Below are 112,609 nucleotides of genomic sequence, written 5' to 3'. Positions count from 1 at the left end.
GGTGGCGGACGTGGCCTATTACGGCGTCACCACCGGCATCAAGGCCGGGGCCGAGGGGCTGGTGCAGCCCTACAAGCCCGAAGGCTTCGAGGACGTGCCCGAGGGGCTGAAGGACCCCGAGGGCAAGTGGGTCGCCGTCCACTACGGCACCATCGGCTTCTTCGTGAACGTCGACGCGCTTGGCGGCGCGCCCGTGCCGCAGTGCTTCGCCGATCTGACCAAGCCCGAGTATCGCGGCATGGTGGGCTATCTCGACCCGTCGTCGGCCTTCGTCGGCTACGCCGCCGCGGTGGCCGCCAACCTCGCCTTCGATGGCGATCTCGACAATTTCGATCCGGCGATCACCTATTTCTCCGAACTGGCGCAGAACGATCCGATGGTGCCCAAGCAGACCTCCTACGCGCGGGTGGTCTCGGGCGAGATCCCGATCCTCTTCGACTACGACTTCAACGCCTATCGCGCCAAGTACCAGGAAGACGGCAACTTCGAGTTCGTCCTGCCCTGCGAAGGCTCGATCCGCGTACCCTACGTGATGGGCCTCGTGGCTGACGCGCCGCACGCCGAAACCGGCAAGAAGGTGCTCGACTTCATCCTGTCGGACGAGGGCCAGGCGATCTGGACCAACGCCTACCTGCAACCCGCCCGCCCGGTCGAGCTGCCCGCAGATGTCGCCGAGAAGTTCCTGCCCGCCTCCGAATACAAACGCGCCGTCGCGGTTGACTACGCGCAGATGGAGGCGGTCCAGCAGGCCTTTGGCGAGCGCTACCTGTCAGAGGTGAAGTGACGCCGCGCCCGGAGGAGACCCCTCCTCCGGGCACCCAAACCGCCGAGGCCACGCGCGACAGGGCGACACCGAGCGTCCTCCCAGCGGGCCGTTGGCCCCATCCCTCCCCAAGCGGGCCGACGGCCCGGAAGTCCCACATGTCCATACGCTTCTTCTCTCTGGCCTGCCTGCTGCCGCTGGCGAGCTTCACGCTGGCCTTCCTGGCGCTGCCGCTCACGCGGCTGGTGCTCGGCGCCGCCTCGGGCGACGACGGCTGGGGGGTCTACTGGCAGATCCTGCAGACCCCGCGCTATATCTCGGCGCTGCTGCAGACCATCTGGATCTCGGCGACGGTCACCGTAGCGGCGCTGGCGATCTCCACCACGGCGGCGCTCTTCCTGCAGCGGAACCGCTTTCCCGGCCGCAGCCTGCTTCTCTCTGTGCTGACCTTGCCGCTGGCCTTTCCGGGGGTCGTCGTCGGCTTCATGATCATCCTGCTCGCCGGGCGTCAGGGGCTGGTCAACCAGCTCACCCCCGGTCACACGGTGTTTGCCTATTCGTCTTTCGGGCTCTTTCTCGGCTACCTCTACTTCTCCATCCCGCGCGTCCTGCTGACGGTCATGGCCGCCGCCGAGAAGATCGACCCCGCCCTCGAAGAGGCCGCCCGAACCCTCGGCGCGCCCGCGTGGCGGGTGACATGGGACGTGCTCCTGCCAGCGCTGCGCCCGGCGCTGATCGCCGCCGGGGCCATCGCCTTCGCCACCGCCATGGGGGCCTTCGGCACCGCCTTCACGCTGGCCACCGACATCGACGTGCTGCCGATGGTCATCTACACCGAGTTCACCCTGTCGGCGAATTTCGCCATGGCCTCGGCGCTCTCGGTGGTGCTCGGGCTTGTCACCTGGGGGCTGCTGCTGACCGCGCGCAGCCTTTCGGGCGGCACCATCGCGGCGGGGGGCTGAGATGCGGATCGCCAAGGCACTGCAACTCACGCTCACCCTGCTGGCCTGCGCCTTCCTGCTGGTGCCGACGATCCAGTCGGTGCTGGCCGGGGTCACCGCGAACTATTTCCGCGGGCTCTCGTCGGGGCTCACGCTGAAATGGGTGGCCGAGGTCTGGTCGCTCTATTCCGGCAGCATCTTCCTGTCGATCGGCCTGGCGCTGGCCTGCCTCGTGGTGACCACGCTGATCGGCGTGCCCGCCGCCTACGCGCTGGCGCGCAGACCCGGCCGCGGCTCGCGGGTGATCGAGGAGTTCGTCTCGCTGCCGCTCGCCATTCCGGGCCTCGCGCTGGCGCTGGCGCTCCTGCAGCTCTACGGCAGCCTGCAGGGGTTCCGCGCGCATTGGAGCTTCATCCTCGTTGGCCACGTGCTCTACACGCTGCCCTTCATGCTGCGTGCCGTGCTCGCCGTACTGGCGGCGATCGATCTCAGGAGCCTTGAGGAAAGCGCCGCCACGCTCGGCGCCGGGCCATGGCGCCGCTTCATCGACGTGGTGGTGCCCAACGCGCTGCCCGGTGTGCTCGCCGGGGGGCTGACGGTGGTCACCCTGTCGATCGGCGAGTTCAACCTGACGTGGATGCTGCACACCCCGTTCCTGAAAACCCTGCCGGTGGGGCTGGCCGACAGCTACGCCTCCATGCGGCTCGAGATCGCCTCGGCCTACACGCTGGTCTTCTTCGTGATGATCGTGCCGCTGCTGATGGCAATGCAATGGGCCAGCTCCCGCGCCCAGAGGATGTTCCGATGACCCTGACGCTCTCGAAGGTCGCCAAGACCTTCCCGGATGGCACACGTGCCCTGAACCCCACATCGCTGGAGATCGCCGAGGGCGAGATCCTCTCGCTGCTCGGCCCCTCCGGCTGCGGCAAGACCACGCTTCTGCGGATCATCGCCGGGCTCGAGAGCGCCGATGCGGGCGGCACGCTCAGCTTCAACGGCGAGGATGTGACGCGCCTGCCCGTCGAGCGGCGCAAGATCGGCATGGTGTTCCAGAACTACGCGCTGTTCCCCAACATGTCGGTGCGCGGCAACATCGGCTACGGGCTGAAGATGGCAGGGCTGCCGCGTGCCGCGATCGCCGCACGGGTTGCAGAGGTGGTCGCCCTGTGCCGCCTCGAGCCCTACGCCGACCGTGCGATCACCGCGCTCTCGGGCGGCCAGCGCCAGCGGGTCGCGCTGGCCCGCGCCGTGGCGCCGCGCCCGCGGGTGCTGCTGCTCGACGAGCCGCTCTCCGCCCTCGATGCCGCGCTGCGCACCGACCTGCGCGACGAGCTGGCCGAGCTGCTGCGCGCCGTCGGGACAACCGCCGTCTTTGTCACCCACGACCAGGACGAGGCCATGGCGATCGCCGATCGGGTCGCCGTGATGAGCATGGGAAACATGCTGCAGATCGGTGCGCCCGAGGCGCTCTACCGACGCCCCGCCGACGCCTTCGTCGCGCGCTTCGTCGGCAACGCGATGCCGCTCGGCGGGCGGATCGAAGGCGACAGGCTGCTCATCGACGGGGCGGTCTTGCCGCTGGCGCAGCCCGCGCATGGAACCACTGCCTGGGTGCGGGGTGAAGACATTGCGCTCGACGATGCCGGCCCCCTGCCCGCGACCGTGGACGCGGTGACCTTCCTCGGCACCCACTACCGCATCAAGCTGACCACCACCGGCCCGGCGCCTCTGTTTTCCCTGCACCACGGCCATAGCGCCCCCCGCCCCGGCGACACGGTGCGGCTGTCCATTCCGCCGCATGCGATCCTGACCCTGCCCGCCGCAGCCTGATTGAAAGACCCCCATGACCTCGATCATCGTCCTGTCCGACACGCATATCGTGCCCGAGGGTGCCCTCGCCTACGGCCATTCCGACACCGCCGCCGCGCTGATGTCGGCGATCACCACGATCAACACCCGCCTGCCCGAGCTGGGGCCGGTCGCCGGCGTTCTGGTGACCGGCGATCTCACCGATCACGGCACCGAGGACGAGTACCGCCGCTTCGCCACGATCATGCAGCGGCTCGCCCTGCCCTGGTGGGCGATCCCCGGCAATCATGACCGTCGCGCGCCCATGCGGACGGTCTTTGCAGGCACCGACTGGCTTCCGGCCAGCGGTGAGGTGAACTGGCAGCGCAGCTTCGAGGATTGGGACCTGATCGCGCTCGATACCCTGCGCGAGGGTGCACACCACGGCGAGCTGGGTGAGGAAGGCCATGCCTTCCTCGATGCCGCGCTGACCCGCATCGGCAGCCGGCCCGCGCTGGTCGCGACGCATCACCCGTGGATGGCCTCGGGCATTGCGGCGATGGATGCCGACAACCTGCACGATGGTGCGGCAGTCCTGCGCCGGCTCGAAGCCCATCCGGGCCCGGTTCGCATGATTTCGGGTCACGTGCATCGCACGGCGAGCGCGCAGATCGGAGCCGTGCCCTGCCAGATCGTCCCGGCACCCTGTCACGCGGTGCATCTCGACCGCCGCGCCGATGCCGAGAATTGCCTCACGCTCGAGCCCGGCGCGCTGACCCTGATCAGCCATGCGGCCGACCAGGGCTTCACCTCGATGCAGATCCCGGTCGGGCACGTACCCGGGCCCTGGCCCTTCGGCGAGGTCTGAAAGCTTCGCGATCGGACCCGACGTCTCGACAAGCGAGGCGGAGACGCCTGGGCAACCATCACGGCGGAGAGCCACACGCGCCTCCGGCCCCTGAACAGGGCAGCCAAGATCACGGCGCGCTTGAGCCACTCGTCCCGGCACAAGCGCGCTTTGACCGGGATATTGCCCTGCTTTCCGCCGGGACTCCCGGCGCACCCCAAGTGCCTGGCGGCCTGGCGATTGACCGATCCCCGGCACCGCAAAATTGTCTCGGCTCCTCAAGGGATCCGCTGGCAGGCCGAACCTATACCCAGGCCCCGCCGAGCATGTGACACGCGATGCGCATGACGATGGACGCCAGCATCACGCATGGAGGGCGAAGCCCAAGGCAGCCCCGGTGATCGAAATCATCCAGGACAACACGACGGTCTCGGAGGCGCGCCGGACGTGCGACCCTGCACCGAACGAGGCACGGTCGACCGCGTCCGCCCGCATCTGGACCGCTAAGGACGGATGGTGATCGACTGCCCCACACGCGCGCTGCGGGGCTGGCACCTGTCGAAATCCGGCAGGACCACGACCGCCAGCGCCGTGCGACCGAGGGTGTTCGCCGGAGAATCCTGAGCCGAGAAGGGCGGCAAAAGACCGAAGCCAGACATCCACGCGCTTCCGCGGCACTCTTCATGTCACCGCGAAAGTTTGACCGGGATGGCCTCGTTCCCCAAGCTTGGAACCGAGTTGGATCACTTTCTGATCGAGCCCGAGCGATACGCTCGGAAGCTTTTGGACGACCGCCGCAGCGGAAAGTCATTCCCCCTCTTCCCGCGCGTCAATCAAATTTTTCTAAGCAACACAATAGCTTGCCGACAACCTCGACTGAGCGATGGCATGGTTGATCGCAGCGAGGGTCAAAGCCTTCGGTATTCGACGACCCGCGAGCGCGCCAGCGACAGCCGGACTCGGTCCGGGGCGAGCCGCGTCAGGCAGATGCGGCGCCCCATGGCGGGAAACAGCCATCGTCCATTGCCCAGCGGCGTCAACGCCACGTCTGTCGCACGCGGCCCCGCGCCCCACCGCAGGCGGGTCCCGCGGATGCCGAGCAGCGCACCGTCACCAATCCAGTGGCCATCGAGTTCGGGCGCTTCCGCCTCGCCGTTTCCGGCAGAGACCGGCAGAAGGCGCACCGGCTTGTGGAACATCTCTCCCACAATCGCGCCATCCGTGCAGCGCAACCGCATCATGGACTGCGGCGCGGCGCTCTCGACCCAGCCATCGGACGCGGCGAACAAGGCCTCCTCGGCGTCACGCACGGAAATCGCGCCGGGCTTCACTTCGGCCCAGAGATCGCCGCCCGGGGCCGCGTAGAGCCCCGGCGGTGCCCAGGTGCCCACCGCGTCGCGGCGCAGCCGCGTGCTGCGCATCCGCGCCCAGACGCGCGCCGCGATGCCGGTGGCATCGCCGTCGTCGCGGTTGCTCAGCACGACCAGCGCCCGCGCTTCACCCGGAGCGCAGAGAAACCCGGCGCGATAGCCCGGCTGTGCGCCGCCGTGCCCGGCCACCATCTCGCCGCCGATCTGCAAGAGCCGCAGCCCAAGGCCGTAGCTTGTCGCCTGTCCAGACGCCAATGGCAGCGGTCGGGACATCCGCGCAAACTCCGGGCGCGGCATAAGATCGGCGAGCCAGAGCGCCAGGTCTTCCGCCGAGCCCGAGAGCGAGCCCGCCGCAGACAGGTGCATGCCCTGTGCGCCGTGGCTCCAGCCGGTTTGGCCGACAACATGGCCTGGCACGAGGCCGGGCACCGGATCGCTCCAGTGCTCCGAGGCGTGCATCCCGAGGCCGAGCCGCCCTGCGCGTGCCGCGACCCATTCGGCAAAGACCACCCCGCGCCGCGCAAGGGCCGCCTCGAGCAGGCGGTAGCCGCCGTTGGAATAGGCGACCTCCGTGCCCGGCTCGGCGTTCAGCCGGTCAATCCCGGCGGACCAGGCCAGCAGCGCGGCCGCATCGGTCCGGTCGAGCGCGTGAAAGCCAAGCAGCGTCAGGCTTTCGCGCGTGTCCGGCAGGCCGCCCTGCATGGCAAGCGCCTGCGCGACGGTGACGGCGGCAGGAGCGGGCGCAAGCTCCGGCAGCGCCGCACCGAGCGGCATCTCGAGCGGCAGCACGCCGCTCTCGAGCAGACACGCGGCAAGCACATGCTTGGTGACCGATGCCCAGCGGAACACGCTGGTCCCGTCGAGCGCCGCCCCGCCGCACTCGGCCCGGCCACGGGCGGCCAGCAGTTGCAGCCTGCCCCGCTCGATGCCGAGCACAACCGCACCCGGCCCCTGTTCGTCCCAGCGCTCGAGCTCTTCCTCTGCCGCCGCCTGCGCCGCGGCCCAATCTGCGTCAAACATGCCGATAGCGCTTTTCCATCCAGAAGCCCCATAGGGTGCCGACCACGATCAGCAACGCGCCCCCCAGCGTGGTGAGCGTTGGTGCCTCGAGGAAGAAAACCGCTCCGATCAGCGCCGAATAGACCAGCCGCAGGTAGTCGAAGGGGGCCAGTGCCGTCGCCTCGCCGACGCGGAAGGCCAGGAAGTTGAGGCTCTGCCCCACGGTCGACAGCGTGCCGATGCAGAGAAGCAGCAGCCATTGCTCGAGCGTGGGCGCGACCCAGGACATCGCCGCCGGGATCGCGAGGATCGCACCGACGCCCACCGCCTGATAGGTGATCACCGTGCCCAGCTTCTCGCTCTGCGCCAGCTTGCGGACGATCACCATGATCATCGCCACCGCCGCCGCCGCAAGCAGGGCCAGCAAGGTGTATCCATCCACCTCTGCGCCGCGCGGATCGGTGATGATCACCACGCCCAGGAATCCGGCGATGATGCCGATCCATCGGTGCGCCCAGACAATCTCGTGCAGGATCACGATGGCGAAGATCGCCACGAAGAAGGACCGCGAAAAGCTGATCGCCACGGCATCGGCCAGCGGCAGGTGGACCATGGCCGTGAAGCCGGCGGTCATCGCCACGGACGACAGCCCCACCCGCGCCAGGTGCAGCCTGGGGCTGGTGGTGTGGAACGCGTCACGCGGATCGCGCAGGATCCGCGGCAGCATCGCCGCGGTCATCACGATCTGGCGAACAAACAGGATCTGAACTACCGGGATCGTCGAGCCGACGGTCTTGATGAGCGCGGTCATCACCGTCAGGACCAGCCCGGCCATGACCACCCAGACCGCGCCTTGCAGGTTGGCCGGCAGCGCCGCGATGCGCAGGCGGAAGCGTTCCGCAAAATCCTCGGCGAAGTTCACGAAAGGGTCTCAGATTGAGGCGGAACGGCCAGATTGCATCCAATAAAACATGCGTTCGGCATCCAAAAAGACTCCCAATCCGAAATATTGCGCCATCACGGGAGTCCTACGCCCGAATATTTCGACTTACAAGACGGATTGGATACAATTCAGGCCGTGATCAACCTGCGACGCGCCTTCGTCCTTGCGCCGCGCCGCCCGCTGGATACAAAAGACCGAAAACGGAGAGAGCGATGTCGACACGCGGCCAGCAGGTCATGCGCCATATCAGGGAGGGGATCGCCGAGGCGCGATATCCCGGCGGCAGCCGACTGAATGAAGTCGATCTTGCCGAGCGCATCGGCGTATCGCGAACCCCGGTACGCAATGCGCTCTCGGCGCTCGCGGCCGAGGGGCTGCTCGACTACACGCCCAACGCCGGCTACACGGTGCGACGCTTCACGGTCGAGGACATCGCGCGGATCTTCCGCGTGCGCACAGAACTCGAGGGACTGGCGGCGCGGCTTGCCGCCGAGAACGGGCTGTCTCCCGCCGCTGAGGCCGAACTTCGCGACCTGCTGGCGCAGACCGGGGCACTGGTGCGCGAGCGGCGCTGGGACGACGAGATCCGCGATGCGTTCCTGCCGATCAACCGCCGCTTCCACGACACCATCCGCGCGGCGGCACAGAACCCATTCCTTGCCGACTTGGTGCGCAGGGCCAACGAAGTGCCGCTGTTCAACCTGATCCGCTGGCGCTGGTTCGACGCTGACCTGCTGCGCCAGTCGCAGGACGAGCACCTCGAATTGTTCGATGCGCTGCTGGAGCGCCAGCCGGAGCGCGCCTATCGCATCCAGGCCGAACACACCTACCGCTCGGGCCGGCGGATGATCGACAACTGGTCGCGCACCGAAGACGAGATCCGCGCAGGCCACGCCGCCGGAACCCGCTGAACCAAGGCAGCCGCTGCCGCTGCCGCTGCGGCAAACTATGCCGGATCGGACTTGAATCTTTCCAAACAGTTGTTGGAAACTCGGCCCCGTATCGGGTGGACTTTTGCTGGCCACAGGCCGCAGCAGACAGGAGCCCCGATGAACAGCCCAAGCCCGGTCGCCCCCGTTTCCATGTCCGACTACGTCGCCCTGCCCGAGGCCAGCGGCGCGTCTCTCTCTGCCGACGGCACGCAGATGGCCTTTCTGTCGAACGAGAGCGGGCTGAACCAAATCTGGCTGTGCGACATGCAGGACGGCCGGCCTTCGGGGCCACCCCGGCAAATTACCGACCTGTCCGAGCGCGTGGTTTCCATCGCCTTTGCGCCCAAGGGGCGCGACCTGATCTACACCACCGATTGCGGGATGGACGAGCGCTACCAGATCTGGCTGATCCCAGGCGCAGAGGGCAGCCCGCGCCCGCTCACCACTGCCCGAGGGCGGGTGCACGTCTGGGGCTGCTGGTCCGCCGATGCCACGCGGATCGCCTTTGCCAGCAACGAACGCGACCCGCGGCTGATGGACATTCACGTGATGGACCTCGGGACGTTCGAGCGGCGCCGCGTCTGGCAAGGCGCGGGCCATGTCGAGCCTTTGGCCTTTGCCGGCGACGACCGCTTGCTGCTCCGGGACTGCCGGCGCTCGATGCGCGACCAGGATCTGCTCTGGCTCGCCCTCGGCACCGGCGTGGCGACGCCGGCCCTGCCGCACGCCGGCCCGGCGCAATACCTGTCGGTCAAGCTCGACCCGGACGCCTGCGGCGCGCTGGTTCTGACCGACCAAGGCAACGATGTGCCCCGGCTCTGTCACGCCGACTTCTCGGCGCAGACGCTCACACCGCTGCACGAAGCGCCGGGTTGGGAAATTGAGAAAGCCGTGCTTGCGCCCGACAAGACAAGCGCCGCCTGCGTGGTGAACCGCGAAGGTCTGCTGCGCATCGAACTGGTCGATCTGGCAACCGGCACGGCGACCGACCTGGGGGCGCCGGCTGGCGGCGTCATCGGCGGCCTGGCCTTTGCCCCCGAGACGCGCCAACTGATCCTCGATTTCTCCAGCCCTTCCGAGCCGACCGCACTCTGGGGCTGGTCCGCCGAGGACGGCTTTACCCGGCTCTTCGCCGCTGCCGACACCGGCCCCGTCACCAGCCATTGTGCGCCCGAGGTGCTGCGCTTCGACAGTTTCGACGGGCTCTCGGTGCCCTATTTCCTCTACACTCCCGCCGGCACCCCGCCCGAGACCGGCTGGCCAGTGCTGTTCCTGGTCCACGGCGGCCCGGAATCCCAGTGGAAGGCGCAGTTCCGCGCCGATATACCCCACCACCTGCAGAACGGCATCATGGTGGTCGCTCCGAACGTGCGCGGCTCGTCGGGCTATGGCCGGCGCTATTGCGCGGCGGACGATCTCGAAAAGCGTATGGACGCGGTGCAGGATCTCATCGCCCTGCGCGATCACATAGCGGCCCGTGAAGACACCGACGCCGCGCGCATCGCCGTCGCCGGGCAAAGCTACGGCGGCTTCATGACGCTCGCCGCGATGACCGAGGCGCCGGAAAAATGGTGCTGCGGCATCGACATCTACGGCATCTCGAACTTTCCGACGTTGATGATGACCACCGGCCCCTGGCGGCAGGTGCTGCGCGCCGCGGAATACGGCGACCCGGTGCAAGATGCCGAACTGCTCCGCCGCATCTCACCGATCGCCCGGATAGCGCGGATCACCGCGCCGCTGCTGATCGTCCACGCCACCGACGACCCGCGCGTTCCGATCGAACAGGGCGAGCAGGTGCTCTCGGCCCTGCGCGGGCTCGATCGCCCGGTCGACTACCTGCGCATCGAGCATGAGGGCCACGGGTTCTCGCGCCGCAGCAACAAGAGCCGCGTCTTCGAGACCATAGCCGCCTTCCTGGCGCGACACCTCTGATCCCGCAACGAAAACAAGCCCCGACAGGAGAGATCTCATGCAGTTCAGCCCCCTTCTTGCGGCCAGCGCGCTTGCGCTTGGCGCGGCGGCAGGCGCTCAGGCCGCGACACCTGACAGCGCCCTGGTCATGGCCTACAACATCGACGCGATTTCCAGCTTCGATCCGGCGCAGATCGCCGAAGTGGTGACCGACGAGATCATCATGAATGCCTGCGACGCACTGGTGGACTACGACCCCGAGAACGAGGCCGAGTTCGTCCCCAGCCTCGCCGAGAGCTGGGACGTCTCCGAAGACGGGCAGACCGTCACCTTCCACCTGCGCGACGGCATCGTCTATCCCGACGGCACGCCGGGCTCGGCCGGCGATCTTGTCTGGTCGATGAAGCGCGTGGTCGAGTTGGGCTTCGGCAACTCGGCCTCGCTGACCGAATATGGGTTCACACAGGACACGATCGACAGGCTGATCAGCGCTCCCGACGATCGGACCGTGGTGATGCAGCTCGACAAACCCTACCCGGTGAACCTCCTGCTGGCCTCGATCGCCGCCAACCGTGTCTCGGTCATGCTCAACCGCAGCGAAGTCGAGGCGCATGAGACCGACGGCGATCGCGGCAACGCCTACCTGCAGGACAAGAGCGCCTGCGTCGGCCCCTACAGCGTCGCGCAGTGGAACCCCAGCGAAAGCGTGCTGTTGCAGGCCAACGAGACCTACACCGGCCCGAACACGCCCAACCTGCCGCGCGTGCTGATCCGCCACGTCGCCGAACCCGGCACCCAGCGCCTGCTGCTCGAGAAGGGTGACGTTGATGTCGCGCGCAATCTTACCGCCGAGGATCTCGACGCGCTCGAGTCTCAGGACGGTGTCGACGTGGTGCGCACGCTTGTCCCCTCGCTGTTCTACATGGGCATGAATGTCACCAAGCCCCCGTTCGATGATCCCAAGGTGCGCCTCGCGATGCGCCATCTCATTGATTACCAGGGCTTGGCGGACTCCGTGATGAAAGGAGTCGGCGTGCCGCGCGCCTCCTTCGTGCAGCTTGGCGCCTTCGGAGCGCTGGACGAGAAAGAGGGGCAGCCCTTCAAGGTCGATGTCGAAAAGGCCAAGGCACTGCTGGCAGAGGCAGGCTTCCCCGAGGGCTTCGAAGTGTCGCTGATCATCGGCTCGCACCCCTACGGCAACCCGATCGCGCAGTCGGTACAGGAGACCGCCTCGAAGGCCGGCGTCACCTTCAAGATCGAGCGCATGGCCAATGCCCAGCTCTACGCCCGGAACCGCGCAAGGGATTTCGACGCGGCGCTGCTCGGCTTCAAGACCAATGTGCCCGACGCCAACGGCATGGCCTCGCGCTTGGTGATGAACCCGGACAATGCGCTCGAGGCGAAACTGACCCAGTACCCGGCATGGCGCTCGGGGTACCAGGACGAGGAGATGAACGCGCGCGTCGAGGCGGCGCTTTTCGAGCGTGACCCGGAGCTGCGCGCGCGGATGTACCACGCGTTGCAGCAGGACATCATGCAGCAGGGGCCGATGGCGTACATCATGCAGACGATGAGCGCCGCCGGAAAGCGCGACAGCCTGCACGACTGGACCTGGAACGGCTTCCGCATCTACTACGGCAAGGCCACCAAGTAATCCATTGATATCAATATCCTGCCGGGCCCGCTCAACCGCGGGCCCGGCGCAGTAAGAAGGGAAGGACTTGCCGTGACAGGCATCGAAAGCAACCCCGGCGCGACCTGGCAGAGCTTTGACAGCCCCGAGGCCGCGGGCTGGAACGGCGCGGGCGTTGCCCGCCTTCACGAGGTCCTCGCCTCGCAGAACTCCGATTGCCTGATGGTGGTGCAGGGCGGGCGCGTCGTGTTCACCCATGGCGACATCACCCACAAGTTTCTCTGCCACTCGATCCGCAAGAGCTTTCTTGCCGCAATGATCGGAGAGGACGTGGCGGCCGGGCGGATCGACCTGACCGCGACGATGCAAAGCCTTGGAATTGATGACCACGACCCGCTCAGCCGCGTCGAACGGCAGGCCACGGTCCACGACCTGCTGATGGCGCGCTCCGGCATCTACCACCCCGCGGGCTACGAGACCGAGTGGATGCAGCTCATCAAGGAAAAGCGCCACAGCCACGCGCCCGGCACCTTCTGGTGCTACAACAACTGGGATTTCAACGCGCTTGGAACGGTCTTTACCCAGTGCATCGGGCTTTCGGTCGCCGAGGCCTTTGCCACGCGGATCGCGGCGCCGCTCGGGATGCAGGACTTCTCGCTCGCGGGCGACCGCCCCGATGCCTGGACCGAGCCCTTCGAGGTTTCGCGCCACCCGGCCTACCCATTCCGCATGAGCAGCCGCGACCTGGCACGGTTCGGCCAGCTTTTCCTGCAGGCCGGGCGCTGGTCGGGACGGCGCGTGCTTCCAGAAGATTGGGCCGAGGAAAATCTGCTGCGCTATTCCGACGCGGGGCACCGCGGCGCCTATGGCTACTGCTGGTGGCTTGAGCGTGACGGCGTCTTTGTCCCCGGCGTGCGCACGCCGGCGGGATCCTACGCCGCGCAGGGCGCGGGCGGGCATTACTGCATGGTCATCCCCGAACTCGACATGGTCCTCGTGCATCGAGTCGACACCGAGCAGAAGGGCCGCGCGATCAGCAAGCACGAGTTCGGATACGTGCTGAAGGCGGTGCTCAGGGCCGCGCGCGGCTGACATCGCGGGCAGCCGCCCAGAGCCTACGCAGTCGCTCGGCGAGAGCCCCCCTTTTCGGGGGCTCTTTTCTTGACAGCTCCATGACAAAACTCACTCAATGGTTGCAGGATGTCCTCCGCCGCAAAGGTCGCGCCATGGAACTCAAACTGCTCGAGGATTTCGTCTGTCTCAGCGACGTCCGGAACTTCTCTCGCGCAGCCCAGATGCGCAATATCACGCAGTCGACCCTGTCCAAACGTATCCGCAGCCTCGAGCATTGGGTCGGCGCGCCGCTGATCGACCGGTCCAGCTATCCCGTACAGCTCACCACCGAGGGCAGAGTGATGATACGCCAGGCGCGCGACCTGGTGCAGCAGTTCACCAACCTGCGCTCCTGCATCCGCGGCGTGTCCGAGCAGCCGCGTGATCAGGTCAACATCCTGGCCATGCACACGCTCAGAGTGACATTCCTGCCGGACTGGAAGGTGGCGATCGAGGCCGAGATCGGCAAGTTCGCCGAGGCGCCGATCCCGGCCAACGCGGCCTATTGCGACACCATCCGCATGTTCAACAATGGCGAGAGCGACCTGTTGCTGACCTATGTGCATCCGGCGGTGACGATGGGACTCGACCCGCGTGATCTCGACCGGATCACCCTCGGAACCGAGCGCATCCTGCCGGTCAGCGCTCCGAATGCCGACGGTCGGCCGCTGCACAATCTCGACAGCGGCGACGTGGTGCGTTTCCTCAGCTACGGCACGCAGAGCTTCTTCGCCCAGGTCCTGGCGCCGCTGCTGCGCGAGAAGCTCGTGGCGATGAACGTCGTGGCCGCAAACGCGATGAGCGTCGGACTGCACTCGCTGGCGTTGGTCGGCGCGGGCCTCGCCTGGATCCCGGAAAGCCTGGTTGCCGAGGACCTGCGCAGCGGCCGGCTCGTGCTTGCGGGCAAGCAGGACTGGATCCTCGAGGCCGAGATCGCGATGTATCGCAAGAAGGGCAACCATCGTCCGATCGAGGGGCGCATCTGGGATGCCGCCGAGCGGCTTGCCGGTGCCTCTCTGCACCGGCAGCTCGCGAATGGCCCCGTAGCGCCTGCGCGATTCAGCGCGGCGCGGGATTAACCCGCGTCGGCCAATTCCGCGGCGCGGCTCTCAAGGAGTCCGCAGAGCCCCGTCAGGCTGGTTTGGTCGTCGATATCCGACAGCAGCGCCAGACCGGCATCGTCGAGCACCAGCCCGGCGTAGTCGAAGCAGTCACGCAGCTTGGCCACGCGGGTCGCCTCGTCGAGCGGGTCGTGCAAAGTGCCCCGCGCATGCGCCAGCGCGGCGCTGAAGCTGCGACCGTCCTTGAGGGTGATCTGCGCGCGGTGCGCCGGACGCAGCTGCGCAATTTCCTCGTCGAGCGGCATGACCTCCATCTCGATGCGCGGCAAGAGCGCGCGCACATGCGGTCGCGCCACCGCCTCGGGGCTGAAGTCCGACAGCGACAGCATGTCCTGGGTGAGCGCCAGCGCCACGCAATATTGCATCGAAAACCGCGCCTCCATCTGGGTCACCGGCTCGGGATAGGCAAGGTTGCGGTAGTTGGCGCGCCCGACGGTCAGCACCACCTTCTCGACCGCGTCGGCGGCAAATCCATGCTCGGCCCGCAGCGCCTGCACCATGTCGACCGAGTTGTGGGTCGACCCGCAGCAGGGGTGGATCTTGGGCATCAGGCCCTCGGTCTCGATCACATGCGGAGCGCCCGGCTCGGGCAGCGCCCAGACCGCGTCCTGGCCGCCGCTCATCAGCGCACCAAATCCCTGCGCCCGCTCGAGGATGTCGGCACGACCGTAGAGCCCTGCCGCCGCGAGCTGTGCCGCCTCGACGGCATTGCGGGCCGCCATCCCCGCGTGGAACGGCTTGGTCGGCGTGCCGAACTGGCCCTTCATGCCCGAGGCCATGCTCACCGCCAGCGACATGGCCTGGACAATGCCGTCGCGGTCCAGCCCGATCAGCGCCGCACAGCCTGCCGCGGCCCCGATGGTGCCAACAGTTGAGGTGCCGTGCCAGCCCGCCACGTAGTGCTCGGGCCGCACGCCGAGCCCGACCAGCGCCTGCGCCTCGAGACCGGTGAGATAGGCGCTGACCAGCTCGGCACCCGTGGCACCATTGCCCTGGCCAATCGCCAGCAGGGCCGGGACAAGCACCGCAGAGGCATGGCTCATGCCGGGGCCGAAGTTGTCGTCGAAATCGAGCGCATGACCCGCAGTCGCATTGATCATCGCCGCCTGCGGCGCGGCGGCGCTGCCGCCGCCGACCAGCGTGGCGGGGCCCGATGCCCGCGCCGCGCCGGTGCCACGCCGAACCGCAAGCGTGGCAATATCCCCCTGCCCGCCGACGATGCAGGCCAGAGTGTCGGCGATGGCGTGCTCGGCTGCGCGCCGGTTTGCCGCGGTCACGGGGGCGCCGCCCGCCGCCCGAGAGGCGATTGCTTCGAGAAGTGTTGTCATGGGAGTTCCGTCCTTGTCTGTCTCAGCCTGCCCGAACCACCGCCGGGGCGGAGGCGGCCAGGAAGTCACTCGTATAGGCCTCGGACACCGCGCCGTTGCGCAGCTGCTCGGGGGTCAGTTTCTCGAGGATCCGCCCGTCCTTCATGATCGCCACGCGGTCGCACATATGCGCAACCACCGCGATGTCGTGACTGACCATCAGGTAGGTCAGCCCGCGCTCGCGGCGCAGCCGGTTCAGGAGGTTGAGGATCTCTGCCTGCACCGACACGTCGAGCGCCGAGGTCGGCTCATCGAGGAGCACCAGTTCTGGTTCGACGATCAGCGCGCGCGCGATCGCGATGCGCTGCCGCTGCCCCCCCGACAGCTCGTGCGGAAAGCGGAAGCGGAAGCTCTGGTCGAGCCCGACGTCACTCAGGATCGTATCGATGCGCTCCTGCCTGCGGTCGAGCCCCATGATCTGCAGCGGCTCGATCAGCACGTTCTGCACCATCTTGCGCGGGTGCAGCGAGGCATAGGGATCCTGGAAGACCATCTGAACCTTTCGGAAGAACTCCTTGCTGCGGCGGCGCGGCAACTCGAACCCGTCGATCAGCAACGCGCCCTCGTAGTCGGGGTTCAGGCCTGCGACGGCGCGCAGGATCGTCGATTTGCCGCAGCCCGACTCGCCGATCAGCCCGTAGCTTTCGCCCTTGCCGATGCCGAAATTTGCCTGCTTGACCACCTCGACCCGCGAGGAGCCCTGCCCGAAGGCGATGCTCAGCTGCGAGACCTCGAGATTGGGTGTTGTCATGTCGCGTTCCTCTCTCAGGCGGCGGGCGCGTCGAGCCAGGCCGGGTCGCGCACCGGCACCGCAAGCTCGTCGCAGGGGTGATCGAGACGCGGCAGGCTGTCGAGCAGGCCGCGAGTGTAGGGGTGACGCGCCTGCCCGAGCGCGGCCGCGGGCAGGTTCTCGAGCACGCGGCCGCGGTACATCACCAGCACCCGGTCGCAGAAATCGGCGACGAGGTTGAGATCGTGGCTGATGAAGATGAGGCTCGCCCCGGCGCGGTCGACGAGCTCCTGCAGCACGGACAGCACCTGCCGCCGGACCGTCACGTCGAGCGCCGATGTCGGCTCGTCGGCGATGATAAGCTTGGGTTCGGCGATCAGCATCATGGCGATCATGATGCGCTGCCCCATACCGCCCGAAACCTCGTGCGGCAGCAGCTCGTAAACCCGCTCGGGGTCTCGGATATGTACGCTCTCGAGCATTGCCATGGCGCGGCTGCGCGCCTCGGAGCGGCCGACGCGGTGATGCATGCGGTAGGCCTCGGCGATCTGCTTGCCGACCTTCATCAGAGGGTTCAGCGAATACTTCGGGTCCTGCAGGATCATCGCGATGTCATTGCCGCGGATCCGCATCATCTGGCGCTCGCTGGCGCGCAGCAGGTCGATCCCACCGAATTGCATCCGCTCGGCGGTGATCTCCGCCGAAGGCGGAGAGAGGCGCATCAGGGCGCGTCCGGTCTGGCTTTTCCCCGATCCGGACTCGCCGACGATTCCCAGCTTTTCGGCACCGAGGTCGAAGGACACACCGCGAACAGCCTGCGTGACGCGGCCCTCGCTGCGGAAAGTGATGTTGAGGTCGCGCACGCTCAGGAGCGGGTCTTGGATCAATGCAGTCTCAGTCATGGCGCGGGTCCAGCACGTCGCGCAGGCCATCGCCTACGAGGTTAAAGGCAATCGAGGTCAGCAGGATCGCCATGCCGGGGGCAGCTGCGACAAAGCCGTTCGACAGGATGAACTGGCGCGCGGAGGACAGCATGGCACCCCATTCCGGGCTGGGCGGCTGTGCGCCGAGACCGAGAAAGCCAAGGCCCGCCGCCGAGAGGATGATCGACGCCATATTCAGCGTGACCCGCGCGATCACCGAGGGCAGGCACATCGGCACCACGTGCCGCGCGATGATCCGCAGTGCCGACGCGCCCTGCAGGCGTACCGCCGAAATGTAGTCCGAGCGGCGGATGATCAGCGTCTCGGCCCGTGCCAGCCGGGCGATCGGCGGCCATGCGGTGAGCGAGATGGCGATGATCGCGTTGTTGATGCCCGGCCCGAGCGCCGACACGAAGGCCAGCGCAAGAACCAGCGACGGGAAGGCAAGGAAGATCTCGGTGACGCGCATCATCACCGTATCGACCCAGCCGCCGAAATACCCCGAGACAGCCCCCACCAACAGCCCGATCGGCGCCGAGATCACCGCCGTCAGTCCGGCGATGTAAAGGGTGATGCGGGCGCCGTAGAGCAGCCGCGAGTAGATGTCCCGGCCAAGTTCGTCGGTGCCGAACCAATGCTCGCCCGAAGGCAGCGCCAGCCGATTGCCGAGGTCCTGCGCAAAGATGTCATGTGTCGCCAGCAGCGGCGCGAACAGCGCGGCCAGCGCGATCACCAGCAGGATCGCCAGGCCCAGCAGGGCAGAGCCGTTGCGCCGCAACTTTCGCCACATGCGCCAGCTCTGGTGCAGCCGCGCCTGCAGGGGCGAGGTCGGGTTGGGATCGCGCAGCCAGGTGCCCAGCGAGCCGGACCGCGGCGGAGAGGAGATGTCGGTCATGTCAGTTTGTCCTTTCCGCCTCAGCGGGTGCGCGGGTCGATGACGCGGTAGAGGATGTCGCAGAACAGGTTCAGCACGACGAAGATCACGCCGATCACCAGGGTGCAGCCCACCACCGAGTTCATGTCGCCCGAGAGCAGCGAGTTGGTCATGTAGCGGCCGAAGCCCGGCCAGGCGAAGACGGTCTCGGTCAGCACCGCCCCCTCCAGAAGAAAGGCGTAGGACAGCGTAACCACCGTGATCACTTGCACCGCCACGTTGCGGAAGACGTGGGTCCAGACGATGCGCCAGCGGCCGATGCCCTTGGCGCGGGCGGCGATCACGTATTCCTGCTCGAGCTGGTCGATCATGAAGGTGCGGGTCATGCGGCTGACATAGGCCAGCGCGCTCAGCGCAAGGATCAGCGCGGGCAGGATCAGGTGGCTCAGCACGTTGCCGAAGACGTCCCACTTTCCGGCCAGGGCCGAGTCGATCAGGAAAAAGCCGGTCACGGGCTGCAGGTCGAACTCGTAGATCATGTCGATGCGTCCCGGCCCACCGACGATGCCCAGCACCGAGTAGAACACCACAAGCCCCATCAGGCCGAGCCAGAAGTTCGGCGCCGAGTAGCCCAGCAGCGAGACGATCCGCGCCACATGGTCGATCGGCGAGTTGCGGTACACCGCGGCCACGACGCCGAGCGGCACGCCAATGCCGGTGCCGATGATCATCGCCAGCGTCGCAAGTTCCATTGTCGCCGGGAAGACCCGCGCGATCTCATCCGCAACCGGGCGCCCCGAGAGCAGCGAATTGCCGAAGTCGAAATGCAGGATGTTCCACAGGTAGTCGGCGAACTGGACCAGCAGGGGTTGATCCAACCCCATCTTTGCGGCCATCGCGTCATAGGCGTCCTGCGTGGCATTGTCGCCGAGCACCGCCAGCACCGGGTCGATGGGCAGCATGCGGCCGATCATGAACGTCAGCGCGGCGAGGCCCAGCAAGGTGACCAGTACCGAACCGAGCGTCTTGAGACCTCCGACCAGACGCGGCAGGACGATGGTCCTGCCGCGGCCGGTGGCGGAGAGCGACTTGGTCATCGTCCCCGTGTCCGCCATTACTTGCTCGCCATGCCGTAGTAGACCTGGAAGCCGTTCCACGTCCAATCCTTGAGCGTGTCACGCGCCGCGGCGACGAAATAGGTCTGGAACATCACGGCCATCTCGCCATTGTCCATCCAGTCCTTCTGGAGCTCGGCGTACATCTCCTTGCGCTTCTCGACGTCGGTTTCGACCGCGGCAGCGGTGACCAGCTCGTTCATCGTCTCGTCATAGAAGGACGCGCGCCAGGACGGGAATTGCGTGGCCTTGGCCTCGTCGCTGTTGTCCGGGTTGAACACGAGCCGCGAGGCGTTGCCATGCGCGTCTGGAACGCCGGTCTGCCAGGCCTTGATGCCGGTCTGGAAATCACGACCGCGGACCTTGGCAAAGAACTGCGCGTTGGCCATCTGCTCGATGTTGAAGGTCACGCCGATCTTCGCGGCATTCTGTTGCACGTGCTGGCCCAGCGGCGCCGACCAGGGCAGCGAGCCGACGTAGATGGTCGCTTCGAAGCCGTCGGGATATCCTGCCTCGGTCAGCAGAGCCTTGGCCTTGTCGAGATCGAGCGAGAACGGGGTGGCCTCTTCCTTGGGCAGCGCGCCAAGCGCACCGGACTGGGCGAAGCTTTGCCAGGGGGTTCCGAGGTATTGCATCACCGTGTCCCCCAGCGCGTCGTAGTCGATGAGGTATTTCATCGCCCGGCGCACCTTGGGATCGTCGAAGATCTCGTCGGCGGCATTGAAGGTCCAGAAGATCAGCTGCGGCTTCAGCGCCGAGGTGACGTAGACGCCGTCCTTGGCCTCGAGCTCGCGCAGGTCGTCCGGCGTCAGGTCGCGGGCGATGTCGACGTCGCCGTTCTCGACCATCAGGCGTTGCGTGCCGGTCTCGGCCACATGGCGGATGAACACGCGGCCGAGCTTCGGCTTCTCGCCCGCGTATGTCTCGTTGGCTTCGAGCACCACCGATTGCCCCTGGTTCCACTGCGCAAGGCTGTAGGGGCCATAGCAGGCGGTCTTGTCCTTGAGGTACGCGTTGCCGAGATCGCCGTCCTGCTCGTGCTCCATGATGAGCTTGCTGTCGAGCGTGCCGGCCACGCGGTTGGCGGCGATGGCCTGCATCAGAAGCGAGGTCGGGTAGACGTCGCCGAATTTCAGCACCAGCGTCGTGTCATCGGGCGCGGTGATGCGCTCGTCCATGTTCTCTTCGGTGAAGCCGTAATCCGTCAGTTGCGCCGCGTTGCCGTAGCCGAGCGAGATGACGCGCTTGAGGGACCACATGGTGTCCTGCGCGGTCACCGGATTTCCCGAGGGGAACACCGCTCCCGACTTCAGGTGGAAGGTGATCGTCTTGCCATCCTCGGCCACATCCCAGCTCTCGGCGAAGGCGGGTCGCACCTCGGCCTCGTCACTCGGCACGCGGGCGACCAACTCTTCGCAGGTGTTCTGCAGCAGCTCGTTGGTCACCACCTCGCCGACCTGGGCCGGGTCGAAGGTCGAGATCGAGTCGATGTTCCACGCCATGACGAGCGCGTTGGCCGGTGTCTCGGCGTTGACGGCAGGGACGGCCAAAGCAGTGGCAAGGGCCGCCGATGACAGGAGGCGTAAGTTACGTTTCATGGACCAAGTTTCCTTTCCTGTTGGGGATGGCCGGGTGTTCTTTGGCCCGAGCCACGGAGTGGCGACGCCTTGTGCCGGCGCCGCCAGAGTCACGCGCTCACTCGGCCGCGGGACGCGGCTTGAGCGGCGGAAGGACGTCTTTGGGGATCGGGCAGACGTAGGGCTCGGCACCGAGCCGGTCACGGTGATCCTTCTTGGCGCGGGCCAGCAGCGTCTCGTCGGAATAGAGCATGCGCGCGGTCGCCCCCATCACCTTGGCGGCGTAGACCATCCCCTTGTGCGCTGCGGGCGCCTTGCCCTGCGCGGTGATCTGCCAGCTGTGGCCGGGCGTGCCGATGGCATGCGTGGCGACGCGCGCCTGCACCGTCGGCACCGCCCAGGACACGTCGGCGACGTCGGTCGAGCCCATCATCTTCGTGCCGCGGTTCTCCATCGGCACGACGTAGTCGCAGAGCGGTTCGTCGCTGCGCGGCTTCAGCCCCACCGAGCGGTAGTTCGACGCGATGTCCTCGGCGCTGAGCGTGGCTTGGATCTCTGTGGCGTACTGGCGGTCCACGTCATCGAAGGGCACGCCACCGAGCCCGTCCATGGCCTTCTGCATGGCTTCCTCGAGCGGCGTGTTGCCCAGCATGTTCGAGACCGCCGACATCACCGAGATGCAGACCTCGGTGTCGGTCATCATCGCCGCGCCGCGCGCGATCTTCTGCACCCGCTCGTTGAGCGCGAACATGCCCGAAAGCGTGGTCGAGCGGATTGCGTAGCGGGTCTTGGCCTTGCCCTGCACGACATTGGGCGCGGTGCCGCCGGCATCGAGGTAGGCGTAGTGGATGCGGCTTTCCTGCGGAATGTGTTCACGCAGGTACTGCACGCCGACGTTCATCAATTCGGCAGCGTCGAGCGCCGAGCGGCCGAGATGCGGGGCGGCGGCGGCGTGGCTCGACCGTCCGGTGAACTCGAAGTCCATCCGCGTGTTGGCGAGGCTCTCGGCCTCGTCGACCTTGGTCATCGAGGCCGGATGCCAGGTGATCGCCGCGTCGACATCGTCGAAGGCCCCCTCGCGCACCATGAAGGCCTTGGCAGCGCCGCCCTCTTCCGCCGGACAGCCGTAGTAGCGCACCCGTCCGGGCAGGCCATTCTCGGCAAGCCAGTCCTTCAACGCGCAGGCGGCGAGCAGGGCCGCCGAGCCCAGAAGGTTGTGACCGCAGCCATGGCCGTTGCCACCGGGCACGATCGGGCGCGGCTCGGCGATATTCGCCTCCTGACTGAGACCGGGCAGCGCGTCATACTCGCCCAGAATGGCAATCACCGGGCCACCCTCGCCTGCCTCGCCCATGACCGCGGTCGGGATCCCCGCGATCTCTTCGGTCACCTTGAAGCCCTTGGCGCGCAGCACCTGCGTGTGCTCGGAACAGGATTCATATTCGGCATAGAGCGTCTCGGGCATTCCCCAGACACGGTCCGAAAGCTCTACGAGGTCATCCTGATGCGACTCAACGTGGGCCCAGATCGGTTCGGCATTCTGCATTGTAGCTTCCGCTTTCAGTTCTACTCTGATGAAAGCAGTCTCTGAGCAGCCGGTCGGACCTGTCCAATGACGAAGCGCGAAGATTTCATTCGCGTTTGGAATAAAGAAAGCCCGGCGCGTGCCGGATGGAATTTCCCGCATATAGAGAGGGCCTCTGGCGCCGCAGGGATCGGCAGGCGCGTCCGGATCGCGATCGCATGGAGGGTCGGCCGGTGCTACGCTGCGCCTAAGGATTAGGCGAAAGCGCTCGGTGCCAACCAGTCCTGTCCAGGGATGGCTCTCGAAAGATCGCCGAAGTTCACTCCTATGCGCCGCCGCGCCGCTCCCGCGTCCTGGCTCATGACCGAGCTGACGGTGTCAGTGGCCCACTGGGCGACCAGACTGAAATCGGAATGTGGGAGGCGTCGGGCCTGTCTGCCACCCGCGGCTCAACCGACGCGCTCTCCGTCACCAAAGTGTTCGAGGTCCGGAAGACTTCGCTCTGCAAGCCGATACCGGCGCCTGCGTCACCGGTCAGGCCGCAGGGGCACCCTAGGCAGCTCAGAAATTGAAACTGTCGATGTCGCGGATATAGGCCTCGAAGAAGTCGGTGAAGGTCCCGACCAGCGGCGGCAGTTTCTCGTAGGGCGGATAATAGAGCATGAGGTTGAGTGGCGGCAGTTGCCACTCGGGCAACACCACCTCGAGAGCGCCTGAGGCCAGCCCCTCCCGCACCAGGAAATCGGGCAGGTTGACCATGCCGTTGCCTGACAGCGCCATCTCGTAGAGGAATTCGCCATTGTTCGACGTGACATCGGTCCCGGCGCGCAGCGTCCGGCGCTGGCCGCCGCGGGTGAAGGTCCAGGTTTCGGCGGCGGCTCCATGCCCGTAGGACAGGCAGTGCTCGGGCCGCAGGTCGTCGGGAGCCTCCGGGCGCGGGATGCGATCGAAGAGCGCGGGCGAAGCGACCACCTGCCGCGGCACCTGGCAGATCCGCCGCCAGATCGTGGATTTGTCCGCCGGAGGGTCCGAGATGCGGATCGCAAGATCGCAGTTCGCCTCGAGGATGTCGATCAGCACATCGGTCAGATGAATATCGAGCGCAATGTGCGGATAGGCCAGCCGGAAACTCGCCACCAGACCCGGCATCAGCCGCATGCCAAACGACATCGGCGCGTTGATCGCCAGCCGTCCGCGGTCGGGCGTCGTGGTGCGCGTGACCTCCTCGGTCACCCTGTCGAACTCTTCGAGCACCGGGCGGTAGCGCGCCGCGACCATCGCCCCTGCCCCGGTGAGCGAGACCTGCCGCGTCGTGCGCAGCAGCAGTTGCTGGCCGAGGTCTTCCTCGAGCTGGGCAATGATCCTGGTGATCGAGGCCGGGGTCATCCGCAGGCTGCGGGCCGCGCCGGCGAAGCTGCCCTGCTCAACGACTTCCAGAAAGACGCGGATCGGTTTGATGGTCTGCATGACAGCAAATTGTTACGATCTATCGCAATAGTAAATGCCGCTTTGTTTCTATTCTTAAAAATTATCTCAGCGCCTACCTTGGATGCACCAGACACCCCTTGATGGAGATCGAGATGATCACGGACATCAAAGGGCTGCACCACGTCACTTCGATGGCGGCGGATGCGGCCGAGAACAACCGCTTCTTCACCGACACCCTCGGCCTGCGCCGGGTCAAGAAGACCGTCAACTTCGACGCGCCCGAGGTTTACCACCTCTACTACGGCGACGAGATCGGCACCCCCGGCTCGGTGATGACCTACTTCCCCTTCGGCCAGATGCCCCGCGGCCGCCGCGGCACCGGTGAGGTCGGCGTGACCGAGTTCGCCGTGCCCGAGGGCGCGCTCGGCTACTGGAAGGACCGGCTCGCCGCCAAGGGCGCGACCGGGCTGACCGAAAGCAGCTTCCTCGGCGAAACCCGGCTGGCGTTCGCCGGCCCCGATGGCGACGGCTTCGCGCTGGTGGAGAGTGCTGATCGCGGCCGCACCGCCTGGACCGGCGCCGGCGTGCCCGAAGAGGCCGGCATCCTCGGCTTTCACGGCGCCCGGATGCGGCTGCGCGACAGCGCCGCCACCGCCGAGCTGCTGACCTTCATGGGCTACCAGAAGGACGAGACCGACGGTGCCGTCACCCGCTACCGCATCGAGGGCGGCAATGCCGCCGACACCATCGACCTCGAGACCGTAGCCGGTGGTCAGACCGCGGCGCAGGGCGCAGGATCGGTGCATCACATCGCCTTTGCGGTCGAGGACCGCGCGGCGCAGCTGCGGGTGCGCGAGGCGCTGCTCGACACCGGCTACCAGGTGACCCCGGTGATCGACAGGGACTACTTCTGGGCGATCTACTTCCGCACCCCCGGCGGCGTGCTGTTCGAGATTGCCACCAACGAGCCCGGTTTCGACCGGGACGAGGACACCGCGAACCTCGGGCAGGCGCTGAAGCTGCCGAGCCGATACGAGCCATACCGCGGCCAGATCGAAGAGCTTCTGCCCGCAATCGGAGCCTGATCATGACGCAGACCCTGAGCTACCATGCCCGCACCCGTTCCCCCGATCCGGGCGCCCCGCTGATCTTCGCCTTTCATGGCACCGGCGGGGACGAGAACCAGTTCTTCGAGCTGGTGCGGCAGATCCACCCCGGCGCGGGCATCGTCTCGCCCCGAGGGGACGTCTCTGAAGGCGGCGCCGCACGCTTCTTCCGGCGCACCGGCGAGGGCGTCTACGACATGGACGACCTCGCCCGCCGGACCGAGCGGATGGCCGCGTTCGTCGCCGCGCACAAAGAAGCCAATCCGGGCGTTCCGGTCTATGGCTTCGGCTATTCCAACGGTGCCAACATCCTTGCCTCGGTGGTGATGGCGCATCCCGAACTCTTCGACCGGATCGGCTTGCTGCACCCGCTCGTTCCCTGGGAGCCCGCGCCTGTCGATCTCGGCGGGCGGCATGTGTTGATCACCGCCGGGCACCGCGATCCGATCTGCCCCTGGGGGCTGAGCGACAGGTTGGTTCGATGGTTCGGCGCGCAGGGTGCAGAGTTGCGGACCGAGACCCATGACGGTGGCCATGAAATCCGCCAGGGCGAGCTCTCGGCGCTGGCAGACTTGCTGACCGGCTGACCGCCGACCTCATCGCGCTGCCCCGGGCCTATGGCCGCTGTGCCTGTCGCGGGATCGCCGGGCTGGTGCGACGAGTTGGCCCTCCGGAGTCTCAACATCCTCGACGAATACCCTTGGCAGCAAAGACCGCCGACATCGCGCCGGAGCTGCCAAGGGAGAAAGGCTGCCGCGAACCTCGGCCGTGACATCGATCATATTCCCTGACGGCGCGCGTGCGGGATCAGCCGCTCCAGTCGCCGAGCGCCGAGCTCGGTCGGTTTCGAATGGCGAGTCCGGAACTCTGGAACAGAAGAATTGCGGAATTTCGGCGCGGTCGCCGTTGGGGCCGGAGGGCTCTGACACCGTGAAATCGGCTCCTGCCGGACTGAACACCATCTGTTAACGTGAAACTCTCTTAGCCTATCTGCATATTTCGGCCCCCGAAGGTCACCCGTGATCGGCGCAATGCCAAATTGCCGATGGCCGCTTCAGCGATCCAAGGGAGCCCTGTCCCTCATGTGCAAAATTCTGTATTGATTTAGTCAGGTATTGAGCATCGCTTGCGTTCGTGACACATAGGGCAACAATGGAGTCATATCTCCCCGTGCCTGCCAGCCTCCGGACCCCCGAGGGCAAGCCTTTCCAGCCAAAGTCAGGAGACCTTGTTTTGCGTATTCTCCGCATAACCCTGCCGCTTCTCGCGCTGCTGCCGCTGCCGCTCGCCGCCCAGGAGACCGGCGCCGCCGGCGTGCTCTCGCTCGAACTCAACGCCACCAAGAGCGTCGAGTCCGGATGCCAGCTGAGCTTCCTCATCCGCAACGGCCACGACACCGACATCGACGCGGCGGTCTACGAGACCGTGCTGCTGAACACCGAGGGGCAGGTCGATCGGCTGACGCTCTTCGACTTCGGCAGCCTGCCCGCGGGCCGTCCGCGCGTCCGGCAATTCGTTGTCCCGGGCACCGGATGCGACGGGCTTGGACAGATTCTCATCAATGGCGCCAACCGCTGCGAGGCGGGCGGCGCCGAGTCGGACCTCTGTACCAAGGGTCTTGAGCTGAAATCGCGCAGCGACGTGGAGGTGATCGGATGATCGACATGATCCTGGACGGCATTCGCCGCATCGCGGACCTTGGCGGGCCGGTGGTTCTGCTGCTCGTCGCCATCTCCCTGCTGACGCTGGCGGTGGTGCTCTACAAGTTCTGGCAATTCGCCGCCTCGGGCGTCGGACGTCATGCGGCGCTGCGCGAGGCCGTCAACGCCTGGGACCGCGGCGACCGCACCGGCGCGCGCGAGGCGCTGAACCGCTCGCGCTCCTACCTGCGCCCGGTGATCGACATGGCGATGTCCGGCCAGACCGACCCGGCACGGCTCGAAGCCGAGGCCGAGACCCGCTTCGCACGGCTTGAAAAGGGCTTCCGTCTGCTCGACTCGGTCTCGCAGCTGGCGCCGCTCCTGGGCCTTTTCGGCACGGTGCTCGGCATGATCTCGGCGTTCCAGTCCTTGCAGGACGCGGGCAGCCAGGTTGATCCGTCGATTCTCGCGGGCGGCATCTGGGTGGCGCTGCTGACCACCGCGGTCGGCCTCGTCGTCGCCATGCCGACGGCGGTGATCCTGAGCTGGTTCGAGGCGCGCATGGAATCCGAGCGCGTGCTGGCCGAGCGTGCCGTGCACACCATCCTGTCGCCCACCGGCACCTCCGCCGAGGCGCTTCGGCCCAAGGGTGCCGCGCGCCATGCGTAAGATCCGCCGGCGGCGGAAGCTGTCGATGACCTCGCTCATCGACGTGATCTTCCTGCTGCTGCTCTTCTTCATGCTGACCTCGACCTTCACGCGCTTTGCCGAGGTGGAGCTCGCCGCGGCCGGCTCCGGGGCCGCCGCCTCGGACACCCGCCCGCTGTTCCTGCAGCTCGGCGCCGAGACGGTTCGCCTCAACGGCACCGAGCTGACACTCGACGAGCTGCCCGCCAAGCTGGCGGAGACGCGCGGCGAGCCCGCCGCCGAAGACGCGCCGCAGCCGCTCATCGTGGCGCTGCGCGGCGAGGTCAGCGCGCAACGGCTGACGGATCTGCTGGTGACCCTGCGCGGCGTCAGCGGCTTCCGCGCCACGGTTCTTGGAGCCTCCTGATGCGCCGCAAGAAACAGAAAACCGAGCGCGAACCGACGATCGCGCTGATCAACATCGTCTTTCTGATGCTGGTCTTCTTCCTCGTCGCGGGCACCGTGGCGCGTCCGCTCGATCCGTCGCTGAACCTCGTGCACACCGCCGATCTCGAGGGCGCGGCGCCGGCCGACGCGCTGGTGATCGATGCCGACGGGTCGATGACCGTCCGCGGCCAAGCCATCGCCGCGCCCGAAGAATTCCTCGAGGTGCTGGGCGAGGAGGCGATGACGCTGGCCCGGCTGGTGCCCGACCGCGACCTGCCCGCCGCGAAACTGGTGGACATCGGCCGCGCCCTGCGCGCCGCCGGAGCCGAGAAGGTGATGATCGTCACCGAAAGGGGGCTGGAATGATTGCATCCTCGCGCAAGGTGAAGCTCGCCGCTGCGGTGCTGGCACTCTCGGCGCATGGCGGCGCGTTGCTGGCGGTGATGCCGCCCAAGATGCAGGCCGAGATGGAAGGCATGTCGGGCGGCAGCGACCTCGCGCTCGGCACCGATTTCGCCGACATGGCGATGGGCACGATGTCCGCCGATCCGGTCGAGGAAACCGCCGAGACGGTTGCGCCGGAGCAGCCGGAACCGGTGCCGCCGCAAGAGGTCCAGCAGGCGCAGCCGGTGCCCGTCACGCCGACGCAGCCCGAGCCGCTCGACCCGCAGATCGCCGCGCTGCCCGTCGTGCCGCCGCTGGAGGCCGAGCCGGTGGTGCCGGTGGCACCGGACGAAGAGGTGGTGCGCGAAGAGCCGCCAGAGACCCCCGAAACCGTGCAGCCCGAGCCAGAGACGCTCACCGCCGAGGCCACAGATCCCGAAGTGCTGAAGCCCGAGGAAGAGGCGCCCGAGGAGGTCACCGAAGCCGCGCCCGAGCAGTCGCCGCGTCCCAAGGAGCGTGCCCCCGAGATCGCGCAGCGCCCGAAGGAGCCCGAGCCGCAACCGCAGCCCAAGCCGACCCCCGAGCCGCGCCAGCAGGCAGCGCGTCCGCAGGGCAATGCCGAGCAGAACGCCGTCGCCGGGGCCGCCACCGGCCGCGCCGGTGGGGCCTCTGCCACCGCCGGCAACGGTGGCCGCGCACAGGAGGCGGGCAATGCCGCCGCAAGCAACTATCCGGGCCAGGTGATGCGCAAGCTCTCGCGCGTTCCGAAACCTCGGGTCAACGCCCGCGGCGCGACGGTCGTCGCCTTCCGGGTGTCCGGGAGCGGCGGCCTTGCGGGAGCCTCGGTGGCGCAGAGTTCCGGCTCGTCGGCCCTCGACCAGGCTGCCCTGCGGGTCGTGCGCAGCGCCGCGCCCTTCCCGCCGCCACCCGCTGGGGCCCAGACCAGCTTTACCATCCAGATCAAGGGACGCTGACGTCCGCCGTGGCGCCAAGGCGTCACGGCGCGGCACCCGCTAAAGCGCGATTAGGCCCCGCGCCATCGCCAGGGACAGCGCCTGCTCGGGGGCGGCAACGCCCAGCGTCCGGCAGGCGCTGCGCAAGGTCCAAGCCACCTCTTTCTCGGTCATGGTGAAGCGCTCGGCCAGCTCGTGCAATTCCAGCCCAAGCGCGAGATAGCTCAGCACGTCGCGCTCGCGGGCGCTCAGATGCGTCCAGGGCGACTCGCAAACCCATTCCTGCGTCGCCTGATCGCCGGGCGGCAGGATGGCATCGCTCATCATCGCCGAGACCGCCCGGAAGGCGCGGTCGGTGCCCGGCCCGTAGAGATCAAGGGGGTCGTTCTCGCAGCCGAGGACAATCGACCGCTCCGTCGCGCCGAAGCCCCAGGTCTGCACAATGAAGTAGCGATAATCAAAGTCGATCAGGCATCGGTACATGTCCCGGCGCCGCGCCCCCGTCGCCGATGTCAGCTGGTTCCGGACGTCGAGAAACTGGTGAGGCGTTCCGGCCTTGCACCCGGCCAGCACCGCGTCGATTTCATAAAAGCGCGCCTGATGGTACTGCCGCAGCCATCTGATATCCATGGAACTGCGCAGCCACGCCAGCTCGCGCGTGTCGCGCATGATGGCCCCGCAGTTGACATCCTTCGCTCCGATCCGGCGGCCGATCGTCACCGCGGCATCCCATTTTTCCTGGGGTGTCCGTGCCTCGGCCAACGTGTCTGCGGTATCGATCAGGAGCTTCGCGTAACGAGTCGAACCCATGTCACCCACGTTTTGATTTGCGTATCCCACTACAATGGGAACACGGGTTTGCATCAAAGGCCAGCGCGAATCCCGGCCATGCAATCCGATCATAGGTTGCGGCGGGAATCTGCCCACGCATGGCGGCGAAACATGCGCTCCGCGGACCGGCGGCACGGGGCGGCCGGTACCGCTGGCCGCGCCGTGCCCTAGCGGATGCCGAAGGTAAAGCTCATCTCCGCGCGGCGCAGCTCTCCCGGCCGCAGCACCGGGCTTTGTGCGCCCCAGCTTTCGGGCATGTTGATCGCATCGGGCCAGATCTGCGGCTCAAGGCAGATCGCGTCGTGCTTGCGGGCCGCGTAGCCGCCCTTGGCCGGGACCGAGCCGTCGAGGAAATTGCCCGTGTAGACCTGCAATCCGGGAAGGTTGGTGGTCATCCGCATGAGCCGCCCGCTGACGGCATCATGCAGCTCTATCTCGCCGGGATCGAGGCAGAGGCAATGGTCGTAGCCGTCGAGCGCGCCGGAGCGCACGGCGGTCAGCGGCTGCCGCCCATCGCGGAAGTCGAAGGGGCTGGCCCCGACCGGCGCAACGCCGGTGGGGATGAGCTTTTCGTCCACCGTCAGGTAGCGCGCGGCGGGCACCTTCAGCCGGTACTCGAGCGCCGAGCGTGGGCGATCGGGCAGCGCCGAGAGCCCGGCCAGCGCGAAGAAGCTGTGGTTGGTCATCGACACCAGCGTCGGCGCGTCCGTCTCGGCCTCGTAGGTGAGGCTCAGACATGCCCCTGCGGGGGTGGCGCGCAGCGCATAGATCGCCCGCGCTGTCAGCGTGCCGGGAAACCCCTGATCCCCTGCATGGCTGACCATCTCGAGTGTCACCGCGCCATCACCAAGCTCGGACACCGCCCAGTTGCGCCGGTCGAAGCCATCAGGTCCGCCGTGCAGCGTGGTCTCGCCCTCGTTCTGCGCCAGCTGGTGGTTTCGCCCGTCGAGGGTGAACCGCCCGCCCGCGATACGGTTCGCGACGCGCCCCACCGAAGCGCCGTAGAACATGCGGTTGTCGAGATAGCCCCGGAGGTCGTCAAAACCGAGCACGATGTCGTCGAGCCGTCCCTGCCGGTCGGGTACCCGCAGCGACATCAGCGTCGCGCCATAGGTGAGCACCTCGGCGCTCACCTCGCCGGCGCGCAGCACGATGCGCTCGACCGGTGTGCTCGAGCGCACGTGTCCGAAGGGATGGCGCTCAGGGATCGTCATGGAATGCCTCGACACGGGACTGGGCGCCCAGCAGGAAGGCGTCGGCGACAAGCTGGAGCGGCGCGAGATCGACATCGGACTCGCCCGCCGCGATGAGCTCCGCGAAACGGACATAGAGCCGCCGGTACTCGCGGTCCTCGGCGGCGATCCTCTCCGCGCCCCCGACGAAGAGCTTCGCCCCGCCCTCGCGCAGCAGCACCTCGGGGCCGTCGCTCTCGACGCGGATGTCCCAGGTCTGCGGCCCGGTCTGGCGCCAGTCGAACTCGGCCTCGACGGGCGCGCCCGAGGCGGTCTGCATGTCGAGCTTCGCGGCGATCGGGGCCTGTTTGTTCTGCGGCACCTCCAGATGCGCTGCCACGGGGTGCACCGGCTCGGGCAGGATGCGGGTGAGGATCGACAGCGCGTTGATGCCGGGATCGAAGACACCGAGCCCACCCGGCTCCCAGATCCATTCCTGCCCCGGGTGCCAGTGGCGCACGTCTTCCTTCCAGGTGATCGTCACCCGCCTGATCGCGGCGGAAGTGAGCAGCGCCCGCGCCTCCTCGACCGCCGCCGCCTCGCGCGAATGCCAGGTGGCGAAAAGCGTCACCCCCTTCGCCCGCGCCAGCCGCGCCAGCCCTTCGACCTCGGAGACGCTGGCACCCGGCGGCTTTTCCAGCATCACGTGCTTGCCCGCAGTGATCGCCGCCACCGCCTGCGCGAAGCGGCCCTGCGGCGGGGTGCAGAGCGAGATGGCCTGCAGGTCCGGAGACTTGGCCAGCATCTCGTCGATATCATGGTAGGACGGCAGCGTGTCGTGCCCGGCGTGACGGCTCGCAATGGCGGCAAGGCGCAGCGCCGGGACCTCTGCCAGCGACGGCAGGTGCTGGTTGCGCGCGATGGTGCCGAGGCCGACGAGGCCAAGCTGGATCGGATCGCTCATCAGGCGTCTCCCGTATCGAGTATGAACGCGGGCTCCGCGCGGCCCCGGCCCGCGCCGAGCTCGACGAAGACCGCGCCGGACATCGGGGCCTCGGCCAGCGCGTCGGGCCCAAGACCCTGTGTTGCGCTGGTGCAGTAGAGCGTGGAGAATTCCGGCCCGCCGAACGCCGGACAGGTGCTGTGCGGTGCCGCCATCTCGTGGCGCGACCCAAGCCTGCCCTCGGGCGAGACCTCGATCACCGCCCCCTCTCCCCAGAGCGCCAGCCAGAGAGTCCCGGCGGCATCGGTCACCGCGCCGTCGGGGTTGAGCCCGGCGTGGGTGAAGTCGACCAAGACCTCGGGTGCCTCGGTGGGCCAGCCGGTCTCGTCCAGCGGCACCCGGAAGAGCAGCCGCGCATCGGTGTCGGCGAAGTAGCCACAGCCCCGCGCCTTGTCGAAGCAGAGCGCGTTGGGGATGGTGATGCCGTCGACGATCTTGCGCAGCACGCCGCGGAAATAGCGGTAGATCGCCCCCGCCCCCGGCTCCGCGTTCTTGCCCATGGTGCCGATCCAGAAGCCGCCCCAGGGGTCCGCCCGACCGTCGTTCGAGCGGGTCACGGCATTGTCCTTCTCGAGGTCGGCAAGATGCCCGAAGGCCCCGGTTGTGACGTCATAGGTCCAGAGCCCGGTCTCGGAGGCGACCAGCAGGCGGTCGTGGTCGATCCAGGCCGCCGCCGAGCACAGGTCGGTCAGCGGCACCGCGCGGGTGTGGCCCGAGGCCGGGTGATGCGACATCAACCGCCGGCCGGTGATGTCGAACCAGAAGAGTTCTTCGCGCAGGGGATGCCAGAGCGGCCCCTCTCCCAGTGCGCAAATCCGGGCGTCGAAGACCTCCATCAGTGGCTGTCCTTGCCCACGTCGTTGCCCCGACAGCCCTTGAGGAAGTCGAGATCGGCGCCGGTGTCGGCGCCCTCGACATGGCTCTGGTGAAGCCAGGCGTAGCCGGAGCCGGGCAGGTCATGCGTCGGGGCCCAGGCGGCGAGGCGCGCCTCCAGCTCTTCGTCCGGAATGTCGAGGTGCAAGCGGCGGCTGGCCACGTCGAGCTCGATCATGTCGCCGTCGCGGACCACGGCCAGCGGCCCGCCCGCCGCCGCCTCGGGCGAGGTGTGCAGGATCACCGTGCCATAGGCGGTGCCCGACATGCGCGCGTCGGAGATGCGGATCATGTCGGTGATGCCCTTCTTCAGCACCTTCGGCGGCAGGCCCATGTTGCCGACCTCGGCCATGCCCGGGTAGCCCTTGGGCCCGCAGTTCTTCAGCACCATGATGCAGGTCTCGTCGATGTCGAGCGCCTCGTCGTTGATCTTTGCCTTGTAGTCGTCGATGTCCTCGAAGACGACGGCGCGGCCCTTGTGCTTGAGCAGGTGCTCCGAGGCCGCAGAGGGCTTCAGCACCGCGCCCTTGGGCGCGAGGTTGCCCCGCAGCACGGCGATGCCGCCCTGCTGGGTCAGCGCCTTCTCGAGCGGCAGGATGACGTCCTCGTTGTGGTTCACCACGTCCTTGACCTCGTCCCAGATGCTCTTGCCCGAGACGGTGAGCGCGTCCTTGTGCAGCTGCCCGCTTTCGCCGAGGCGCTTCAGCACCACCGGCAGGCCACCGGCATAGAAGAACTCTTCCATGAGGTACTTGCCCGAGGGCATGAGGTTGACGATGGTCGCCACGTCGCGGCCGCAGCGGTCCCAGTCGTCGAGCGTCAGGTCGATGCCGACCCGGCCCGCCAGCGCCAGCATGTGGATCACCGCGTTGGTCGACCCGCCGATCGCGCCGTTGGTGCGGATGGCGTTCTCGAAGGCTTCCTTGGTCAGGATGTCCGACGGCTTCAGGTCGTCCTTCACCATCTGCACGATGCGGCGGCCCGAAAGCTGCGCCATCACGCGGCGGCGGCTGTCCACCGCAGGGATCGCGGCGTTGCCGGAAAGCGCCATGCCGAGCGCCTCGGCCATCGACGCCATCGACGAGGCCGTGCCCATGGTGTTGCAGGTGCCCGAGGAGCGGGACATCGACTGCTCCGCCTCGAGGAACTCCTCCTGCGTCATCTCCCCGGCCTTCACCATCTCGGAGAACTTCCAGAGGTGCGTGCCGGAGCCGACGCGCTCGCCCTGGAAATAGCCGTTCAGCATCGGCCCGCCGGTGACGACGATCGAGGGCACATCACACGACGCGGCGGCCATCATCAGCGAGGGCGTGGTCTTGTCGCAGCCGACCATCAGCACCGCGCCGTCGATGGGCTGACCGCGCAGGGTCTCTTCGATGGCCAGCGCCGCGAGGTTGCGGAACATCATCGCGGTGGGGCGGAAGGTATTCTCGGAGGCCGAGAACACCGGCACCTCGACCGGGAAGCCGCCGGCCTCCCAGACGCCCGCCTTCACCTTTTCCGCCAGCTCGCGCAGGTGGCCGTTGCAGGGGGTGAGATCGGACCAGGTGTTGAGGATGCCGATGATCGGCCGCCCGTCGAACAGGTCATGCGGGTAGCCCTGGTTCTTCAGCCAGCCGCGGTGGTAGATCGTGTCGCGCGAGTTGCCCGAGTACCAATGGGTCGAGCGCAGCTTGCGCGGCCAGGGGGCGGGGGTGAAATCCTTGGCGGACATGGTCGGTCTCCGGTGAACTGCTCAGAGGGCTTGTTTGGGGGCCGAGCGCGTGGCTCAGCCCTGCTTTGACTTGTTGTAGACGTCGAAGATCACTGCGGCGAGCAGCACCAGACCCTTGATCATCTGCTGGTAGTCGATGCCGATGCCCATGATCGACATGCCGTTGTTCATCACGCCCATGATGAAGGCGCCGACCACCGCGCCGACGATCTTGCCCGAGCCGCCCGCCATCGACGCGCCGCCGATGAAGACCGCCGCGATCACGTCGAGCTCCATGCCGAAGCCCGCCTTGGGGGTCGCGGTGTTGAGCCGCGCAGCGAACACGAGACCCGCCAGCGCCGCCAGCACGCCCATGTTGACGAAGGCGAGGAAGGTCAGACGCTCGGTCTTGATGCCCGAGAGCTTGGCCGCCTTGCGGTTGCCGCCAAGCGCGTAGATGCGGCGGCCGATCACCGTCTTCTGGGTGATGAAGGCATAGATGATGATCAGCACGCCCATGGTGACCAGCACGTTGGGCAGACCCCGGAAGGTGGCGATCTTGTAGGTCAGGAAAAGCAGCGCGCCGCAGACGATGGCGTTGCGCACCCAGAAGAAGTTCGCGGGCTCGCCCTCGATGCCATAGGCCTTGTCCCGCGCGCGCTCGCGCAGGCCGAGCCAGACGATGGCGACGGCGGCGATGATGCCGACGGCCATGGCCAGCAGGTTGAAGTTGCGCGACCCGGCGATCTCGGCCAGCCCGGCGGTCATCGCGGCCGGGAAGAGGTCGGGCACGAAGCCGGTCGAGAGCATCTGGAAGCCCGGCGGGAAGGGGCCGACGGACTGCCCCTGCAGCAGCCAGAGCGAGGCGCCGCGGAACACCAGCATGCCCGCCAGCGTCACGATGAACGAGGGGATCGACCAATAGGCCACCCAGTAGCCCTGCGCCGCGCCGATCAGCCCGCCGACGATCAGGCAGGTGATGATGGTCAGGGGGACGGACCAGCCCCAATGCACGATCATCACCGCCGCCAGCGCGCCGATGAAGCCCAGCACCGAGCCGACCGACAGGTCGATGTTGCCCGAGACGATGACGATCAGCATCCCCAGCGCCATGATGATGACGTAGCTGTTCTGCAGGAACAGGTTGGTGATGTTGACCGGGCGCAGAAGCGTGCCGCCGGTCACCGCCTGGAAGAACACCATGATGGCGATGAGCGCGAAGAGCAGCCCGTATTCGCGCATGTGGTTGCGCAGGTAGTGCTTCAGGCCCTGGCTTTCAGGCTGCCCTGCGGTTTCTGCCGTATGAGTGGACATGTCCCCTCCCCTCTCACTCGCTGACGATGAGCGACATGATGCGCTCCTGGCTGGCTTCCTCGGCGGAGAGTTCCCCGACGAAAGCGCCTTCGTTCATGACATAGATGCGGTCGCACATGCCCAGCAGTTCGGGCATCTCCGACGAGATCATCACGACGGCTTTGCCCTGCGCGGACAGCTCGTTGATGATCGAGTAGATTTCGTATTTCGCGCCGACGTCGATGCCGCGCGTGGGTTCGTCGAGGATCAGCACCTCGGGCTCGGTGAACAGCCACTTGGCCAGAACCACCTTCTGCTGGTTGCCGCCCGAGAGGTTGCCGACCTTCTGCATCACCGTCGGCGTGCGCGTGGCCAGCGCCTTGCGGTAGCGCTCGGCGACATCGGTCTCCTCGGCCTCGTTCAGCACGCCCTTGTCGGAGACGCCATTCAAGTTGGCGAGGGTGGTGTTGAAACGGATGCTCTCGTCGAGGATCAGCCCCAGCGACTTGCGGTCCTCGGTGACATAGGCCAGCCCCGCGTCGATGGCGCGATCGACCTTCGAGACGTCGATCGGCTTGCCGTGCAAGCTCACCTCGCCCGAGATGCCCCTGCCCCAGCTCTGGCCGAAGATCGACATGGCCAGCTCGGTGCGGCCCGAGCCCATGACACCGGCGATGCCGACGACCTCGCCGGCGCGGACGTTGAAGCTGATGTTCTTGATGACCTGCCGCTCGGCGTGCTCGGGGTGCCAGACGTTCCAGTCCTTCACTGCCATGACCACCTCACCGGCGCGGCGGTTGCGGTCAGGGTAGCGCTGCGACATGTCGCGGCCCACCATGTCCCGGACGATGCGGTCCTCGGACAGGCCCTGCGAGGCGTCGAGCTCCGAGACCGCCATACCGTCGCGGATCACGGTAACCGTGTCGGCGACGTAGCGCACCTCGTTCAGCTTGTGGGAAATGATGATGCAGGTCACGCCCTGCGCCTTCAGCTCGAGCATCAGGTCAAGCAGCTTGCGGCTGTCGTTCTCCTGCAGTGCCGCCGTCGGCTCGTCGAGGATCAGCAGCTTCACGTCCTTGGACAGCGCCTTGGCGATCTCGACCAGCTGCTGCTTGCCGACGCCGATACTGTCGACCAGCGTGCCCGGCGCGTCGCGCAGGCCGACCTTGGCCAGCAGTTCCTCGGTGCGGCGGAAGGTTTCCTGCCACTGGATCACGCCGCCGGTCTGCCGCTCGTTGCCGAGGAAGATGTTCTCGGCAATCGACAGCTGCGGCACCAGCGCGAGTTCCTGGTGGATGATGACGATGCCGCGTTCCTCGCTGTCGCGCAGCGTCTTGAACTCGGCGAGATGGCCGTCGTAGTGGATTTCCCCGTCGTAGCTGCCCACCGGGTAAACCCCGGAAAGCACCTTCATCAGGGTCGACTTGCCGGCACCGTTCTCGCCGCAGATCGCGTGAATCTCGCCTTCGCGGACCTGGAGATTCACCTGGTCGAGCGCCTTCACACCCGGAAATTCCTTGGTGATACCGCGCATCTCGAGCAGAAGAGTCATGACCCGTACCTGCCTTGTATGAAGTGAAGGTCGGGGGAGGCCCGAGGGCCTCCCCCAATGCAGCGCCCCGGGAGCAAATGGGGCGCTCGGGAGGAGTGCTTACTTGATCTGGTCTTCGGTATAGTAGCCGGAGCCGATCAGGATCTCTTCCCAGTTCGAGGCGTCGACGGGGACGGGCTCGAGCAGGTAGGACGGAACGACCTTCACGCCGTTGTCGTAGGTGGAGGTGTCGTTGATCTCGGGCTCGGAGCCTTCCATCAGCGCGTTGACCATGCCGACGGTGACGCGGGCCAGTTCGCGGGTGTCCTTGAAGATCGTCGAATACTGCTCGCCGGCGAGGATCGACTTCACCGACTGAACTTCCGCGTCCTGACCGGTGACGATCGGCATCTTCAGATCGCCGGAGCCGTAGCCGACACCCTTGAGCGACGACAGGATGCCGATGGACAGGCCGTCGTAGGGGGCGAGTACGCCGTGCACGTCCTTGTCGGTGTAGTTGGCCGACAGGATGTTATCCATGCGCGCCTGCGCCACCGCGCCGTCCCAGCGCAGCGTGCCGACCTTGTCCATGCCCATCTGGCCGGACTGGACGACGATGTCGCCGCTGTCGATCAGCGGCTGCAGCACCGACATGCCGCCGTTGTAGAAGAAGTAGGCGTTGTTGTCGTCCGGCGAGCCACCGAAGAGTTCGACGTTCCAAGGCTTGCTGTCGGGGAAGCGCTCGTTCAGGCCCTCGACCAGCGAGGTCGCCTGCTGCACGCCGACCTTGAAGTTATCGAAGGTGGCATAATAATCGACGTCGCCGCTGTCGCGGATCAGGCGGTCATAGGCCACGATGCGCACGCCCGAGGCGGCGGCGTTGGCCAGCGCGTTCGACAGGGTGGTGCCGTCGATGGCGGCGATCACCAGCACATCGACGCCCTTGGTCACCATGTTCTCGATCTGCGCGAGCTGGTTGGGAATGTCGTCCTCGGCGTATTGCAGGTCGGTGCCGTAGCCGGCTTCCTCGAGCTGCTTGACCATGTTGTTGCCGTCGTCGATCCAGCGCGCCGAGCTCTTGGTCGGCATGGCGATGCCCACGGTGCCCTTGTCCTGCGCGAAGGCCGCGCTGGAAAGCGCAATAAGGCTTACCGCGAGCGCACCCGCGAGTTTCGTCAGTTTCATCGGTATCCTCCCGTTGAAGGGGGCGTCTCCCGCACCCCGCTGGTCCCCCCGGACTCCGAATGGACTCCCGTGGGGACGTCAAAAGTCCTACTTAATCGTGACATACCGAACAAATACCATTATTGGTGATCTGCATAACAGTTAAGGTATGCTACGTGTCAGAGCTTCTGAGGAACCTGCGCCCCGCGCAAATCCGTCTCATCGCGGCGATATCCGAGCACGGGCAGTTGCAGGTGGCCGCCACCTCTTGCCGGATGACCCAGCCCGGAGCCTCCCGGATGCTGGGCGAGCTGGAGCGTGCCATTGGCGCGCGTCTGTTCCAGCGCACGCCCAAGGGGATGGAACCGACGCCCACGGGCGCGCTGCTCGCCCAGCACGCGCGCCGCATCGAGCATGACCTGCGCCGCATGGCCGAAGATTTCGACGATCTGCATTCCGGCCTCGGCGGCACGGTGCGGGTCGGCGCGGTGACCGGCCCGGCGCTCGGCCAGCTGGTGCCGCAGGTGCAGCGGCTGAAGGCGGTGTCCAGCTCGATGGACATCTCGATCGAAGTCGCGCCCTCGGTCGCGCTGGTGCAAGCGCTGGAACGCGGCGAGCTCGACTTCGCCCTCGCCCGCCTGCCGCCGCAGTTCGACGAGCGCGACTTCATCCTCGAACCGGCGCGCGACGAGATCGTGCAGCTTCTGGTGCGCGACGGGCACCCGATGCTCGGTCACAGCCCTGTCGCCATCGCTGACCTGCACGCCACGCGCTGGATCCTGCAACAACGCGGCGCGCCGATCCGCGCGGCGATCGAGACCGCCTTCCACGACGAGGGGATGACCGCCCCGCCCGACGTGATCACCACCTCTTCGCTGCTGGCGATCATCGCGCTTCTGAAGGACTCCGACGCCGTCGCGCCGATGTCGCAGGAGGTGATCGACCTGATGCTCGAACCGCCGGTCTCGGCCGACCTGCGGCGACTGCAGCTGAACCGGCTGTTGACGGTCGAGCCCTACCTGATCATCCAGGCGCGGGGACGGCACATCTCCAAGGCGGCGGAGCGGCTTCTGGGGATGGTACAGGACAGCATCCGGCACTTCTGACGTGCCCTTCCCGGATTCGGGAAATTCTCTCGGGTTGATTTCAGCCCGCCCGGCGCACGCCCCCAGCCGGGGCATCCATCACCACCTTTTCCATGCAGGCGCGGGCGCGGTCGGGCATTCCGGCGCGGATCGCATCGACGATGGCGCGGTGCTTTTCCACGCTGCGGGCAAGGTCGCCCGGCTCGCGCGCTTCCTCGGCCTCGGCGATGAGCTGCGAGTAGAGCGCCGCCTGCACCAGATCGCCCAGCGACTGCAGGAAACGGTTGTCGGAGAGATGCAGGATAAGCTTGTGGAACTCGAGATCCGCCATGGCAAAGGCCGTCCGGCTGGTGGCCTGAGCCAGCGCATCGCAGCTTGCGTCCAGCCTTGCATGTTCGGCCGGACCTGCCCGCTCGGCCACCAGCGCCGCCGCCGAGGGCTCGATGATCAGCCGGATCTCGTTCAGGTCCGCCACGAAACGCCCCGGCGTCTTCTGCTCGGAGTGCCAGCGCAGCACGTCGGGGTCGAACATGTTCCACTCGGACGAGGGCTGCACCCGCGTGCCGACCTTCGCCTTCGAGGCCAGCATGCCCTTGGCGATGAGCGTCTTCTTCGCCTCGCGGATGACCGTGCGCGAGACGCCGAACATTTCCTCGAGGTCGGGGTCGAGCGGGATCATCGCGCGCTCGGGGTATTCCCCGGCGACGATGGCCAGCCCCAGCTGGTCCACCACGTGGGTGGTGTGGCTCTGGGCGCGGTCCGAAAACCCGCCGCCCGCCGTCAATGTCATGATCGCGCGTCTGATGCGGTCAGAAGCCTTATGCGCGCCGTCGTTGCCCAACCCAGTCCCTTTTGCAGCATGATGAAGGCGAAGAGCAGGCCCCCGATCACGATCTTCGTCCACCAGCTCGAGAGCGTGCCGTCGAAGACGATGTATGTCTGTATCAGCCCCATGATCAGAATGCCAAAGAAAGTGCCCGCGACAAATCCGCTGCCACCGCTCAGGAGCGTGCCTCCGATGACCACCGCGGCGATCGCGTCAAGTTCCACGCCGACGGTCGCCAGCGAGTAGCCCGCCGAGGTGTAGAGCGTGTAGACGATCCCCGCGAGCCCGGCCAGACCGCCCGAGACGGCGTAGATGCCGATGGTCGTCCGCGCCCGCGGCACCCCCATCAGCTGCGCCGTCTGCGCCGAGCCGCCGATGGCATAGACGTTCTGGCCGAAGCGCGTGCGGTGCAGCACGATCATCGCGGCCACATAGGTCAGCAACATCAGCGCGCCGGTGATGCGGAAGCGCCCGCCGCCGGGGGCCTTCCAGTAGAGCGACTGAAGCCAGTCGTAGAACTCGTGGGTGATCGGCACGGATTCGGTCGACAGCACGTAGGCCAGCCCGCGCATCAGGAACATGCCCGCCAGCGTGACGATGAAGGGCGGCATCTCGAGGTAATGGATGATCCCGCCCATGGCCGCACCGAACCCGGTGGTGATCAGCAGCACCAGCGCGAAGGCGACCAGCGGGTGAATGGATGTGTCGCGCAGGATCACCGCGAGGAAGACCCCGGTGAAGGCGATCACCGAGCCGACCGAGAGGTCGATGCCGCCCGACAGGATCACGAAGGTCATGCCGACCGCGGTGATGCCAAGGAAGGCATTGTCGGTCAGCAGGTTGGCGACAACCCGCGTCGAGGCCATCGCCGGGTACTGCGCGGCGCAGAGCACGAAGGCCAGCACGAAGGTCGCGAGGGTGATGTAGAGCGGAAGCTTGGTGGACTGGCTCATGACTGGCCCTCCTCTTGGCGGGTCCGCGGGGCGGTCCGGGCCGGTCGGTCTCGCAGCACCGGACCCGTCGAGGCGCGCAGCAGGTAGAGGCTGTGGCGCACGCGCGGGCTCTGGATGACGAGGATGGCGATGATGATCAGCGCCTTGATGACGAGGTTGAACTCCACCGGCATGCCCGACAGCAGGATCAGCGCGTTCACCCCCTGGATGATCAGCGCCCCGAGCAGCGAAGCCGTGATCGAAAAGCGCCCGCCCAGCAGCGAATTGCCCCCGATGACCACGGCGAGGATGGCGTCGAGTTCCATCCACAGCCCGGCATTGTTGGCATCCGCGCCCTTGATGTCGGCCGCGACGATGACCCCGGCCAGCGCGGCGCAGAGGCCGGAGACAAGATAGACCGCCCAGAGCAGCACACGCGAGTTGATCCCGGCGAGGCGCGAGGAGGTCTCGTTGACGCCCACCGCCTCGATCAGCAGGCCAAGCGCGGTGCGGCGTATGACGAAGCCGGTGAGGCAGGCGACGGCGATCCACAGCCAGATCGGCGTCGGCACGGCGGCGATGGTGCCCGCGCCGAGCCGGATCAGCCCGGGATCGTTGAAGGTGAGGATGGCGCCCTCGGTCAAGAGCTGCGCGATGCCGCGCCCGGCGACCATGAGCACCAGCGTGGCGACGATGGGCTGGATGCGGAAGATCGCCACCAGCAGCCCGTTCCACAGGCCGCAGGCCGCGCCCGCCGCCAGGGCCATCAGCAGCGCCAGCGTCCAATGTGCGCCGCCGGTGACCGCCGAGGCCGCCACCGCCCCGGCGATCGCCATGACCGCCCCGACCGAAAGGTCGATGCCGCGCGTGGCGATGACCAGCGTCATTCCGGTGGCCAGAAGCGCCGTCGGCGCGCCCCGGTTGAGCACGTCTATGAGGTTGCCGAACAGCCGCCCGTGCTGGAATTCGATGTGAAAGAAGCCGGGAAACACCAGGACATTCGCCGCCAGCACCAGCGCCAGGATGATGATCTGCGGCATCACCCGTTTCAGCGTGGATTTCATCATGCCGCGTCCTCCGCCGCGATGGCCTCGACGATGGACTTGGTCGAGATCTCGTGACCGGTCAGTTCGCCCACCTGCCGCCGGTCGCGCAGCACGACGATGCGGCTGGAATAGGCCACCAGCTCCTCCATCTCCGACGAGGCGACGATCAGTGCCATGCCCTTCTCGCGCAGGTCCTCGATCAGTGCGATGATCTCGGCGTGCGCGCCGACGTCGATGCCGCGCGTCGGCTCGTCGAGGATCAGAAGTTCAGGTTCGGTCGCCAGCCAGCGCGCCAGCAGCGCCTTCTGCTGGTTGCCCCCAGACAGCAGCCGGATCGGCATGTCGAGCGAGGCGAGGCGAATGTCGAGCGCCTTCACGTAGTGCTGGGCGATCTCCTCGGCTCTGGCGCGGGGAATGGGGCGGTGCCAGCCCTGCCGGGCCTGCAGCGACAGGATGATGTTCTCGCGTACCGACAGATCCCCGACGATGCCGTCGGTCTTGCGGTCCTCGGGGCAGAGCGCAAAGCGGTTGCGGATTGCCTCGCGCGGGGTGGCGATGCGCAGCGGCCTGCCGCGCAGCTCGGCCTTGCCCTGATCCGCCGCGACCACGCCGAAGACGACATTCGCGGTCTCGCTGCGGCCCGATCCGAGCAGCCCGGCAAGGCCGATCACCTCGCCCTCGCGGATGTCCATGTCGAAAGGCGCGATGCTGCCGCGCTTGCCGTATCCCCTGAGAGAGAGCAGCAACTCGCCCGGTTCGGAGCGGGCACGGTGGTGCGTCGCCTCCTCGAGCGCGCGGCCGAGCATCAGCGTGACGATCTCGGTCTGGCTGACGTCGGCGAGCCGCCGGGTGCCCACGACGCGGCCGTTGCGCAGGATCGTCGCGCGGTCCGAGATGGCGAAAACCTGATCGAGGAAATGGGTGATGAAGACGATGGCGAGCCCCCTGCCCTTCAGCCGCTCGATCACCGAAAAGAGCAGCTGCACCTCGTCGTGGTCGAGGCTTGCGGTGGGCTCGTCGAGGATCAGCACCTTGCCGGAAAGCTCGACGGCGCGGGCGATGGCGACGATCTGCTGGATGGCAATGGAATAGCTCGACAGCAGGCGGGCGGGGTCGATCTCGAGCCCGTAGTCGCGCAGCACCTCGCGCGCCTCGCGCTTCATCCGTCGGTGATCGACCATCCCCCAGCGCATCGGCTGCCGACCGAGAAAGAGGTTCTCGGCCACCGTCAGGTTGGGCAGCAGGTTCACCTCCTGGTAGACCGTGCCGATGCCGAGCGCCTGGCTGTCGAGCGGATCGCGCGGGTCGATCTCGGCGCCCGATAGCGCGATGGTGCCGCCGTCGCGGCTGTAGGCGCCGGTCAGGCACTTGATCAGCGTGGACTTTCCCGCGCCGTTCTCACCCAGAAGCGCGTGCACCTCGCCGGGATAGAGCGCCAGTTCGACGTCGTCGAGCGCGATGGCGCCCGGAAAGAATTTGCTGATGCCGCGCGCGTGCAGCACCGGTTCTGGCATGGCCATCCCGCGTTCCCTTCCCCCTCCACAGGGCTTTGCGCCCCCCGGCCCCTGCCGGAAGGCGCCTTCGGCAGGGGCCCTGCCCCCGCCGCGCAGCGTCAGTATCCGAGATCCTTCTTGCTCTCGTAAATGGCCGCGTTGTCGTCGTCGCTGGTGTAGAGCTTCGACTCGGTCTGGATCCATTTTGCCGGCATCGTGCCGTCCTTCCAGTAGGCCGCCAGGACGTCGAAGGCCGGACCGGCCATGTTCGGCGTCAGTTCGACCGTCGCATTGGCCTCGCCCGCCTTCATCGCAAGGTGGATGTCGGGCACCGAGTCGATGGACACGATCTTGATGTCCTCGCCGGGCTTCAGACCCGCTTCCTTGATCGCCTGGATGGCGCCGACCGCCATGTCGTCATTGTGCGCATAGAGCGCGCAGATGTTGGCGCCGCCCTCGGACTTGAGGAAGCTCTCCATCACCACCTTGCCCTGCGCACGGGTGAAGTCGCCGGTCTGGCTGCGGGTGATCTTGATGTTCGGCGCGTCCGCGATGGCCTCTTCGAAGCCCTTCTTGCGGGCGATCGCCGGCGACGAGCCGGTGGTGCCCTGCAGTTCGACCACGGAGCAATCCTCGCCCGCAACGGCCTCTTTCAGCCAGTTGCCGGCCACCATGCCCTCGTGCACCTGGTCTGAGGTCACCGCGGTCATGTAGAGATCTTCCGGTGCGTCGATGTTGCGGTCGAGCAGGATCACCGGAATGTCGGCATCCTTGGCCTCTTCCAGCACTTCCTCCCAGCCGGTTGCGACCACCGGCGCGAGCAGGATCGCATCGACGCCCTGCGCGACAAAGCCGCGGATCGCCTTGATCTGGTTTTCCTGCTTCTGCTGCGCGTCTGCAAACTTGAGGGTGATGCCGCGCTCCTCGGCCTGTTGCTTGGTGACCGTGGTCTCGGCGGCGCGCCACCCGGATTCCGAGCCGATCTGGCTGAAGCCGACGGTTTCGCCCTCGGCCATGGCAATGGCGGGCACAAGGATAGCGGCGCTTGCGAGCAAGCCTTTAAGAATGTTCATGATGTCCTCCCATGGACCTCTCCTCAGGTCCTGGCGATATTAAGTATTACTTTATTACTATTGTAAAGCGTCCTGTGAACACGGGGCGTCATGTCAAAATGCATGAATTTAATCAGACCTTTATCAAGATAACACGGCGCTGCTTCCCGCCGCTCGCGCGACTCATCGCAGCGGACGGGCCCCAGCCCAAACACGCGGGGCTCCGCCGCCGTCACCGACAGTGCGGCGACCCCCAAGGGATATTGCGACCTGGAAGAAAGAGGCACTCAGCCGGTGATCTCGATACGCCGCAGGCCGGGGAACTCCTGCGCCGCCATGCCCTGCAACGGCCGCAGATGGTGGGTGAGCACGTATTGCGCGGCGAAGGCGGAGGGTGCCTTCAGCATCAGAAGACCCTGCTCGAAACTGTCGAAGGCCAGCCCGGAGAACCAGCTGCGGTGCAGGCCGGGATCGCTCTGCGCCAGGCGCGACAGTGTGCGCGGCCAGGGGCCACTTGCGGCGTCTGCCTGCACTGCCGAGGCAGGCTCGGCGGCGCGGGCCCCGAAATCGACGCGGACAACCTTTTCGCCGCTGGTCTCGGGTGCCGGCTGCTGGACCTCCATGCGGGCGGTGAAATCGGGGCCGACGTTGTCCCAATGCGGCGCGGAAAGCCGAAAAACCTCTGCGAAATTGAGCCGGTAGGCGGCCACCCTGCCCCGGACGCCGGGCCGCAGCTGCAACAGGATCTCGGTCTTGGTCAACCGCTTGATCTCGCGCTTCACCGTGCGTTCGTCGACGGACCAGAGCCGGGCCATCTCGCGCTGGCCAACGGTCAGCTCGTCGGTGCGCCAGTTGTAGCGGGCCGTGACCAGCGCCACGAGCCGCAGCATCGAGGTCTGGAATCCCGGTGATCCGTTCAGCCCGGCCAGGGCCAATGCCGTCAACAGGTCGTATTTCTGGGAACCCGCCTGAGGTCCCGTAAATCGTTTGAAGTCCATGATCGTCTGCTTTGCCGCTCGCTGAGGGCCGGCTTCTTTGGCCGATTCCCCGATGGCTTCGAGACTGCTCGATTTTCCCGTCGTTTGTCAATGTGGACAAAAATACGGGAGCGGTCCCCTAATCCAAATTTATTTGGAAAAAATCGGTTCATTGGTAATGGGTGACAACCATGGTGACACCATTTTAGGGGGTGTTTGTCACCTTATCCACCGTTTTGGCCCCAGGTGTGTCACGAAATTCGTGTCCGGCCCGCAGCAGAAATCGCGTAATCCTGAAAAACTGCGCAGAAAAGCGAGAAATCGGAACTTGGGGTTTTGCCCTTTCCGTCATTCGCGTTATTGAAAGCACAGTAGCAGAAAACACGAGCAGGCTCATGAGAGACCATTCCGACCTTCAATCGATGAACGAACGCAGCCTTGCGCAGCAGGCCGCGGTGCGCCGCGCGACCTTTTCCCCGGCCGAGGAAAAGATCCTGCGCCCCTTCTCCATCTGGGAGATCAGCCACTTCATGTTCGACGTGCCCGCGGACACGCTCCGCAAGAAGCTGGCGGATGATCCGTCGCTGCCGCAGGGCATGGTCGAGGAGGATGGGCGCCAGCGCTGGTTCTCGCTGCAGGAGATCAACGAGCTGCGCCGGCGGCTGCGCTTCCGCGGCAAGCCGCTGCTGCCGCATCGTCCGACCGGCCGCGCGATGCGCGTGGCGGTCTCCAACTTCAAGGGCGGCGTCGGCAAGACCGTCGTGGCCCAGCACCTGGCCAATGCCGCGGCGCTCGACGGCTACCGCGTTCTGGTGATCGACTTCGACCCGCAGGCGACGATGACCCACTCCATGGGTCTGACCGAGGTGAAGGAGTGGAACACCGTCTGGGGCATCATGTGCCGCGACCTATGCCGCGAGGCAGACCGGATCGCCGCTGCCTACGATGACCCGGCCGACTGCCCCTACCCCACCGCCGACGAGCTGCCCGAGGACGTGCAGTCGATCGGCGCGCAGCGCATCCAGGACTTCATCCAGAAGACCGCCTGGCCGACCATCGACATCATCCCCTCCTGCGCCAACGCCGCCTTCGTCGAGTTCGCCTCGGCCCAGTACCGCGCCATGCATAAAGCCTGGAGCTTCTTCGGCTGCGTGTCGCGCTACCTCGACGAGCTGCCCGAGGACCAATACGACCTCATCATCTTCGACTGCCCGCCGGCCATCGGCTACCAGTCGCTGAACGCGGCCTTCGCGGCGGACATTCTCTATATCCCCTCGGGCCCCGGCTACTGGGAGTATGACTCGACCACCAGCTTCCTCGGTCAGCTCGGCGATGCGCTCGAGGACATCTCGGACGGCTTCGCCAAGGTCGCCGAGGATGCCGGCATCCGGCTGCCCAAGCGCTTCGATGATGTGCGTCTGCTGATGACCCGCTTCGAGCAGTCCAACCCGCTGCACGTCGCGATGATGGATGCCTTCCGCAATGTCTTTGGCGCCGACGTCTGCAAGCACGCCATCGAGATGACCCGCGCGGTCGAACAGTCGGGCCGCTTCCAGCAGTCGGTCTACGAGCAGGACTACCGGCAGATGACCCGCGAGACCTGGAAGCGCGCACGGCAGAGCTTCGATGCCGCCTATGACGAGTTCAAGGAGGTGGTGCTGCGCGCTTGGGAGGCCAAGAACGCCAAGCAGGAGGTTGAGGCATGAGCGGCAAGAACAAGTTCGGCTTCGGCCCGATCGAGACCGCCGAGGTGAAACCGCGTCGCCGTGACGTGGGTCCGATGGGGGCCGCGGTGCGCGAGGCAGCCAGCAGCATGACCGAGAGCACCGAGAACCTGGTCGAGCAGCGCCGCCAGAACGCCACGGACGCCAAGGCCTATCGCCAGGCGCAGGATGAGGGCCGTGTCCTCGTCGCCATTCCGCTGGACGACATCCGCACCGACGATCTGCCGCGCGACCGTCTCGACCTCAGCAGCGTCGCCACCTCGGACGAGATGGAAGAACTGAAGGCGTCGATCCGCGAGCGCGGCCAGAAGGAGCCGATCGAGGTTTACCGTACCGAAAGCGGCTACCAGCTGAAGAAGGGCTGGCGCCGGATCACCGCGTTGCAGCAGTTGCTGACCGAGACCGGCGATGAGCGCTTCGGCAAGGCGATCGCGCGGGTGGCGGAGGAAGCGGGTACGCGGATCGACCTCTATATCGACATGGTCGAAGAGAACGTGATCCGCGAGGACCTCAGCTTCGCCGAGATGGCACAGGTTGCGATCACCGCGGCGCAGGATGCCGGTCTCGACGGAATGGGCGCGGAAGAGCTCGTCGGCCGGATCTACGCGTCGCTGCACAAGATGAAGCGCTCCTACATCCGCAGCTTTGTCTATCTGCTCGAGCTTCTGGGCGAGGCGCTGCCGTATCCCAAGGCGGTGTCGCGCAACCTCGGCGTCGACGTGGCGCGCAAGCTTCAGGCCGCGCCAGAGCGGGCAGGGGCCCTGCGATCGATCCTCTCCACCGTGAATTCGGTCGAGGAGCAGGCGGAGGTCCTGAAGAAATTCGTACAGACCGCGGAACGTGCCGAGAGCAAGGCGCAGGATACGCCGCGCCAGCGCAGCGTGAAGTATGAGTTCCACGTCGGACTGTCGAAAGTCACCGCGCGCAAGGGCGAGTGCCGTATCCTCTCCGAGATCGATTTCTCCTCGGTGGACCGCAAGCGTCTGCAGCGCGCGGTGGAGGCGTTCGAGGCGGCGCTGCGCGACGGGTAACCCGCGGGTTACGGGCCGGCGGAAGGTAACCCGGCCTGAAAACAAAGGGCATGTGAGGCCGGTAACCCATGGGTTACCGGCCTTTTGCTTGGCCGTTGGATGGATGGCCGCGATGCCAAGGATTGGGTGCCTGGCGAGCCACCTCAGCGCTTCAGCCTTCGGGTGTGAGCTTCGCGCTTGCGGACGGAGGGCGCGCCGCGCGGCCCGTGCGAAAGCTCAGGGGGCCGTTGGTCTGGGGCGCGACTCTGGGTAACCCACGGGTTACCCAGAGTCGCCGTGCAGAAAGGGGGGGGCGACGTGGCCCTGACGCGAAGGCGGAGGCGCGTGCAGAGCGCATCCCGCGCGCGTCGCACGAGGCATTGGAGCGCGATGCGAAGGCAGGGCGCTTCAACGTACTGGGCCCGCGGTTTCCATGCCTGACGCGATTGAAGCGCCGCCCCAGCGCCAAGCGCGTTCGGTGGAACCTCGGGAGTCCAAAAATCGGGAAAATCGGGGTGATTCGGCGCAATTTCCCTGCGAATCGGGTAATTTTCGCCCGAAAACCTCAGCGAATCGCTGCTAAATCCATGACTCGGAACGAAAAATCCCGGCAGATTTCTCTGCCGGGACGGGGATTTCTCTGCGTGCGTGGGATCTTGCGCGGATCAGACGATCCCGCCGCCTGCGCCGCTGACCTCGGGGCGCTCCGCCGAGACCTTTGCGCGGTACTTCGACGCCCGGTAGGTCGCGACGGGATCGATGGCCGCCCCGGCCTCGAGCCGCGCCATCGCGAGGATCGGTTCGACGTCGACCCGATAGGCGGCCTTCAGCGTCGCTGCGGACATCAGGGCATCGTTCTCTTCCTGGAAGCCCTTGAGCGCCGCGCGGTCCACCAGAAGCGCCTGCGCATAGGCCCGGCGCACCTCGTTGGCCGAGGACATCAGGCTTTCGATCGGGTCCGTCACGTTGTGCGACTGGTCGAGCATATGTGCCGGGGCAAAGCCTGCCTTGCCCTCGGCGGCAACCAACTCGTTGAACACCAGGAACAGGCGGAAGGGGTCGATACTGCCGGTGTCGAGGTCGTCGTCGCCGTATTTGCTGTCGTTGAAATGGAAGCCGCCGAGCTTTCCGAACTGGATCAGCCGCGCCACGATCATCTCGATATTGGTGTTGGGCGCGTGGTGGCCGAGGTCCACGAGGCAGAAGGCGCGCTCGCCCAGCTCCTTGGCGATCAGGTAGTTCGTGCCCCAATCCTGCACGACCGTCGAATAAAAGGCGGGTTCGAACATCTTGTGCTCGCTGAACAACCGCCAGTCCCCGGGCAGACCCTTGTAGATCTCCTGCATCGCCGAGAGATACCGTTCGAACTGCGCCGTCAGGTCGGTCTGGCCGGGGAAGTTCGAGCCGTCACCAATCCAGACCGTCAGAGCCTTGGAGCCCAGTTTCGAGCCGATTTCGATGCATTCGAGATTGTGCTCGACGGCCTGCGCCCGCACCGCTGGATCGGTGTGCGACAGCGAGCCGTACTTGTAGCTCAGTTTCTGGCCCGGCTGGTCCTGGAACGTGTTCGAGTTCATCGCGTCGAACCCCAGCCCCAGGGAGGCGGCCTTTTCCAGCAGAGCGGCGGGGTCTTCCTTGTCCCAGGGAATGTGCAGCGAGACCGTCGGCGTGGCCGCGGTCAGTTGGTTGATCACGCCGCAATCGTCGAGCTTGTCGAAGATGCCGCGCGGCTCTCCGCCGCCGGGAAAGCGGGCAAAGCGGGTGCCGCCGGTGCCGACGCCCCAACTCGGCACGGCCACGCCGTAAGCGCCAACTTTCTTCTTGATAGTGTCGATATCCACGCCGCGCCGCGCCAAATGCGTGCCCAGCATTTCGTAGTCAAACTTGAGCGCCTCGGTGCGCACCGCGTTCTCAGCCGCGATCAGATCGCTGTCGATCATGAAATCCTCCCGTGCCGCCTCTCCGTGGCGGTGTGAAAAAGGCGGCATGAGGCTCTCACGCCGCCGGAATAGGGTCTTATCGCGTGAAGGCTTCCTTGTTGCCCGCATCGACGTTGAGGATGTTGCCGGTGGACTTGGCCGAGAGGTCGGAGGCCAGGAAGTAGGTGGCCTCGGCGATATCTTCGGGCAGCACCGACCGCTTCAGCATCGAGCGGTTGCGGTACATCTCTTCCAGCCCGGCCTTGTCGGTGCCGTAGGTCGAGGCGCGCTGGTCGAGCCATTCGCCCTCCCAGATGCGAGAGCCGCGCAGCACCGCGTCGGGGTTCACCACGTTGACCCGGATGCCCAGCTCGGCGCCTTCCAGAGCCAGGCAGCGGGCGAGGTGCAGTTCCGACGCCTTGGCGGTGCAATAGGCCGAGGCATTGGGCGAGGCCGCGAGGCCGTTTTTCGACCCTATGAAAACGATCGATCCGCCCATGCCTTGTCTGCGTAGAAGCCGGAACGCGTCGCGCGAGACAAGGAAATAGCCTGTGGACAGGATGTCCATGTTGCGGCTCCAGAGCGCCAGCGAGGTGTCCTCGACCGGCGCAGAGGAGGCAATGCCCGCGTTCGACACCAGGATATCGACCCCGCCATAGGCCACCGCAGTCTCTGCATAGGCTCTTGCAACGGCCTCCTCGCGCGTCACGTCGACGGCGACAGACCGCACAACATCCGCAGAATAGACACTGGAAAGCTGCTTCTCGACCTTCTCCGCCGCGGCAAGATCAATGTCGGCCAGCACCACGCAGGCACCCTCGCGCAACAGGCGCTCGGCCGTGGCCGCGCCGATGCCGCCGCCGCCGCCGGTGACCATGGCGACACGGCCCGCCAGGGACTTCGGTTTCGGCATGCGCTGCAGCTTGGCCTCTTCGAGCAGCCAGTACTCGATGTCGAAAGCCTCCTGCTCGGGCAGCCCCTGGTAGTCGCTCACTGCCGAGGCGCCGCGCATCACGTTGATCGCGTTCACGTAGAATTCGCCCGAGATGCGCGCTGTCGCCTTATCCTTGGCGAAGGTGATCATGCCGACGCCGGGCACCAGATAAACCACCGCGTTAGGGTCGCGCAGGGCAGGGGAGTCGGGCCGCTTGCAGCGCGCGTAATAGGCGGCGTAGCTGTCGCGATAGGCCTGGACCTGGGCCGGGAGGCTGGCCAGGACCGCGTCCAGATCCGGTGTGTTAGGGTCGAAATCCACCACCAGGGGCGCGATCTTCGTGCGCAGGAAGTGGTCCGGGCAGGAGGTGCCCATGGGCGCCAGGGTCTCCAGCGCGTTCGAGTTGACGAAATCCAGCACCGCGTCCTGATCGTCGAAGTGGCCAACCATGTGCTGGTTGCCCGAGACCATGCCGCGGATCGCCGGCATCAGCGCCGCAGCCACCTCGCGCCGGGCCTCGGGAGCGAGGCTCTGCAGCTTGGCACCGCCGAAGGCCGGTTTGCCCTCGGTCTTGGCTTCGAGCCAAGCGATGGCCTCGTTGATGATCTCGATGGTGGTGGCATAGCAGCTCTCGGCCGTGTCGCCCCAGGTGAAGAGCCCGTGGCTTTCGAGAACCACGCCGTCGGCCTCGGGGTTCTCGAGGCAGTACGTCTCGAGCCAGAGACCCAGCTCGTAGCCGGGGCGCTTCCAGGGCAGCCAGCCGATGCGATCTCCGAAAATCTCCTGAGTCAGAGCCTTTGAATCCTTCGAAGCGGCAATGGCGATGATCGCGTCGGCGTGCATGTGGTCCACATGCGCGCGCGGCACATAGGCGTGCAGCGGCGTGTCGATGGAGGCGGCGCGCGGGTTCAGGTTGAAGGTGCAATGCGGCAGGTAGCCGACCATCTCGTCCTCGAACTCGAGCCCGCGGTAGACACCCTTCAGCGCGCGCAGCTTGTCCATGTAGAGGGTCGAAAACCCGTCGAGCTTCATCGAGCCGACATCGCCGCCCGAGCCCTTGACCCAGAGCACCTCGGCCTGCTCGCCGGTCAGCGGGTCGCGCTCCATGACCTTGGCCGAAGTGTTGCCGCCGCCGTAATTGGTGATTCGCTTGTCCGACCCCAGAAGGTTGGACCGGTAGAGCAGCTTCTCGGGCTCGCTCATCCCCGCGGCCTTGCCGCTATCCCACAGATTTTGCAGGCGGTCCTTGGCCTTTGTCAGCATGGTGATCCTCCATAGTCGCGGTCCGGATTGGCCGCCTCCTCGCCCTGAAAGCTGCGGCTGGACCCGCGATCTGTCAACCAGAAACGATCAAAACCAATCATGCGGCGGCGCAGCATGATTGAAGATGAAAAAACATGATTGACTTGATCGGGGATTCGTCCAATCTGAACCGAACGGGAGGACCAGATGCACGAAACGGAACGCCACAGGATCATTCTTTCCGCCGTGCAGGAGCGGCCAATCGTGACGGTCTCGGAACTCGTCGCGCTGACCGGCACCTCCGAGGCGACGATCCGGCGCGACATCGCCACGCTGCATGGCGCCAAGCGGCTGCGCCGGGTGCGCGGCGGCGCCGAGGCGCTGACCCCGCCGCCGCTGCCGGGGCTGGCCGGGCGGCCCTTCGCGGTGAACCAGTCGATCAACATCGACCAGAAGCAGGCCATCGCCCGCGAGGCCGTGGCGCTTTGCGACGACGGCGAGGCGATCATCATCAACGGCGGGACGACGACTTTCCAGATGGTCCACCCGCTGGCCAACCGCCGGCTGCAGGTGCTGACCAACAGTTTCCCGATCGCCGAGCACCTGCTGAAGAATTCCAAGAACACGGTGATGCTGCCCGGCGGCGCGCTCTACCGCGAGCAGAACATCATCCTGTCGCCCTTCGCCAATGACATGACACGTCACTATTACGCCAAGCGCATGTTCATGGGTGCCTACGCGCTCGGGCCGATCGGGTTGATGGAAGCCGACCCGCTGCTGATCCAGGCCGAGGAAAAGCTCATCGACCAGGCCGACGAGCTGGTCGTGCTGGTCGACAGCACGAAGTTCGACAACCGCTCGAGCCTCGTGCTCTGCCCGCTCGAACGCATCGACATCGTCATCACCGATGACGGGATTTCCGACCGCACCGCCTCGATGCTGGAGGCAGCCGAGATCCGGCTGATCGTGGCGCAGACCGGACGGGCAAGAACCGCCGGGGCAGGGTGACCGCCCGGCACGATACGTGAACGCTCATCAATCAGGGAGGATACCATGGGCATTACGAGACGACTTTTCGGAGGGACCGCGCTGGCCGCGATGATGCTGGCCGGGGGCGCCGCGCAGGCGCAGGACAACGTGCGCATCGCGCTGGTGGTCAAGGCGCTCGGCATCGGCTTCTTCGAGGCCGCCGCCAAGGGCGCCGAGGAGGCCGCCGCCGAGCTGGGCAATGTCGAGGTGATCTACACCGGCCCCACCGACACCACCGCCGAGGGCCAGATCGAGGTGATCAACGCGCTGATCGCGCAGAACGTCGATGCGATCGCCGTCTCGGCCAATGACACCGACGCGCTGGTGCCCGCCCTGAAGAAGGCGATGCAGCGCGGCATCACGGTGATCTCCTGGGACAGCGGCGTCGCGCCCGAGGGCCGTCAGCTGCACCTCAACCCCTCGTCGAACCCGCTCATCGGCAACATGATCATCAAGCTGGCCGCCGACAACCTGCCCGAGGGCGGCGAAGTCGCGGTGCTTTCGGCCACCACCACCTCGACGAACCAGAACACCTGGATCGACGAGATGAACAAGGTGATGGGCAACTACCCGGGCATCAAGGTGGTGGGTACGGTCTACGGCGACGATCTTGCCGACAAATCCTACCGCGAGGCGCAGGGCCTGATGCAGACCTACCCCGATCTCGACGCGATCATCGCGCCGACCTCGGTGGGCATCGTCGCCGCCGCCCGCGCCGTCGAGGATGCCGGCAAGGTGGGGCAGGTGAACGTGACCGGGCTCGGCCTGCCGTCCGAGATGGCCGGCGCGATCGAGAGCGGCGCGTCGAAGAGCTTCGCGATCTGGAACCCGATCGATCTGGGATACTCGGCAACCTATCTGGCCTACGAACTGGCCACCGGCGCCGCCGAGGCCGCCCCGGGCGCCGAGATCCCCATGGGCCGGATGGGCAAGCTGACCCTCGACGACAACAACGAGGGGGCGATGGCAGATCCCTTCATCTACGACGCCAGCAACATCGACGAGTTCAAGAGCATCTTCTGATCCGCTCCTGACCTGAGCCCCGGCGCGCTTGCGCCGGGGTCCCACCCAACCCACCTATCGGGGGCCTCGATGCAAGTCAGCCTCACCACCCCGCCCGTCGCCGCTTCATCCAGTGGCGCGACGGCCGATGCTGCCCCCGTGCTGCGGCTCGAGGGGATCACCAAGACATTTCCGGGGGTGAAGGCCCTCGATGGCGTCACGCTCGAGCTCTACCCCGGCCAGGTCACCGCGCTGGTCGGCGAGAACGGCGCGGGCAAGTCGACCATCGTGAAAACGCTCACTGGGATCTACCAACCCGATGGCGGCACGATTTCCCTTGCCGGGCAGCCGGTGCATTTTGCCAGCGCGCAGGACGCCACCGCCGCCGGGATCACCGCGATCCACCAGGAGACGGTGCTCTTCGACGAGCTTTCCGTCGCCGAGAACATCTTCATCGGCCACGCCCCGCGCGGGCGCTTCGGGCTGATTGACTGGTCGAAGATGCGCCGTGATGCGCAGGAGATCCTGTCGCGCATCGACGCCGATCTCGATCCCGACATGCCGCTGCGCGAGCTCGGCATCGCCTCGAAGCACCTCGTGGCCATCGCCCGCGCGCTCTCGGTCGACGCCCGCGTCGTGATCATGGACGAGCCCACCGCCGCGCTCTCGCACAAGGAAATCGAGGAGCTTTACGAGCTGGTCGAGCGGCTGCGCGCCGAGGGCCGGGCGATCCTCTTCATCTCGCACAAGTTCGACGAGATCTTCCGCATCGCCGACCGCTACACCGTCTTCCGCGACGGGCAGCACGTGGGCTCGGGCCTGATCGCCGACGTGGACGAGGCCGAGCTCGTGCGCCTGATGGTGGGCCGCTCGGTCGACCAGATCTTCCCGCAGCGCGCCCACAACATCGGCGACGTGGTTCTGAAGGTGGTGGGCTACGCCCATCCCACCGAGTTCGACGAGATCAACTTCACCCTGCGCCGCGGCGAGATCCTGGGCTTCTACGGGCTGGTCGGGGCAGGGCGCTCCGAGGTCATGCAGGCACTGTTCGGCGTGACGAAACCCTCCAAGGGCGCGGTGCGCATCGACGGGCAGGTGCGGGTGATCCGCTCGCCCGCCGAGGCGGTGGAGAACGGCATCGTCTACGTCCCCGAGGACCGCGGCAGGCAGGGCGCGGTGATCGGCCTGCCGATCTTCCAGAACGTCACGCTGCCCTCGCTGGCGCAGACCTCGCGGAGCGGCTTCCTGCGCCTGTCCGAGGAATTCGCCCTCGCGCGCGAGTATACCGAACGGCTCGACCTGCGCGCCGCGGCGCTCGATCAGGACGTCGGCAACCTCTCGGGCGGCAACCAGCAGAAGGTGGTGATCGCCAAGTGGCTGGCGACGAAGCCCAAGGTGATCATCCTCGACGAGCCCACCAAGGGCATCGACATCGGCTCCAAGGCCGCGGTTCACGGCTTCATGGCCGAGCTCGCGGCGCAGGGCCTCTCGGTGATCATGGTCAGCTCCGAGATCCCCGAGGTGCTGGGCATGTCCGACCGGGTCATCGTCATGCGCGAGGGGCTGATCGCCGCCGAACTCGAAGGCGGCGCGCTCACCCCGGAAAACCTCGTCCGCCACGCCGCCGGCATCGGAGCGCAGCCATGAGCCTCGGTATCCAGCCGTCCCCTTCATTGTTCCGAAAATACGCCGGGGGTGAATTCGCGCAGCGAAGAGGGGGCAGCGCCCCCATCCGCCCACGGGCACAGGGAGCCGCGACATGAAGACCTTCCTGAAATCCCGCGAGGCGATCCTCTCGGCCGCGATCCTCGCGCTCCTGGTGCTGATCGCCAGCCGCTTCCCGGCTTTCGTCGAGCCCGGCAACCTCGCCCGCGTCTTCACCGATACCTCGCCGCTGATCCTGCTGGCGCTGGGGCAGACGGTGGTGATCCTCACCCGCTGCATCGACCTCTCGGTCGCGGCCAACCTCGCGCTCACCGGCATGGTCTGCGCCATGCTCAACGCGGCCTATCCCGGCGTGCCCATGGCGGCGATCCTTGTCCTTGCCCTCGCTATGGGCGCGGTGATGGGGATGATCAACGGGCTGATGGTCTGGAAGCTGAACATCCCGCCCATCGTCGTCACGCTCGGCACGATGACCATCTACCGCGGCCTCATCTTCGTCCTCTCCGGCGGCGCCTGGGTCAACGCGCATGAGATGAGCCACGCCTTCACCGGTTTCCCGCGCGCCGAGCTGCTCGGCCTGCCGGTGCTGGCCTGGATCGCCATCCTCGTCACCGGGCTGTTCTTCCTCGGCATCGCCCGCACGCCGCTGGGCCGCGCCTTCTACGCCGTGGGCGGCAACCCGCATGCGGCGGTCTATACCGGCATCGACGTCGGCCGCACCCAGTTCATGGCCTTCACCCTCTCCGGCATGCTGGCCGGGCTGACCGGCTATCTCTGGGTCGCGCGCTACTCGGTGGCCTATGTCGACATTGCCGGCGGCTTCGAGCTCGAGGTGGTGGCCGCCTGCGTCATCGGCGGCATCTCGATCGCCGGCGGAGCGGGGACCATCCTCGGCACGCTGCTCGGCGCGCTCTTCCTCGGCATCGTCAAGAACGCCCTGCCGGTGGTCGATATCTCGCCCTTCTGGCAGCTCGCCATCTCCGGCACGGCGATCATCGTCGCGGTGGCCTTCAACACCCGCTCCGGCCGCAGCAAGGGCCGCATCATCCTCAAGCGCGCGGAGGGCCACGCATGACCGAGACCGCATCCCATGGGCAGGCGCCCCGCCATATTCCCGACCGTTTGCAGGGCCCCGGTGCGCGGCTGCTGAAAAGCTGGGAACTGCTGCTCTTCGCCGTCGCCGTGGCGATCTTTATCGCGAACAGCTTCGCCTCACCCTATTTCCTCAACGCCTGGAACCTCAGCGACGCGACCTTCAACTTTACCGAGAAGGCGATGATCGCCTTCGCCATGGCGCTGCTGATCATCAGCGGCGAGATCGACCTCTCGGTCGCCTCGATCATCGCGCTCGCCTCCACCGCCATGGGGGCGGCGGTGCAATACGGCGCGGGCACGCCCGAGCTGGTGCTGATCGGCCTTGCGACGGGGCTCGCCTGCGGCGCCTTCAACGCCGTGCTGGTCACCAAGATGGGGCTGCCGTCGATCGTGGTGACGATCGGCACGATGAGCCTCTTCCGCGGCATTTCCTACATCGTGCTGGGCGACGGCGCCTACCGCGGTTACCCGGCGGAGTTCGCCTACTTCGGGCAGGGCTACGTGTTCTGGGTCATTTCCTTCGAGTTCGTGCTCTTCGCGCTGCTCGCCGTGCTCTATTACATCCTGCTGCACCGGACCAACTTCGGCCGCATGGTCTATGCCATCGGCAACAATGCCACCGCTGCCAGCTTCTCCGGCATCCGGGTGGCGCGGGTGAAGTTCATCCTCTTCCTGCTCACCGGGCTCATGTCGGGCATCGCGGCGATCTGCCTGACCTCGCGGCTCGGCTCGACGCGGCCCTCCATCGCCTTTGGCTGGGAGCTGGAGGTGGTGACCATGGTGGTGCTCGGCGGCGTGTCGATCCTCGGCGGCTCGGGCTCGATCCCCGGCGTGGTGATCGCCGCCTTCGTCATGGGGCTGGTGACCTTCGGTCTGGGCCTTCTGAACGTGCCGGGCATCGTCATGTCGATCTTCATCGGCATGCTGCTCATCGGGGTCATCGCCCTGCCGCGGCTCTGGGCGATGTGGAGGCGCTGATGGAGAAATACGCCTTCCGCATGGAGCTGAACCCCGGCTGCGCCGAGGAGTACAAGCGCCGCCACGACGCGATCTGGCCCGAGCTGGTCACGCTGCTGAAGGAGGCCGGGGTCGAGGACTACTCGATCCACCTCGATCCCGAGACGGGCCATCTCTTCGGCGTGCTCTGGCGGCGCGAGGACCACGGCATGGATGCGCTGCCGCGGACCGAGGTCATGCAGCGCTGGTGGGCGCATATGGCCGACATCATGCGCACCCATCCGGACAACGAGCCGGTGGCTCTGCCACTCGAGCCAATGTTTCACATGAAATGAGGCCGAGATGACCACGCCGCCCTGCCCGAACCCCCGCCACGTCGCCGTCTGGGACATCGGCAAGACCAACGCCAAGATCGCCGTGGTGGACATGCACAGCATGTCCGAGATCGGCGTGCGGACCCGCCCGAACGCGGTGCTGACGAGCGGACCCTACCCGCATTACGACCTCGAGGGGCTCTGGGCCTTCCTGCTGGACGGGCTGACCGAACTTCAGGCCGAACACGGCATCGACGCGATCAGCGTTACCACCCATGGTGCCTCGCTGGTGCTGCTCGACGGGGCAGGGGCGCTGGCCTGCCCGATGCTGGACTACGAGCACGACGGGCCGGATGCGCTGATGGCGCAGTATGATGCCATCCGCCCGGAGTTCGCGCTGACCGGATCGCCGCGACTGCCGATGGGGCTGAACTCGGGGGCGCAGTTGCACTGGCTGCTGGAAACCCAGCCGGGTTTGCGCGAGCGCCTCGCGCAGGTGGTCACCTATCCGCAGTACTGGTCGGGGCGGCTGACCGGACGTTTCGGCTGCGAGTATACCTCGCTCGGATGTCACACCGATCTCTGGCAGCCGCGCGAGGGCACCTTCTCGCCGCTGGTCGCGGCGCTTGGGCTGGAGGGCAAGATGGCCCCGCTTGCCCGAGCGGGCGACGTGGCCGGGACGCTGCTGCCGGAGATCGCCGCGCGCACGGGGATCGCGCCCGATACCCCCGTGCTCTCGGGCATCCACGATTCCAACGCCTCGCTGCTGCCGCACCTCAAGGCGCTGCCGCAGCCCTTTGCCGTGGTCTCGACGGGCACCTGGGTGATCTCCATGGCGGTGGGCGGCGCGCAGGTGCCGCTCGACCCGGCGCGCGACCTGCTGATCAACGTCAACGCGCTTGGTGGGCCGACGCCCTCGGCCCGCTTCATGGGCGGGCGCGAGTACGAGATGCTGAAACCCGAGACCGGCCCCCACTCCGAACGCGACGTGAGCGCCGTGCTGACGCGCAAGGCGCTATTGCTCCCTTCGGTCGAAACCTCCTCGGGTCCGTTCCCCGGACGGCACGGCGACTGGACCGAGGCGCTTTCGCCTGGCGAGAAATCGGTCGCGCTGGCCTTCTACCTCGGGTTGATGACCGCCGAATGCCTGTCGCTGATCGGCGCTGGGGGGCCGGTGGTCGTCGAAGGGCCGTTCGCGCGCAACGCGCTGCTGCTCGACATGCTGGCCGTGGCGACCGGGCGCGAGGTGGCCTGCTCTGCCTCGGCCACCGGCACCAGCATCGGCGCGGCGCTTCTGGCGGCAGGCGAGTCCCCGGCGAGCGCGGTGCAGCCGCATGAGCTGAGGTTGGACCGAGGCGCGCTGGACCGTTACGCGGCGGCATGGCGCGCGGCGGTACGGGGCGATCCCTCCGAGGGGTCTTTCCCCCGCCGCGCAAACGGCTAGGGTGCGCGCAAGCGAGGCGGCTTCCGCCCAGCCATGCGCGATTTCCCGAATTCGAGAGGTTTTCCCATGCCCTTCCCGACCAACCCCCAGACCGTCGCCGTCATCGGTACCGGTACCATCGGCGCCAGCTGGGCGACGCTGTTCCTAGGCGCAGGCCTGACCGTCCGCGCCAGCGATCCCGGCGCGGGCGCCGAGGCGAAGCTGCGCGCCTTCGTCACCGCCGCATGGCCGTCGCTGGAGGCGCTCGGGCAGACCTCGGGCCGCAGCGCCGAGGAGGCGCAGGCCGCGCTTTCCTTCTTCGCCACGCCCGAGGAAGCCGCCACCGGCGCCGAGCTGGTGCAGGAAAACGCCCCCGAGCGCATCGAGATCAAGCGCGAGACCTACGCCAAGCTCGAATCCGCGCTGGCCCCCGAGGTTGTCATTGCCTCATCGACCAGCGGCATCATGCCCAGCGAGTTGCAGGCCGAGATGACACATCCCGAGCGGCTGGTCGTCGGCCACCCGTTCAACCCGCCGCACCTCGTGCCGCTGGTCGAGGTGGTGCCGGGCAAGCTGACCTCGGCAGAAGCGGTCGAGGCCGCGATGGCCTTCTACACCTCGGTCGGCAAGGTGCCGATCAAGCTCAACCGCGAGATGATCGGCCATATCGCCAACCGCCTGCAGGCCGCCGTGCTGCGCGAAAGCGTCTACCTGGCGCGCGAGGGTGTGGCCTCGATGGCCGACATCGACCTTGCCGCCTCGATGGGGCCGGGGCAGCGGTGGGCCTTCATCGGGCAGGGCAAGATCTTTGCGCTGGCGGGCGGCGTCGGCGGCATGGCGCATTTCCTCGATCACCTCGGCGAGGCGGTCGAGACCTGGTGGGACGACCTCGGCGATGCGCGGCTCGACACAGAGACCCGCGCCATGCTGGTCGAAGCCTATGGCACGCCGACCGAGGAGAGCTTTGCCAAGGATATCGCCTATCGCGACGCGGCGCTGCTGCGCCGCCTCAAGGCGCTGTCGGACGACACGCAGGGCTGACCGGACCCCAAAGCCGGGCGGCCGACTGCCCGCCCGGCCCTATCCGGCCACATGCGCCAGCAGCAGGCAGCTTTCCGAGTTCAAAACCCCCGGCACTTCGCGGATCTCGCGAAGCACCCGGTCGAAGTTGACGAGGCTGTCCGTCCGGATTTCAACCACCAGATCCCATGCCCCGTTGGTGGCATGGATGGTCGCGACCTCGGGGATCCGCGTCAGCGTGCGGATCACGTTGCGCGACAACCGCCCCTGCAGCTCGACCATGGTGATCGCGCGCACCTCTCCCTCGACATCCTGGTCCGTCTCGATCGTGAAGCGCCGGATCCGCCCCTCGGCCACCAGCGCCTCGAGCCGGGCGCGGGCCGTGGTGCGCGAGATCCCGACGGTCTGCGCCAGCTGGGTGATCGACATACGCGAGTCGCCGCGCAGCGCGGCGATGATGGCACGGTCGGTGGGGGCAAGCTGGGTCATGCTGTGCTATTTGACTTCTTGAATGATCAAAGTGGACAGCTGATATGCCGATCTGGTCACATTGACGAGCGGAAAAGTCATCAGATCGGTGCATGATGCTGCAAATTCAAGTGGAGTGACCATGTCCAGAACCTGTTCCCTTCTCGGCGCCCCGGTGCAGACCGGCGCGTCGCAACCGGGCTGCCTGATGGGCCCCGCCAGCCTGCGCACCGCCGGGCTCGAGCCGACCTTGGCCGAGCTCGACTGGCAGGTGACCGATCTTGGCGACCTGAACATCCCGGTGCTGCCGCCGCAGGACCACGCAAACGGCGTGATCCACAACCTCGCCGAGACCATCGCCTGGATCGAGGTGCTGGAAGCCGCGGCCTACGACGCGGCCAGCGCGCATGACCTGCCGATCTTCATGGGCGGCGATCACTCGATGAGCGCGGGCACCGTGGCGGGCATGGCGCGCTACGCCAAGGAGCAGGGACGTCCGCTCTTTGTCCTGTGGCTCGACGCGCATCCCGACCTGCATTCGCTGGAAACCACCACAAGCGGCAACCTGCACGGCACCCCGGTCAACTACTTCACCGGCCAGACGGGCAATGACGCCTACCCGCCGCTCGCCGCCACCGTGCCGGTGGAGAACATCTGCATGATGGGCATCCGCTCGGTCGACCGGGCCGAGCACAAGCTGATTTCGGAGAAAGGCATCGAGGTGCACGACATGCGCGCCATCGACGAGACCGGCGTGCTGGCCCCGCTGAAGACCTTCCTTCAGAAGGTCCGGGCGGCGAATGGCCTGCTGCACGTCAGTTTCGACGTCGATTTCCTCGAGCCCGGCATCGCCCCCGCCGTGGGCACCACCGTGCCCGGCGGCGCGACCTTCCGCGAGGCGCATCTGATCATGGAAACCCTCGGGGACAGCGGGCTGGTGCGCTCGCTCGACCTCGTCGAACTCAACCCCTTCCTCGATGAGCGCGGGCGCACGGCAAAGCTGCTCTGCGACCTGACGGCAAGCCTCTTCGGCCGCCGCGTGCTCGACCGCATGACCCGGAGCTTCTGATGATGGCCGTGAAACCTTCGACTCTCAAACCGTCCGCATTGGCCTACGTGCCCTTCGTGTCGGTCGAGAACATGATGAAGCTGGTGCACGCCCATGGCGTCGAGGCCTTCATCACCGGGCTTGCCGCGGTGATCGAGGAGGATTTCAAGCGCTGGCCCGAGTTCGACAAGACGCCGCGCGTCGCCAGCCATTCGCGGGACGGGGTGATCGAGCTGATGCCGACGGCGGACGCCGAGAACTACGGCTTCAAATACGTGAACGGCCATCCCAAGAACATGCGCGAGGGCTACCAGACGGTCACCGCTTTCGGCGTTCTGTCGTCCGTGGCCAACGGCTACCCGATCCTGCTGACCGAGATGACCCTGCTGACCGCGCTGCGCACGGCAGCGACCTCGGCGCTGGTCGGCAAGTACCTTGCGCCAAAGGGGGCCGAGGTCATGGCGATGATCGGCAACGGCGCGCAATGCGAGTTCCAGGCGATGGCCTTCCGCGCGCTCTGCGGGATCAACAGGCTGCGGCTCTACGACGTCGACCCGGCGGCGACCGACAAGGCCGAGCGCAACCTTCTGGCGCAGGGCTTCGAGGTGGTGCGCTGCACCAGCCCGGAAGCAGCGGTCGAGGGCGCGCAGGTGATCACCACCTGCACCGCCGACAAGCAGTACGCGACGATCCTGACCGACAACATGGTCGGCGCGGGCGTGCACATCAACGCCATCGGCGGCGACTGCCCCGGCAAGACCGAGCTTCACCGCGACATCCTGCTGCGGTCGGACATCTTCGTGGAATACCCCGAGCAGACCCGGATCGAGGGCGAGATCCAGCAGCTCGAGCCGGATCATCCGGTGACCGAGCTATGGCAGGTGATGCGCGGCGAGGTGGCCGGGCGGCGCGACGCCAAGCAGATCACGCTCTTCGACTCGGTGGGCTTTGCCATCGAGGACTTCTCGGCGCTGTGCTACGTGCACGGGCTGATCGCGGACGGTCAGTTCTGCGAGATGCTCGACCTGCTGGCCGACCCGGACGATCCCCGGGATCTTTTCGGCATGCTGACCCGCGCGGCCTGACCCGCGCGACCCGGGCTGAAATCGAGGCGCCCCGCAGGGCGCCTCATGCCTTGTAAGCGGCCAGGAACACGCGCACCGCGTCCTTCGCGACGCGGGTGATCTCTTCCTCGGTGGGCGCGTCGGGGCGGCGGCCGAAGAGCCGCGGGCGCCAGGTCAGCGTCGTCGAAAGCTCGATGAACTGACCGGCGGCCAGTGCGGTATCGGGCACGTTCAGGGTGCCCGCGTCGGTCTCGCGCCGCAAAAAATCCTCAAGACAGCCGAGGAAATGCTTCGCCCCCGCGTCGTAGAAGCGCATCCCGAGCTCGGGCATCCGCTCGACCACGCTGATCACGATGCGCTGCGCGCGGATGACATCCTCTGAATTGAGCTGCGTCGAGAGACCGATGGCATAGGCCAGCAGCCGTTCCTCGATCGTGCCCGCCTCGACCAGTCGCGCGAAGATGCCGTCGAAGAAATCCTTCCGCTTGTCCTCGACCAGCGCGACAAAGAGATCCTCCTTGTTCTCGAAGTAGACATAGAGCGTTCCCTTCGAGACCCCTGCCGCCTTGCAGATGCTGTTCATCGAGGCGGCGTCGAATCCCTGATCGACAAAGACCCTCCACGCGCCGTCGAGGATTTGACGGCGTTTTTCAGGGTCTTCGCCCGCGGCGTGGCGGCGCTTCTGCGCGCAGGCTGTGGCCCGCTCAGTGATCATGTCGAGTTTCATACCGCTCATATAATCGAACCGATCGGTTCGATGAAGTCTTGATTTCGTAACGGCACCCGCCTATGTGCAGTCGAACCGAGCGGTTCGATCAGCGAATCCCTCCTCCCATCTGCATTCGACCTCCAAAGGTGACCTCCATGTCCCGCCACGACCGCATCGAACCCACCGCCCCCGAGACCCGCCCCGCGACGGCTCCGCAAGCCACCACTCACGAAACCGCGGAGAAGCCGCCGAAGAAGTCCGGCCGCAAGAAGCGCATCCTTGGGGGGATCGCGCTGATCGCACTGCTGGCGGGTGGCTACGAAGGCTACGGCTGGTGGACGGACGGGCGCTTCATGATCGAGACCGATGACGCCTATGTTCAGGCCGACCTCTCGCTCGTGTCGTCGAAGCTGCAGGGATATGTGGAGGAGATCCCGGTGCAGGCGAACCAGCATGTGAGCAAGGGCGACGTGCTGGTGCGGATCGAGGACGGCGACTACCGCATCGCGCTCGAGCAGAAGCAGGCACAGCTGCCGACGCTTGAACGGACGCTGGCGCGGATCGATGCCGAGACCGCCGCCGCCGAGGCCAGCGTGACCCAGGCCGAGGCCGAGCTGTCGGCCGCCGAGGCCGCGCTGCGCAGCGCGCAGACCGCGCTGACCCGTGCCGAGGGGCTGGCCGCGCGCAAGGTCACCTCGCAGGCTGATCTCGATGACGCGACCGAGGCGCTGGAGACGGCCAAGGCCAACCGCGCCGCCGCCGCCGCCGCGATCAAGGGCGCCGAGGCGCAGGTCGAGGTGCTGAAGGCCGAGCGCGCCGAGACCGAGTCGAGCCGCCGCGAGATGGAGCTCGACATCGCTCAGGCGCAGCGCGACCTCGATCACACCGTGCTGCGCGCGCCGTTTGACGGCACCGTCGCAAATATCGCCATCGAAGAGGGCGAACTGGTCAGCATCGGCGCGCGGCTCGCCGCCGTGGTGCCGGATCACGGGCTCTACGTGGAAGCGAACTTCAAGGAAACCCAGCTCGCCAATATCCGTCCCGGTGAGACCGCCAAGATCAGCATCGATGCCATGGAGGGCCATGAGATCGAGGGCCGCGTCGTGTCTGTCGCCCCGGCCACCGGCTCGGTCTTCTCGCTGCTGCCCGCCGACAATGCCACCGGCAACTTCACCAAGATCGTGCAGCGGGTGCCGGTGCGCATCGAGCTCCCCGAGGGCACGCCCGGCCTGCGCGCCGGCCTGTCGGTCGTGGTCGAGATCGACGAGCGCACCGCGCCCGATGGTACGGAGCTTGCGGGGGTCTCGAAATGAGCACCGCAGCCCAAACGCCGGCCGCAGAGCCCGAACTTACGCCGCGCAGGGTCGCGGCGTTTTTCGTCATGGTCTTCGGCATGTTCATGGCGATCCTCGACATCCAGATCGTCTCGGCCTCGCTGCCGGAAATTCAGGCGGGACTCGGCGCCTCGTCGGACGAGATCAGCTGGGTGCAGACCTCGTATCTGATCGCCGAGGTGATCATGATCCCGCTCTCGGGCCTGCTCGGGCGGATGATGTCGACGCGGTATCTCTTCGCCATCTCGGCGGCGGGCTTCACCGGGGCGTCCTTCATGTGCGCGACCTCGGGCTCCATCAACGAGATGATCCTGTGGCGCGCGGTGCAGGGCTTCCTCGGCGGCGGCATGATCCCCTCGGTCTTCGCCGCGGCCTTCACGCTGTTCCCGCCGTCGAAGCGGGCGATCGTCTCGCCGCTGATCGGCCTTGTCGCCACGCTTGCGCCCACCGTCGGCCCGACCGTCGGCGGCTACCTCAGCCACGCGATGAGCTGGCACTGGCTGTTCCTCGTCAACGTTCCCGCAGGCATCCTCGTCACCATCGGCGCGCTGTCGCTGATCGATTTCGACAAACCCGAGTGGAAGCTCTTCGACACATTCGACTGGATCGGCCTCGGCGCGCTGGCCTGTTTCCTCGGCGCGATGGAATACGTGCTCGAAGAAGGGCCGGGCAACGACTGGTTCCAGGACGAGATCGTTGCCGTGCTCTTCGTGGTCATGGTGGTCGGCGGGGTCGTCACCTTCTGGCGGGCCTTCACGCTGAAGAACCCGGTGGTGGATTTCTCGGCCTTCGGGAACACCAACTTCGCCGTGGGCTCGGTGTTCAGCTTCGTGATGGGCATCGGGCTTTACGGGATGACCTACCTCTACCCGCTCTACCTGTCGGCGATCCGCGGCTACGACAGCCTGATGACCGGCGAGACGGTCTTCGTCTCGGGGCTTGCCATGTTCGTCTCGGCGCCGCTGGCGGGGATCCTGTCGTCGAAGATGGACCTGCGGCTGATGCTGATGATGGGCTTCATCGGCTTCGGCATCTCGTCGTGGATGCTGACCGGCATGACCGCCGACTGGGATTTCCAGGAGCTGCTCTGGCCGCAGGTGCTGCGCGGGCTGTCGCTGATGATCTGCATGGTGCCGATCAACAACCTCGCGCTCGGCACCTTGCCGCCGGACAAGATGAAAAGCGCCTCGGGCCTCTACAACCTGATGCGCAACCTTGGCGGCGCGGTGGGGCTGGCGCTGATCAACACGGCGCTGACCGATCGCGGCGCGCTGCACACGGCGCGGCTGAAAGAGGCGCTGAGCTGGGACAATCCCGAGGCGCTGCGGCAGCTTCAGATGATGGGGCAGAACCTGACAGCGCAGGGCATCGACGGCGAGCGCGGTGCGCTGCAGCAGATGGCGGGCCGGGTGGCAGAGCAGGCGATGGTGCTGTCCTTCATCGACGTCTTCCTGCTGATCACCGTGCTCTTTGCCGGGCTTGCGGTCATGGCGCTGGCGATGAAACCCCCGGCCAAGGGGGCCGGCGGGGCGGCGCACTGACGCGCCGCGCCTCGGGGGCGCCATCCTCTGGCAAGACATGAAAAAGGCCGCCGGATCATCCGGCGGCCTTTTGTTCTGGTCCCGCGGGATCAGCGGCGGGAAACACGCCGCCGGTCATCCCGGCGGCGGCTCGGGTCACTGACCCTTGCGGTGCTTCTTGGGGGCGGCCTTCTTGTGGGCGCCGTCGGTGTCCTTGAAGGACTTCTTGGCACCGAACTTGCCCTTGGGCTTGTCGCCACCCTCGGCACGATCGCGGCGCGGGCGCTCGAAGTCGCCATCCTCGGACTTGCGCTTGAAGCCGCCGGGGCCGCCGAAGCCCTCTTTCTTCTTGAAGCCGCCTTCCTTCTTGAAGCCGCCGCCCTCCTTACGGAAGCCGCCTTCCTTCTTGAAACCGCCTTCCTTGCGGAAGCCACCCTCTTTGCGGAAGCCACCGTCTTTCTTGAAACCACCGGGCTTCGGGCCGCGCGGCGCGCTCTTGAGCTCTTCGGGCAGGCCGTCGACCTGCTCCATCACCAGCCCCTGCGCCACTTCCATGTCAGGGCCGAGCGCCTCGAGGAAGCCCTCGACCGCGCTTTCGGAGATCTCGACATAGGTCAGCTCTTCGGCGATGCGGATGGCACCGAGCGCCTCGCGGGTGATGTTGCCGGCGCGGCAGATCTTCGGCAGCAGCCAACGCGGGTTGGCGTTGCCTTCGCGGCCGACGGTGACGGTGAACCAGCGGCTCGCGCCGAAGGGCTCGGTGCGCGGCGCCTTCTCGGCGCGGGCATCCACCGGCAGCAGCTCCTCGGGGGCCGAGCGTAGGCTGCGCCACTGGCGCACCATCGCCTGGGCGATTTCCTCGGCGCTGTACTTCTCGGTGATCTGGGTCACCAGCGCGGCATCGGTCTCGGGCGAGGGGTCGGTCCAGAGCGGATCGCTCATCAGACGCGCCTCGTCCCGTTCCAGCACGGCGTCGGCGCTGGGGGCTTCGCCCCACTCGGCCTCGACCTTGGCGAAACGCATGATGCGCTCGGCCTTCTTGCGGTCGCGCAGCGGCACGATCAGCGCCGAGATGCCCTTGCGCCCGGCGCGGCCGGTGCGGCCCGAGCGGTGCAGCAGCGCCTCGTTGCTCTGCGGCAGCTCGGCGTGGATCACCAGGTCGAGGTTCGGCAGGTCGATGCCGCGGGCGGCGACGTCGGTCGCGACGCAGACGCGGGCGCGGCCGTCACGCATTGCCTGCAGCGCGTGGCTGCGCTCGTCCTGGCTCAGCTCGCCCGACAGGCCGACCACGGCGAAGCCGCGGTTGGTCAGGCGCGACACCAGACGCGACACGGTGGCGCGGGTGTTGGCGAAGACGATGGCGTTGGGCGCCTCGTGGAAGCGCAGCAGGTTGGTGATCGCGTTCTCCTGGTCGCCCTGGGCGACGATCACCGCGCGGTATTCGATGTCGGAGTGCTGTTTGGCCCCGCCCTGAACCTGGATGCGCTGCGAGTCGCGCTGGTAGCGCTGCGCCAACTGGGCGATCTGCGGCGAGACGGTGGCCGAGAAGAGCAGCGTCTGGCGCTCGGGGTTCGAGGCCTCGAGGATGGTCTCGAGGTCTTCGCGGAAGCCGAGGTCGAGCATCTCGTCGGCCTCGTCGAGCACCACAGCCTTGACCTGCGACAGGTCAAGCGCGCCGCGGCGCAGGTGGTCGCAGAGACGGCCGGGGGTGGCGACCACGATATGCGCGCCGCGCTCGAGCGCCCGGCGCTCGGTGCGCGCGTCCATGCCGCCGACGCAGGAGGCCATGACGGCACCGGCTTCGGCGTAGAGCCAGGAAAGCTCGCGGCGGACCTGCAGGGCCAGCTCGCGGGTCGGGGCGATGATCAGCGCTTCCGGCGCGCCGGCGGCGCCGAAGCTCTCGGCGTCGCCGAGGATGGCGGGGGCAATGGCAAGGCCGAAGCCCACCGTCTTGCCCGAACCGGTCTGCGCGGAAACCAGCAGGTCGGCGCCGGCGATCGCCGGGTCGGCCACGGCTTCCTGCACCGGGGTGAGCGTTTCGTATCCGCGGGCTTGCAGAGCGGCTGCGAGGGATTGTTTCAAGGTCTGAGATCCGATCCAAGGACTGTCGGCGGAGGATGTCGGTTCGAGGAGTCAGACCGAGTCAGGGCGCCGGGAAAGGGTGCGCTATATACCCTGCACCCCGGCCCGTAAAGCGCCGATTAAGCTCAGCCGAACAGCGCGGCGATCAGTAGGAAACAAAGCGCCGACAGCAGCGCCGAGGCCGGGACGGTCACCAGCCAGGCGGCGATGATGGTCATGAAATGCGAGCGTCGGACCAGCTTGCGGCGCTGGCGCTCCTCGATCGGCATGGGTTTCGCGGCGCGTTTGGGACCTGCGCCGGTGCTGGCACGGCGGGCCACATACCACTCGCGGAAGAAGCCGACGCCGAAGACGCCCCCCACGGCAATATGGGTCGAGCTGACCGGCAGCCCGAGCCAGGAGGCGAGGATGACCGTCAGCGCCGCCGAGAGGGCGACGCAATAGGCCCGCATGGGGTTGAGCTTGGTGATCTGGCTGCCGACCATGCGGATCATCCGCGGCCCGAAGAAGACCAGGCCGCAGGAGATCCCCAGCGCGCCGATCATCAGCACCCAGTAGGGGATCACGCTCATCTGCGCCGCGGTCTCCTCGGATTGCAGCGCCCGGACGATGGCCCCAAGCGGACCGACGGCATTGGCGACATCGTTGGCACCATGCGCGAAGGACAGCAGCGCCGCCGAGATCACCAGCGGCAGGCGGAACAGCACCTTGAGCGAGGCGTTGCGGTTTTCCATCCCGCGCGACTGCCGCCGCACGAGCGGCACAGCGGCGAGCCAGCACAGCAGGCCGGCGCCGAGCCCGATCAGCGCGGCCTCGCGCAAATCGAGGTGGATCACCTGCCGCAGGCCCTTGAGCGCGAGGTAGCAGGCGAAGGTCCCGGCCATGACCCCGATCAGCACCGGCAGCCAGACCCGCGCGGCGGCGATCCGGTCCGGGACGTACATGATCTTCCACTTGATGAAGGCCAGCACCGCGGCGGCGATCACCCCGCCCATGATCGGCGAGATCACCCAGCTTGCGGCGATGGTCCCCATGGTCGCCCAGTTGACCGTGCCGAAGCCCGCGGCGGCGATGCCCGCGCCCATGACGCCGCCAACCACCGCATGGGTGGTCGAGACCGGCGCGCCCATCCAGGTCGCGGTGTTGATCCAGATCGCGGCGGCCAGCATCGCGGCCATCATGGCCTGAACGAAGTGCACGCTCCCGGTGATCTCGGATTGGGCGATGATGCCGCTGGAGATCGTCGAGACGACCTCGCCGCCGGCCAGCAGCGCCCCGGCTGTCTCGCAGACCGCGGCAATGGCGATGGCCCCGGCCATCGACAGCGCGTTCGCGCCCACCGCCGGACCCATGTTGTTGGCCACGTCGTTGGCGCCGATGTTGAGCGCCATGTAGGCTGCGAAGGCGGCGGCGAGGGCGATGGTCAGCGTGCCCTGAAGCCCGCCGGTGGCGAAGGCGACGATCGCCGCGACCACCGCGATGAACAGCAGCGAGATGCCGACCCCGATGAGCGGCCGCGAGGTGTAGATCGCGGCGGACTCGATCAGCGACATGCGCCCGAGGTCCTTGTCCAGCGTCGGCCAGTCCTGGGAGTGCTTCGCGGACTCGGGCCGCGACGCGGGCCTTGCCGCGCGATGCGAGGGCTCTGTCATGGGCGTCAGCTGGTCTCGGGCAGGGGCAGAAGGCTCGGAACGCGGGCCAGAAGCATTTGCAGGCCAGGCTCGTCGACCATCGTGGCAGCCTCGCTTGGCGGCACCCAGCGCCGTTCGCGCTGGCCCGCCTCGGGGTAGTCGTCGCGCAGCTCGCTCACCTCTGCGGCATAGACGAAGACCACCGTGTCCATCGGCAGCCCGCCATCGAGACGCTTGTCGTAGCGGTAGCTGCCGATCTCGCGGGTCGTGGCGTCCGGCGCGACGACCCCGGCCTCTTCCCAGGCCTCTTCCATCGCGGTGCCGGCGGAATCGAGCCCGGCCTTGGGCCAGCCCTTCGGAAGCACCCAGCGCCTGGTGTCGCGCGAGGTGATCAGCAGGACCTCCAGCCCATCGGCGCAGTCGGCCAGGCGATAGCACATCGCCGCGACCTGAAATCGCGGCGGCCGCCGGAAAGCCGGGCCGATGATCATCTGCCAGAGGTTTCGAAACATGGCAGGTCTCCTAGCACCGAAACCGGGCGATCTTCAATCTGTCTTGAGACCGGGGACCCCGACTGTGGCAGTTTCACGCGAGGTCACTCTGGCGGGCGGGCGCTTGACTGTCCTGGCTTGCAGGCCCAGCTTTGGCCGCAACAGACAAATTCAGGAGCTTTGCATGACGTCCACCCCCATTGACCCGACGCTGATCGACCGGCTTGCCGAAGTGGCGGTGCGCACCGGCGTCAACATCCAGCCCGGCCAGCAACTGGTGCTGACCGCGCCGGTGTCGGCCCTGCCGCTGGTGCGCGCGGTGACCCGTGCCGCCTATCGCGCCGGGGCGTCGCTGGTCACCCCGCTGCTGTCGGATTCGGATGTGGCGCTGGCGCGCTTCGAGGCTGGCCAGGACGACAGCTTCGACACTGCCGCGGGCTGGCTCTACAACGGCATGGCCGAGGCGTTTGGCGAGGGTGCGGCGCGCATGGCCATCGTCGGTGAGGATCCGATGCTGCTGGCCGGGCAGGATCCGGCGAAGGTTTCGCGCACCGGCAAGGCGAACTCCCGCGCCTACAAACCGGCGATGGAAAAGATCACCAACTTCAACATCAACTGGTCGATCTGTGCCTGGCCGGGGGTGGCCTGGGCCAAGCGCATGTTCCCCGAGCTTTCCGAACCCGAGGCGCAGGCCAAGCTGGCCGAGGCGATCTTTGCCGCCTCGCGCGTCACCGGCGATGATCCCGTCGCAGCCTGGGCCGAGCACAACGCCGCGCTGCGCGCCCGCACCGAGTGGCTGAACGCCGAGCGCTTCTCGGCGCTGCATTTCACCGGGCCGGGCACCGACCTGACGATCGGGCTTGCCGATGGGCACGAGTGGCACGGCGGCGCCAGCACCGCGCAGAACGGCGTGACCTGCAACCCGAACCTGCCCACCGAAGAGGTGTTCACCACGCCGCACGCGCAGCGCGTCGAGGGCACGGTGCGCTCGACCAAGCCGCTGTCGCATCAGGGCAGCCTGATCGACGGCATCGAGGTGCGCTTCGAGGCGGGACGCATCGTCGAAGCCAAGGTGTCGCAGGGCGAAGAGGTGCTGCGCGAGCTGCTGGCCACCGACGAGGGCGCGGCGCGCCTCGGCGAGGTGGCGCTGGTGCCGCACAGCTCGCCGATCTCGCAGTCGGGGCTGCTGTTCTACAACACGCTGTTCGACGAGAACGCCGCCTGCCACATCGCGTTGGGACAGTGCTACTCCAAGTGCTTCCTCGACGGCGCGTCGCTGACGCCCGAACAGGTGGCGGCGCAGGGCGGCAACGCCTCGATGATCCATGTCGACTGGATGATCGGCGGCGCGGAGACCGACATCGACGGCATCCGCGAGGATGGCACCCGCGTGCCGGTCTTCCGCAAAGGCGAGTGGGCCTGAGGTTTCGATCTGCCCAAGGTTGATTTCAGCCCGCGCCGCGCCGGAGGAATCCGGCGCGGCATTCAGGTCGCATTTTAGGCAAAAGCATTAACGAGGCGTTAACTTAGGGGATTGTCCACAGGCCGACTCGGGGTACACTTATTCCGCTGCCACGCGAGTATGAGGGGGGTCGGTTCATGCGCAAGACAGAGACAGTCACCATCAGCGGCGAGATCCTTGCCTATGCGGAAGGACTCGTGGCGCGCGGTGAATATCGCGATATCGCCGCCGCGATCGAGGGCGAGCTGCTGAAGGCCCGCGCCCGGCGCACCGGCAAGATCAGCCCGTTCCAGAACGAACTGCGCGCGCGGCTGGTGATCCAGCCCGATCAATGGGACGCGATGGGCGTCTCGGCCGAGCCCTTCTTCGGGGACGACCCGGCGCTGGCGCGGATGATCGAAGACCGCAGCTGAGACATCACGGGCTCAGTCGTGATCGTCGCGCGGGCGCCCATGCTCGACCAGCGCGGCGATCAGGGCTGACAGCACCTCGGCGCGGCTCGTCGTCGGGCGCTGCACCACGCCGAGTCGGCGGTGAATTGGCGGCGCGCCGAAGGGAAACCAATCGAGCGCGGCGGTGATCGAATCCTGAAGCGCGACGTAGGGGATGATGGCAAAGCCCATGCCCGCCCGCACGCAGCCCACCACCGCCGTCATCGTGTTGACCGAAACCACCTGCCGCGGTGCGACTCCAACCCTGGCGATCTCGGTATCGATCTGGCGCGCCAGCGGCACCTGCGTGCGGTAGCGGATGTAGGGCACCCGGCGCAGCAGGTCGGGGATCGTCAGCCCGCCGGTGCCGGGCGGGGTAATCACCACCAAGGGCTCGCTCAGCACCTCTGTCCAGCGCAGGCTCGGGGGCACGGCCACATGCTCTGCCACCAGCGCCGCGTCGAGCTGGCCAGAGACCACCTCGGCCATCAGCTCCTCGGACATGCCGATGCGCAGCCGGTAGGTCAGATCGGGATAGCGTTTCTGCAAGCTTGCCAGCGCGTTCGGCACCAACGAGTTCGCCCCGGTGCGCAGCGTGCCGAAGGCCAGCGTGCCGCTGACGTCGCCGCCGGTGACCGAGGCCTTGGTCTCGGTCACGATGCGCAGGATCTGCCGCGCCGAGCGCAGCATCTCGGCGCCCTTGGCGGTCAGCACCGGCGGGCGGCGCGTGCGGTCGTAGAGCTGTACACCCAGTTCGGCCTCCAGGGCAGAGACCTGCTGGCTGACTGCCGAGGCGGTCAAGTTGATCGCCTGCGCCGCCGCGGCGAAGCCGCCGTGCTGCTCGATGGCCAGAAGGGTTTGAAGCTGACGGGTGTCCATGGATATAAGTTAAGCAATACTGAAAATGATGGCAATAACTTCGCGCTTTGTGTGGCTAGGTCTTGTGTTACTTCGAGTCCACGAACCAGAACTCTCGGCGGCCAAACCGCCGACTTGCCAGCATACAGGGAGCCTCCCAATGAAACTCCGCACGGGCCTTGCCGCCCTTCTTGCCGCCGCCGCGCTGATCGCCGCGCCTGCCAGCGCCGCCGACTACCCCGAGCGCCCGGTCGAATTCATCGTGCCCTGGTCGCCGGGTGGCGGGTCGGACACGCTGATGCGCCTCATCGCCGGCAACATCGCGCCCTTCCTCGGTGCCGAGATGCCGATCATCAACATGCCCGGCGTTGGCGGCACCGTTGGCCTGCGCGAAGCCTCGCGCCGCGCCAATGACGGCTACACCATCAGCCAGGTGCACGAGGGCCTGCTGACCGCCACCGAGACCGGCATCACCGACCTCAGCTGGGAAGACTTCGAGCCGATCGCGCTGATGACCGCCTCGCCGCAGTACCTCGTGGTGCACCCGACCGAGGACTACTCGGACTTCGAGGAATTCGTCACCTATGCCAAGGCGCATCCGGGCGAGATCACCATGGGCGTGACGCTGGCCGGCGTGCCGCATCTGCACGCGGCGATGATCGAACAGGCCTACGGCCTGCAGTTCCAATACGTCGGCTACGAGGGCACCGGCGAGCGCGTCCGTGCGCTGGTCGGCGGCAACCTCGACGCCGCGATCGGCGACATCTCGTCGTCGAAGCAGTTCGTCGACAACGGCGACCTGCAGTTCCTTGCCGTCGGCTCCGCGGAGCGCGTCGAGGAAGCGCCCGAGGTGCCGACCTTCAAGGAACTCGGTGCCGATCTCGAACTGCAGGTGACCCGCGGCATCGTCATGCCCAAGGGCGCCCCGCAGGAGGCCCGCGACAAGTTGGAAGCGGCGCTCGAGGCGCTGTCGCAGGATGCGACCTACATCGAGCAGACCAACAACGCCGGCGCCTCGGTCGATTTCCGCGGCCAGGAGGGCTACCGCGCCTACCTGTCGAAACTCGACGAGACCGTGAAGTCGCTGGCCGAGGTGCTCGCACCGTGAGCGACGCCGGCTACGACAAGCAGCAGGCACGGGAGGCGGGCGAGATCGCCCGCCTCCTGAGCTACGTGCTGATCCTTTTCGCCTCGGTCGGGCTCTTCGTCTCGGCCATGGGGATCCCCACCTCGCGCTTCGAGAAGCTCGGCGCGGGCGCCTTCCCGAAGATCGTCTTCGCCGGCATCGCGCTGGTGGCGGTCATCGCCATCATCGACGCGCTGCGGAAAATTCCCGCCGGCGCCTATGGCCGCTTCGCCTGCCAGACCGTGGCCTGGGCCAAGCGCCGCCATCTCGTCTTCGTCGTGCTGGGGGCGCTTGCGGTCTACCTGCTGGCGATCCCGCTGCTGGGCTTCCAGATCGCGAGCTTCCTCTTCATCCTCGCGCTCGAGCTGGTGCTGATGCCGCGCAGGCCCGCGACGCTGCTCATCGCGGTGGCCGTGGCGGCGGTCTTCTCCTTCGGGCTGAACTGGCTCTTTGCCGAGGTCTTCACCGTCTTCCTGCCGCGCGGGGTGCTCTGACATGGACAGCTTCCTTTCCGGCGCGGCGCAGATTTTCACGCTCGCCACGCTGATCTACATGCTTTTCGGCTCGCTGGCCGGCATCATCGCCGCCGCGATCCCGGGCTTCACCGTCACCATGGCCATCGTGCTGACCCTGCCGCTGACCTTCACCATGGAGCCGCTTCAGGGCATCGCGGTGATGCTCTCGGTTTACGTGGGCGGCTATACCGGCGGACTCATCTCGGCGGCGCTGCTCGGCATTCCCGGCACGCCCTCGTCGGTCGCCACCACCTTCGACGCCTTCCCCATGGCGCGCCGCGGCGAACCCGGACGGGCGCTCTCGCTTGGCGTCTGGGCCTCGTTCTTCGGCACCATCATCTCGACCGTCGTTCTGATCGTCGCCGCGCCGCCGCTGGCGATGTTCGCGGTGAAGCTCGGCCCGTGGGAATATTTCTCGCTGATCGTCTTCGCGCTGACCATCGTCGCCAGCCTCGTCGGCGACAGCGTGATCCGCGGCCTGCTGGCGGGGTTCATCGGCCTTGCGATCTCGACCGTCGGAACCGACCCGATCATGGGGCGGCCGCGCTTCGACTTCGGCATCGAGATGCTGGAGACCGGGCTGCCCTTCCTCGTCGTGCTGATCGGCATCTTCGCGATCTCGCAGCTGACCTCCGAGGTCGAGGACGCCAAGTCCGTGCGCTCGGGCAATGCGCTGGTCACCGGCGCCATCGACTTCCAGACCTGGAAGGTGATGAAGGAGGTGCTGCTGCGGCCGGTCAACCTGATCCGCTCTTCGATCGTCGGCGTTCTGATCGGCGCGCTGCCGGGGGCAGGGGGCTCGATCGCCAACCTCGTCGCCTATGACCAGGCCAAGCGCAATTCCAAGGATCCGGAGAGCTTCGGCAAGGGCAACCCCGACGGTGTCGTCGCCTCCGAGGCGGGCAACTCGGCCACCGCCGGTGGCGGTCTCATCCCGCTGATCGGCCTCGGCATTCCGGGATCGGCGGTGGACGCGATCCTCATGGCCTCGCTGATGGTGCACGGCATTTCCGTCGGCCCGCGGCTGATCATGGACCACGCCGACCTGGTCTATGGCATGTTCATCGCGATGGCGGTTGCCTCGCTGATGATGCTCTTCGTCTCGGTGGTGTCGATGCGGATGTTCCTGCGCGTCGCCGAGGTGCCGAAATGGCTGATCGTGCCGGTCGTCATGGTCTGCTGCGTTGTCGGCTCCTTCGCGCTGAACAACCGGGTGACCGATCTGTACCTGCTCGGCTTCATCGGGGTGGCGGGCTACGCGCTGCGCGCGCTCGGCTACTCGCTGGCGCCGCTGGTGCTGGGCGTGATCCTCGGCCCTATCGCCGAAACCAACCTGCGCCGGGCGCTGATGACCGACGGCGATCCGTCGCTGTTCTTCACCCGCCCGATCAGCCTCATCTTCCTCATCGCGGCCGTCGTCTCGATTGCCTGGGCAATCCGCGGCCACCTGAAACAACGCAAGACCTCCGGGAGGAGTACCGATGCGCCTGCGTCATGATCCCGTCTACCCGTCGCGCCGCTCGCCTGTCCTGGCCGAGAACGTCGTGGCCACATCCCAGCCGCTCGCCACGCAGGCGGGGCTGACCATCCTGCAACAGGGCGGCAACGCGGTGGACGCCGCGATCGCCACCGCTGCGGCGCTGACGGTGGTGGAACCCACCGGCAACGGCCTTGGCTCGGATGCCTTCTGCATCTTGTGGGACGGCAAGCAGCTGCACGGGCTCAACGCCTCGGGCCGCGCGCCCGCCGCCTGGTCGCCCGAGCGCTTCCCGAACGGCATGCCGCAGCACGGCTGGGATGCGGTGACGGTGCCCGGCGCGGTCAGCGCCTGGGTCGAGCTTTCGGAGCGCTTCGGCAAGCTCGGGCTGGCGACGGTGCTGGCGCCGGCGATCCGCTACGCCGAAGAAGGGTTCATCGTCTCGCCGGTGATCGCCGCGCTCTGGGCGAAAGGCGCGCAGACGCTGGGCAAGCAGCCCGGCTTCGCCGAGACCTTCATGCCCGGTGGCCGCGCCCCCAAGGCGGGCGAGCGCTTCCGCAACCCCGGTGCCGCGCGCACCCTGCGGGCGATTGCCGAGACCAAGGGCCGTGCCTTTTACGAGGGCGAGATCGCGGAAGAGATCATCGCCTTCTCGAACGCCAATGGCGGCGCGATGACCATGGCGGACCTCGCGGCGCAGAAGCCCGACTGGTGCGGCACGGTCAGCCAGTCCTTCGACGACGTCGAGCTGCACGAGATCCCGCCGAACGGGCAGGGGATCGCCGCGCTCATGGCGCTGGGGATGTTGCAGCACACCTCGATCCGCGAACATGGCCCGGACGATCTGACCGCCGTGCACTTGCAGATCGAGGCGATCAAGCTGGCCTATGCCGACCTGCATGCCTTCGTCGCCGACCGCGATCACATGACCGATGTGGACGAGACCGCGCTGCTGGACCCGGACTACCTGAAATCCCGCGCCGCGCTCATCGCCGAGGACAAGGCCCAGGACTTCGGCCCCGGCGCGCCGAAGCGCGGCGGCACCGTGCTGCTCAACGTCGGTGATGCCTCGGGCATGATGATCAGCTTCATCCAGTCCAACTACGCGGGCTTCGGCTCGGGCGTGGTGGTGCCGGGCACGGGCGTGTCGATGCAGAACCGGGGCTTCGGCTTCACCACCGAGGAAGGTCACCCGAACCGCGTGGCGGGGGGCAAGCGGCCGTTCCACACGATCATTCCGGGCTTTGCCATGAAGAACGGCGAGCCGCTGATGGCCTTCGGCATGATGGGCGGGCCGATCCAGGCGCAGGGCCACATGCAACTGCTGCTGCGCACCGAGCTCTGGGAGCAGGACGTGCAGACCGCCGCCGACGCGCCGCGCTGGCGGATGATCGAGGGGCTGGATCTGGCCTGCGAGCCGAGCATGGCCCCCGAGCTGCTCGACGGGCTGAGGGCGCTTGGTCACCGGATCCAGATCGAGGCGCCGGACAATGCCTTCGGCTTCGGCGGGGCACAGCTGGTGCATCGCCTGCCCGAAGGCGGCTTTGCGGCGGGATCGGATCCGCGTAAGGATGGGCAGGCTTCAGGGTTCTGAGCCCGCCCGGCGGGGGCGTGTCACCCGGCGCGCCGCCGCCTTCCGAGGGATCGGCGCACGCGTCGGTGAGAGGAAAGTACAGGAGAAGAGATGAGTTATCTCAAGCGCATCGGCATCGACACTTACATGCTGCTGCTAATCGCCACGGTTTTTCTTGGCCTGCTGCTGCCGGCACAGGGCCTCGCTGCGACCGGGCTGAAACAGGTGACCTTCTGGGCGGTTGCGCTGCTGTTCTTCCTATACGGCGCGAAGCTCGACCCGAGCGCGGTGCGCGCCGGGCTGCTGAACTGGCGTTTGCAGGGCCTGACTTTCGCGGCCACCTACGTCATGTTCCCGCTGATCGGCCTGGGGCTGGCGGCAGTCTTCGCGCCCGCGCTCGGAGCGACGGTCACGCTGGGGCTGCTGTTCCTCGCGGTGCTGCCCTCGACCGTGCAGTCCTCGATCGCCTTTACCTCGATTGCGGGCGGCAACGTGCCGGCGGCGATCTGTGCCGCCTCGCTGTCAAATCTCGTGGGGGTCGCGCTGACCCCGGCGCTGGTGGCGCTGCTGCTGCATCAGGGCGACGGTGGGGTGAGCTTCGAGTCGGTGCTGAAGATCGGCACCCAGATCCTGCTGCCCTTCGTCATCGGCCAGCTGGTCCGCCCGTGGGTCGGCGGCTTCGTCAAGCGACACAAGCTCCTGACCATGGTGGTCGATCGCGGCTCGATCCTGCTGATCGTGTATTCGGCGTTCAGCGCCGGCACCGTCTCGGGGCTCTGGTCGAAGATCCCCACCGCGAGTCTGATCCTGCTGATGCTGGTGGTGCTGCTGTTCCTGGCCATCGTCATGCTGCTGATGCTGGGGACCGGAAAGCTTTTCCGGATGCCCTATCCGGATCAGGCGGTGCTGTTCTACTGCGGCTCGACAAAGAGCCTTGCCTCGGGGCTGCCGATCGCCACGGCGCTCTTCGCCGCCGACCAGGTCGGCGCGATCGTGCTGCCGCTGATGATCTATCACATGAGCCAGCTTCTGGTCTGCGCCTTCGCCTCGCAAAAGGCGGCGCGGCGCGAGCAGGGTGGCGCGGTTCCGGCGCGCTGAACCTTCCCGGCACCACAAGGCGATTTGGCCCGGCACCTGCCGGGCCTTTTGCATTGGGGCTGTCGCACGGTTAGGGCACCGGGTGCCTCCGCGACGCGGCCGACCCCGCGCGCAGGCAGTGCGCATGACGGGTCGACTCGTCGCCAGCCGTGGACAGCGGCGTGGCTTAGGTGGAGCCAAAGCAGCGGCGAAGAATTTCGTAATTCTCCCGAAGGTGTCCTGGGGGTACACAGGGGGGTACGCCTCGGTCAAAGAAGGACTCGCCATGCCCGTTGAAACCATCGACACGCTCGTGATCGGCGCAGGCCAGGCCGGGGTTGCCATGAGCGAGCACCTGGAGCGTGAGGGCGTACCGCACCTCGTTCTGGAAAAGGCCCGCATCGCCGAGCGCTGGCGCAGCGGCCGCTGGGATTCGCTGGTGGCCAATGGCCCGGCCTGGCACGATCGTTTCCCCGGCATGGAGTTCGACGGCGATGGCGAGGCCTTCCCGGCCAAGGACGAGGTGGCCGATTACTTCGAACGCTATGCCGCGAAGTTCGGCGCGCCGATCCGGTGCGGCGTAGAGGTGACCCGCGTGCGGCGGCTCGACGGGCGGCCGGGGTTCCGGGTGGAAACCTCCGAGGGCGTGATCGAGGCGCGGAATGTTGTTTCGGCCACCGGCCCGTTCCAGAAGCCGGTGATCCCCTCTGTGGTGCCGCAGGATGCGCCTGTCACCCAGTTGCACTCGGCCGATTACCGCAATCCCGAGCAACTGCCCGAGGGGGCGGTTCTTGTGGTCGGCGCGGGCTCTTCGGGGGCGCAGATCGCCGACGAGCTGAACCGTGCCGGGCGCAGGGTCTACCTCTCGGTCGGGCCGCACGGACGCCCGCCGCGGGCCTATCGCGGGCGCGACTACTGCTGGTGGCTGGGCGTGCTCGGGCTCTGGGACATTCCCGCCCCTGCGCCGGGAACCGAGCATGTGACCATCGCGGTGAGCGGTGCGCAGGGTGGCCGGACGGTGGAATTCCGCCAGCTCGCGGAAGAAGGCATCACGCTCGTCGGGCGCACCGAAAGCTACGCCGAGGGCCGCCTGCACTTCGAGGACGACCTTGCGCGCAACATCCGCCGGGGCGACTCGGACTATCTCGCGATGCTTGACCAGGCCGACGCCTATGTGACCCGCAACGGGCTCGATCTGCCCGAAGAGCCCGAGGCCCGGCAATTCTTGCCGGACCCGGCCTGCATGACCGAGCCTTTGCGCGCGCTCGACCTTGCCGAGGCCGGGGTGACCACCATCCTCTGGGCCACCGGCTATGCGCTCGATTACAGCTGGCTGGAACTCGACCTGCTCGACCAGACCGGACGCCCGCGCCATGAGCGCGGCGTGTCTCCCGAGCGCGGCTTCTACTTCCTCGGTTTGCCGTGGCTGTCGCGCCGCGGGTCGAGCTTCATCTGGGGTGTCTGGCACGACGCCCGTTACATCGCCGATCAGATCGTGATCCAGCGAAGCTACAGCACCTACGACGACAAGGCCCGCAGCGCGACCTCCGCGCGGGCCGCAGAATAACCCCAACGGAGCGCCAGATGGCCCATACCCGCATCCGCAAGTTCAACACCAAGGACACCTATCCCGAGCAGAAGCTCGACAATGACCTGTGCCAGGCGGTGGTCGCCGAGGGCAAGATGGTGTTCCTGCGCGGCCAGTGCCCGCAGAACCTCGACGACGCCAAGAACATCGAGAGCCACGATCCGGTCGAGCAGACCCACAAGGTCATGCAGAACATCCGTCAGCTGATGGAGGAATGCGGCGGCGCGATGGAGCATGTCTGCCGCGTGCAGGTGTTCCTGACCGACGTGCGCAACCGCGAGGCGGTCTACCGGACCATGGGCGAATACATCAAGGGCGTGCACCCGGTGTCCACCGGGCTCGTGGTGACCGCGCTGGCGCGTCCCGACTGGCTGGTCGAGATCGAGGCAACCGGGGTCATTCCCCACGACTACAAGGCCTGATCGCTGATGACCTTCTCTCTCGTCGCCCGCTGCCCCGAGACCGGCATGTTCGGTCTGGTGATCTCGTCGTCTTCGCCCGCCGTCGCGGCGCGCTGCTCGTTTGCGCGCGCCGGGGTGGGGGCGGTGGCTTCGCAGAACGTCACCGACCCCTCGCTCGGCCCGCTGGCGCTCGACCTGATGGAAGGTGGGCTTTCCGCGCCCGAGGCCATCGCAGAGGTGCAAAAGCGCGGCAAGTTCATCGAGTACCGGCAGGTGCTGGCGGTGGATGCCGCGGGGCGCACGGCGATTCACTCGGGGCCGAACTCGCTGGGCATCTGGACGCAGGCGCAGGCCGAAAACGCCGCCTCGGGCGGCAACCTGCTGGCCAATGGCGGCGTGCCGCAGGCGATGGTCGATGCCTATCTCGGGGCGACGGGCCATATCGGCGACCGGCTGGTCGCGGCGCTGCGCGGGGCGCTTGCGGCAGGCGGCGAGGCCGGACCCGTGCATTCGGCGGGGCTGAAGATCGTCGACAAGGTCAGCTGGCCTGTTGCCGACCTGCGCTGCGACTGGACCGAGGACTGCCCGATCGAGGCCGTGGCCACGGCCTGGGAGGTCTACAAGCCGCAGCTGGACGCCTACGTGCAGCGCGCGCTCGACCCGCGCGAGGCCCCGTCCTACGGGGTGCCCGGCGACGAATGAGCGCCTAGGCCAAAAAGAATAGGGCCGCGTCCGTAGGGACGCGGCCTTTTGGTTTTGCCGCCCGGGGTCAGCCGACGATGAGCTGCTTGAGCTTCAGCGCCTCGTATTCCAGCGCGGTCAGCCGGTAGTTCACCACGTCGCCGATCGAGATCATGCCGATCAGCTGGCCGTTCTCGAGCACCGGCATGTGGCGGAAGCGCCCGTCGGTCATCCGCCGCAGGATGCGCACCAGCGTCTCATCGGCGGTGCAGGTCTCGAGTTTCGAGGTCATCAGCTCGGCCACCGTCTGCGGCAGGGTGCGGCCCGGCGTGTCGGCGAGTCGGCGGACGATGTCGCGCTCGGACAGGATCCCGACCAGCTCGCCCTGCGGGTCCTTCACCAGAAGCGCGCCTATGCGCTGGTCGCGCAGCACCTCGACGGCCTTGCCGATGGTTTCATGCGGCTGAATCCAGAAAAGGTCGCCGTTCTTGCTGTCCAGCACGTGGCGCACCGTTGCCTCGGCCGCCGAAAGGTTGGTTTCGACTGTCTGGCTGTGGCTGCGTTCGTGCTCGTCGTCGTCGCGGGTATGAGGTTTGTATGAAGCTGGCATCGCGTTACCCTCCCTTGAACCTCGTTCAGGTTAGTGCAATCAGCGCACGAGTAAACGAATTCCAGCACAGAGGTCTGAATCTTGCCCGAGTTTTCGCTGTCCCCCGCCAGCGCCACGGTGCTCTTCGTGATCGCCTGCCTTGCCGGGTATCGCTACCGCAGCGTGTGGAAGGCCGAGGGCCCGCGCTGGCAGCTCTGGGTGTTCGGACTGATCGCGGCGGTGGTGCTGCTGGTACTGGGGCTGACGCCGCTCACCGGGGGCTGAGGATACGGCCGGCTCGCCTTGCTTCCGGGCGGGAGGCGAGGGTCACAAACGCAAACGGCGGCCCGAGGGCCGCCGTTTCGCATTCGGAGAAGCTGCGCTGATCAGGTCGCCGCGCGTTCCTCGCGCTCCATCTGCTCGAGCATCTTGCGCGCCTTGGGGCAGTGCAGACGGTCGCGCAGCGGGCTGTCGGGATCGACCTCTTGCTTGCAGACCACGCAGCGGTCTGCACCGGCGATGGCATTGAGCCCGCCGCAGCTGCCCTTGATCGTGCGGCCATTGAGAATGACGCCGAGCGCCATGCCCAGCATCACGATCATCAGCAGTCCGAAGGCAAGGATGAAGGTCGACATGGCGTCCCCCGTTCAGCGGTTGCGGCGGTTGGCGATCAGGCCTGGAGCGCGGTGAAGCGGTCGCTGGCGGTGATCTTGAAGCCCTTGTCGCCTGCTTTGCCGCTACGCTCAATGAAAAGCGCGGCCATATCACGCTGATTTGCAAGCTCGAGACCACGCTCGCGGCCGAGCACCAGCAGCGCGGTGGCCCAGGCGTCGGCCAGCATGGCGTTCTCGGTCATCACGGTCACCGAGGCGGTGTCATGGGTGACCGGGCGGCCGGTGGTGGCGTCGATGATGTGCGAGTAGCGCTTGCCTTCGAAGTCGAAGTAGTTGCGGTAGTCGCCCGAGGTTGCCATGCCCATGTCCGACACGGCCACGACCTGCTGCACACCACGGTCGAAGGCTTCGGGCGTCTCGATGCCGATGCGCCATGCCTGACCATCCGGGTTCTTGCCCGCGGTGTAGAGATCGCCGCCGACTTCGACCATGTAGTCGGTGATGCCGAAGCTGGCGAGCGTGCGGGCCACCTGGTCGATGCCGAAGCCCTTGCCGATGGCCGAAAGGTAGACTTCCGCCTCGGGGCGCATCTTCTGAAGCGCGCGGTCGCTGACACCCACCGACTGGGCCTGGCCACAGCAGGCCAGCGCCTGCGCGATTTCGGCGTCGCTGGGCATGTCGCTGCGGGTCTTGCCCGAGCCGAAGCCCCAGAGATCGATCAGCGGGCCGACGGTGACGTCGAAACGGCCGTCCGTCGCGGCGTTGATCTCGTGCGCTGCATTCATCACATGCGCAACCTCGTGAGACACCGCGAAGCCATCGGTAGCGCCGGCAGCGTTGAAGCGCGAAATTTCCGAGCTGGCATCCCAGTTCGACATCTGCGCGTTCACCTGTGCCAGGCTCGCGTTCACGGCCTGCTGGAGCTCGGCCTTGTCGATCTTGTTGCTGTGGTCGATCGCGGCGATCGAATAGCTCGTGCCCATGGTGAACCCGGCGAGTTCGAGGACGGACCATCCTTTCTTGCACGCGGCCAGAGCGAAAGGCATCACGAGGAAGCTACGGCGAGAAAAGGTAAGAGGGTTCATCCGGTATCTCCGCAGGAAGCTGTAGGGTCGACGATGAGACAAAGGGCTTCTGAGCGGTTTTGCCGGGTGATTCAACATTAAATTCGAAACTTTCTCGTCAAACTCTTCCAAACTGCGGCGTTGCGGCGCATAAGGCTGCCGGAAAAAGGACAGGACGAAGCGACGTGCAGCAATATACGTTGAGAAAAGGTCTCGATGTCCCGGTTCTGGGGACACCCGTAGGCGGAATCGAAGACGGTGCAGCGGTTCGGACCGTTGCGGTTCTGGGGCAGGATTACATCGGTTTGAAACCGAGAATCGCGGTGCAGGAGGGCGATGTGATCGCCGCCGGCGCGCCGATCCTGGCCCATAAGGATACGCCTGAAGTTCAGGTCACTGCACCGGTTTCCGGGCGAATCAAGGCGATCAACCGCGGTCCGCGCCGGGTGCTGATCAGCATCGAGATCGAAGTGGATCCGAGCGCCGCAACGCCCGTGGACTTCTCTGCCGTCGGCGATGCGTCCACCACTGAAGGCCTGATCGCAAAGCTCTGTGCCTCGGGTCTCTGGACCTCGTTCCGTACCCGTCCTTACTCCAAGGTGCCCGCGCCCGAGTCCAGGCCCGCAGCGATCTACGTCACCGCGATGGACAGCGAGCCGCTCTGCGGTGACGCCGCGACGATCATCGCCGAGGACGCCGAGGCCTTTGCCCGCGGCCTGCAGGCGCTGCCGCTGCTGACCGAGGGCAACGTCTACCTGTGTCAGGAAATCGGCAAGGAGGTGCCCGGCGCGAACCTTCCCGGCATCACCGCCGCAGGCTTCTCGGGGCCGCACCCGGCCGGCCTTGCCGGCACGCACATGCATTTCCTCGAGCCGCCCTCGGCGTCCAAGACCGTGTGGACCATCGGCTACCATGACGTGATCGCAATCGGGAAACTGCTCGAGACCGGCCGTCTGGACGGCAAGCGCATCATCGCCCTGTCCGGCCCGATGTGCAGCCGTCCGCGGCTGGTGCGCACGCTCGCAGGGGCCTCGATGGAGGAGCTCTGCGCCGAGGATCTGAACGCCGACAAACCTGTCCGGGTCATCTCGGGTTCGATCCTCAGCGGCCGCATGGGCGCGGGCGAGACCGCCTTCCTTGGCCGCTATGCTCGGCAGATCACCCTGATCGAGGAAGACCACAAGCAGATCCCGATGGGCTGGATCCGCCCGATGGGTTCGAAGTTCGCGGTGCAGCCGGTGCTTGGCTCGGCCTTCACCAAGAAGCTCTATGCGTTCACGTCGAACCTCAACGGCGGCCGCCGCGCCATGGTGCCGCTCGGCACCTTCGAGGAGCTGATGCCGCAGGACTTCCTGCCGACGCAGCTGCTGCGCGCGCTGCTGGTGCTGGACACCGACCAGGCGCAGGCGCTGGGGGCACTCGAGCTGGACGAGGAAGACCTCGGGCTCGTGGGCTTTGCCTGCCCGGCGAAATACGAATACGGCATCGCCCTTCGCGACAGCCTCAGCAAGATCGAAAAGGAGGGCTAAGACCTTGGGTCTGCGCAGTTTCTTCGATCGGATCGAGCCCCAATTCCTGAAGGGCGGCAGGTTCGAGAAATACTTCCCCATGTACGAGATGGTGGAAAGCTTCATCTACACGCCGAAGACGGTGACCACCGTCGCGCCGCATGCCCGCTCGTACATCGACATGAAGCGGATCATGACCTACGTGGTGCTGGCGACGATCCCCTGCATCCTCTTCGGCATGTACAACACCGGCCTGCAGACCAACCTTGCGATCGCCGAATACGGTGCCTCGGGCTGGCGCGCGGCGATCATCGAGGGGCTCGGGATCGGCTTCAACGCCGCCAACCCGCTGGCCAACATCCTGCACGGTCTGCTGTATTTCCTGCCGATCTACATCGTGACGCTGGTCGCGGGTGGCATCTTCGAGGTGATCTTCGCGGTGATCCGTCGCCACGAGGTCAACGAAGGCTTCCTCGTGACCTCGATGCTCTACACGCTGATCATGCCCGCCACCGCGCCGCTCTGGCAGGTTGCGCTTGGCATCATCTTCGGCGTGGTGATCGGCAAGGAAGTGTTTGGCGGCACCGGCAAGAACTTCCTCAACCCGGCGCTGGTCGGTCGTGCCTTCCTGTATTTCGCCTATCCGGCGCAGATGTCCGGTGACAGCGTCTGGACCCCGGTCGACGGGTTCTCGGGCGCGACCGCGCTGGCCATCGGCGCCAGTGACGGCGTTGCCGCGCTGCCGCAGCACGGCATCAGCTGGATGGACGCCTTCGTCGGCACCATCCAGGGCTCCTTCGGCGAAACCTCGACCATTGCCTGCCTTCTGGGCCTTGCCTTCCTGCTGCTCACGAAGATCGCCAACTGGCGCCTGATCGTCGGTTGCCTTGCGGGGATGATCGGCTTCTCGTCGCTGCTGAACATCATCGGCTCGGACACCAACCCGATGTTCGCCATGCCGTGGTACTGGCACCTGGTGATCGGCGGCTACGCCTTCGGCCTGGTGTTCATGGTGACCGAGCCGGTCTCGGCCAGCCACACCAACGTTGGCCGCTACATTTACGGCGCGCTGATCGGTTTCATGGTTGTGATGATCCGTGTGATCAACCCGGCCTTCCCGGAAGGCATGATGCTGGCGATCCTGTTCGGCAACGTCTTCGCGCCGCTGATCGACTACTTCGTCGTCCAGGCCAACATCAAGCGGAGGGCCAAGCGCAATGTCTGACACCAACGCAAGCAAGGGCTTCATCCGCCGCTTCCTCGACATGCCGCCGGATTCCACCGTCAAGACGGTGACCGTGGCGGTGGTGCTCTGCCTCGTCGCCTCGATGGTGGTGTCGGCGGCGGCCGTGTCGCTGCGCCCGGTTCAGGACATGAACCGCCTGCGCGACAAGCAGCGCAACGTTCTGGAAGTCGCCGGCGTCTACGAGCCGGGAATGGACATCGCCGAGGCGTTCAGCAACTTCGAGCCGCATGTGCTCGAGCTGGCAACCGGCGCGTTCACCGACCAGTACGACATCGCGACCTTCGAGGAACTCGCCACCTCCAACGATCCGGCGATCGTGCGGGCGCTCGACGAGGACCCCGCGGGTCTCGGCGGCAAGCAGCAGATCTTCCAGATGGTCTATATCCTGCGCGACGACGCGGGCGAGATCGACAAGGTGGTGCTGCCGATCGAGGGTTACGGTTTGTGGTCGACGCTCTACGGCTTCATCGCGCTGGAAGAGAACGGCAACGACATCTATGGCCTGCAGTTCTACCAGCAGGGCGAGACCCCCGGCCTTGGTGCCGAGGTCGACAACCCGCGCTGGAAGGCGCTCTGGAACGGCAAGAAGCTGCGTGACGAAGACGGCACGCTGCAGATCACCGTGGCCAAGCAGGCACCGGCCGCCGGCCAGGACTACTATATCGACGCGCTGGCAGGGGCGACCCTGACCTCGCGCGGTGTCGACAACCTTGTCCGCTTCTGGATGGGTGAACAGGGCTACGGCCCGTTCCTCGAGCGGCTTAAGGCAGGAGAGATCTGATGGCCCAGCAGACCCGCAAATCGCAGCTCGTCGATCCCTTGATCGACAACAACCCGATCACCCTGCAGGTGCTGGGCATCTGTTCGGCGCTGGCGGTGACCTCCTCGCTGAAGGTCGCGCTGGTGATGGCCATTGCCGTGACGCTGGTGACCGCCTTCTCGTCGATGTTCATCTCGATGCTGCGCAACCAGATCCCCAGCTCGATCCGGATCATCGTGCAGATGGTCATCATCGCGTCGCTGGTGATCGTGGTGGACCAGATGCTCAAGGCCTACGCCTATGAGATCTCGAAGACCCTGTCGGTCTTCGTCGGCCTGATCATCACCAACTGCATCGTGATGGGCCGCGCCGAAGCCTTCGCCATGAGCAACCCGCCGGTGGCGAGCTTCGTCGACGGAATCGGCAACGGCGCGGGCTACGGGCTGATCCTGATGGTCGTCGGCGTGATCCGCGAGCTCTTCGGCTCGGGCTCGCTGTTCGGCATCACCATCCTGCCGACCGTGAACAACGGCGGCTGGTACGTGCCGAACGGCCTGCTGCTGCTGCCGCCCTCGGCCTTCTTCGTCATCGGCCTGCTGATCTGGGCGATCCGCACCTGGAAGCCGGGTCAGGTCGAAGAGCGTGAATACAAGATCCAGAGCGTGGAGGCGCACTGATGGAAGGTCTCATCTCTCTCGCGGTCAAGGCGGTCTTCGTCGAGAACCTCGCCCTGTCCTTCTTCCTGGGGATGTGTACCTTCATCGCCGTGTCGAAGAAGATCTCGACAGCCATGGGTCTCGGCGTGTCGGTGATGATCGTGCAGGCGATCACCGTGCCCGCCAACAACCTGATCCTGACCTACCTGCTGGCGCCCGGCGCGCTGGCTTGGGCGGGCTTTCCGGACATCGACCTGACCTTCCTCGGCCTGATCTCCTACATCGGGGTGATCGCCGCGCTGGTGCAGATCCTCGAGATGGTGCTCGATAAATACTTCCCGCCGCTCTACAACGCGCTCGGCGTCTACCTGCCGCTGATCACGGTGAACTGCGCCATCCTCGGGGGCTCGCTGTTCATGGTGGAACGGAACTACGACTTTGCCGAAAGCCTCACCTACGGCGTGTCGTCCGGCTTCGGCTGGGCGCTGGCGATCACCGCGATGGCCGGTGTGCGCGAGAAGCTGAAGTACTCGGACATTCCGGCCGGGCTTCAGGGGCTCGGCATCACCTTCATCACCGCGGGTCTGATGGCCATGGCCTTCATGTCCTTCAGCGGCGTGAAACTCTGAGGCAGGAGGACTAGGAACTCATGGAAACTTTCAGCCTCGGCGTCATCCTCTTCACCCTGATCGTGATCGCGCTGGTGACCATCATCCTGATGGCGCGCGCACGTCTGGTGTCGACGGGCAACGTCAACATCACCATCAACGGCGAGAAGACCATCTCGGTCCCCGCGGGCGGCAAGCTCCTGCAGACCCTCGCCGGACAGAAGCTCTTCGTCCCCTCCGCCTGCGGCGGCGGTGGCACCTGTGCGCAGTGCCGGGTGCGGGTGCATTCGGGCGGCGGGTCGATCCTGCCCACCGAAGAAAGCCACATCACCAAGCGCGAGGCCGCCTGCGGTGACCGCCTGTCCTGTCAGGTCGCGGTCAAGCAGGACATGGAGATCGAAGTCCCCGAAGAGGTCTTCGGCGTCAAGAAGTGGGAATGCGAGGTCATTTCCAACGAGAACGTCGCGACCTTCATCAAGGCGCTGGTCCTCAAGCTGCCCGAGGGCGAGAACGTCAACTTCCGCGCCGGGGGCTACATCCAGATCGAGGCGCCCGCGCACAAGCTGTCGTACAAGGAGTTCGACGTCGCCGAGGAGTATCGCGGCGACTGGGACAAGTTCAACCTGTGGCAGTACGAGTCGACGGTCACCGAGCCGATCGAGCGCGCCTACTCCATGGCGAACTACCCCGAGGAAAAGGGCATCATCATGCTCAACGTCCGCGTGGCCTCGCCGCCGCCGGGCTCGACCGGCATCCCCGCCGGGCAGATGTCGTCCTACATCTTCAACCTCAAGCCCGGCGACAAGGTCACCATCTCGGGTCCGTTCGGCGAGTTCTTCGCCCGCGAGACCAAGAAGGAAATGGTGTTCATCGGCGGCGGCGCGGGCATGGCGCCGATGCGCTCGCACATCTTCGACCAGCTCAAGCGGCTCGAGAACCGCGACCGGAAGATCTCCTTCTGGTACGGTGCCCGCTCGAAGCGCGAGATGTTCTTCGTCGAGGATTTCGACCAGCTGGCGAAGGAATTCGACAACTTCGAATGGCACGTCGCCCTGTCGGACGCGCTGCCCGAGGACGAGTGGAAGGGCTACACCGGCTTCATTCACAACGTGCTCTACAACGAGTACCTGAAGAACCACCCGGCGCCCGAGGACTGCGAGTTCTACATGTGCGGCCCGCCCATCATGAACCAGTCGGTGATCAACATGCTGCTGGATCTGGGCGTGGACCGCGAGGACATCATGCTCGACGACTTCGGCGGCTGATCCGGACGACGGACACGAAAAAAGGGGGGCTTCGGCCCCCCTTTCTACATCTGGGCGTCAGCCGAGCCCGGCGCGTGCCTACCAGGCGTTGTAGCCGAGGTACTTGCCCGACATCTCGATCTTCACCCGGTCTCCCTTTTCGTGCGGTACACGGGTCACCGCCATGTCGAAGTCGATCGCCGACATGATGCCGTCGCCGAATTCCTCGTGGATCAGCGCCTTGATGGTTGGCCCGTAGACGCCGACGATCTCGTAGAGCCGGTAGATGCAGGGATCGGTGGGTACGGTCTGGCTCCAGACCTTCGTCGGGCTTTCCGAGAGCACCTCGGCGGCTTCCTCGGGCAGCTCGAGCAGGGCGACCAGCGCGGCGGCCTTCTCGGGCGGCATGGCGTTCATGCCCACGCAGGCCGAATGGGTCCAGACCGGCGACATGCCGATGGCCGAGGCGATGCCCTCCCAGCTGAGACCGGCGCGCTTCTTCGCGGCAAGGATCAGCGCGGCGACGTCGTCCTTGGTCAGCTCCTGCGGGATGAGTGCGTCTTTCATGGCAGTTCTCCTTTCGGGGTAGGTCAGCCGCCCAACTGTGCGGCGAGGAAGAGACAGAGCGCCGCGAGCAAGGCAGAGACGGCCTGCCAGAAGCGGACGGGATTGCGCGCCGCGAGCGGGCGGCGGTGCGCCGCCTGCCAGCCCGGCGAGGGGCGGCGCAGGCTGGCGAGGAATTCGGACAGCGCGTCGGGGCGGCGGACGGGGTCGGGATGCAGGGCCCGCTGCAGGGCCTCGTCCATCCACAGCGGCACCGCGCTCTTGTCGTCGCAGGCCGAGCGGTAGGCGAGCCGCATCTGGTCACGGCGCGAGGCGATGCGCGCCACCTGCGTGCCATAGGGCAGCAGCCCGGTCAGCATCTCGTAGGCGATGACCGCCAGCGCGAACATGTCCGACCGCCAGCTCACCACGTCGCCCGAAAGATATTCGGGCGCGGTGTACTGGTAGGTGCCGGGCATCGCGCCCATGAGGCCCGGCGTCGCCTCCTCGACCCCGGCCACGGCGACCGAGCCGAAGTCGAGAATCCGCACCGTGCCACCCGCGTCGATCAGCAGGTTCTCGGGGCGGATGTCCTGATGGATCATCTCGCGTCGGTGGATCGCGCGCAGGCCATCGGCGACCTGCGTGACGATGCCGCGCACCTCGTCCAGCGAGGGCTTGGGGTGATCGGTCATCCATTGCCGCAGGGTGATCGCTTCGACATATTCCGTGACCCCGTAGAGCGCGCTGCGCGGGCCGGGCAGGGGAGCGGCGCGCAGCACATGTGGGCTGTCGATGCGCCGCGCGACCCAGTCTTCGAGCAGGAAGCGGCGGCGGGCCTCGGGATCCTCGACGATTTCGGAGGCGGGAATCTTCAGGGCCACTTTGCTGCCGCTCGGGGTGGCGGCAAGGAAGACGTGGCTGCGCGCGGAATGGTGCAGCGGGCGCAGGATGCGGAAACCGTCGATCTCCTGACCGGGCTTCGGCAGGGGGGGAACGGGCAGCACCGCGGCCTCGTCGCCGAGCGCGGCGCTGCCGGGCGTGGGCAGCGCGTCGATCCGCAGCACCTGCGCGGTGAGGTTGTCCCGCGAGCCGCGCTGCAAGGCGAGGCCGACGAGGTGCTCGGCCACCGCGTCAAGGTCGGTGCTGCGCGCCAGCGCCGCGTGCAGGTCGCGGCCGGTCACATGCGCATGCACGCCGTCGGTGGTCAGCAGGAAGACGTCGCCCGCGTGCAGCGTGATCCGCCGGTGATCGAGCCGCAGCTCGGCAGCGACCCCCATGGCGCGCGAGAGCATCCCGCCGCTCACGTGGTCCTCGGTCAGCGGCTCCAGGCTGTCGCCGGCAAGCCGCGAGATCCGGCTGTCGCCGACGTGGAAGAGATGCGCCTCGCGCCCCTTCAGCACGATGGCCGAGAGGGTGCAGACGAAGCCCCGGTCGGGATCGCCCGGCGCCACGGCACGGCTTTGTCCATGCAGCCAGGCGTTGGTCGCCGCGATGACCCGCCCGGCGGCGGTCTGCACGGTCCAGCTTTCGGGCGTGTCGTAATAGTCGGTGACCAGCGCGCCAACGGCCATCTCGGCGGCGGCGCGCGCGTGCGGGCTGGTCGAGATGCCGTCCGCAAGAGCTACGACCGCACCCTTCAGCGCAAGCTGGGTGCCTTCGGGCAGCAATGCGCCGTGGAAGTCCTGCATCTGCGGCTTCATGCCCTGACGGGCGTGCTGGCCGATCGAAAGGCGCAGGCCGGGGGCGGTGCTCTGGGTCATGACGCTGTCGCGGGGCATCGCGGGCTCGGGAAAGGGAAATGAAAAGAGGCCCCGCACGGTGGCGGGGCCCAAGGCGAGGTCAACGCTTATTCGGCCGGGACACGCACCGCATCGTCGTTGCGGACGGCGTTGCGCTTCGGCGATTCACGGAAGTGGGTGGCGTAGATCATGCCGCCCACGAAGGTCAGCCCGCCGACGAGGTTGCCCAGAACCACGGGGATCTCGTTGTAGACGAAGTAGTCGACCCAGGTGAACTGACCGCCCAGCATGATGCCCGAGGGGAAGAGGAACATGTTGACGATCGAGTGCTCGAAACCGAGGTAGAAGAACACCAGGATCGGCATCCACATCGCCATGATCTTACCGCCGGTCGAGGAGGACATCATCGCCGCCACGACGCCGGTCGAGACCATCCAGTTGCACATCACGGCGCGGACGAAGACGGTCAGCAGGCCTGCGCCGCCGGCGGCGGCATAGCCGAGTGTCCGGGCTTCGCCGATGGTGCCGATCTTCTGACCGACGGCATTCGGCTCGGTCGAGAAGCCCATGGTGAAGATCACCGCCATCATGACCGCGGTGGTCATGGCGCCCGCGAAGTTGCCGCAGAACACCAGGCCCCAGTTGCGCAGCACGCCGCCCCAGGTGCAGCCCGGACGCTTGGCGATCACTGCCAGCGGCGCCAGGGTGAAGACGCCGGTCAGCAGGTCGAAGCCCATCAGGTAGAGCATGCAGAAGCCGACCGGGAAGAGCAGCGAGGCGACGAGGAAGTTGCCGGTGTTGACCGCGATGGTCACCGCGAAGGCCGCGGCAAGCGCAAGGATGGCCCCGGCCATGTAGGCGCGGATGAGCGTGTCCTTGGTGGACATGAAGATCTTGGATTCGCCGGCGTCGACCATCTTGGCCGCGAATTCCTTGGGAGCGATATACGACATTTGCGTATCCTTTGCTGAAGGGTTCGGAGCCTGGGGTCAGGCGCCCTGTTGGAGGTTCAGGTAGATGTCCCGACCGTCGAGACGGACGGGGAAGGAGGCGGTGCGGCCGTCGTCGGCACCGGTGGCGGCACCGGTTTCCAGCGAGATCACCCAGTTGTGCAGGGGGCATGTGACGCAGCCGCCGTGCACGATGCCCTGGCTGAGCGGCCCGTTCTTGTGCGGGCACTTGTCCTCGAGCGCGAAGATCCGGTCATCCGCGGTGCGGAAGACGGCGATCTTTGTCTCCCCGTTCTCGACGCAGCGCGCGCCCTGGCTGGGGATGTCGTCGATGGAGCCGATGAGGCGCCATGCATTCGTGTCGCGGGTGAGGGCGTTCATTCTGCAGGCTCCACATGGGCGGTTGCGGGGGCAGCCTCTTCGCCGAAGACGGCGAGCGGCTTGAACTCGTGCTTGTCGACGCCCGAGACGCGCTCGGACCACGGATCGGTCTGGGCAAACTGCTGGCTGAAGACGAAGCGCTCGTAATAGGCGCGGCGGCTGTCCGTATCGTTGAGGATCGCGGCCTTGACCGTGTCGTAGCCGACGCGCTCGGCCCATTTGTAGATGCGCTCGAGGTAGAAGCCCTGCTCGCGGTACATCTGGGTCATGGCGGCGGCGATCTCGATCACCTCCTCCTCGGTCTTCACCATGCCGAGCTTGGTGGTGCCCTGGATGTGCAGGCCCGCGGCGCCGCCGTAGACGATCTCGTAGCCGCTATCGACGCAGATCACGCCGATGTCCTTGCAGGTCGCCTCGGCGCAGTTGCGCGGGCATCCGGTCACGGCGAGCTTGACCTTGGCCGGCGTCCAGGAGCCCCAGAGGAACTTCTCGAGCTTGATGCCGAGGCCGGTGCTGTCCTGCGTGCCGAAGCGGCACCAGGTGGAGCCGACGCAGGTCTTCACCGTGCGCAGACCCTTGGCATAGGCGTGGCCCGAGACCAGTCCCGCGGCGTTGAGATCGGCCCAGACCGCCGGAAGGTCTTCCTTTTTCACGCCGAGAAGGTCGATGCGCTGGCCGCCGGTCACCTTCACGTCGGGGATGGCGAACTTGTCCACCACGTCGGCGATGGCGCGCAGCTCGTCCGAGGAGGTCATCCCGCCCCACATCCGCGGCACGACGGAATAGGTGCCGTCCTTCTGGATGTTGGCGTGCACGCGCTCGTTGATGAAGCGGCTCTGCTGGTCGTCCTTGTATTCGCCCGGCCAGTCACTCAGCAGGTAGTAGTTCAGCGCGGGGCGGCACTTGGCGCAGCCGTGCGAGCTCTTCCACTCCAGCTCCTGCATGACCGCGGGGATGCTCTTCAGCCCCTGCGCCTTGATCAAGCGGCGCACCTCACCGTGGCCGAGGTCGGTGCAGCCGCACATGCCCTCGGCCTTCTTGGCGAAGGTCTCGCCGAGGGTCAGCGCCATGACCGACTCCACGAGCCCGGTGCAGGTGCCGCAGGAGGCGCTGGCCTTGGTGTGGGCGCGCACTTCTCCGAGCGACGTCAGCCCCTTGTCATTGATTGCCTGTACGATCTTGCCCTTGCAGATGCCGTTGCAGCCGCAGATTTCCGCGTCGTCAGAGAGGTTGGCGACAGCAGCCAGCGGATCGGCGGCCACACCGCCGCCCTGATGCGCCTGCCCGAAGATCAGCGTGTCCCGTATGTCGGACACGTCCTCGCCGGACTTCAGCAGCTCGTTGTACCACATGCCGTCGGCGACATCGCCGTAGAGCACGGCGCCGATCACCCGGTTGTCCCGCAGGATCACCCGGCGGTAGCTGCCGCGGGCGGCGTCGCGCAGCACCACGTCCTCGCGGTCCGGGCCGTCGCCGAAGTCGCCCACCGAATAGAGGTTGATGCCGGTGACCTTGAGCTTGGTCGGCGTCTCGGCATGGGCAAAAGCGGCTTCGGAGACACCGGCAAGATGCCCGGCCGCGACCTTGGCCATCTGGTAGAGCGGCGCGACGAGCCCGTAGACGCGGCCATCCACCTCGGCGCATTCGCCGACGCTGAAGATATCGGGATCCGAGGTGCGCATGGCCAGATCGGTCCGGATACCGCGCCCCACGTCGAGCCCGGCGTCGCGGGCCAGATCCACCGAAGGCCGGATGCCCACGGCCATGACCACCAGCGAGGCGTCGATGACGGTGCCGTCCTCCAGCTCGACGCCTTCGACCTCGCTGTTGCCGAGGATCATCTTGGTGTTGGCACCGCAGCGCACCTCGATGCCGCGGCTTTCCAGCTCCTTCTGCAGCAGGTAGCCGGCGGCGGGGTCGAGCTGGCGCTCCATCAGCGTCGGCATGAGGTGCAGCACGGTCACCTCCATGCCGCGCGATTTCAAACCGGCGGCGGCCTCGAGACCAAGCAGGCCGCCGCCGATCACCACGGCACGGCCACCCCTCGAGGCCGCCCGCAGCATTCCGTCCACGTCGTCGAGATCGCGGTACGCCAGCACGCCGGGCAGCTTGTGCCCCGGCACGGGGATGATGAAGGGCGAGGAGCCGGTGGCGATCACCAGCTTGTCGTAGGCAGCGGTGATGCCGCTGGCGCCGGTGACCACGCGGGCCGCACGGTCGATGCCGGTGACCTTCTCGCCGCGGTGCAGGGTGATGCCGCGCTCGGCGTACCAGTCGTCGCCGTGAATGATGATGTCTTCGAAGGTCTTCTCGCCCGAAAGCACCGGCGAGAGCATGATGCGGTCGTAGTTCACCCGCGGTTCGGCGTTGAAGATGGTGACGTCATAGGCATCGGGGGCGGCCTCGAAGAGGTGCTCCAGAAGGCGGCCGGGGGCCATGCCGTTGCCGATGATGACGAGGCGCTGTTTGGACATGAGGGGACTCCGGTTTCAGCGAGAAGCGGAACGGGAGATCCCGGGCCGCGGCGATTTCTGTCAGGGAAAACGGAAGGTTGGCGCTTGCGTAAACCCACGGACCGACATGTGTCGGAGCGAAGATGCAGCGCCATTGCTGCCTGCCCTCTGGGGGCTCTTGACGGAAATTGCCGCGCCGTTGCGGCTAGGGTCGCGGACTGTCGCGACCGGGGGTACTCATTCGTTACGGTCGAATGATATTCTGGCGCAAGCGATCTTTTGCGGCGCGGGGCGGATATTCCGAAACTTGCCCCGCGACCGCGATGTGCGGCGCATCTCTTGCGCAGTCACGGCCCATGATGCGCGCATTTTCAGCAAAATTGTGATGCGGCCCCGCGGGATTGCAGGACGCGGAACCGGCCGTGGTTGCGAGTCGCGCTTCGGCTGCGGCGTCTGGCCATTTGCCCGGACGCCATCCTTGCGCGGGCGGGGCTGGGGTGCGGCAGGGGCGCTGCGCGTCGACGGTGACCTTCGATGGGCGCATCGCCACGCCTCCTCCGCTCAGATCTCGTAGAGTTCCAGCGGCAGCCCGTCGGGATCGGCGAAGAAGGTGAACTGCTTGCCGGTCAACGGATCGACCCGAACCGGCTCGACCTCGACGCCCTGCTCCTCCAGCCAGCGCTGCGCATCGGCGATGTCTGCGACGCGAAAGGCGAGGTGCCGGAGGCCCTTGGCCTCGGGATGAGAGGGACGTTCGGGCGGCTCGGGAAAGCTGAACAACTCCAGCTGTCCGCCCCCCGGCACGGCAAGGTCCAGCTTCCAGCTGCCGCGCTCGGCGCGATGGGTCTCGGCGATCACTTCGAGCCCCAGAAGATCGACGTAGAAGGCGCGGCTGCGCGCATAGTCACCGCAAATCAGCGCCACGTGGTGCAGGCCTTGAAGCATGAGAGATCCCTTTCAGTTCCAGCCCCTCTTATGGCGCTGCGCGCGGATCGGTCCAATGCGAAAGAGCTTGGCGGGAGATGTTTACCTCCCGTTCAGCTTCGGCGCGCAGGCTTGGCGCAAAGGAGCCCCTGCCATGACCCTTTCGAGTCCGTCCGACCTGACCCAGAGCCTGCCAACCCTTTTCGGCAGCCTGTCCCTGACGCTGATGCGCGCCAGCGCGGGGGGCAGTGGCGCCAGCGCCGAGATTGGCACCGCGTCGGTGAGCACGGCACCGGTGAGCACGGCGGGGGACGCCGGGGATGCCGGGCGGCAGGCGGCCGACTCGCTGCTGCGCACCGCGCAGGGCCGCATCGAGGCGCGGAGCCGGTCGCAGGCCGCGGCGCGCAATACATCGTCTGGAACCAGCCTTGCCGACGCGCGCGAGCGCGGGCTGTCGCGCATGCGCGCCCGCATGCAGCATATGGCCAAGGCGCTGGAGCGGCTGGGCGCGGGCGGCGTCGCGATCTACTCTGGCGCCACAGCGGCCAGCCATTCCGGCCCAGAGGGTCAGGCCAGCTTTGCCAGCTACGGCGGCAATGACGCATTGTCGGTCTCGGCGCGGGCGCTGTCGAACGTCTACACCGGCACCGGCCATGACGCGCTGACGCTGTCGGCCAAGCGGGTCGAGGGGGTCTATACCGATGTCTCTCCCTTCGGGCGCGGGCAGGGCGGCAACGACGCCGTCGCGATCCAGGCGAACGACGTGTCGTCGATCTATACCGGCGGCGGCAACGACGCGCTGGCCATCGCGGCGCGGACCGTGCGCGGCATCTACAGCGGCTCGGGCAGCGATGCGGTCAGCATCGCGGCGGATCTGGTGAGTGGGATCCATACCGATCCCGGCCCGCACGCGCGCCGTGCCGGTGGCGACGACACGGTCACGCTTCGGGCGCGGCAGGTGTCCTCGGTCTATACCGGTGGCGGATCCGATGCGGTCACCATCGATGCCGAGAGTGTCGAAAGCGTCTATACCGGCAAGGGTGCCGACGCGGTGACCCTCTCGGCGGGGCTGGTGGGCGGTATCTACACCGGGGCCGGGCGCGATGCGGTGACCGTTGATGCCGTGGTGGGGCGCTCGCAGCTGTCGCGGCTCAGCGACGCGCCCTGGACCGCAGGCGAAACGCCGGAGGCACGTCTGCTTGCCGCGCGCGGCAATGTCGCCGACATCGACACCGGTGCGGGCGATGACGCGATCACGTTGAACGTGGCCGAAGTGATTTCGCTCGAGGCCGGGCGGGGCGACGATTCCATCACGCTCGGCGGGGGCACCGTGGCGCTGCGCTATGCGGCAGGCGACGGGAATGACACCGTGCGGCTGGCGCCGGGCGCCGAGGTCCTGGTGCAGTTGGGCGAGGATGTCGCCGAGTGGTCGCTCACGCAGGAGGGCGACAGCCTGTTGCTCCAGATCGGCGAAGGGTCGATCCGCTTTGAAGGCGTGGGGGCGAGCGGGGCGATCGGCATCATTCGGCCCGATATGCCGGAGGTCGAGCTGCTGCACGTCCAGCTGCCCCTTGATGCGGTGGCCTGACCCGTCGCGTCAGACGAACTGCTCGCGGATCAGCCGCTCTTCGAGCCCGTGACCCGGATCGAACATCACCCGGTGCGCCACGTCCGGTGCCGAGCGGATATCGACCCGCACGACGTCGCGCACGGACTCGCTGTCCGCCTCGGCCATGACCGGGCGCTTTTCGTGTTCGAGCACCTCGAAACTGACCTCGGCGGCCTTGGGCAGCAGTGCGCCGCGCCAGCGCCGGGGACGGAAGGCAGCCACGGCGGTCATCGCCAGCACCTCGGAGCCGATCGGCAGGATCGGGCCATGCGCGGAGTAGTTGTAGGCGGTAGAGCCCGCTGGCGTAGCCAGCAGCGCGCCGTCGCAGACCAGCTCGGGCAAGCGCAGCTTACCGTCCACGTGGATCGCGAGGCGCGCCGCCTGCGGGCCGGTGCGCAGCAGCGAGACCTCGTTGATCGCCAGCGCCTCGTGCACCGTGCCGTCAACCGTGGTGGCGCGCATCGACAGCGGGTTGATCACCGCCTCCTCGGCCTCTTCCAGGCGCTCTTCCAGCCGGTGCTCGGAATAGGCGTTCATCAGGAAGCCGACCGTGCCGCGGTTCATGCCGTAGACCGGCACGTTCAGCTCCTGCGTGCGGTGCAGGGTTTGCAGCATGAAGCCGTCGCCCCCAAGCGCCACGATCACGTCGGCACCGCGCTCGGCGTGATCCCCGTAGCGGTTCGTCAGCGCGGCGTGGGCCGCCTGGGCGATCGGCGCGCGCGAGGCGCAGAAGGCAATTCTCAGCGACATGGAGTTCTTCGATGGTCCTGCGGTTTCCTGTCCCATCCGGGATGTTCCGAAACAATCACAAGTCTTCCCGCGCCGCCAGAGACGCCGGAAGAGAAACACAAGCTGTCGCTTTGGCATCTTTGCGTTACGCGCGCTTTCCAGTACTCAGGCGCCGGAACTCGAATCCTTGACCCCGGAGACTGCCCATGACCGCCGCGCCCAGCGACACCGGCTTTTTTACCGAAGAGCTTTCCTCCCGCGATCCCGAACTCTTCGCGTCCATCACCGGCGAACTCGGCCGCCAGCGCGACGAGATCGAGCTGATCGCTTCCGAGAACATCGTTTCGCGTGCCGTCATGCAGGCGCAGGGCTCGGTGCTCACCAACAAATATGCCGAAGGCTATCCGGGCAAGCGCTACTACGGCGGCTGTGACTGGGTCGATGTGGCCGAGAACCTGGCCATCGACCGCGCCAAGCAGCTCTTCGGCTGCGAGTTCGCCAATGTGCAGCCGAACTCCGGCAGCCAGGCGAACCAGGGCGTCTACCAGGCGCTGATCCAGCCCGGCGACACCATCCTCGGCATGAGCCTCGACGCCGGCGGTCACCTGACCCACGGTGCCAAGCCCAACCAGTCGGGCAAGTGGTTCAACGCCGTCCAGTACGGCGTGCGCAAGCAGGACAACCTGCTGGACTACGATCAGGTCCAGGAGCTGGCCAACGCGCACAAGCCCAAGATCATCGTTGCCGGCGGCTCGGCCATCCCGCGTCAGATCGACTTTGCCAAGATGCGCGAGATCGCCGACAGCGTTGGTGCCTACCTGATGGTCGACATGGCGCATTTTGCCGGCCTCGTGGCGGGCGGCGAGCATCCCTCGCCCTTCCCGCACGCGCATGTGGCCACCACCACCACGCACAAGACCCTGCGCGGTCCGCGCGGCGGCATGATCCTCACCAACGACGAGGACATCGCCAAGAAGGTCAACTCGGCGATCTTCCCCGGCATCCAGGGCGGCCCGCTGATGCATGTCATCGCCGGCAAGGCCGTGGCCTTCGGCGAGGCGCTGCGCCCCGAGTTCAAGGCCTACGCCAAGCAGGTCATCGCCAACGCGCAGGCGCTGTCGGACCAGCTGATCAAGGGCGGGCTCGACACGGTGACCCATGGCACCGACACCCACGTGGTGCTGGTCGACCTGCGTCCCAAGGGCGTGAAGGGCAACGCGACCGAGAAGGCCCTGGGCCGCGCGCACATCACCTGCAACAAGAACGGCGTGCCGTTCGATCCGGAAAAGCCGACCGTGACCTCGGGCATCCGCCTGGGCTCGCCCGCTGGCACCACCCGCGGCTTCAAGGAAGCCGAGTTCCGCAAGATCGCCGATTGGATCATCGAGGTTGTCGATGGTCTCGCGGCGAACGGCGAGGACGGCAACGCAGAGGTCGAGGCTAAGGTGAAGGCCGAGGTCGAAGCATTCCTCAAGGGCTTCCCGATCTACCCGACGCTCTGAGCCTTCGGACAGCAAGACATCAGGAGCGGGCCGAAGGGCCCGCTTCTTTCTTTTCGGGGAGGGCCCCGGTTGCCTGGCGCGCGATGCTCCGCGTGGGCTTGATCGGAAAATACATGCAACTGGCATCTATTTTCCCGCCGCCCCCTTGGCGACACGCGGAAAAACCGCTCTACCTTGGCGGCAGGCCCCCTTGCTTCCGTCGCTCCCGCGGGCCGGCGACCAGCCCCCGAGCCACATGCCGAAATCCGCGTCGCCCCTCACCGTCCTGAGAATCCATGCCTTCCGGGCACGCTGGACCGCCTCGATGGCCTCGAACCTCGGGACGCTGGTGCAATCGGTCGGTGCCGGCTGGATGATGACGCAGATCTCGGACAGCGACGCCATGGTGGCGCTGGTGCAGGCCGGTGTGACGGTGCCGACCATGCTTTTCGCGGTCTTCGCGGGCACGCTGGCCGACAACCGCGACCGCCGTCAGGTGATGATCGGCGCGCTGCTATTCATGATGGTTGCCTCGGCGCTGCTCTGCGCGCTGGCATGGCTGGACATGCTGACGCCTTGGCTGCTGCTGGTGCTGACCTTCCTGATCGGCACCGGATCGACCTTCTTCAACCCATCGTGGCAGGCCTCGCTGGGGGATATCGTGCCGCGCAGCGACCTGCCCTCGGCGGTGGCGCTGAATTCCATGGCCTTCAACGCCATGCGCTCGATCGGCCCGGCAATCGGCGGGATCATCGTCGCCCTGGCCGGGGCGGCGGCCGCCTTTGCGCTGAACGCCGTCAGCTACCTTCCGATGATCGCCGTGCTGTGGCGCTGGCAATCGCCGCCGCCGGACAGCACGCTGCCACCGGAACCGCTGCGGCTCGCGGTCGGCTCGGGGCTGCGCTACGTCGCCATGTCGCCGAACCTGGTCAACGTCATGTCGCGCGCCTTTCTGTTCGGCTTCGGCTCGGTGGCGGTGCTGTCGCTGTTGCCGCTGATCGCGCATGAACGGCTGGGCGGCGACGCCTCGACCTTCGGCATCATGCTGGGTTGCTTCGGCGTCGGCGCGGTGATCGGTGCGCTGAACAACGCCCGGCTGCGCGACCATTTCGACAACGAGCACCTGGTGCGCTTTTCTGCCGCCGCTGCGGTCACCGGGACGGCGATCCTGGCGATCGCCCCGACCCTCTGGGTCTGCATCCCGGCGTTGATGCTCAATGGCATGGCCTGGACCGTGGCGCTGTCGCTGTTCAACGTGACGGTGCAGCTCTCGACTCCGCGCTGGGTGGTGGGCCGGGCCATCGCGCTCTACCAGTCGGCCAGCTTCGGCGGCATGGCCGCGGGCAGCTGGGTTTGGGGGACGGTGTCGGACGGATGGGGGCTGCCGGCGGCGCTCACGGGAGCGGCGGTGGTGCTGGCAGTGGCAGCGCTTGTCGGCTTCAGGATGCCGCTGCCGGAGTATGGCGACCTCGATCTCTCGCCTCTCGATCTTTTCAAGACCCCGGCGCTCCAGATCGACATGAAGATGCGCAGCGGTCCAATCGTGGCGGTGACGCAGTTCGAGATCGACCCGGAGGATGTGCCGGAATTTCTGGCCATCATGGCCGAACGCCGACGGGTGCGGATCCGTGACGGCGCGCAGAACTGGGTGCTGATGCGCGATCTGGAAGACCCCCGTATCTGGGAAGAGACCTACCACGTGCCCACCTGGGTCGAGTATATCCGCCACAACACCCGCCGCACCAAGGCCGATGGCGGCACGTTCGAGCGGCTGATGGCGCTGCACCGGGGAGAGGAGCGGCCGCACACCCGCCGGATGATCGAGCGTCATTCGATCCCCCGCCGCAGGGGCGGGGTCTATGATTTCAACCTCTGAGCGCCCCTGAGCTTCGTCAGGTGGTTTCCGATTCCTCGTCGTCGCCCTCGTCGCCGGCGCGGAACGAGGTCACCCGGTCGTCGCGGGCGTAATAGGGTTCTGCCTCGTCGGCGTCCCTGGGCGCGGGTTTGCCCGGTGCGCCCTTGCCGGTGTCGCCGAAGGCCGCCGCGGCGGCGGGGGCGGCCATGTGCACATGCATGTCGGCCTGCGGGAAGGGGATGGAGATGCCCTCGCGGTCAAAGGCCTCCTTCACCTGCCGGGTCAGATCCCAGTAGACCGTCCAGTAGTCATCCACCTTGGTCCAGGGGCGACAGATGAAATCGACCGAACTGGCCCCGAGCGCGTTGACGCGGATCACCGGTGCCGGATCATCGAGGATCAGCGGATGCTCGGCCACCACCTGTTCCAGAACCTCCTGCGCCTGCTCGATCGAGTCGCCATAGCCGATGCCGAAGGTCAGATCGACCCGCCGCGTGTCGCTGGCGGTGGTGTTGGTGATCACGTCGCCCCAGACCTTCGAGTTCGGAATCACGATCACCTGGTTATCGGGGGTCACGACGGTGGTCGAGACGATGGAGACCGATTTCACCGTGCCGCCGGTGCCCGCAACGGTGACATAGTCGCCCTCGTCAAAGGGGCGGTTGATCATGATCATCAGCCCCGCAGCGAGGTTGCCCAGCGTGTCCTGCATGGCGAAGGCGATGATGAAGGATGCACCGCCGACCAGTGCGAAGAGCGGCGTCACGTCGATCCCCAGCGCGCTCAGCACGATCATGAGGCCAAAGGCAATGGTCACCCAGTAGATCGCCATGAGGATGAAGGCCTGCAGCAGCTTCGACAGGTCAGGCACCCGCGACAGGCCCCGGCGGGCCACGCCGCGCACCGTGCGCGCGAGGATCAGCAGCCCCAGCAGCGCGGCGACGATGACCGCCACGCGCAGCGCCAGCTTGATGCCGCCGTCCTCGTCCGTCGCCCAGTTCGCCGCCTGCGCCAGCAGCGTGCGCCAGTCGGCGCGCTGGGTCTCGTCGACGTGGATCGCGGCGCGATAGGCGCGGAACTTGGCAACCTCGGCGGCATCGCCCCCCTTGGCCTCGAGCCCGTCGACCACGGTAGAGAGGTTCTCGAAGGCGTTGTTGCGCAGCTCCACCAGCTGCGTGAGACGTTCGCGCGGAACCTCCTGCTCTCCGCCCCGCTCCTTGGCGAGCACGGCAAGCTGCTCCTCGACCACGGCCTTTGTCATGCCCTTTGCCATGTTCTGCCAGGCCAGCGCCAGCTGACCCATCTCTTCGGCCGTCAGCGGCAGCGAGCGGATCGCAAGCTCTTCGGAGGGGATGGCCGGGGCGGTGAGCGCGGCGATCAGAGCCGCGTCGCTTTCGGCGGGCAGCGGGGCGTCAGAGGCCCCCTTGGCGCCGATCACGTCCGGGTTGGAGGTGATCGCGTTGCGCCCGCGCTCCTCGGCGCTGTCGATTGCCGCTTCGGCGGGGGTTGGCGGACTTTCGGCCGCGCTGCTTTCGGCGGAAGCGGCGGCGTCGGCGGTTTCCTGCGCGGCCAGGTCGGTGGCGGCGTGGACCATCAGGAGCACAAGCAGAACGCGGAGAAACGGCAGAAGACGGCGCGGCATGGAGGCCTCGTTTAAAATAGGATTTTCAAAAGGATAAATGTGGTTTGGTCTGTCTCGCCCGAGTTTAGCAGGTCAGCAGCGGGATGGGCACCACCCAGGCGAGAGGGGCGGGGGGCGGCTGCTCCCTATGGCCGCTGCGCGCGGAGCCCGGGCAAAACGAAACCACCCGCCGGTTCAAGGCGGGTGGCACAAGGTCCTGGTCGGCGGCGCTATGGGCCGCGGGCCGGGTCAGCCGGGGTTCTTGGCGAAGCGCAGGTAGGGCAGCTTGATGTCCAGTTCGCCGTACTTCTCGGCCGCCTGATCGTTGTTGAGCGACAGCGCGACGATCACGTCCTGGCCGACTTCCCAGTTCGCGGGAGTGGCCAGCGGCTGCTCGTAGGTGCGCTGGAGGCCGTCGAGCGCACGCAGCACCTCGGCAAAGTTGCGGCCGACCGACATCGGATAGGTCATCATCAGCTGCACCTTCTTGTTCGGTGCGACGATGAAGACCGAGCGCACGGTGGCGCTGTCCGCCGGCGTGCGGCCGTCGGGCAGGTAGGCGTCGGCGGGCAGCATGTCGAGCGCCTTGGCCACCTCGAGCCCGTCATCGGCGATGATCGGGAAGCTGGCATCGGCACCGGCCACCGCAGCGATGTCGCCTTTCCACTTCTTGTGTTCGGCAACGCCGTCCACCGAGATTCCCATCACCTTGGTGCCGCGCTTGGCCCATTCATCGGAAAGCTGCGCCACCGCACCGAACTCAGTGGTGCACACAGGGGTGAAATCCTTGGGGTGCGAGAAGAGGATCGCCCAGCTGTCGCCGATCCAGTCGTGCAGGTCGAACTCGCCCTGGTCGGTGACCACGTGGAGGTTCGGAAGCGTGTCGTTGATGCGCAGAGCCATGGCAATTTCCTTTCCTGTCCGAAATCATCGGCTTGAGGTCTCGGGGAATAGATACGAGCCCGAGTCACGATGTAAAGAGCCAGCTTGCGGAGGTCGCGGAGCGGTGACACTGTGACGCGAGAATAATTTGATCAAATCCTGACGAGCGGAGACCATCATGATCGAGAAGCGCCAGTTCTACATCGACGGGCAATGGGTGGACCCGGTCGCCCCGCGCGATCACGCGGTGATCAACCCGGCCACGGAAGAGCCCTGCGCCGTCATCTCGCTGGGCGATCAGGCAGACACCGATGCCGCCGTCGCCGCAGCCAAGGCCGCGCTGCCGGGCTGGATGGCCACCCCGGTCGCGGAACGCATCGGCTACGTCGAGAAGCTGCTCGAGGTCTACAAGGCCCGCGCCGAGGAAATGGCGCAGGCGATGACTCTCGAGATGGGCGCGCCGATCTCGCTGTCGCGTTCGGATCAGGTCGGGGCAGGCACCTTCCACCTCACCAACTTCATCCGTGCTGCCAGGGAATTTCCCTTCGAGCATTCCCTGCGCGAGGACAAGCCGCAACACCGGATCATCCACGAGGCCGTGGGCGTCGCGGCGCTGATCACGCCGTGGAACTGGCCGATGAACCAGGTCACGCTGAAGGTCGGTGCCGCCGCCGTGGCGGGCTGCACCATGGTGCTGAAACCCTCCGAGGAAAGCCCGCTCGACGCCATCCTCTTCGCCGAGATGATGCATGAAGCCGGCTTCCCCAAGGGGGTCTTCAACCTCGTCAACGGCGACGGCGCGGGCGTCGGCACGCAGCTTTCGTCGCATTCCGACGTCGACATGGTCAGCTTCACCGGCTCGACCCGCGCCGGCCGGGCGATCTCGAAGGCCGCCGCCGACACGCTCAAGCGCGTGCACCTCGAGCTGGGCGGCAAGGGGGCGAACCTCGTCTTCGCCGATGCCGATGCCGAGGCGGTGAAGCGCGGCGTGCTGCACATGATGGAAAACTCCGGCCAGAGCTGCAACGCACCCTCGCGCATGATGGTCGAAGCGCCCTTCTACGACACGGCGGTCGAGCAGGCCGCCGCCGCGGCCGAGGCGGTGCAGGTCGCCGATCCCCGGCAGGAGGGCGGTCACATCGGCCCGGTGGTCAACGAGACCCAGTGGAGCAAGATCCAGGATCTCATCCAGACGGGCATCGACGAGGGCGCGCGCCTGGTGGCCGGGGGACTTGGCCGTCCCGAGGGGCTGAACAAGGGTTTCTACGTGCGCCCCACGGTCTTCGCCGACGTCACGCCCGAGATGACCATCGCCCGCGAAGAGATCTTTGGCCCGGTGCTCTCGGTGATGAAGTTCGAGACCGAAGACGAGGCGGTGCGCGTCGCCAATGACACGCCCTATGGCCTCACCAACTACGTCCAGAGCACGGACGCGGCGCGCGTGAACCGTCTGACCCGGCTGCTGCGCTCGGGCATGGTGCAGAACAACGGCACCGGCCGGGCCGCCGGCGCGCCCTTCGGCGGCATGAAGCAGTCGGGCAACGGCCGCGAGGGCGGATCCTTCGGCATCCTCGACTTCCTCGAGGTGAAATCGGTCAGCGGCTGGGCGGCCGAGTAAGCCTTTCATTGTTCTGAAAATACGCATGGCGCGGCGCTCCCCACGGGCGCCGCGCCTATCGTTTCTTCAGGACGCCTCCGGCGGGCGTACTTGTGGAACAATGAAGGGGCTCAGAGTCCCAGCTTCTCCAGCGCATCTTCCAGCGGCGCGGGGTCCTTGAACCGCAGGCGCACCGGCAAGCTGAGCACCTTGGGGCGGAAGCTCTCGGGCAGGCGCGCGGCGTCCTTCTCGGTGGTGACGAGCTGCGCCCCCAGCATCTGTGCCTCGCGCTCCAGCCGCGTGAGCAGCGCCGGGGTGAAGGGTTGGTGATCGTCCAGCGCCTCGGCCCGGAGAACGTCGGCCCCGAGCCCCCTCAGCGTGGCGAAGAACTTCTCGGGGTGGCCGATCCCGGCGAAGGCCAGCGCCGGGAGATCCTGCCAGTCCATGCCGGTCTGCAGCGGCTCGAGCGCGCCGCGCAGGCGGGGCAGGGAGATCTGCTGTCCCCACTGCGCGTCGAAACCGCGCTGCGCCTCATCGCCGCCGATCGAGAGCACGAGGTCGGCGCGTCGCAGACCCGTGGCAAGCGGCTCGCGAAGCGGGCCGGCGGGCAGGCAGCGGCCGTTGCCGAAACCGTAGCGTGCATCCACGACCACGATCGAGAGATCCTTGGCAAGCGACGGGTTTTGCAGCCCGTCGTCGAGGATGATGAGCCTTGCGCCGGCGGCGATGGCCGCGCGTGCGCCGGCGGCGCGGTCGCGCGCCACCCAGACCGGGCCGAAGGCCGCCAGCAGCAGCGGCTCGTCACCGACATCCGCCGCCGTGTGGCGGCGCGGATCGACCTGTACCGGGCCGGTCAGCCTGCCGCCATGCCCGCGCGAGACCACATGCGCCCCCGCGTCCCGCAGCCGTTCCAGCAATGCGATCACCGTCGGGGTCTTGCCGGTGCCTCCGGCGTTGATGTTGCCGACGCAGATCACCGGCACCGGGACCCTCTCGCCAGGCCCCTGCGCCACCCGGCGCGCGGTGGCGCGGGCGGTGAGCGCGCCGAGTGGCGCGAGCAGGCGGGCCTGCCAGGCGGGGGAGTCGGGGGCGGTCTGCCAGAAATTGGGCGCGCGCATCAGGCCGCCTCGTCCTCGTCGAGCCAGCGGCAGGCCAGCGCGATCATCTCGTCGGTCAACTCGGCACCCTGGGTGATAACGTCCCAGCCGGCGTGGGCCATGGCGGCGGCGCGGTCGGGGGCGACAAGCTGGCTGAGCGCGCCTGCAAGCGAATCGAAGTCGCGCACGATCCGCGCGGCACCCGCTTCGGCCAGTCGCGAATAGGCCGGCAGGTGCCGGCCGACGTTGGGCCCGTAGAGCAGCGCGATGCCATGCGCGGCGGCTTCCATCGGATCCTCGCCGCCGTGACCGCTGATCAGCGAGCCGCCAAGGAAGGCAACCGGCGCGAGCCGGTACCAGAGGCCAAGCTCCGAGGCGTCTTCGGTGACCACCACCTGGGTGTTCTCGTCGGGCATCTCGCCCGCTTCCCAGGCGCAGAGCCGCAGGCCCGAATCCCGCGCCACCTCGGCGATCTGGGGGGCGAGTTCCCGGGTCGCGGGGACGAGGATCAGCAGTAGCCGATGCGCGAGCCGCACCGCGCGCTTGTGAGCGTGGAGCACCTCTTCGGCCTCCTGCGCGCTGCGCAGTTTCGCCGCGAGCCAGATCGGCCGCCCGGTGAGTACGCCGGCCATTTCCTCGTAGAGCGCATCGTTGCAGTCGAGCGGTGGCGCGCTGTCGGTGAGGGCTCCCAGTCCGGGGATGGCGTGCTCTTCGACCCCGGCGCGGCGCAGGCGGCGGCGCGCGGCCTCGTCGACCGGGCAGATGCGGTCAAAGAACTGCAGCGTTGCAGCAGCGGGGTCGGGCACCCAGCTGGGTGCGGGGCTGGTCCAGGGCGCGTCGCGGGCATCGAGCAGCACGAGCCGCGTGCCCGCCTCATCCAGCTTCTGCAACAGCGCGGGGCGCAGGTCCTGGCCGGTCCAGAAGCCAAGCTGCGGTCGCCAGTGTTCGACAAATCCGGCCACCTCGGCGGGGTTTTCGCCCGGCAGGTCGCTGCGCAGCGCGCCTTCCGGGGCATGCTCGGGCTGACCGGTGACCAGCAGCGTCAGCTCGGGGCGCTGGATCTTCAGGCGTGTGGCGAGGGCGCAGAGCGCCCGCGCCGAGCCGGGACCACCGGCGTGCAGCCAGAGCAGCGGGCCCGCTGGGCGAGCCGCCGGCGTCGCCGTCGGTGTCGCCCCGCGGCCACGGGCATAGGCCAAGTAGGCCGAAAGCGAAAATGGCCTGCGCCCCACGCGTGTCAGCCGAGTTCTTCGGTCGCGGAAACCTCGGTTTCCTCGTCCCGCAGGCGGTGGATATGGGCGATGAAGTACCGCATGTGGGCGTTGTCCACGGTGCGCTGGGCCTCGGCCTTCCAGGCGTCATAGGCGGAGGCGTAGTCGGGGAACATGCCGACGATGTGGATGTCGTTCACGTCCTTGAAGACGGACTTCTCGGGGGTGACGAGCTCGCCGCCGAAGACGAGGTGGAGTCGTTGAGCCATGGGGGGTCCTTTCCCGTACAGACGCGGGCAACCTACTTTCTGCACCCGCAGCGTCAAGATTCTACCGCGGGTCAGCGTTACGCGACCCGTTCACGTCTCAGGGGGCAAGCGTCAGACGCCCCATGATGTCGCGGTGCAGCGCCGGGTTCGCGGCGACGACACCGGGGTGCTGCGGATGTCGCGCGTTGAAACGCAGCGGCCGCCCGAGCCGGTCGGTGACCGTTGCGCCGGCCTCTTGCAGCAGCAGCGTGCCCGCGGCGATGTCCCACTCCCAGGTCGGGCGGAAGGTCAGCATGGCGTCGAAGCGCCCCTCGGCGACCAGCCCGAGCCGGTAGGCGAGCGAGGGCCGGTGCGCGCGGCGGATCGGCGGCAGCGGCACGCGCCAATAGGGCGCATCGACCACCGGGCGCGGGGCCAGCACCTCGGCCTCTTCCAGCGTGGGTGTCGCGGTGGCACGGATCGGCACGCCGTTGAGCACGGCTCCCTGTCCCAAGGCGGCACTGTATAGCAGGTCGCGCTTCGGCAGGTAGACGGCGGCGGCGGTGACCACGCCGTTCTCGGCCACGGCGAGCGAATGCGCCCAGGTGTCCTCGCCGGCGATGAACGAGCGCGTGCCGTCGATCGGATCGATGATGAACACCTTCTCGGCCGCGCGCCGCGTGTCACTGTCGACGCTTTCCTCCGAGAGCCAGCCGTAGTCCGCCCGCGCGCCGCGCAGAAGCGCTTCGAGCCGCGCGTTGACGGCCAGGTCCGCCGCGGTCACCGGGCTGCCGTCAGCCGCCTTGTAGCGCACGTCGAGGCCGCCGCCCGCAAAGGAGAGCGCCACCGCGCCCGCCTCGCGCGCCGCATGCTCAAGCAGCGCGCGGTCACTCTCCGGCAAGCGTCAGCCCCTCGACCAGCAGCGAAGGCACCACGCGCGACAGCCACGGGCGGGCGTCGTTCGACGGCACCATGGCGCGCAGCATCTGCCGCAGGTTGCCAGCGATCGTGACACCCGAGACCGGGTAGGCGATCTCGCCGTTCTCGACCCACCATCCGGCCGCGCCGCGCGAGTAGTCACCGGTGTTGGGGTTGATCGTCGCGCCGATCATCGAGGTGACCACCAGCCCGCGGCCCATCTCCGCGATGAGTTCCGCGGGCGATTTCTCGCCCTGCGTCAGCGCGAGGTTCCAGGCGGTCGGAGAGGGTCCGGCGGAGGTGCCGCGCGCGGCGTTGCCGGTCGGCGCCAGTCCAAGCTTGCGGGCGGTTGCGAGGTCGAGCGTCCAGCCGGTCAGCACGCCGTCCTCGATCAGCGCGCGGCGCCGGGTCGGCAGGCCCTCGGCGTCGAAGGGGCGCGAGCCCGAGATGCGCGGGCGCAAAGGGTCCTCGATCAGCGAGATGCCATCCGGCAACACCGGCGCGCCGAGCGCGTCGCGCAGCCACGATCCGCCGCGCGCCACCGCCGCGCCATTGGCGGCGGCGACCAGATGGCCGATCAGCGACGAGGCGATGCGCTCGTCGAAGAGCACAGGGTAGGCGCCGGTCTTGGGCTTGCGCGGGTTCAGACGTTCGAGCGCGCGGGTCGCGGCGCGGTGGCCGATCTCGGCAGGGCTGCGCAGGTCGGACTGGAAGGTGCGGCTGTCACCGTCATAGTCGCGTTCCATTCCGAGCCCGGTGCCGGCGATGGCAACGCAGGAGGTCGAGCGCGCGGTGCGCGCGTAGCCACCGGCGAAGCCGTTGCTGGCGGCGAGAAAGATCCGCTGCGCGTCATAGGAGGCCGAGGCCGACTGCACCTGGGTGACCCCCTCGACCGCCAGCGCGGCCGCCTCGGCGTCCAGCGCGTCGCGTTGCAGCGCATCGGGAGCAGGGTCGGCCGAGGGATCGGCCAGCTCCAACGCGGCAAGGTCCCAGTCCCGCGCCAGCTGCTCGGGTCCGGCAAGACCGGCATAGGGATCCTCGGGCGCCTCGCGGGCCATGGCCACGGCGCGTTCTGCCATGGCGGTCAGCGTTTCGGGCTTCACATCCGAGGTCGAGACCACCGCGCTGCGGGTGCCGACCAGGACCCGCAGGCCGATGTCGGTGCCCTCGGAGCGTTCGGC

At 67.0% G+C, this 112,609-nt stretch carries 102 protein-coding genes (2 of these 102 only partly in view); 53 read left to right on the top strand and 49 right to left on the bottom strand.

The features are described 5' to 3' along the window. The 5 genes from IQ782_RS14030 to IQ782_RS14010 form a co-directional block, all read left to right on the top strand. Positions 1-784, top strand: partial view of an extracellular solute-binding protein gene (locus IQ782_RS14030; protein WP_194135266.1) — the 3' portion only. 227 nt of this gene lie to the left of the window's left edge; 784 of the gene's 1,011 nt are visible here — the last part of the coding sequence; its start codon lies off the left edge, out of view; the stop codon is at positions 782-784. A 137-nt stretch (positions 785-921) separates the two neighbouring features. Continuing rightward, positions 922-1,725 (top strand): ABC transporter permease, encoded by an 804-nt coding sequence (locus tag IQ782_RS14025; RefSeq protein ID WP_194135265.1) that lies wholly within the window; start codon positions 922-924, stop codon positions 1,723-1,725. Between the two features lies 1 nt (position 1,726). Then, positions 1,727-2,512: an ABC transporter permease gene (locus IQ782_RS14020; protein ID WP_194135264.1), complete on the top strand. Its 786-nt coding sequence runs from the start codon at positions 1,727-1,729 to the stop codon at positions 2,510-2,512. After that, the gene (locus IQ782_RS14015) at positions 2,509-3,534 is read left to right on the top strand and encodes an ABC transporter ATP-binding protein (RefSeq protein WP_194135263.1); all 1,026 of its coding nucleotides are present in this window, start codon (positions 2,509-2,511) and stop codon (positions 3,532-3,534) included. Before IQ782_RS14020 ends, IQ782_RS14015 begins: the two co-directional genes overlap by 4 nt. Before the next feature lie 13 nt (positions 3,535-3,547). Next, positions 3,548-4,360 (top strand): metallophosphoesterase, encoded by an 813-nt coding sequence (locus tag IQ782_RS14010; protein ID WP_194135262.1) that lies wholly within the window; start codon positions 3,548-3,550, stop codon positions 4,358-4,360. A gap of 887 nt (positions 4,361-5,247) precedes the next feature. Here IQ782_RS14010 and IQ782_RS14005 read toward each other — a convergent pair. Further along, a complete protein-coding gene (locus IQ782_RS14005) occupies positions 5,248-6,729 on the bottom strand; it encodes a serine hydrolase domain-containing protein (protein WP_194135261.1) in 1,482 nt (493 codons plus the stop codon). Continuing rightward, positions 6,722-7,630: an EamA family transporter gene (locus IQ782_RS14000; RefSeq protein ID WP_194135260.1), complete on the bottom strand. Its 909-nt coding sequence runs from the start codon at positions 7,628-7,630 to the stop codon at positions 6,722-6,724. The genes IQ782_RS14005 and IQ782_RS14000 overlap by 8 nt, the downstream gene beginning before the upstream one ends. Positions 7,631-7,863: 233 nt before the next feature. Between IQ782_RS14000 and IQ782_RS13995 the strand changes: the two genes are divergently transcribed. From IQ782_RS13995 to IQ782_RS13975, 5 genes are all read left to right on the top strand, one after another. After that, positions 7,864-8,562, top strand: coding sequence for a GntR family transcriptional regulator (locus IQ782_RS13995; protein WP_194135259.1), 699 nt, complete (start codon positions 7,864-7,866; stop codon positions 8,560-8,562). A 138-nt stretch (positions 8,563-8,700) separates the two neighbouring features. Beyond that, on the top strand, positions 8,701-10,518 hold the full coding sequence (locus IQ782_RS13990; protein WP_194135258.1) for an alpha/beta hydrolase family protein: 1,818 nt from the start codon (positions 8,701-8,703) through the stop codon (positions 10,516-10,518). A 37-nt stretch (positions 10,519-10,555) separates the two neighbouring features. Beyond that, complete coding sequence (locus tag IQ782_RS13985; RefSeq protein WP_194135257.1) at positions 10,556-12,151, top strand: ABC transporter substrate-binding protein; 1,596 nt, start codon at positions 10,556-10,558, stop codon at positions 12,149-12,151. Positions 12,152-12,223: 72 nt separating this feature from the next. Then, positions 12,224-13,222, top strand: a complete 999-nt coding sequence (locus IQ782_RS13980) for a serine hydrolase (RefSeq protein ID WP_194135256.1) — start codon at positions 12,224-12,226, stop codon at positions 13,220-13,222. Between the two features lie 134 nt (positions 13,223-13,356). After that, on the top strand, positions 13,357-14,322 hold the full coding sequence (locus tag IQ782_RS13975) for a LysR family transcriptional regulator (RefSeq protein ID WP_194135255.1): 966 nt from the start codon (positions 13,357-13,359) through the stop codon (positions 14,320-14,322). Here IQ782_RS13975 and IQ782_RS13970 read toward each other — a convergent pair. From IQ782_RS13970 to IQ782_RS13935, 8 genes are all read right to left on the bottom strand, one after another. Continuing rightward, the gene (locus tag IQ782_RS13970) at positions 14,319-15,692 is read right to left on the bottom strand and encodes an MmgE/PrpD family protein (protein ID WP_194135254.1); all 1,374 of its coding nucleotides are present in this window, start codon (positions 15,690-15,692) and stop codon (positions 14,319-14,321) included. The genes IQ782_RS13975 and IQ782_RS13970 overlap by 4 nt on opposite strands. Positions 15,693-15,714: 22 nt before the next feature. Continuing rightward, entirely contained in the window at positions 15,715-16,482 is a 768-nt protein-coding gene (locus tag IQ782_RS13965) for an ABC transporter ATP-binding protein (protein WP_194135253.1), read from the bottom strand. A gap of 14 nt (positions 16,483-16,496) precedes the next feature. Then, complete coding sequence (locus tag IQ782_RS13960; RefSeq protein ID WP_240989288.1) at positions 16,497-17,363, bottom strand: ABC transporter ATP-binding protein; 867 nt, start codon at positions 17,361-17,363, stop codon at positions 16,497-16,499. Next, positions 17,356-18,279 (bottom strand): ABC transporter permease, encoded by a 924-nt coding sequence (locus IQ782_RS13955; RefSeq protein WP_194135252.1) that lies wholly within the window; start codon positions 18,277-18,279, stop codon positions 17,356-17,358. The genes IQ782_RS13960 and IQ782_RS13955 overlap by 8 nt, the downstream gene beginning before the upstream one ends. Positions 18,280-18,299: 20 nt before the next feature. Continuing rightward, the gene (locus IQ782_RS13950; RefSeq protein ID WP_194135251.1) at positions 18,300-19,355 is read right to left on the bottom strand and encodes an ABC transporter permease; all 1,056 of its coding nucleotides are present in this window, start codon (positions 19,353-19,355) and stop codon (positions 18,300-18,302) included. A gap of 17 nt (positions 19,356-19,372) precedes the next feature. Next, positions 19,373-20,971, bottom strand: coding sequence for an ABC transporter substrate-binding protein (locus IQ782_RS13945; protein WP_194135250.1), 1,599 nt, complete (start codon positions 20,969-20,971; stop codon positions 19,373-19,375). A gap of 97 nt (positions 20,972-21,068) precedes the next feature. Then, positions 21,069-22,496 (bottom strand): amidohydrolase, encoded by a 1,428-nt coding sequence (locus IQ782_RS13940; RefSeq protein ID WP_194135249.1) that lies wholly within the window; start codon positions 22,494-22,496, stop codon positions 21,069-21,071. Positions 22,497-23,036: 540 nt separating this feature from the next. Continuing rightward, entirely contained in the window at positions 23,037-23,942 is a 906-nt protein-coding gene (locus IQ782_RS13935) for a LysR family transcriptional regulator (protein ID WP_194135248.1), read from the bottom strand. 113 nt (positions 23,943-24,055) lie between these two features. Here IQ782_RS13935 and IQ782_RS13930 point away from each other — a divergent pair, with 113 nt between their 5' ends. From IQ782_RS13930 to IQ782_RS13900, 7 genes are all read left to right on the top strand, one after another. Further along, positions 24,056-24,988 carry a VOC family protein gene (locus tag IQ782_RS13930; protein ID WP_194135247.1) on the top strand — a complete coding sequence of 311 codons (933 nt, stop codon included), beginning with the start codon at positions 24,056-24,058 and terminating at the stop codon, positions 24,986-24,988. A gap of 2 nt (positions 24,989-24,990) precedes the next feature. Next, positions 24,991-25,596, top strand: a complete 606-nt coding sequence (locus IQ782_RS13925; protein ID WP_194135246.1) for an alpha/beta hydrolase — start codon at positions 24,991-24,993, stop codon at positions 25,594-25,596. Positions 25,597-26,242: 646 nt separating this feature from the next. Beyond that, the gene (locus IQ782_RS13920) at positions 26,243-26,668 is read left to right on the top strand and encodes a hypothetical protein (RefSeq protein WP_240989287.1); all 426 of its coding nucleotides are present in this window, start codon (positions 26,243-26,245) and stop codon (positions 26,666-26,668) included. Further along, complete coding sequence (locus IQ782_RS13915) at positions 26,665-27,318, top strand: MotA/TolQ/ExbB proton channel family protein (RefSeq protein WP_194135245.1); 654 nt, start codon at positions 26,665-26,667, stop codon at positions 27,316-27,318. Before IQ782_RS13920 ends, IQ782_RS13915 begins: the two co-directional genes overlap by 4 nt. Continuing rightward, on the top strand, positions 27,311-27,703 hold the full coding sequence (locus tag IQ782_RS13910) for an ExbD/TolR family protein (RefSeq protein WP_240989286.1): 393 nt from the start codon (positions 27,311-27,313) through the stop codon (positions 27,701-27,703). Before IQ782_RS13915 ends, IQ782_RS13910 begins: the two co-directional genes overlap by 8 nt. Then, on the top strand, positions 27,703-28,089 hold the full coding sequence (locus IQ782_RS13905) for an ExbD/TolR family protein (protein WP_194135244.1): 387 nt from the start codon (positions 27,703-27,705) through the stop codon (positions 28,087-28,089). The genes IQ782_RS13910 and IQ782_RS13905 overlap by 1 nt, the downstream gene beginning before the upstream one ends. After that, positions 28,086-29,081 (top strand): energy transducer TonB family protein, encoded by a 996-nt coding sequence (locus IQ782_RS13900; RefSeq protein ID WP_194135243.1) that lies wholly within the window; start codon positions 28,086-28,088, stop codon positions 29,079-29,081. Before IQ782_RS13905 ends, IQ782_RS13900 begins: the two co-directional genes overlap by 4 nt. A gap of 39 nt (positions 29,082-29,120) precedes the next feature. Here IQ782_RS13900 and IQ782_RS13895 read toward each other — a convergent pair whose 3' ends face one another. From IQ782_RS13895 to chvE, 8 genes are all read right to left on the bottom strand, one after another. Next, on the bottom strand, positions 29,121-29,879 hold the full coding sequence (locus IQ782_RS13895) for a helix-turn-helix domain-containing protein (RefSeq protein ID WP_194135242.1): 759 nt from the start codon (positions 29,877-29,879) through the stop codon (positions 29,121-29,123). Between the two features lie 179 nt (positions 29,880-30,058). Beyond that, the gene (locus tag IQ782_RS13890; protein ID WP_194135241.1) at positions 30,059-31,105 is read right to left on the bottom strand and encodes an aldose epimerase family protein; all 1,047 of its coding nucleotides are present in this window, start codon (positions 31,103-31,105) and stop codon (positions 30,059-30,061) included. Continuing rightward, positions 31,092-32,027, bottom strand: coding sequence for a Gfo/Idh/MocA family protein (locus IQ782_RS13885; RefSeq protein ID WP_194135240.1), 936 nt, complete (start codon positions 32,025-32,027; stop codon positions 31,092-31,094). The genes IQ782_RS13890 and IQ782_RS13885 overlap by 14 nt, the downstream gene beginning before the upstream one ends. Beyond that, positions 32,027-32,902 (bottom strand): SMP-30/gluconolactonase/LRE family protein, encoded by an 876-nt coding sequence (locus IQ782_RS13880; protein ID WP_194135239.1) that lies wholly within the window; start codon positions 32,900-32,902, stop codon positions 32,027-32,029. Before IQ782_RS13880 ends, IQ782_RS13885 begins: the two co-directional genes overlap by 1 nt. After that, positions 32,902-34,653 carry an L-arabinonate dehydratase gene (gene araD / locus IQ782_RS13875; protein WP_194135238.1) on the bottom strand — a complete coding sequence of 584 codons (1,752 nt, stop codon included), beginning with the start codon at positions 34,651-34,653 and terminating at the stop codon, positions 32,902-32,904. Before araD ends, IQ782_RS13880 begins: the two co-directional genes overlap by 1 nt. A 54-nt stretch (positions 34,654-34,707) precedes the next feature. Continuing rightward, positions 34,708-35,946: a multiple monosaccharide ABC transporter permease gene (gene mmsB / locus IQ782_RS13870; protein WP_194135237.1), complete on the bottom strand. Its 1,239-nt coding sequence runs from the start codon at positions 35,944-35,946 to the stop codon at positions 34,708-34,710. Positions 35,947-35,959: 13 nt separating this feature from the next. Next, complete coding sequence (gene mmsA / locus IQ782_RS13865) at positions 35,960-37,477, bottom strand: multiple monosaccharide ABC transporter ATP-binding protein (RefSeq protein WP_194135236.1); 1,518 nt, start codon at positions 37,475-37,477, stop codon at positions 35,960-35,962. A 99-nt stretch (positions 37,478-37,576) separates the two neighbouring features. Continuing rightward, positions 37,577-38,641, bottom strand: a complete 1,065-nt coding sequence (chvE, locus tag IQ782_RS13860) for a multiple monosaccharide ABC transporter substrate-binding protein (protein WP_194135235.1) — start codon at positions 38,639-38,641, stop codon at positions 37,577-37,579. A gap of 155 nt (positions 38,642-38,796) precedes the next feature. On the opposite strand from chvE, the gene IQ782_RS13855 reads away from it, so the two are divergent. Beyond that, positions 38,797-39,726 carry a LysR substrate-binding domain-containing protein gene (locus tag IQ782_RS13855; protein WP_194135234.1) on the top strand — a complete coding sequence of 310 codons (930 nt, stop codon included), beginning with the start codon at positions 38,797-38,799 and terminating at the stop codon, positions 39,724-39,726. Positions 39,727-39,766: 40 nt separating this feature from the next. Here the strand turns inward: IQ782_RS13855 and IQ782_RS13850 are convergent, their stop codons facing one another. The 6 genes from IQ782_RS13850 to IQ782_RS13825 all read right to left on the bottom strand — a co-directional run bounded on the left by IQ782_RS13850 (position 39,767) and on the right by IQ782_RS13825 (position 46,052). Next, a complete protein-coding gene (locus tag IQ782_RS13850) occupies positions 39,767-40,495 on the bottom strand; it encodes a FadR/GntR family transcriptional regulator (RefSeq protein WP_194135233.1) in 729 nt (242 codons plus the stop codon). Further along, the gene (gene yjfF / locus IQ782_RS13845; RefSeq protein ID WP_194135232.1) at positions 40,492-41,484 is read right to left on the bottom strand and encodes a galactofuranose ABC transporter, permease protein YjfF; all 993 of its coding nucleotides are present in this window, start codon (positions 41,482-41,484) and stop codon (positions 40,492-40,494) included. The genes IQ782_RS13850 and yjfF overlap by 4 nt, the downstream gene beginning before the upstream one ends. Continuing rightward, positions 41,481-42,530 (bottom strand): ABC transporter permease, encoded by a 1,050-nt coding sequence (locus tag IQ782_RS13840; RefSeq protein WP_194135231.1) that lies wholly within the window; start codon positions 42,528-42,530, stop codon positions 41,481-41,483. Before IQ782_RS13840 ends, yjfF begins: the two co-directional genes overlap by 4 nt. Then, on the bottom strand, positions 42,527-44,029 hold the full coding sequence (locus tag IQ782_RS13835; RefSeq protein WP_240989285.1) for a sugar ABC transporter ATP-binding protein: 1,503 nt from the start codon (positions 44,027-44,029) through the stop codon (positions 42,527-42,529). Before IQ782_RS13835 ends, IQ782_RS13840 begins: the two co-directional genes overlap by 4 nt. Positions 44,030-44,121: 92 nt before the next feature. Next, a complete protein-coding gene (gene ytfQ / locus IQ782_RS13830; RefSeq protein ID WP_194135230.1) occupies positions 44,122-45,075 on the bottom strand; it encodes a galactofuranose ABC transporter, galactofuranose-binding protein YtfQ in 954 nt (317 codons plus the stop codon). A 266-nt stretch (positions 45,076-45,341) separates the two neighbouring features. Beyond that, entirely contained in the window at positions 45,342-46,052 is a 711-nt protein-coding gene (locus IQ782_RS13825) for a hypothetical protein (RefSeq protein WP_194135229.1), read from the bottom strand. A gap of 374 nt (positions 46,053-46,426) precedes the next feature. On the opposite strand from IQ782_RS13825, the gene IQ782_RS13820 reads away from it, so the two are divergent. Both IQ782_RS13820 and IQ782_RS13815 read left to right on the top strand, forming a co-directional pair. After that, on the top strand, positions 46,427-47,737 hold the full coding sequence (locus IQ782_RS13820; RefSeq protein WP_194135228.1) for an AAA family ATPase: 1,311 nt from the start codon (positions 46,427-46,429) through the stop codon (positions 47,735-47,737). Further along, on the top strand, positions 47,734-48,786 hold the full coding sequence (locus tag IQ782_RS13815) for a ParB/RepB/Spo0J family partition protein (protein WP_194135227.1): 1,053 nt from the start codon (positions 47,734-47,736) through the stop codon (positions 48,784-48,786). The genes IQ782_RS13820 and IQ782_RS13815 overlap by 4 nt, the downstream gene beginning before the upstream one ends. Before the next feature lie 644 nt (positions 48,787-49,430). Here IQ782_RS13815 and rhaI read toward each other — a convergent pair. Continuing rightward, the gene (gene rhaI, locus IQ782_RS13810) at positions 49,431-50,705 is read right to left on the bottom strand and encodes an L-rhamnose catabolism isomerase (protein ID WP_194135226.1); all 1,275 of its coding nucleotides are present in this window, start codon (positions 50,703-50,705) and stop codon (positions 49,431-49,433) included. A 76-nt stretch (positions 50,706-50,781) separates the two neighbouring features. Continuing rightward, on the bottom strand, positions 50,782-52,881 hold the full coding sequence (locus tag IQ782_RS13805) for a bifunctional rhamnulose-1-phosphate aldolase/short-chain dehydrogenase (RefSeq protein ID WP_194135225.1): 2,100 nt from the start codon (positions 52,879-52,881) through the stop codon (positions 50,782-50,784). 186 nt (positions 52,882-53,067) lie between these two features. On the opposite strand from IQ782_RS13805, the gene IQ782_RS13800 reads away from it, so the two are divergent. The 8 genes from IQ782_RS13800 (at position 53,068) to IQ782_RS13765 (ending at position 61,386) form a co-directional block, all read left to right on the top strand. After that, positions 53,068-53,868 carry a DeoR/GlpR family DNA-binding transcription regulator gene (locus IQ782_RS13800; protein WP_194135224.1) on the top strand — a complete coding sequence of 267 codons (801 nt, stop codon included), beginning with the start codon at positions 53,068-53,070 and terminating at the stop codon, positions 53,866-53,868. Between the two features lie 45 nt (positions 53,869-53,913). Beyond that, a complete protein-coding gene (gene rhaS, locus IQ782_RS13795) occupies positions 53,914-54,912 on the top strand; it encodes a rhamnose ABC transporter substrate-binding protein (RefSeq protein ID WP_194135223.1) in 999 nt (332 codons plus the stop codon). Between the two features lie 69 nt (positions 54,913-54,981). Beyond that, the gene (locus IQ782_RS13790; protein WP_194135222.1) at positions 54,982-56,538 is read left to right on the top strand and encodes a sugar ABC transporter ATP-binding protein; all 1,557 of its coding nucleotides are present in this window, start codon (positions 54,982-54,984) and stop codon (positions 56,536-56,538) included. A 112-nt stretch (positions 56,539-56,650) separates the two neighbouring features. Continuing rightward, positions 56,651-57,631 (top strand): ABC transporter permease, encoded by a 981-nt coding sequence (locus IQ782_RS13785; RefSeq protein ID WP_194135221.1) that lies wholly within the window; start codon positions 56,651-56,653, stop codon positions 57,629-57,631. Then, positions 57,628-58,629, top strand: a complete 1,002-nt coding sequence (locus IQ782_RS13780) for an ABC transporter permease (RefSeq protein ID WP_194135220.1) — start codon at positions 57,628-57,630, stop codon at positions 58,627-58,629. The genes IQ782_RS13785 and IQ782_RS13780 overlap by 4 nt, the downstream gene beginning before the upstream one ends. After that, positions 58,629-58,943 carry an L-rhamnose mutarotase gene (gene rhaM, locus IQ782_RS13775; RefSeq protein ID WP_194135219.1) on the top strand — a complete coding sequence of 105 codons (315 nt, stop codon included), beginning with the start codon at positions 58,629-58,631 and terminating at the stop codon, positions 58,941-58,943. The genes IQ782_RS13780 and rhaM overlap by 1 nt, the downstream gene beginning before the upstream one ends. 7 nt (positions 58,944-58,950) lie before the next feature. Continuing rightward, positions 58,951-60,366, top strand: coding sequence for an FGGY-family carbohydrate kinase (locus IQ782_RS13770; protein WP_194135218.1), 1,416 nt, complete (start codon positions 58,951-58,953; stop codon positions 60,364-60,366). A 66-nt stretch (positions 60,367-60,432) separates the two neighbouring features. Then, on the top strand, positions 60,433-61,386 hold the full coding sequence (locus IQ782_RS13765; protein ID WP_194135217.1) for a 3-hydroxyacyl-CoA dehydrogenase NAD-binding domain-containing protein: 954 nt from the start codon (positions 60,433-60,435) through the stop codon (positions 61,384-61,386). 39 nt (positions 61,387-61,425) lie between these two features. Here the strand turns inward: IQ782_RS13765 and IQ782_RS13760 are convergent, their stop codons facing one another. Then, positions 61,426-61,854: an Lrp/AsnC family transcriptional regulator gene (locus IQ782_RS13760; RefSeq protein ID WP_194135216.1), complete on the bottom strand. Its 429-nt coding sequence runs from the start codon at positions 61,852-61,854 to the stop codon at positions 61,426-61,428. Between the two features lie 121 nt (positions 61,855-61,975). Here IQ782_RS13760 and rocF point away from each other — a divergent pair, with 121 nt between their 5' ends. Beyond that, the gene (rocF, locus tag IQ782_RS13755) at positions 61,976-62,902 is read left to right on the top strand and encodes an arginase (protein ID WP_194135215.1); all 927 of its coding nucleotides are present in this window, start codon (positions 61,976-61,978) and stop codon (positions 62,900-62,902) included. Continuing rightward, complete coding sequence (locus IQ782_RS13750; RefSeq protein WP_420832647.1) at positions 62,902-63,966, top strand: ornithine cyclodeaminase; 1,065 nt, start codon at positions 62,902-62,904, stop codon at positions 63,964-63,966. Before rocF ends, IQ782_RS13750 begins: the two co-directional genes overlap by 1 nt. 43 nt (positions 63,967-64,009) lie before the next feature. On the opposite strand, the gene IQ782_RS13745 is transcribed toward IQ782_RS13750, so the two are convergent. Continuing rightward, the gene (locus IQ782_RS13745; protein WP_240989284.1) at positions 64,010-64,660 is read right to left on the bottom strand and encodes a TetR/AcrR family transcriptional regulator; all 651 of its coding nucleotides are present in this window, start codon (positions 64,658-64,660) and stop codon (positions 64,010-64,012) included. Between the two features lie 149 nt (positions 64,661-64,809). Here IQ782_RS13745 and IQ782_RS13740 point away from each other — a divergent pair, with 149 nt between their 5' ends. Next, a complete protein-coding gene (locus IQ782_RS13740) occupies positions 64,810-65,967 on the top strand; it encodes an HlyD family secretion protein (RefSeq protein WP_194135214.1) in 1,158 nt (385 codons plus the stop codon). Then, entirely contained in the window at positions 65,964-67,529 is a 1,566-nt protein-coding gene (locus IQ782_RS13735) for a DHA2 family efflux MFS transporter permease subunit (RefSeq protein WP_194135213.1), read from the top strand. Before IQ782_RS13740 ends, IQ782_RS13735 begins: the two co-directional genes overlap by 4 nt. Positions 67,530-67,664: 135 nt before the next feature. Here the strand turns inward: IQ782_RS13735 and IQ782_RS13730 are convergent, their stop codons facing one another. From IQ782_RS13730 to IQ782_RS13720, 3 genes are all read right to left on the bottom strand, one after another. Continuing rightward, complete coding sequence (locus IQ782_RS13730; RefSeq protein ID WP_194135212.1) at positions 67,665-69,590, bottom strand: DEAD/DEAH box helicase; 1,926 nt, start codon at positions 69,588-69,590, stop codon at positions 67,665-67,667. Positions 69,591-69,715: 125 nt separating this feature from the next. Then, positions 69,716-71,242, bottom strand: a complete 1,527-nt coding sequence (locus IQ782_RS13725; protein ID WP_194135211.1) for an inorganic phosphate transporter — start codon at positions 71,240-71,242, stop codon at positions 69,716-69,718. A 5-nt stretch (positions 71,243-71,247) separates the two neighbouring features. Then, a complete protein-coding gene (locus IQ782_RS13720; protein WP_194135210.1) occupies positions 71,248-71,733 on the bottom strand; it encodes an NUDIX hydrolase in 486 nt (161 codons plus the stop codon). Positions 71,734-71,896: 163 nt separating this feature from the next. Between IQ782_RS13720 and IQ782_RS13715 the strand changes: the two genes are divergently transcribed. Both IQ782_RS13715 and IQ782_RS13710 read left to right on the top strand, forming a co-directional pair. Next, on the top strand, positions 71,897-73,135 hold the full coding sequence (locus tag IQ782_RS13715) for an aminopeptidase (RefSeq protein WP_194135209.1): 1,239 nt from the start codon (positions 71,897-71,899) through the stop codon (positions 73,133-73,135). A gap of 176 nt (positions 73,136-73,311) precedes the next feature. Beyond that, complete coding sequence (locus IQ782_RS13710; RefSeq protein ID WP_194135208.1) at positions 73,312-73,587, top strand: hypothetical protein; 276 nt, start codon at positions 73,312-73,314, stop codon at positions 73,585-73,587. A 12-nt stretch (positions 73,588-73,599) separates the two neighbouring features. Here IQ782_RS13710 and IQ782_RS13705 read toward each other — a convergent pair whose 3' ends face one another. Next, positions 73,600-74,484: a LysR family transcriptional regulator gene (locus tag IQ782_RS13705; RefSeq protein WP_194135207.1), complete on the bottom strand. Its 885-nt coding sequence runs from the start codon at positions 74,482-74,484 to the stop codon at positions 73,600-73,602. A gap of 139 nt (positions 74,485-74,623) precedes the next feature. Here IQ782_RS13705 and IQ782_RS13700 point away from each other — a divergent pair, with 139 nt between their 5' ends. The 8 genes from IQ782_RS13700 (at position 74,624) to IQ782_RS13665 (ending at position 82,922) form a co-directional block, all read left to right on the top strand. Continuing rightward, positions 74,624-75,571: a tripartite tricarboxylate transporter substrate binding protein gene (locus IQ782_RS13700; protein ID WP_194135206.1), complete on the top strand. Its 948-nt coding sequence runs from the start codon at positions 74,624-74,626 to the stop codon at positions 75,569-75,571. Then, on the top strand, positions 75,568-76,083 hold the full coding sequence (locus IQ782_RS13695) for a tripartite tricarboxylate transporter TctB family protein (RefSeq protein ID WP_194135205.1): 516 nt from the start codon (positions 75,568-75,570) through the stop codon (positions 76,081-76,083). The genes IQ782_RS13700 and IQ782_RS13695 overlap by 4 nt, the downstream gene beginning before the upstream one ends. Position 76,084: 1 nt before the next feature. After that, the gene (locus tag IQ782_RS13690; RefSeq protein WP_194135204.1) at positions 76,085-77,602 is read left to right on the top strand and encodes a tripartite tricarboxylate transporter permease; all 1,518 of its coding nucleotides are present in this window, start codon (positions 76,085-76,087) and stop codon (positions 77,600-77,602) included. Then, positions 77,586-79,175 carry a gamma-glutamyltransferase family protein gene (locus IQ782_RS13685; protein WP_194135203.1) on the top strand — a complete coding sequence of 530 codons (1,590 nt, stop codon included), beginning with the start codon at positions 77,586-77,588 and terminating at the stop codon, positions 79,173-79,175. The genes IQ782_RS13690 and IQ782_RS13685 overlap by 17 nt, the downstream gene beginning before the upstream one ends. Before the next feature lie 90 nt (positions 79,176-79,265). After that, positions 79,266-80,252 (top strand): bile acid:sodium symporter family protein, encoded by a 987-nt coding sequence (locus IQ782_RS13680; RefSeq protein ID WP_194135202.1) that lies wholly within the window; start codon positions 79,266-79,268, stop codon positions 80,250-80,252. 265 nt (positions 80,253-80,517) lie between these two features. Beyond that, positions 80,518-81,798: a flavin-containing monooxygenase gene (locus IQ782_RS13675; protein WP_194135201.1), complete on the top strand. Its 1,281-nt coding sequence runs from the start codon at positions 80,518-80,520 to the stop codon at positions 81,796-81,798. Between the two features lie 17 nt (positions 81,799-81,815). Next, positions 81,816-82,241, top strand: a complete 426-nt coding sequence (locus IQ782_RS13670) for a RidA family protein (protein WP_194135200.1) — start codon at positions 81,816-81,818, stop codon at positions 82,239-82,241. A gap of 6 nt (positions 82,242-82,247) precedes the next feature. Then, a complete protein-coding gene (locus IQ782_RS13665; protein ID WP_194135199.1) occupies positions 82,248-82,922 on the top strand; it encodes a DUF1028 domain-containing protein in 675 nt (224 codons plus the stop codon). Positions 82,923-82,989: 67 nt separating this feature from the next. Here IQ782_RS13665 and IQ782_RS13660 read toward each other — a convergent pair whose 3' ends face one another. Next, entirely contained in the window at positions 82,990-83,511 is a 522-nt protein-coding gene (locus tag IQ782_RS13660; RefSeq protein ID WP_194135198.1) for a CBS domain-containing protein, read from the bottom strand. An 81-nt stretch (positions 83,512-83,592) separates the two neighbouring features. Here IQ782_RS13660 and IQ782_RS13655 point away from each other — a divergent pair, with 81 nt between their 5' ends. After that, a complete protein-coding gene (locus IQ782_RS13655; protein ID WP_194135197.1) occupies positions 83,593-83,775 on the top strand; it encodes a hypothetical protein in 183 nt (60 codons plus the stop codon). Between the two features lie 101 nt (positions 83,776-83,876). Here IQ782_RS13655 and nqrM read toward each other — a convergent pair whose 3' ends face one another. Both nqrM and IQ782_RS13645 read right to left on the bottom strand, forming a co-directional pair. Beyond that, entirely contained in the window at positions 83,877-84,125 is a 249-nt protein-coding gene (gene nqrM / locus IQ782_RS13650; RefSeq protein ID WP_194135196.1) for a (Na+)-NQR maturation NqrM, read from the bottom strand. A 35-nt stretch (positions 84,126-84,160) separates the two neighbouring features. After that, positions 84,161-85,189, bottom strand: coding sequence for an FAD:protein FMN transferase (locus tag IQ782_RS13645; protein ID WP_240989283.1), 1,029 nt, complete (start codon positions 85,187-85,189; stop codon positions 84,161-84,163). Between the two features lie 164 nt (positions 85,190-85,353). Between IQ782_RS13645 and IQ782_RS13640 the strand changes: the two genes are divergently transcribed. From IQ782_RS13640 to nqrF, 6 genes are read left to right on the top strand one after another with little or no spacing between them, the layout of a single operon-like run. Beyond that, the gene (locus IQ782_RS13640; protein WP_194135195.1) at positions 85,354-86,697 is read left to right on the top strand and encodes a Na(+)-translocating NADH-quinone reductase subunit A; all 1,344 of its coding nucleotides are present in this window, start codon (positions 85,354-85,356) and stop codon (positions 86,695-86,697) included. Positions 86,698-86,701: 4 nt separating this feature from the next. Further along, positions 86,702-87,901: an NADH:ubiquinone reductase (Na(+)-transporting) subunit B gene (locus tag IQ782_RS13635; protein WP_194135194.1), complete on the top strand. Its 1,200-nt coding sequence runs from the start codon at positions 86,702-86,704 to the stop codon at positions 87,899-87,901. Further along, positions 87,894-88,703 carry a Na(+)-translocating NADH-quinone reductase subunit C gene (locus IQ782_RS13630; protein ID WP_194135193.1) on the top strand — a complete coding sequence of 270 codons (810 nt, stop codon included), beginning with the start codon at positions 87,894-87,896 and terminating at the stop codon, positions 88,701-88,703. The genes IQ782_RS13635 and IQ782_RS13630 overlap by 8 nt, the downstream gene beginning before the upstream one ends. Then, positions 88,703-89,359 (top strand): NADH:ubiquinone reductase (Na(+)-transporting) subunit D, encoded by a 657-nt coding sequence (locus IQ782_RS13625; protein WP_194135192.1) that lies wholly within the window; start codon positions 88,703-88,705, stop codon positions 89,357-89,359. Before IQ782_RS13630 ends, IQ782_RS13625 begins: the two co-directional genes overlap by 1 nt. Next, positions 89,359-89,967: an NADH:ubiquinone reductase (Na(+)-transporting) subunit E gene (gene nqrE / locus IQ782_RS13620; RefSeq protein WP_194135191.1), complete on the top strand. Its 609-nt coding sequence runs from the start codon at positions 89,359-89,361 to the stop codon at positions 89,965-89,967. Before IQ782_RS13625 ends, nqrE begins: the two co-directional genes overlap by 1 nt. Before the next feature lie 20 nt (positions 89,968-89,987). Next, positions 89,988-91,211 (top strand): NADH:ubiquinone reductase (Na(+)-transporting) subunit F, encoded by a 1,224-nt coding sequence (nqrF, locus tag IQ782_RS13615; RefSeq protein WP_194135190.1) that lies wholly within the window; start codon positions 89,988-89,990, stop codon positions 91,209-91,211. 78 nt (positions 91,212-91,289) lie between these two features. Here the strand turns inward: nqrF and cynS are convergent, their stop codons facing one another. The 6 genes from cynS to gloA2 form a co-directional block, all read right to left on the bottom strand. Next, entirely contained in the window at positions 91,290-91,757 is a 468-nt protein-coding gene (gene cynS / locus IQ782_RS13610) for a cyanase (RefSeq protein WP_194135189.1), read from the bottom strand. 23 nt (positions 91,758-91,780) lie between these two features. After that, positions 91,781-93,496, bottom strand: a complete 1,716-nt coding sequence (locus IQ782_RS13605) for a bifunctional protein-serine/threonine kinase/phosphatase (protein WP_194135188.1) — start codon at positions 93,494-93,496, stop codon at positions 91,781-91,783. An 86-nt stretch (positions 93,497-93,582) separates the two neighbouring features. Then, positions 93,583-94,428: a formate/nitrite transporter family protein gene (locus IQ782_RS13600; protein ID WP_194135187.1), complete on the bottom strand. Its 846-nt coding sequence runs from the start codon at positions 94,426-94,428 to the stop codon at positions 93,583-93,585. Positions 94,429-94,464: 36 nt separating this feature from the next. Next, entirely contained in the window at positions 94,465-94,806 is a 342-nt protein-coding gene (gene nirD / locus IQ782_RS13595; RefSeq protein WP_194135186.1) for a nitrite reductase small subunit NirD, read from the bottom strand. After that, positions 94,803-97,280, bottom strand: coding sequence for a nitrite reductase large subunit NirB (gene nirB / locus IQ782_RS13590; protein ID WP_194135185.1), 2,478 nt, complete (start codon positions 97,278-97,280; stop codon positions 94,803-94,805). Before nirB ends, nirD begins: the two co-directional genes overlap by 4 nt. Positions 97,281-97,820: 540 nt before the next feature. Next, positions 97,821-98,204 (bottom strand): SMU1112c/YaeR family gloxylase I-like metalloprotein, encoded by a 384-nt coding sequence (gloA2, locus tag IQ782_RS13585; protein WP_194135184.1) that lies wholly within the window; start codon positions 98,202-98,204, stop codon positions 97,821-97,823. Positions 98,205-98,337: 133 nt separating this feature from the next. On the opposite strand from gloA2, the gene IQ782_RS13580 reads away from it, so the two are divergent. Beyond that, a complete protein-coding gene (locus IQ782_RS13580; protein ID WP_194135183.1) occupies positions 98,338-99,771 on the top strand; it encodes a hypothetical protein in 1,434 nt (477 codons plus the stop codon). Positions 99,772-99,780: 9 nt separating this feature from the next. Here IQ782_RS13580 and IQ782_RS13575 read toward each other — a convergent pair whose 3' ends face one another. Further along, positions 99,781-100,542 (bottom strand): NAD kinase, encoded by a 762-nt coding sequence (locus IQ782_RS13575; protein ID WP_194135182.1) that lies wholly within the window; start codon positions 100,540-100,542, stop codon positions 99,781-99,783. Between the two features lie 185 nt (positions 100,543-100,727). On the opposite strand from IQ782_RS13575, the gene glyA reads away from it, so the two are divergent. Beyond that, positions 100,728-102,023 (top strand): serine hydroxymethyltransferase, encoded by a 1,296-nt coding sequence (gene glyA, locus IQ782_RS13570; RefSeq protein WP_194135181.1) that lies wholly within the window; start codon positions 100,728-100,730, stop codon positions 102,021-102,023. Between the two features lie 235 nt (positions 102,024-102,258). Continuing rightward, a complete protein-coding gene (locus IQ782_RS13565; RefSeq protein ID WP_194135180.1) occupies positions 102,259-103,878 on the top strand; it encodes an MFS transporter in 1,620 nt (539 codons plus the stop codon). A 16-nt stretch (positions 103,879-103,894) separates the two neighbouring features. Here the strand turns inward: IQ782_RS13565 and IQ782_RS13560 are convergent, their stop codons facing one another. Together IQ782_RS13560 and IQ782_RS13555 are read right to left on the bottom strand one after the other, a co-directional pair. Beyond that, on the bottom strand, positions 103,895-105,499 hold the full coding sequence (locus IQ782_RS13560; protein ID WP_240989282.1) for a mechanosensitive ion channel family protein: 1,605 nt from the start codon (positions 105,497-105,499) through the stop codon (positions 103,895-103,897). A 228-nt stretch (positions 105,500-105,727) separates the two neighbouring features. After that, on the bottom strand, positions 105,728-106,381 hold the full coding sequence (locus IQ782_RS13555; protein WP_194135179.1) for a peroxiredoxin: 654 nt from the start codon (positions 106,379-106,381) through the stop codon (positions 105,728-105,730). A gap of 157 nt (positions 106,382-106,538) precedes the next feature. Between IQ782_RS13555 and IQ782_RS13550 the strand changes: the two genes are divergently transcribed. Further along, positions 106,539-107,978 (top strand): aldehyde dehydrogenase family protein, encoded by a 1,440-nt coding sequence (locus tag IQ782_RS13550; RefSeq protein WP_194135178.1) that lies wholly within the window; start codon positions 106,539-106,541, stop codon positions 107,976-107,978. Positions 107,979-108,088: 110 nt separating this feature from the next. Here IQ782_RS13550 and lpxK read toward each other — a convergent pair whose 3' ends face one another. From lpxK to IQ782_RS13525, 5 genes are all read right to left on the bottom strand, one after another. After that, on the bottom strand, positions 108,089-109,075 hold the full coding sequence (lpxK, locus tag IQ782_RS13545) for a tetraacyldisaccharide 4'-kinase (RefSeq protein WP_194135177.1): 987 nt from the start codon (positions 109,073-109,075) through the stop codon (positions 108,089-108,091). Beyond that, entirely contained in the window at positions 109,075-110,283 is a 1,209-nt protein-coding gene (locus IQ782_RS13540; protein WP_194135176.1) for a glycosyltransferase N-terminal domain-containing protein, read from the bottom strand. Before IQ782_RS13540 ends, lpxK begins: the two co-directional genes overlap by 1 nt. Before the next feature lie 5 nt (positions 110,284-110,288). Then, positions 110,289-110,531, bottom strand: coding sequence for a DUF4170 domain-containing protein (locus IQ782_RS13535; RefSeq protein WP_194135175.1), 243 nt, complete (start codon positions 110,529-110,531; stop codon positions 110,289-110,291). 97 nt (positions 110,532-110,628) lie between these two features. Further along, the gene (locus IQ782_RS13530; protein ID WP_194135174.1) at positions 110,629-111,411 is read right to left on the bottom strand and encodes an inositol monophosphatase family protein; all 783 of its coding nucleotides are present in this window, start codon (positions 111,409-111,411) and stop codon (positions 110,629-110,631) included. Beyond that, a protein-coding gene (locus IQ782_RS13525; protein ID WP_194135173.1) for a TldD/PmbA family protein crosses the window boundary here: on the bottom strand, positions 111,398-112,609 show its 3' portion. The gene runs 162 nt beyond the window's last position; only the last 1,212 of its 1,374 coding nucleotides appear in the window; its start codon lies beyond the right edge, outside the window; the stop codon is at positions 111,398-111,400. The genes IQ782_RS13530 and IQ782_RS13525 overlap by 14 nt, the downstream gene beginning before the upstream one ends.

The organism is Salipiger mangrovisoli, assembly GCF_015223355.1.
GTDB classification, from domain to species: domain Bacteria; phylum Pseudomonadota; class Alphaproteobacteria; order Rhodobacterales; family Rhodobacteraceae; genus Salipiger; species Salipiger mangrovisoli.
The sequence above is the reverse complement of the archived record's forward strand: the minus strand, read 5'-3'. Positions and strand labels throughout refer to the sequence as shown.

What these genes read in the sequence shown, in the direction of transcription:
- IQ782_RS13825 (WP_194135229.1), bottom strand. Translation starts at nt 46,052, where the DNA reads ATGGACTTCAAACGATTTACGGGACCTCAGGCGGGTTCCCAGAAATAC.
- IQ782_RS13625 (WP_194135192.1), top strand. Translation starts at nt 88,703, where the DNA reads ATGGCCCAGCAGACCCGCAAATCGCAGCTCGTCGATCCCTTGATCGAC.
- IQ782_RS13930 (WP_194135247.1), top strand. Translation starts at nt 24,056, where the DNA reads ATGATCACGGACATCAAAGGGCTGCACCACGTCACTTCGATGGCGGCG.
- araD (WP_194135238.1), bottom strand. Translation starts at nt 34,653, where the DNA reads ATGTCCGCCAAGGATTTCACCCCCGCCCCCTGGCCGCGCAAGCTGCGC.
- IQ782_RS13760 (WP_194135216.1), bottom strand. Translation starts at nt 61,854, where the DNA reads ATGACCCAGCTTGCCCCCACCGACCGTGCCATCATCGCCGCGCTGCGC.
- IQ782_RS13735 (WP_194135213.1), top strand. Translation starts at nt 65,964, where the DNA reads ATGAGCACCGCAGCCCAAACGCCGGCCGCAGAGCCCGAACTTACGCCG.
- IQ782_RS13665 (WP_194135199.1), top strand. Translation starts at nt 82,248, where the DNA reads ATGACCTTCTCTCTCGTCGCCCGCTGCCCCGAGACCGGCATGTTCGGT.
- IQ782_RS13910 (WP_240989286.1), top strand. Translation starts at nt 27,311, where the DNA reads ATGCGTAAGATCCGCCGGCGGCGGAAGCTGTCGATGACCTCGCTCATC.
- IQ782_RS13805 (WP_194135225.1), bottom strand. Translation starts at nt 52,881, where the DNA reads ATGCTGACAAAGGCCAAGGACCGCCTGCAAAATCTGTGGGATAGCGGC.
- IQ782_RS13745 (WP_240989284.1), bottom strand. Translation starts at nt 64,660, where the DNA reads ATGATCACTGAGCGGGCCACAGCCTGCGCGCAGAAGCGCCGCCACGCC.
- IQ782_RS13750 (WP_420832647.1), top strand. Translation starts at nt 62,902, where the DNA reads ATGATGGCCGTGAAACCTTCGACTCTCAAACCGTCCGCATTGGCCTAC.
- IQ782_RS13985 (WP_194135257.1), top strand. Translation starts at nt 10,556, where the DNA reads ATGCAGTTCAGCCCCCTTCTTGCGGCCAGCGCGCTTGCGCTTGGCGCG.
- gloA2 (WP_194135184.1), bottom strand. Translation starts at nt 98,204, where the DNA reads ATGCTTCAAGGCCTGCACCACGTGGCGCTGATTTGCGGTGACTATGCG.
- IQ782_RS14015 (WP_194135263.1), top strand. Translation starts at nt 2,509, where the DNA reads ATGACCCTGACGCTCTCGAAGGTCGCCAAGACCTTCCCGGATGGCACA.
- IQ782_RS13555 (WP_194135179.1), bottom strand. Translation starts at nt 106,381, where the DNA reads ATGGCTCTGCGCATCAACGACACGCTTCCGAACCTCCACGTGGTCACC.
- IQ782_RS13740 (WP_194135214.1), top strand. Translation starts at nt 64,810, where the DNA reads ATGTCCCGCCACGACCGCATCGAACCCACCGCCCCCGAGACCCGCCCC.
- IQ782_RS14010 (WP_194135262.1), top strand. Translation starts at nt 3,548, where the DNA reads ATGACCTCGATCATCGTCCTGTCCGACACGCATATCGTGCCCGAGGGT.
- IQ782_RS13600 (WP_194135187.1), bottom strand. Translation starts at nt 94,428, where the DNA reads ATGTCGTATATCGCTCCCAAGGAATTCGCGGCCAAGATGGTCGACGCC.
- ytfQ (WP_194135230.1), bottom strand. Translation starts at nt 45,075, where the DNA reads ATGAACATTCTTAAAGGCTTGCTCGCAAGCGCCGCTATCCTTGTGCCC.
- IQ782_RS13970 (WP_194135254.1), bottom strand. Translation starts at nt 15,692, where the DNA reads ATGACAACACTTCTCGAAGCAATCGCCTCTCGGGCGGCGGGCGGCGCC.
- IQ782_RS14025 (WP_194135265.1), top strand. Translation starts at nt 922, where the DNA reads ATGTCCATACGCTTCTTCTCTCTGGCCTGCCTGCTGCCGCTGGCGAGC.
- IQ782_RS13780 (WP_194135220.1), top strand. Translation starts at nt 57,628, where the DNA reads ATGACCGAGACCGCATCCCATGGGCAGGCGCCCCGCCATATTCCCGAC.
- IQ782_RS13560 (WP_240989282.1), bottom strand. Translation starts at nt 105,499, where the DNA reads ATGCCGCGCCGTCTTCTGCCGTTTCTCCGCGTTCTGCTTGTGCTCCTG.
- rhaS (WP_194135223.1), top strand. Translation starts at nt 53,914, where the DNA reads ATGGGCATTACGAGACGACTTTTCGGAGGGACCGCGCTGGCCGCGATG.
- IQ782_RS14005 (WP_194135261.1), bottom strand. Translation starts at nt 6,729, where the DNA reads ATGTTTGACGCAGATTGGGCCGCGGCGCAGGCGGCGGCAGAGGAAGAG.
- IQ782_RS13550 (WP_194135178.1), top strand. Translation starts at nt 106,539, where the DNA reads ATGATCGAGAAGCGCCAGTTCTACATCGACGGGCAATGGGTGGACCCG.
- IQ782_RS13605 (WP_194135188.1), bottom strand. Translation starts at nt 93,496, where the DNA reads ATGACCCAGAGCACCGCCCCCGGCCTGCGCCTTTCGATCGGCCAGCAC.
- IQ782_RS13925 (WP_194135246.1), top strand. Translation starts at nt 24,991, where the DNA reads ATGACGCAGACCCTGAGCTACCATGCCCGCACCCGTTCCCCCGATCCG.
- nirD (WP_194135186.1), bottom strand. Translation starts at nt 94,806, where the DNA reads ATGAACGCCCTCACCCGCGACACGAATGCATGGCGCCTCATCGGCTCC.
- IQ782_RS13815 (WP_194135227.1), top strand. Translation starts at nt 47,734, where the DNA reads ATGAGCGGCAAGAACAAGTTCGGCTTCGGCCCGATCGAGACCGCCGAG.
- mmsB (WP_194135237.1), bottom strand. Translation starts at nt 35,946, where the DNA reads ATGTCCACTCATACGGCAGAAACCGCAGGGCAGCCTGAAAGCCAGGGC.
- IQ782_RS13535 (WP_194135175.1), bottom strand. Translation starts at nt 110,531, where the DNA reads ATGGCTCAACGACTCCACCTCGTCTTCGGCGGCGAGCTCGTCACCCCC.
- IQ782_RS13660 (WP_194135198.1), bottom strand. Translation starts at nt 83,511, where the DNA reads ATGCCAGCTTCATACAAACCTCATACCCGCGACGACGACGAGCACGAA.
- IQ782_RS13935 (WP_194135248.1), bottom strand. Translation starts at nt 23,942, where the DNA reads ATGCAGACCATCAAACCGATCCGCGTCTTTCTGGAAGTCGTTGAGCAG.
- IQ782_RS13645 (WP_240989283.1), bottom strand. Translation starts at nt 85,189, where the DNA reads ATGAACCCTCTTACCTTTTCTCGCCGTAGCTTCCTCGTGATGCCTTTC.
- cynS (WP_194135189.1), bottom strand. Translation starts at nt 91,757, where the DNA reads ATGAAAGACGCACTCATCCCGCAGGAGCTGACCAAGGACGACGTCGCC.
- IQ782_RS13685 (WP_194135203.1), top strand. Translation starts at nt 77,586, where the DNA reads ATGCGCCTGCGTCATGATCCCGTCTACCCGTCGCGCCGCTCGCCTGTC.
- IQ782_RS13995 (WP_194135259.1), top strand. Translation starts at nt 7,864, where the DNA reads ATGTCGACACGCGGCCAGCAGGTCATGCGCCATATCAGGGAGGGGATC.
- nqrF (WP_194135190.1), top strand. Translation starts at nt 89,988, where the DNA reads ATGGAAACTTTCAGCCTCGGCGTCATCCTCTTCACCCTGATCGTGATC.
- IQ782_RS13820 (WP_194135228.1), top strand. Translation starts at nt 46,427, where the DNA reads ATGAGAGACCATTCCGACCTTCAATCGATGAACGAACGCAGCCTTGCG.
- IQ782_RS13885 (WP_194135240.1), bottom strand. Translation starts at nt 32,027, where the DNA reads ATGAGCGATCCGATCCAGCTTGGCCTCGTCGGCCTCGGCACCATCGCG.
- nqrM (WP_194135196.1), bottom strand. Translation starts at nt 84,125, where the DNA reads ATGTCGACCTTCATCCTTGCCTTCGGACTGCTGATGATCGTGATGCTG.
- IQ782_RS13950 (WP_194135251.1), bottom strand. Translation starts at nt 19,355, where the DNA reads ATGACCAAGTCGCTCTCCGCCACCGGCCGCGGCAGGACCATCGTCCTG.
- IQ782_RS13975 (WP_194135255.1), top strand. Translation starts at nt 13,357, where the DNA reads ATGGAACTCAAACTGCTCGAGGATTTCGTCTGTCTCAGCGACGTCCGG.
- nirB (WP_194135185.1), bottom strand. Translation starts at nt 97,280, where the DNA reads ATGTCCAAACAGCGCCTCGTCATCATCGGCAACGGCATGGCCCCCGGC.
- IQ782_RS13765 (WP_194135217.1), top strand. Translation starts at nt 60,433, where the DNA reads ATGCCCTTCCCGACCAACCCCCAGACCGTCGCCGTCATCGGTACCGGT.
- IQ782_RS13880 (WP_194135239.1), bottom strand. Translation starts at nt 32,902, where the DNA reads ATGGAGGTCTTCGACGCCCGGATTTGCGCACTGGGAGAGGGGCCGCTC.
- mmsA (WP_194135236.1), bottom strand. Translation starts at nt 37,477, where the DNA reads ATGACTCTTCTGCTCGAGATGCGCGGTATCACCAAGGAATTTCCGGGT.
- IQ782_RS13690 (WP_194135204.1), top strand. Translation starts at nt 76,085, where the DNA reads ATGGACAGCTTCCTTTCCGGCGCGGCGCAGATTTTCACGCTCGCCACG.
- IQ782_RS13575 (WP_194135182.1), bottom strand. Translation starts at nt 100,542, where the DNA reads ATGTCGCTGAGAATTGCCTTCTGCGCCTCGCGCGCGCCGATCGCCCAG.
- IQ782_RS13850 (WP_194135233.1), bottom strand. Translation starts at nt 40,495, where the DNA reads ATGACATTGACGGCGGGCGGCGGGTTTTCGGACCGCGCCCAGAGCCAC.
- IQ782_RS13580 (WP_194135183.1), top strand. Translation starts at nt 98,338, where the DNA reads ATGACCCTTTCGAGTCCGTCCGACCTGACCCAGAGCCTGCCAACCCTT.
- IQ782_RS13840 (WP_194135231.1), bottom strand. Translation starts at nt 42,530, where the DNA reads ATGATGAAATCCACGCTGAAACGGGTGATGCCGCAGATCATCATCCTG.
- IQ782_RS13785 (WP_194135221.1), top strand. Translation starts at nt 56,651, where the DNA reads ATGAAGACCTTCCTGAAATCCCGCGAGGCGATCCTCTCGGCCGCGATC.
- nqrE (WP_194135191.1), top strand. Translation starts at nt 89,359, where the DNA reads ATGGAAGGTCTCATCTCTCTCGCGGTCAAGGCGGTCTTCGTCGAGAAC.
- IQ782_RS13565 (WP_194135180.1), top strand. Translation starts at nt 102,259, where the DNA reads ATGCCGAAATCCGCGTCGCCCCTCACCGTCCTGAGAATCCATGCCTTC.
- IQ782_RS13715 (WP_194135209.1), top strand. Translation starts at nt 71,897, where the DNA reads ATGACGTCCACCCCCATTGACCCGACGCTGATCGACCGGCTTGCCGAA.
- IQ782_RS13800 (WP_194135224.1), top strand. Translation starts at nt 53,068, where the DNA reads ATGCACGAAACGGAACGCCACAGGATCATTCTTTCCGCCGTGCAGGAG.
- glyA (WP_194135181.1), top strand. Translation starts at nt 100,728, where the DNA reads ATGACCGCCGCGCCCAGCGACACCGGCTTTTTTACCGAAGAGCTTTCC.
- IQ782_RS13705 (WP_194135207.1), bottom strand. Translation starts at nt 74,484, where the DNA reads ATGGACACCCGTCAGCTTCAAACCCTTCTGGCCATCGAGCAGCACGGC.
- IQ782_RS13675 (WP_194135201.1), top strand. Translation starts at nt 80,518, where the DNA reads ATGCCCGTTGAAACCATCGACACGCTCGTGATCGGCGCAGGCCAGGCC.
- IQ782_RS13965 (WP_194135253.1), bottom strand. Translation starts at nt 16,482, where the DNA reads ATGACAACACCCAATCTCGAGGTCTCGCAGCTGAGCATCGCCTTCGGG.
- IQ782_RS13770 (WP_194135218.1), top strand. Translation starts at nt 58,951, where the DNA reads ATGACCACGCCGCCCTGCCCGAACCCCCGCCACGTCGCCGTCTGGGAC.
- IQ782_RS13990 (WP_194135258.1), top strand. Translation starts at nt 8,701, where the DNA reads ATGAACAGCCCAAGCCCGGTCGCCCCCGTTTCCATGTCCGACTACGTC.
- IQ782_RS13680 (WP_194135202.1), top strand. Translation starts at nt 79,266, where the DNA reads ATGAGTTATCTCAAGCGCATCGGCATCGACACTTACATGCTGCTGCTA.
- IQ782_RS13790 (WP_194135222.1), top strand. Translation starts at nt 54,982, where the DNA reads ATGCAAGTCAGCCTCACCACCCCGCCCGTCGCCGCTTCATCCAGTGGC.
- IQ782_RS13905 (WP_194135244.1), top strand. Translation starts at nt 27,703, where the DNA reads ATGCGCCGCAAGAAACAGAAAACCGAGCGCGAACCGACGATCGCGCTG.
- chvE (WP_194135235.1), bottom strand. Translation starts at nt 38,641, where the DNA reads ATGAAACTGACGAAACTCGCGGGTGCGCTCGCGGTAAGCCTTATTGCG.
- IQ782_RS13700 (WP_194135206.1), top strand. Translation starts at nt 74,624, where the DNA reads ATGAAACTCCGCACGGGCCTTGCCGCCCTTCTTGCCGCCGCCGCGCTG.
- IQ782_RS13630 (WP_194135193.1), top strand. Translation starts at nt 87,894, where the DNA reads ATGTCTGACACCAACGCAAGCAAGGGCTTCATCCGCCGCTTCCTCGAC.
- yjfF (WP_194135232.1), bottom strand. Translation starts at nt 41,484, where the DNA reads ATGAGCCAGTCCACCAAGCTTCCGCTCTACATCACCCTCGCGACCTTC.
- rocF (WP_194135215.1), top strand. Translation starts at nt 61,976, where the DNA reads ATGTCCAGAACCTGTTCCCTTCTCGGCGCCCCGGTGCAGACCGGCGCG.
- IQ782_RS13670 (WP_194135200.1), top strand. Translation starts at nt 81,816, where the DNA reads ATGGCCCATACCCGCATCCGCAAGTTCAACACCAAGGACACCTATCCC.
- IQ782_RS13720 (WP_194135210.1), bottom strand. Translation starts at nt 71,733, where the DNA reads ATGTTTCGAAACCTCTGGCAGATGATCATCGGCCCGGCTTTCCGGCGG.
- IQ782_RS13900 (WP_194135243.1), top strand. Translation starts at nt 28,086, where the DNA reads ATGATTGCATCCTCGCGCAAGGTGAAGCTCGCCGCTGCGGTGCTGGCA.
- rhaI (WP_194135226.1), bottom strand. Translation starts at nt 50,705, where the DNA reads ATGATCGACAGCGATCTGATCGCGGCTGAGAACGCGGTGCGCACCGAG.
- IQ782_RS13955 (WP_194135252.1), bottom strand. Translation starts at nt 18,279, where the DNA reads ATGACCGACATCTCCTCTCCGCCGCGGTCCGGCTCGCTGGGCACCTGG.
- IQ782_RS13835 (WP_240989285.1), bottom strand. Translation starts at nt 44,029, where the DNA reads ATGGCCATGCCAGAACCGGTGCTGCACGCGCGCGGCATCAGCAAATTC.
- IQ782_RS14020 (WP_194135264.1), top strand. Translation starts at nt 1,727, where the DNA reads ATGCGGATCGCCAAGGCACTGCAACTCACGCTCACCCTGCTGGCCTGC.
- IQ782_RS13915 (WP_194135245.1), top strand. Translation starts at nt 26,665, where the DNA reads ATGATCGACATGATCCTGGACGGCATTCGCCGCATCGCGGACCTTGGC.
- IQ782_RS13725 (WP_194135211.1), bottom strand. Translation starts at nt 71,242, where the DNA reads ATGACAGAGCCCTCGCATCGCGCGGCAAGGCCCGCGTCGCGGCCCGAG.
- IQ782_RS13960 (WP_240989288.1), bottom strand. Translation starts at nt 17,363, where the DNA reads ATGACTGAGACTGCATTGATCCAAGACCCGCTCCTGAGCGTGCGCGAC.
- IQ782_RS13710 (WP_194135208.1), top strand. Translation starts at nt 73,312, where the DNA reads ATGCGCAAGACAGAGACAGTCACCATCAGCGGCGAGATCCTTGCCTAT.
- IQ782_RS13940 (WP_194135249.1), bottom strand. Translation starts at nt 22,496, where the DNA reads ATGCAGAATGCCGAACCGATCTGGGCCCACGTTGAGTCGCATCAGGAT.
- IQ782_RS13945 (WP_194135250.1), bottom strand. Translation starts at nt 20,971, where the DNA reads ATGAAACGTAACTTACGCCTCCTGTCATCGGCGGCCCTTGCCACTGCT.
- IQ782_RS13890 (WP_194135241.1), bottom strand. Translation starts at nt 31,105, where the DNA reads ATGACGATCCCTGAGCGCCATCCCTTCGGACACGTGCGCTCGAGCACA.
- lpxK (WP_194135177.1), bottom strand. Translation starts at nt 109,075, where the DNA reads ATGCGCGCGCCCAATTTCTGGCAGACCGCCCCCGACTCCCCCGCCTGG.
- rhaM (WP_194135219.1), top strand. Translation starts at nt 58,629, where the DNA reads ATGGAGAAATACGCCTTCCGCATGGAGCTGAACCCCGGCTGCGCCGAG.